Source organism: Streptomyces sp. S465, from assembly GCF_026898115.1.
Classification (GTDB): Bacteria; Actinomycetota; Actinomycetes; order Streptomycetales; family Streptomycetaceae; genus Streptomyces; species Streptomyces luomodiensis.
In genome coordinates, this window is sequence record NZ_CP114036.1 from 6303652 (window position 1) to 6418994 (window position 115343).

The window sequence follows — 115343 nt, forward strand, 5'->3', positions numbered from 1 at the left end:
GGCGGGGGCCGCGGGCGCTGCCGCGGGCTTCGCGGCGGCGGGCGCCGGGGCCGGGGCGGCGGGCTTGGCCTCGGCCGGCTTGGCCGCGGCGGGCTTCGCCGGGGCCGCGGGGGCGGTACCCGGGGCTACCGCCTGGGGTGGCGCGGACACGGCGGAGCCGGTGTCCTGACCCGGCTTGTAGTCGGCGAAGAAGTCCCACCAGGCTCGGTCGACCGAGTTCGGGTCCTGGAGGTACTGCTGGTAGATCTCGTCGACGAGCCACTCATTGGGGCCGAAGGCAGCGGCAGGGTTACTCCCCTGCCCGTCCTGTTCATCGGTCGAGACGCTCGAGGTGTTGGGGGACTGTGGCGACACGGCGGCAACCGCCCTCTTCCGCTTCCTAAGGTGGTGGACAGCGGGAATAAAGGCTACGCCCTCCAGACCCTTACGTGCAGGCCGCACCGGTCATCCGTCGCGCACGTCACATTGATCGGCGGGTTTCGGCGCATGACGCACCGGGAAACACACGTGGTTCGTGTGTCTCCAGGGCCCGCATGCGCATACGTGCACCCGTTTCGCTCATATGTGCGCGGCCAGCTCGATTTTACTTCAGCTTTGATGTCACGGCGTGGCCGGTTTGGGTTCCTGTGCGGGTCCCGGGAGGCTGACCTTGATCCGGCAGCCGCGCGGGGACTCCGCCACCCTTATCCGCCCGCCGTGCAGGTCCACCGCCCAGCGCGCGATCGCCAGCCCCAGACCGGTGCCCCCGTCGCTGCCCGGCCCCGGCCGGCGGCGGCCCGCGTCCGCCGAGCCGTCGGGGGACAGCCCGCCCCGGTTGAACCGCTCGAAGACGCGGTGCCGCTCCGCCTCCGGGATGCCGGGGCCCTCGTCCAGCACCTCCAGCTCCAGGCTCCCCGGGCCCTCACCGCGCCGGGCGCGCACGGTCACCCGGCCGTGCGCCGGGCTGTGCTTCACCGCGTTGTCGATGAGGTTCGCCATCACCTGGTGCAGCCGCTCGGCGTCGGCGTGGGCGGTCAGCTCGGGCGGGGAGACGTCCAGGTTGAGATGGACGTCCTTACGGGTGTGCGCGCCCGAATGGGACTCCGCGCCCTTGGCCATGCTCGCTTCCTTGAGGATCTGGGCCAGATACGGCCAGACCTCGAACCGCCGCGCGTACAGCGGCACCACCCCGTTGTCGAGGCGGGAGAGGTCGAGCAGCTGCTCCACCAGGCGGCCCAGGCGCTGGGTCTGCCGCAGCGCGACCCGCATCGTCTCCGGATCGGCCTCCGAGACCCCGTCCACCACGTTCTCCAGCACGGCCCGCAGCGCCGCGATCGGGGTGCGCAGCTCATGCGAGACGTTGGCGACCAGCTCCTTGCGGTGGGTGTCCACCGCCTCCAGGTCGGCCGCCATCCGGTTGAACGCGGACGCCAGCTCGCCGAACTCGTCGCGCCGCTGCGCCGCCCGCACCCGCCGGGTGTAGTCGCCGTTCGCCATCGACCGGGTGACGTCGGTCATCTCGCCCAGCGGGGCGGTCAGCCCGTTCGCCACGAACTGGGTGATCAGCAACGAGGCGATGATCGAGAAGATGGTGATGACGCGCAGCTCGGTGTCGGAGTGCATCGCCGCGAAGACCAGCAGCGTGGTGATGATCACCGAGCCGACGACCAGCGCCCCCAGCGCCGCCTTGACCGAGCGGTACGGATCGAAGGGCCGCAGCGCCTCCCAGATCCGGGCCCAGGTGGCGCGGGACCACGCCCGCCGGCCCCCGGGCTCCCCGGGCGGCCGGCAGTCCTTGGGGGCCCGGCGCGCCCAGGGAACCCTGACCCTGGGCACCCGGCGTGACCAGACGGCCTTGATCCTGCGTGCCCAGGGGGCGCTTCTCATGCCGCCGGGGTCTCCAGGGCGTAGCCGACGCCGTGCACCGTACGGATCCGCTCCGCGCCGATCTTCCGGCGCAGCGCCTTGATGTGGCTGTCCACGGTGCGGGTGCCCGAGGCGTCCGCCCAGTCCCACACCTCGGCCAGCAGCTGCTCACGGGAGAGCACCGCGCGCGGGGTGTTCGCCAGGCAGACCAGCAGATCGAACTCGGTCGGCGTGAGGTGCACATCCGAGCCGCGCACCCGCACCCGGCGCTGGGCGTGGTCGATCTCCAGCTCCCCCAGGCGCAGGATGCCGCTGCGCGGGGTGTGCGCGGCCAGCGCCGCCCGCTCCACCCGCCGGAGCAGCACATGCACCCGCGCGGCGAGTTCGCGCATGGAGAACGGCTTGGTCATGTAGTCGTCGGCGCCGACGCCGAGCCCCACCAGCATGTCGGTCTCGTCGTCGCGCGCGGTCAGCATCAGCACCGGCACCGGCCGGCGGGCCTGCACCCGGCGGCAGACCTCCAGGCCGTCGAAGCCCGGCAGCATCACGTCCAGGACCAGCAGATCCGGCTGCCACGCCTCGGCCGTGTCGACCGCCGCCGGACCGTCGCCCGCCGTCTGGACCTGGAACCCCTCGGCGCGCAGGCGGGCCGCGATGGCGTCCACTATGGTCGGGTCGTCCTCGACCACCAGGACCCGGCGCTGCGCGCCGGGGGTGGTCGTGGCGGCCCCGTTGTGACCGTTGTGAGTCTGCTCCATACGCCCGCCCCTGCGTCTTCCGGTGTAACCCGCGGCTCGCGCCTGGTCATCGCTCAGCCGCGTTCGGTAGGCAAGCAAGCGTAAAGCCAGCGTAGGCGGCTTTGCTACGCGCCCCGAACCGCGAGATGCACGACGTCGGGAACACCACGGGCAACGGAGACCTCTTCCGTACGCACCTGTGTGAATCCGGCATTGCGGAGAGATTCCTCGAAGGCGGACGACGGCGCGGCCGACCAGACGGCCAGCACTCCGCCCGGGGCGAGGCGCGCGGCGCAGGCGGCGAGCCCGGCGGGGGAGTAGAGGCCGTCGTTGTCCTCGGTGACGGTCCAGTCGGGGCCGTTGTCGATGTCCAGGCACAGCGCGTCATAGGTCCCCGGGCCGGGCGCGCCATCGGTCCGCGGGGCCGGCGCGTGATCGGTCCGCGGGTCCCTCCGCAGCCATGCGACCAGATCGGCGTGGACGATCTCGGTGCGCGGATCGGCCAGCGCCCCGGCGGACACGGCCGCCAGCGGGCCGTCGCGGTGCCAGTCGATCACCGCCGCCTCCCGCTCGACCACCGAGATCCGCCCCCACCGGGCCTCCGCGGCCGCCTCCACCAGCGAAAACCCGACGCCGAGCCCGCCGATGAGCAGCGCCGGGGAGGGGCGGTCGGCGGGCAGCGCGTCGAGGGCGGCACGTACCAGCAGCCGCTCGGAGCGGCCGTCGGAGGTGTCCATGAGGAAGCACCCGTTGGCGATGATCTCGAAGACGGCGCCGCCCGGTCCCTCGTGGTCCGGGCCCCCGCGCCGCCGCAGCACCACCTCGCCGTACGGCCCCTCCCGGCGGTCGACGGTCACCGGCCGGTCGTCGTCGGCGGGGTGCGGTGCGTACGGCGTCGGCTGCATGGGGTGGGGTCCTCCCGGGTGGTTCCTGACGCCGCCATCCTCGCGCCGCCCCCGCCCGCGGGTCCAACCGCGGCCGTGGTGGCGCCGGCACGGCACCGCGGTGGCACGACGTCGCCCATGTCACAGCCGGCCGCGCGGTGAGATGACTCACGGTGCCCGGGTAGTTGTTCCGGTCATGGCGGACACGCGGAGCGGAACAGCGGGCCGGGCCGCGCTGACGCGCGCGCTCCGCGGCGTGCCGTTCACCCTCGGCTACACGCTCGTCCTGCTCGGCACCGGGCTCTACGCGACGCTCGGCGACCCCGGCACGGTGCACGATCTGCTCGCGGGCTCCAGCACCGACGTGTCCCACCTCTCCCGGCGGCCGCTGCTGACCCTGCTGGTCAGCGGGTTGTGGGCGGTGGGCGGCGTCACCTCGCCGTATCTGGTCGCCTTCCCGCTGGTGCTCGGCGGGCTGGAGCGGCGCGTGGGCGGGGTGCGCACCGCCGCCGTGTTCCTGCTCGGCCATGTGCTGGCGACGCTGCTCACCGAGCTTCCGGTGGCCCTCTCCGTCGCCGTCGGGCATCTCCCGGCCAGCTCGCTGCGCCGTCTGGACTACGGGGTCAGCTACGGGCTGATCGCCTGCGCCGCCGCGCTCGCCGGGCTGCTGCCGCCCCGGCGGCGGTGGGCGCTGCTCGGCGGGACCGGCGCCGTCCTCGTCGCCGGGAGTTTTGTCGGGGCCGATCCGCTCACCGGGTGGGGCCATGCGTTCGCCCTGCTCACCGGCGTTGTCTGCGGGCCGTATGTGCGGCGGAGGGCCAGGCGGCGGGCGTCGGCGCGGCACGCCGGATGTGGCATCGCTCACAGCGAACAGGTGACCGGGAACACGCGGAGGCCCTCCGCGCATTGAGTGGGCATCAATGCATCTGAGTCTTACCGACTCAACTTGCCTGCCGAAGGGGAGATCATGGCTTCGCTGTCCACACCGCTCACCCTGCCCGTGCTGCCTCTCGACGACGAGGTGGTGCTGCCCGGCATGGTGGTGCCCCTGGACCTTTCCGATACCGAGGTACGCGCCGCGGTGGAGGCCGCCCAGGCCGCCGCGCGCTCCAGTGGGGGTTCGGGCGGCAAGCCGAAGGTGCTCCTGGTGCCACGGGTCGACGGCACCTACGCCGGTATCGGCACGCTCGGCACCGTCGAACAGGTGGGCCGGCTCTCCGACGGCGACCCCGGCGCGCTGATCCGCGGTGTGCGCCGGGTCCGCATCGGCGCCGGGACCACCGGCCCCGGCGCGGCGCTGTGGGTGGAGGGCACCACGGTCGAGGAGATCGTGCCCGATCCGCTGCCCGGTGCCGTCACCGAACTGATCAAGGAGTACAAGGCGCTGGCCACCAGCTGGCTGCGCAAGCGCGGCGCCTGGCAGGTCGTGGACCGGGTGCAGCAGATCGACGACGTGGCGCAGCTCGCCGACAACTCCGGCTACTCGCCCTTCCTGACCGTCGCCCAGCGCGTCGAGCTGCTGGAGACCGCCGACCCGGTGGCCCGCCTCAAGCTCGCCGTCACCTGGCTCAGCGAGCACCTCGCCGAGCAGGACGTCGCCGAGTCGATCGCCAAGGACGTCCAGGAGGGCGTCGACAAGCAGCAGCGCGAGTTCCTGCTGCGGCGCCAGCTCGAAGCGGTCCGTAAGGAGCTCGCCGAACTCAACGGAGACCCGGAGGACGAATCCGACGACTACCGGGCCCGCGTCGAGGCCGCCGATCTGCCGGACAAGGTCCGCGAGGCCGCCCTGAAGGAGGTCGACAAGCTGGAGCGGGCCAGCGACCAGAGCCCCGAGGGCAGCTGGATCCGCACCTGGCTGGACACCGTCCTGGAGCTGCCGTGGAACGAGCGCACCGAGGACGCCTACGACATCCCCGGCGCCAAGGCCGTGCTCGACGCCGACCACGCGGGGCTGGAGGACGTCAAGGAGCGGATCACCGAGTACCTGGCGGTGCGCAAGCGCCGTGCCGACCGCGGCCTCGGCGTCGTCGGCGGCCGCCGGGGCGGCGCGGTGCTCGCCCTGGTGGGCCCGCCCGGCGTCGGCAAGACCAGCCTGGGCGAGAGCGTCGCCCGCGCGATGGGGCGGAAGTTCGTCCGGGTCGCCCTCGGCGGCGTCCGCGACGAGGCGGAGATCCGCGGCCACCGGCGCACCTACGTGGGCGCGCTGCCCGGCCGGGTCGTACGGGCCATCAAGGAGGCGGGCTCCATGAACCCCGTCGTCCTCCTCGACGAGATCGACAAGGTGGGCTCCGACTTCCGCGGCGACCCCGCCGCGGCTCTGCTGGAGGTCCTGGACCCGGCGCAGAACCACACCTTCCGCGACCACTACCTGGAGGTCGAACTCGACCTCAGCGATGTGGTCTTCCTGGCCACCGCCAACGTCCTGGAGGCCATCCCGGAGGCGCTGCTGGACCGCATGGAGCTGGTGCGCCTGGACGGCTACACCGAGGACGAGAAGGTCACCATCGCCCGTGACCACCTGCTGCCCCGGCAGCTGGAGCGGGCCGGCCTGGAGCCGGGCGAGGTCACGCTGGGGGACGAGGCGCTGCGCAAGCTGGCGGGCGAGTACACCCGCGAGGCGGGGGTGCGGACCCTGGAGCGGTCCATCGCCCGGCTGCTGCGCAAGGTGGCCGCCCAGCACGAGCTGGGCGAGCGCGAACTGCCCTTCGCCATCGGCGTGCCGGAGCTGCGCCCGCTGATCGGCCGGCCGCACCACACCCCCGAGTCCGCCCAGGACCCGGCCGAGCGCCGCACCGCCGTCCCCGGCGTGGCGACCGGGCTCGCGGTCACCGGCGCGGGCGGTGACGTGCTGTTCGTGGAGGCGTCGCTGGCCGACCCGGAGACGGGCGGCGCGGGGCTGGTCCTCACCGGTCAGCTCGGCGACGTCATGAAGGAGTCCGCCCAGATCGCGCTCTCCTTCCTGCGCTCCCACGGCGCGGAGCTGGAGCTGCCGGTCGGCGACCTGAAGGAGCGCGGCGTCCACCTCCACGTCCCGGCGGGCGCGGTGCCCAAGGACGGCCCGAGCGCGGGCATCACCATGACCACCGCCCTGGCCTCGCTGCTCTCCGGCCGCCAGGTGCGCCCGGACGTGGCGATGACCGGCGAGGTCTCCCTGACCGGGCGGGTGCTGCCCATCGGCGGTGTCAAGCAGAAGCTGCTGGCGGCGCACCGGGCCGGGGTGACCACCGTGATCATCCCCAAGCGCAACGAGCCCGACCTGGACGACGTCCCCGCCGAGGTCCTGGACAGGCTCGACGTCCACCCGATCTCCGACGTCCGCCAGGTCCTGGAGCTGGCCCTGGAACCGGCCCGGACGGCCGCCCCCGAGGTTCCGGCAGCGGCGTGACGGACGCTGCCGGTAGCGCCGTGGCCCGGGGCCCCGTGTCGAACGGGGTTTCGGGCCACGCGTGACCTGTCGGCCGTGCGTATCGTTGGACCAACCCCCCGCATACGTTCGGTGTGCGGCGGGGAGGAGCGGCACGGTGACCGTCATGGAGATTGACCGGATCGACACTGACAGGATCGAGATGCCCGACCGCAGCGGCGAGCTGACCTTGGACGCGATGTTCGAGGCGCTCGAGAAGATGCCCGTCCCCGAGGGAATCAAGGTCGAGATTGTCGAGGGGAACATCTTCATGTCGCTGCAGCGGGACACCCACTGGGACATCATCCTGGACATCGTCGAGCAGCTGCGGGCGCGTTACCCGCGCAAGCGGATCAAGTCGGACGTCCGTATCGACTACCCCGGCTATCTCAATGGTTTCGCGACCGATGTGACACTGATCGCCGAGGGGGCCGTCAAGGACGCCAGGGGGCGCTGGCGCTACCAGGACGTCGAATTCGTCGCCGAAGTGATCTCGAAGCGCACGGGCGCCAATGACTACGGCTCGAAGAAGGTCACCTATGCGCAGGCCGGGGTCCCCGTCTACCTGATCGCCGATCCGTACACCGGCAGGTGCCGTCTGTTCACCGACCCCAAGGACGGTGAGTACCTCACCGAGGTGTCCGTCGCGTTCGGGAAGGACCTCGACCTGACCGACACCGCCGTCGGCCTGACGCTCAAGACCGGCGAGTTCCCCCGCGACTGACCCCACTTCCCGCTGCCTGGCTCCCACCGGGCCGGGCAGCGCGCCTCGCGACATGGCCGACCCCGGCGTACGGACAGACCTGTCCGTGCGCCGGGGTCGGGGAACGCCGCGTGTGGGGGGTGGGGTGAGGCAAGGTGCGGGGCTCAGCCGTTGGCGAGGGCCTGGAGCCGGTCCATGGCGCCGTTGAACTTGTTGTGGTCGCCGACCGTCGCACCGGAAGAGGTGTACTGCCAGATGGTGTGGAAGCCCCAGCCCGCCGGAAGTTCGCCGACGGACGAGCCGTAGCGCGGAATCCACAGGGGGTTGATGGAGCCGAAGGCGGCGGAGTTGCCCGTGCAGCTCTTCCACCAGCTGGTGGAGGTGTAGATCACCGGGTCACGTCCGGTGCGCGCCTTGTAGGTGTTGCTGAAGTCCTTGACCCAGTTGACCATCGCGCTCGCGCTCAGCCCGTAGCAGGTCGCGCCGTAGGGGTTGTACTCCATGTCGAGCGCGCCCGGCAGCGTCTTGCCGTCCTTGGACCAGCCGCCGCCGTGGTCGACGAAGTAGTTGGCCTGTGCGGCGCCGCTCGAGTTGTCTGGCAGGGCGAAGTGGTACGCGCCCCGGATCATGCCGACGTTGTACGAGCCGTTGTACTGCTGGGCGAAGTACGGGTTGATGTAGCTGGTGCCCTCGGTCGCCTTGACATAGGCGAACCGGACGCCGCTGCTCCACAGTGTTGCCCAGGCGACATTGCCCTGGTGGCTGCTGACGTCCACGCCCTCGACGGTGGCGAGCAGCCCCGGCGGCTCCGCGCCGGTCGTGGAACCGCCCTCGTGCTTGAGTATCTGGGAACCCGCCCAGTCGTCCTCGGGATGGGGAATGGCCTTGGCACCACGGCCCTGGGCGGCGAAGGCCGAACCGGGCAGTGCGAAGGTCACGGCGAGGAGAGTGGCGAGAATACCGATCAGCGCACTGAGGGCGCGTCGGGCCGAACCAGGTCTGTGCACGGGCATGGCGTTGCCTCCGAAGCCTCGGTGGGGGGGAGAGGGACATCCGATTGGAATGACCATGTCAGTCAGCAGGGACGCTACGGGCGTAGATAGACGGGTGGAAGAGGGGAGGTGTGATGCCGTTGGTCTAATCCTGCGAAATACTGGTGGAGCTGCGGTAACAACCGGGCGTGGTAGAAACTTTCACGAAGTGAAAACCCGGAGAGGGCTCTGACGTGCACAACAACGGGGCAATGCCCCCCGAGCGGGGTGAGGGCGGCACCGTGGGCGGAGTCGGTGTGGACCATGCATTCCTGGCCCTGGAACGCGAATTGGCGGTTTTCCTCCGCAGGGCCCGATCCGCTTCCGGGGAATTGGCCCGGGAGGTCCATCCCGAGCTGGAATCCTCCGCCTATGGGCTGCTGATGCGGCTGGAGGACGCCGGTCCGCAGCGCGCCACCGACCTCGCGGGCTTCGTCGGCGTCGGAAAGGCCACGATGAGCCGCCAGCTCCGGTCCCTGGAGGAGCTCGGACTGGTGACGCGGACCCCCGATCCGGCCGACGGCCGGGCCTTTCTGGTGGAGCTGACCGAGGAGGGCCGCAGCCGCTTCCGCGCCGTACGGGTCGCCCGGCGGGCCCGCTATGCCCGCCGGCTCGCCGCGTGGGAGCGCAGCGAGGTCGCCGAACTCGCCAGGCTGCTGCACCGGTTGAACGCGGAGCAGGAGGCCGACGACCCCGGTCAGGCAGCGCGTACGGCGCAGGAGTAGGGCGCTCATACACGTCAGGATCGGCGAGCCCCGCGCATCCGGCGACGCGGATGTGGCAACCGCGCTACTCCGTGCCCCGCCTGCTCCATGCCCCACGACACCCAGTGCCACGCCCTGCGCCGACGTGCGCCTGGGCCGGCGCCTGTGTCGGTGTGCGTCTGCCTGGGCCTGCGTCTGCGTCTGTGTGTCTGTCTGGGCCCGCGCCTGCGTCGGCGTCGGTGTGCGTCTGCGTCGGCGTGTTGTGTGCCTTGGCCTGCGCCCGCGCCTGCGTCGGTGTGCGTCTGCCTCCGCCTGCGTCTGCGTCGGCCCGTGTCCGTGTCGGCCTGCGTCTTCGTCTGCGTCGGCCTGCGCATGCGTCTTCGTCGGCACGCGCTCGCGCCCTCGCGTTCCCGCGCGCCCGCGCCCCCGCCCCCGCGCCACCCCACCCCGGGCCCCCGGGGCGGGCGGTCAGGGTTCCGCGAAGACCACGGCGGCGTCGTCGTGCGTCTTGCCCCTCGGGAAGGCCGCGCCGTCCGGATCGGCGTGCTCCGCCGCCCGCACCCGGTCGATCAGCGCCTGCGGGCCCTCCTTGCGCAGCAGCGCGAAGCAGTCGGCCCAGTCGCCCGCGCCGAACAGCTCCACCCAGCGCGACGCCCCGTCGGTGAGCGCCGCCAGTGCCCGCACCTCGGCGCGCGGGAACTCCCCGGTGACCGCCTTGTCCGAGACCGTGGGATCGGCGGCGGCGGTGAAGAAGCCGCCCTCCGCGTTGCGCAGCGGGGCGAGCCGCCGGCCCTCGGCCCGCAGCCGGTCGATGCGGTCGTCCAGGACCGGTGTCACCCCGTCGCGGATCAGCTCGACGAGCAACACCGAATCGGAGAGCACCAGATACTCGATCCGTTCGGCGTCCCAGCGCGCCGCGACGACGGTCGCCTGGGGAGTGAGAGGGTGAGAAAGGTCACACGTTGAACCATGGGCCGCGGCGGTTCGCGTGATCGCCTCGGAAAGGCAGCTCGTCAGGGGCGTATCCCGGTGTGAACCGGACAGTTCGAGCAGCGCTCCGCCCAGTCGCGCGGTGAACCAGCTCACGCCGTGGACGCATCCGTCGTCGCCCTCGGGCGGGGTCACCCCGTCCAGTACCACCAGCGCACCGCCGCTTCCCGAGGCCGGGAGGGCTACGGATGCGTAGTCCTCGTTGGGGTACGTGTGATCGCCGGGGGCGGTCGCGAGTTCGATGCGCATTCCCTCAGTCTGCCGGACCGCCGTCGATCGTCGCCGCCGGGACGATCCGGCTCGGTTTGGTCCGTACCAAGGCCCGTCGCCGGTGTCTCCCGTGCCTGATTGGGGAGGGATTGACACTTCTGGGAAGCTGCGGGTGGGGCATCCTTTCAGGGCGCCGAGGTCTTTACCAATCCGTGCAAGGTGGCGGGAAGGTATGGCCGGAAGTGAAAGTTGGTGGTCAACTACGCAATGCGGTTCACTCGTTCAGGTGGCCGGGTGGGTGATGTATGCCTGCCCCAGACCCGTCCTGAAAGGGTCGGAATCCCTACCGGAGGTGGGGAACACAAGTGTTGATCCGTCGTCACCTCTGGTCCACGGAGCGGTCGGGCGAGAATGGATTGTGAGCACCGGTGCGGAAGAAGCGGCTTCGGGGCACCACGCACGATGCGGTCGGCGAACCACGCCAGGACGAGGCGGCGCCGCGACGGCACACCGCACGCGTCCGTCGTCGGCTCACCGCGTCCGTAGCGCTCGTCTCCGTCGCCGTCCTCGGGGCCGGGGCCCCCGCCGTCCTGCTCGCCCTCGATGACACCACCGACGCCCAGCACCTCGTCGACCTCGCGGAGACCAACCGCGGCGCGGTGACCCTCGCCCACGCCCTCGCCGACGAGCGCGACGCCATGATCCGGTACGTCGCCGACGGGCGCACCACCGCCTCCGGCGGCGGGATCTCCGAGGACATGCGCGCCCGGGTCGACCGCCGCATCCGGGAGGTGCGGCCGGACGTCCCGGCCTCGGTCCGGCAGCTCCTGGACGCCCTCCCCGAACTGCGGCAGCACGCGCTGGCCGGCAAGGACTCGGCCCTCGACGTCTTCACCTCGTACACCCGGACCGTCCAGGCGCTGAACGGGATCGCCGACACCCTCGCCCGCCGGGCCCTCGGCATCGACACCGGCGCCGACACCGGCACCACCGCCGCGCTGGCCCCGCTCGGCCGCGCGGTGGAGGAGGCGTCCGCCACCCGCGGGCTGCTGCTGGCCGCGCTCGACGCGGGCGGCGGCCAGGACGCGATGGTCTCCGCCGCCCAGCGGACCAACCTGCGCGAGCAGTCCGCGCTCGCCGACTTCGAACAGCTCGCCCCGGCCTCCGCCCGCGACGCCTACGACCGCACCGTCAACGGCACCGAGGTCACCACCGCCGAGCGCTACCTCGCCCGGCTCACCGACCAGAGCCGCCTCTCGGACAGTGACGTCCTCCTCGGCGAGGACCGCGTCGAGTCCGCGCTGAGCGCCCGGATCGACCGGATGCGCGGCGCCCAGTCCGCCCTGGCCTCCGCCGAGGCCGCCCAGCTCGCACGGGTGCGGGACGACGCGGTCACCGACCTCGAGGTGCGCGCCGCCATCGTCGGTGCCGCCCTGCTCGTCGCCCTCGGCGCCGGCGTGCACAGCGCCCGCTCGATGACCCGGCCGCTGGCCGCGCTGCGGCTCGGCGCCCGGCGGGTCGCGGCCGATCCGGCGGCCGAGGAACCGGTCGCGTTCAAGGGCCGCGACGACGAGTTCGCGGACGCCGTACGGGCCGTCAACGAACTGCACGCCAAGGCCGCACGGGCGGCGGCGCGCATCGCCGAACTCGACACCGAGCGCACCCGGCTCGTCGGCGAGCGGCAGCGGCTGGCGGAGCAGCGGGACGAGCTGCGCGCCGAGCGGGACGCGGTCGCCACCCGGCTGGAGGGGCTGCGGGCCCGGGTCCACGGCAGCTTCGTCGGCCTCGCGCTGCGCTCGCTGGGCCTGATCGAGCGCCAGCTCGCCATCATCGAGTCCCTGGAGGAGCGGGAGCAGGACCCCGACCGCCTCGAAACGCTCTTCGAACTCGACCACCTGGCCACCGGGATGCGCCGCTACGGTGAGAACCTCCTGGTCATCGCGGGCTCCGAGCAGAAGGCCACCCACCCGGGGCCGGTGCCGCTGCTGGATGTGCTGCGTGCCTCGATCAGCGAGGTCGAACGGTACGACCGGGTGCAGATCCAGGCCCTGCCGCCACATGCCCAGGTCGCCGGGTACGCCGCGGACAGCGTCAGCCATCTGATCGCCGAACTCCTGGAGAACGCGACATCGTTCTCACCGCCGGACGCCCCGGTCCAGGTCTCCGGCTGGCTCCTGGAGACCGGCGAGGTCATGCTCTCCGTCCAGGACGAGGGCATCGGCATGACGCCCGAGCGCTTCATCGAGCTGAACGACCGGCTGGCCGACCCGGTACCGGAGTACTGCCAGGGCCCCCAGCCGGAGGACCCGCTGGGCCTCGGCCTGTACGTGGTGACCCGGCTCGCCGCGCGCCACGGCATCCGGGTGCAACTGCGCGAACAGCAGCCGGGCGGGGTGGCGGCCGTGGTCGTCCTCCCGACGAACATCCTCCCGGCCGGCCCACCCGGCGCCGGACTGCCGCCCGCCCCGCCGGTGGGCGCGGGGGCGACGTTCAGCGGCACCGGACTGTCGTCCTTCCCGGGCACGGAAGCCGAGGCCAACTCCAACACGCTCCCGGGCCAGCCCCGTGCGTCCACCCAGTCCCCGGCGGCTGAGGGCGCGCCGAACCCCGAGGCCGGGACGGACACCGACCCATCGGCCGAGCGGGCGGCGCCGACGAAGCCGGCGATACCGGCCGGTCGCCCCGCACCGGCCGAGCCGGCCGTATCGGCCATGTCGGCTGCATCGGCCGTGTCGGACGGGGAGCCGGGCCAGGCGTCGCAGATGCCTGAGCCGGGGCTGGCGCCCGAGCCGGGGCTTGCGCCTGAATCGGGGCTGGCGCCCGAGCCGGGGCTCGTGCCTGAGTCGGGACTGGCGCCAGAGGCGGAGCTTGGGTCTGGGCCGGAACTGGTGTCCGAGACCAGGCTTGCGCCCGAGCCGGGGCCGGCGCCCGAGGTCGGGTTGGCGCCCGAGGTGGGGCACGGCCCAGGGCCTGCGTCCGCCGAGGCAGCCTCCGGCCCGGAGTCGGCGGCCCCCTGGGCCGTCTCCGGTGAGCGGTGGGGGCGGCCGGCGGATGCCGTCGGTGACTATCCGATGGAGCCCACACCGCCGCGCGGCCACCCGAACCCGGGGAACGGCGGTGCGCTGCCTGCCCTGCCCAAGCGTGTCCCCAAGCCGCTCCGGACCACCGGACAGGACGACGCGCGGCACGGCGCGGACGACCCGGCTCCGGCGCGGGCACCCGAGGCCGAGGAGCCGGAGGTGCCCGCCGTCGAGCGGACGATGGAGCTGACCCTCCATCGCGAGAACGGCGAGAACGGCGAAAACGGCGAGAACCGCGAGAGCCTGGACGACCGCGAAAGCTACGGCGACCGCGAGGACGGTGACGACCGCGAGAGCCGCGAGCGGCGGTTTGGCGCCCACGGCGTACGCCCGGTGGGCGCGGACGCCTGGGGCCCGGCCGACACCGGCCCGGCGCAGGCCGATCCGGCACGAGACGGCCTGGCAGAGCGCGGTGGCGCGATGTCGCCGGACGGCCTGGCGGAGTGGGGTGGCCCGCTCTCACAAGGCGGCCTGGCGTCGCGAGACGGCTTGGCGGGGCGCGACGGCGCGGTGTCGCAAGGCGACTTGGCCGAGCGTGACGACTTGGCCGAGCAAGGCGGTTTGGTGGCGCGGGGCGGCTCGGCGTCACGAGACGCCCTGGCCGAGCGTCGTGGCTCGGTGTCGCGGGACGGTGTGGCCGAGCGCGGCGGGCCGGTGGCCAGGGACACCTTGGCTGAGCGCGGCGGCCTGGCGGCCCGAGAGGGCTTGGCGGAACGCAGCGGCCTGGCTGAGCAAGGCGGCCCGGTGGCGCGGGACGGTGTGGCTGAGCGTCGCGGCCCGGTGGCCGAGGACGGCGTGGCCGAGCGCGGCGGCCTGGGGGCCCGAGGTGGCCTGACCGAGCGCGGTGCCCTGGCCGAGTGGGGCGGCGCGGTGGCCCGGGACGGCGTGGCCGAGCGTCTGGCGGCCCGAGAGGGCTTGGCTGAGCGCAGCGGTCTGGCTGAGCAAGGCGGCGTGGCGGCGCGGGGCGGCCCGGTGGCCCGCGACGGCCTGGCGCAACGCGGCGGCCCGGCGTCGCAAGGCGGCTTGGCGGCGCGCCGCGGCCCGGTGGCGGGACACGGCGTGGCCGAGCGCAGCGGTCCGGTGGCGCGACACGGCTTGGCCGAGCGCGGCGGCGTGGCGGCTTCCGCCGATCCGTACGCCATCGGGCCCGACCAGCACGCCCGTCCGGAGGACGAGGCGCCGCGTACCGACCGTACCGACAAGGGACTTCCCAAGCGCACACCGCGGAGCCTGTCGCTCCGGGAGTCCGATCCCGAACCCCGGGAGCGGACCGGTTCGGTGAGCGCGGAGGAGCTGCGGCACCGGCTCGGCGGCTTCCAGCGCGGAGCCCGCGAGGGGCGCCGCGATGCCGCCGCCGAGATCGCCGCCCGTGGCGAGGCCGCGCGGCGGTACGGGGGACCGGCAGAACAAACGGGGGCGCGGAACGAGGGTGGCACGGTTGAGGAGGCACGCGGGTGAATGCGCCCGGTAGTACCTACGGGTTGAGTCGCGAGGCCCGTAATCTGCACTGGTTGCTGTCGAACCTGGTCGAGGAGGTGCCGGGTGTCCGCTCGGTCGTGGTCGTCTCGACCGACGGGCTGATGCTGCTCTCCTCCGACGCACGGCACTACGCCGCCGCGGCGGCCGATCCGACGGCACAGGACGGCCCCAAGGGGTCCAGCGCGGATCTCGCGACGATCGTCTCGGGGCTCGGCAGCCTCACGCTCGGCGCGGCGAAGCTGATGGACGGCGGCGGCGTCAAGCAGACGATGGTGGCGATGGACGAGGGCAGTCTGTTCGTCATGTCGATCAGCGACGGTTCGCTGCTGGGGGTGCACGCCACCGCCGACTGCGACATGACCGTCGTGGCCTATCACATGGCGCTGTTCGTGGGCCGGGCCGGGCATGTGCTCACCCCCGAACTCCGCAATGAACTACGCAGGTCGCTGGAGTCCGCACAGTGACGACCGCCGGGTCCGGCCGACCCGCCCGTAAACCCGCTCGCGTACGTCCGTACTCGCTCACCGGCGGTCGCACCCGCTCCGGCCATGTGCTGCTGGTGGAGACCTTCGTGGCGTCGCTGGAGTCTCCGGACGAACGGCTCGACCCGGCCCCCAGCGGGGTGAACTCCCGGATGCTGCCGGAGATCCGGGCGATCATCGAACTGTGCCGCAGGATGCGCTCCGTCGCGGAGGTTTCCGCGATGCTCAAGATCCCACTTGGTGTGGTGCGCGTCCTGCTCAGCGACCTGGCCGACCAGGGAAAGATCCGCGTCTACGGCACCGGGCGGGGCCCCGGCCAGCCGGACCGCGCGTTGCTCGAAAGGGTGCTCAGTGGACTTCGCAGGCTCTGAGACGATGACGGCGACCCCGCCGGCGACGTCGGAGATACCCGGGGCCGGGATACCCGGGGCCGAGGAGGTGCTCCAGAGGTGGCAGACGGATCGTTCCCGCGCGCCGATCGCCACCAAGATCGTGATAGCGGGAGGCTTCGGCGTCGGCAAGACGACCTTTGTCGGCTCGGTTTCGGAGATCACTCCGCTCCAGACCGAGGCGCTGATGACGCAGGCCAGCGAGAGTGTGGACGATCTGGAGGCGACTCCGGAGAAGCTGACCACCACCGTCGCGATGGACTTCGGCCGGATCACGCTGGAGAACGATCTGGTCCTGTATCTCTTCGGCACCCCCGGCCAGCAGCGTTTCTGGTTCATGTGGGACGACCTGATGCGCGGGGCCATCGGCGCGGTGGTGATGGTCGACACCCGGCGCCTGGACGACAGCTTCCCCGCGCTGGACTACTTCGAAAGCCTCGGCCTGCCGTATGTGGTGGCGGTCAACCACTTCGAGGGCACGCCGCTCTACCAGCCCGAGGACGTACGGGACGCGCTCTCCGTGGCCCCCTCGGTGCCCGTGGTGAGGATGGACGCCCGGCGTCGGATCTCGGTCGTGGACGCGCTGCTGGCGCTGGTGCGACACGCCGTTGACGTCTCACCCGAGTGACGTAACCTCGGCTCCGCTCACGGAATGAGCTGCTCCGTTCCGTTCGGCCCGAGCCTGAGGGGAGTCGACAGCCATGCGGACGATACTCATCGTGGGGGCCGGGCAGTCCGGCCTCCAACTCGCTCTCGGCCTTCAGTCCCAGGGGTACGGGATCACGCTGATGTCCAACCGGACGTCCGATGAGATCCGCGGCGGGCGGGTGATGTCCACCCAGTGCATGTTCCGCACCGCGCTCGGGCACGAGCGCGATCTGGGGCTCAACTTCTGGGAGGATTCGGCGCCCCGGATCGAGGGCCTCGGCGTCTCCGTCGCCGGGGCGGCGACTCCGGGCGGGCACCCACGGGTCATCGACTGGGTCGGCCGGCTCGACGGCTTCGCCCAGTCGGTCGACCAGCGGATCAAGATGGCCGGCTGGATGGACACGTTCGAACAGCGGGGCGGCCAGGTGGTCATCCATGGCACCGCCGTCTCCGACCTGGACTTCCTCGTCAGGAAGTACGACTTGGTGCTGGTGGCCGCGGGCAAGGGCGAACTGGTCTCGCTCTTCCGCCGGGACGCCGCCCGCTCCCCGTACGACACCCCGCGGCGCGCCCTCGCGGTCGCCTATGTGCACGGCCTCGGCCCGCGCCACGAGCACCCCGGTCTCGAAGCGGTGCGCTGCAACCTCGTCCCCGGTGTCGGCGAGTTCTTCGTGATGCCCGCGCTCACCACCACCGGCCGCGCCGACATCCTCTTCTGGGAGGGCGTCCCCGGCGGCCCGGCCGACGCCTTCCAGGGCATCACCGACCCCTCGGAGCATCTGGAACGCACCCTGGAGCTGATGGAGCGGTTCACCCCCTGGGAGTACGCGCGCGCCACCAAGGTCGAGCTGACCGACGCCGGCGGCACGCTGTCCGGGCGGTACGCCCCGACCGTACGCGACCCGGTCGGACGACTGCCGGGCGGCGGACTGGTCCTGGGCGTCGGCGATGTCGTGGTCGCCAACGACCCGCTCACCGGCCAGGGCTCCAACTCCGCCGCCAAGTGCGCGGCGGTCTATCTGGCGAGCATCGTCGAGCGCGGCGACCGGCCGTTCGACGAGGAGTGGATGCGGACGACCTTCGACCGCTACTGGCGGACCGCGCGGCACGTCACCAGGTGGACCAACGCCATGCTGGCCCCGATGCCGGAGCACGTCGTGAACCTCCTCGGCGCGGGCGTCACCTTCCCCGCCGTCGCCCACCGCATCGCCAACGGCTTCGACAACCCCTCCGACTTCGAGGACTTCTTCTACGATCCCGAGAAGACGGCCGCCTACCTGGACCAGGTCATGGCAGAGGCCGAATCGGAGGATGCGGTGGCAGAGGCCGATCCGGAGAGGCTCGCGGGGGAGACCGATCCGGACGGGATCGCGGGCCCGGCTGATGTGGGTGAGGTCGCGGGGCCGGCTGATGTGGGTGAGGTCGCGGGGCCGGCTGATGTGGGCAAGGCCGCGGGGGAGGCCGATGCCGCCGTCCGGTCCATCGGCTGACACCAGCGGCCATGCTTGGGGTCACGGGTCGGGCTTGGGGTTACCGGCCGTGCTTGGGGCACTGGCGGTGTTTGGGGTCACCAGGCCGTCTCCGGGACCGTTGGCCGTGCTTGGGTCACCGGTCGTGTTTGGGTCACGGGCCGTGCCTGGTACCACCGGTTGTGCCTGACCCCACCGGCCGTGCTTGGGGTCGTCGGCCGTGCCTGGGGTCAGCGGCCGCGCCTGACCCCACCGGCCGTGCTTGGGGTTACCGGCCGTGCCTGGTACCACCGGCCGTGCCTGACTCCACCGGCCCTGCTTGGGGTTACCGGCCGTGCTTGGGGCACTGGCGGTGCCTGGGGTCACCAGGCCGTCTCCGGGACCGTCGGTCGTGTTTGGGGCCACGGGCCGTGCCTGGTACCACCGGCCGTGCTTGGGGTCGTCGGCCGTGCCTGGGGTCAGCGGCCGCGCCTGACCTCACCGGCCGTCTCCTGGATCACCGGCTGTCCCCAGGATCACCAGCCGTCTCCGGGGCCACCGGCCGTCTCCGGGGCCACAAGCGCTCTCAGCGCCTGAGCCGCATCCGGGACCGTCGGCGTCGGCAGCGCGCTGTCGCGCCCGAGCTAGGCGCCCGGTCGCACCGCGCCCTGCACCGGATTGGAGGCGAGCGGGGAGAGTTTCACCCGCTGGCCGGGGCGCGGCGCCTGGACCACCTGGCCGTTGCCCGCGTACATCGCCACATGGCTGGCGCCCTTGTAGTAGATCACCAGATCGCCGGGGCGCAGCCGGCTGATCGGCACCCGGGGCAGTTGGCGCCACTGCTCCTGGCTGGTGCGCGGGATCGTCCGCCCGGCGTGTGCCCACGCCGAGGAGGTCAGCCCCGAGCAGTCGAAGGAGTTCGGCCCCTCGGCGCCCCAGACGTACGGCTTGCCGATCTGGGCCAGCGCGTAGGCGAGCGCCCGCTTCCCGGCGTCCGCCGATGCCATTCCGGTGCGGCCGGGGGACTGGCGGCGGGGCCGTGGGGTGGACCCGGTGGTGCCCGGGGTCGGGGCCGGGGCCTCCGCCGCCGGGGTGTCCTGGCCGGTCCCGGGGGCCGTGGTGGTGCCCGCGCCGCCGCTGCCGCTGCCGCCGGTGCCGCCGCCGGTGGCGGCAGCGGGCGGACCCGCGGCGCCCTGCGACGTGGCGCCCTGCGACGTGGCGTCCGCGGTGCCGAGCGCCCCGGAGGCGATCAGTTTGCGCTGCGCCTTGGCGGTCTCCTCGCGTTCGCGCAGCGCCACCTGGGCGATCTGGCGGGCGCTCAGCCTGGCGAGCATCTTCTCGATCCCGCGGAGCCGTTTCTTCACCTTGTCCCGCTGTTTCTTCCGCTTCGACACCAGGGACAGCTGCTTGTCCAGCGCGGCCCGCGCCCGGGTGGCGACGGCGTCGGCGCGCCGCTCGCCCTTGGTCAGCCGCGCCACCAGGGCGGCCTCGCGGCCGGCCGCCCGCTGTAGCTCACGCGCCTCGTCGGCGGCGTTCTCGGGGTGGGGGGTGAGCAGGGTCAGCAGGAAGGAGTAGGAGGAGAGCGCGGTGTGGCCCTGGTACTGCTGGCGGGCGAGCCGTCCCGCGTCGTCGTGGCTGTCGGCGAGCTTCGTACGGGTGCGGACCAGCTCGGCCGTGAGCTTCCTGGTTCTGGCGCGCTGTCTGCGCAGCTTCTCCTCGGTCGCGTTGTACGCCTCCGTCGCCTCCTCGGCCTTCCGGTACAGCGTCTTGAGCTGCGTCAGCAGCTCGGACACCGACCGGTCGGCGGGGCGGGAGGCGACGGCCGACGCCTGGGCCGCCGGAACGGCGGGTACCAGCGCGGCGGCCGCGGTGATCGCCGCCGCGCAGACCGAGCCCACGATCCGTCCTGACACGTGATCACCTCCGGCTCCGTGACGCCTCTGTTCGGCGTCCAGCTCAGCAGGATCGTGGCATGACGTTCGTATCTTCAGGACAATTGTGGGCGAGTCGGACGAATACCGTCACCCGACCGGCGGGGCCGGTCAGCTCGGCTTGGACCACGGCCATTTCGGCCCGCCGCCCGGCTTTCCCTCCGGGTCGTACTCGTAGCGCCAGCCCCGGACCAGGCCCAGCCGCTTGGAGGCGGCGGCCGGAACCCTGCGGTAGACGTACACCGTCGGGGGCCCACCGTGCTCGTCCTCGACCGGCACCTCGTAGGTCTTCGGCGGCTGGCCCGTGAGGCCGACCAGCACCGGCAGCACCCGGCCGTCCAGCGGCCCGCCCACGAAGGGCGTCTCCTCGCTTCTCACCGCACCAGTCTCACAGCATCGCCCACGCCACACATCTCACACCGGTCACACCCGTCACAGCAGATGCGACGCCTCGCCCAGCGTGGGCACCACCCGGCGCGCCAGCCGCCCGACCGGGCCCTCGGCGGGCTCGATCGCGAGCGCGGCCCGGATCACCCGAGCCGCCTGCGGATCGGTCGTCGCGGTGGCGGTCAGCAGCGCGACGAAATGGTCCACCAGCCAGTCGCGCAGCTCCTCCATCGGCGGCTGCTTCTCCTCGTCCAGCCAGATCAACGAGGCCGCCTCGACGGCCGTGATCCAGGTGCGGACCATCATCCGCAGCCGCACACCGGGCTTCCGGACCGCCAGATGGAGCAGGATCTGCTCGGCCGCCGCCCGCCGCACCTCGTCGACGATCGCGTTCGTCCGCGAGGTCTCGGCCACGCTGCCGCTCTGCAACAGCGCGCTGAACCCCGCGTCGTGCTCGTCCACGAAGGCCAGGTAGCGGTTCAGTACCCGGCCCAACCGACCGCTGAGCGGGCCGCTGCGCGGCTCCTCGAAGCACCGTTCCAGCTCATCGGCGGCGCTGCGCAGGGCTGCCTCGTACAACTGCTGCTTACCGCCCGGGAAGTAGCGGTAGACCAGCGGGCGGGAGGCACCGGCGGCCGATGCCACATCGTCCAGCGAGACGTCCTCGGGGGCGCGGTGGGCGAAGAGGCCGAGCGCGGCGGCGATGAGTTCGGCGCGCCGTGCCTCGACGCTCAGCCTGCGATAGCTCCCCCGGCGCGCGGCAGGCGCGTTCGTGGCCTTCGCAGGCGCGTTCGCGGCCTCCGCGGGCGCGTTCGCGGCCTCCGTAGACGGGTTGGTGGCCTCCCCGGGCGGGTTCGCAGCGGCCGTGGACGGGTTCGCGGCGGCCGGGGGCTGCTTCGCCTCCGCCGGGCGCGCGGCGGCGCTCGTCCCCGCCGGGGGTGTCGCCTCCGGGGGTGCCGAAGCGGTGCCGCTGCCTGTCGTCATGCCTGGCAGCGTAACCGCCCATCCGTACGAAGCGGACACCCCCCTTGGCCATATCTCCGGACCGGCTAGGCCATCAGCCCCGAGCTCTTCCACAGCCGGCCGCCCACACCCCGCATCACCCCGACGTCGTCGAGGAATTCGGTGAGCTTGCGGGCGCCGTTGCGCATCACCTCACGGCGGTGGGCGCTGGCCCGCACCTGAGCGACGGCCGCGCGCCGGTCGAGTCCGACATCCGTGTAGACCTTGGGGTTGATGAACGCCTGCGAGAAGATCCGGGCGAACTCCCCCGAACTGATCCGGGTCAGCTCCGCCTCCCAGCGCGGCGCGCGCAGCATCTGGCGGCGCAGCTCCTCGCGGGCGTACCGCACATGGCGCGCCTCCTCGACCACGTGGATCCGGGTCACTCCGCGGATCAGGGGCTGCACGCGCTCGTCGGGGAAGGTCAGCCGCTGCATCCAGTCCAGGACCTCCTCGCCGAGGAGGGTCGCGGTGAACGAACCGGGCGTGGTGGAGAACGTCTTGAAGAACCGGCCCAGGTTGTGGTGGAGCGGGCGGACCGGATAGGCCGGGGTGCCGCTCCTGGCGATCAGCCGCGCGAACATCTTGGAGTGGCGGCACTCGTCCTCGATCTCGGTGAGTGCGTACCGGACGTGGGCGCTGGTCGCGGCCTTGTCGTAGATGTGCCGGGTGAGCAGCTGTATGAGGATGATCTCGAACCATATGCCCAGCGAGGCGAGGGCCGTGGCCTCGTGCTTGGACAGCAGCAGCCGCTGCTCCTCGGACATCCGCCGCCACATGGGCGTGTCGTACAGCGAGACCAGCTCCGGCGGCCAGAACCACTTGCCGGGCTCGAACGGAGCGTCCCAGTCCAGCTCGGTGTCGGGGTCGAAGGAGTGCTTGGCGGACGACTGAAGCAGCCGTTCCGCCATCCGTTCACGGTCCTTGATCAGCCCGAGCGCGTCCCGGAGCGCGGGTGATTCGGTCGTGGTCGTCATCGCTGAGGGCACCTCACTGATGGCTCGAACAGTCGCCGGCAGGAACTGTTACCGACGGATACACTCTTATGAGACTGCGCGTCAGCAAGGGCGTCAATCCCTCGGCGAGGTCTTATTGACCGCCGGTAACGGACGTGTGAGCCTGCCGAGTACGCATCCGTTCACGGGGGAGCGAGGCGAAGGAGGCGTCGGTGGCGACGCACGAGCTCTACGCGATGGACCCCGGGGACCCCCTGTGGCAGGTGCCGGCCGGCGGCGCCGCCCGATTCAGCTGGGAGTACGACGACCACCGCGCCCGGCTGCTCGCCCTCTACCAGAAGGGCAAGGACAAGCAGTGGGACGCGGTCAAGCGGATCGACTGGGACCTGGAGGTGGACCCGTACGATCCGCTGGGCATCCCGGATGAGTCGCTCGCCCTCCACGGCACCCGCCACTGGGACCGGATGACCGAGCGGGACAAGGGCGAGCTGCGGCATCACTTCGCCGCCTGGCAGTTCAGCCAGTTCCTCCACGGCGAACAGGGCGCGATGGTGTGCGCGGCCCGGATCGTCGAGTCCGCGCCCGACCTCGACGCCAAGTTCTACTCCGCCACCCAGACCCTGGACGAGGCGCGCCACGCCGAGCTCTACAGCCGCTTCCTGCGCGACAAGCTCGGGACGCTGTACCCGATCAACGACGATCTGCGGACCCTCCTCGGCGACACCCTCCGCGACTCCCGCTGGGACATGGCCTACCTGGGCATGCAGGTGCTCATCGAGGGCCTCGCGCTCGCCGCCTTCGGCCTCATCCGCGACACCACCGACAAACCGCTGCCCCAGCAGCTCCTCGCCTACGTCATGCAGGACGAGGCCCGCCACGTCGCCTTCGGCCGGATGGCGCTGCGCGACTACTACCGGCAGCTGACCGACGCGGAGCTGCGCGAGCGCGAGGAATTCGTCATCCAGGGCTGCTACTTGATGCGCGACCGGCTGCGTGGCGTCGAAGTACTGGAGAACCTCGGCGTCCCGAAGGACGAGGCCGAGGAGTACTGCGAGCGGTCGCCGTTCCTGCACATGTTCCGCAAGCTGCTGTTCAGCCGGATCGTCCCGTGCGTGAAGGACATCGGGCTGTGGGGCGAGCGGCTCCAGCGGGCATATGTCGACATGGGGGTACTGGAACTCGGTGACAGCGACCTGGACCAGCTGATGGCCCAGGACGAGGAGGTGGCCGAGCGGATGGACGAACGGCGCTTCGCGGCGGAGGAGGCGGAGCGCACGGGCGAGGTCGAGGAGGCGATCGCCCAGGGCGCGGCCGAGGGAACGCCCGTCCAGGGACCGGCCGAGGGGTGAGACCTCGGCCGATGGTGTGAGACCTCGGCCGTTCGTGTGAGCGGCTTCGGCGGCAGGTGGACCGGGCTACCCAGCGTGTCCGGCATGTGACACCTCAAGTTCCCCCCAGGGGGCGGTCCTTGGTAAGTTCTTGATCATCACCGACGGAGAACACCGAGGTCATTGGGGTGGCATCGGTTCCGTTGGCGTACGCATGAAGGAACGGCCGAAGGGTGCTCTCCACGGCGGTGGGGGGCACGCCTTTGCCGCCTTTGTGCCGGAGGATGATGGTGGGGTGCGGATTCGAACGAGCACCATGGAAGAACTCCCCGTCCTCCAGGACATAGAGCGCGCCGCCGGACTCTGCTTCCGGGACATCGGAATGGACGAAGTCGCCGATGACGAGCCCCTGAGCCTGGCCGAGCTGAGCCGCTACCAGCGGGCCGGACGGGCCTGGGTCGCGGTGGACGACGACGACCGGGCGATGGCGTACCTGATCACCGACCCCGTCGACGGAAACATCCATATCGAGCAGGTCTCGGTCCACCCCGACAGCGCCCGCCGTGGCGTCGGGCGGTCCCTGATCGACCACATCGCGGCGCGGGCCGCCGCCGACGGCGTCCCCGCGCTCACCCTGACCACCTTCGTCGACGTGGCCTGGAACGCCCCGTACTACGCCGCGCGGTGCGGCTTCCGGACCCTGACCGAGGCCGAACTGACCCCCGGCCTCCGCGAGATCCGGCGCAGTGAGGCCGGCCACGGGCTGGACCGCTGGCCACGGGTGTGCATGCGCAGGGACGTGGGGCCGGGGGCGGACCGGGACGTGGGGCCGGGGGCGGATCGGGGTCACGGCAGCGCGTAACCAGCGCGGGGCGGGGAGTTCCGCCCATGGAAGTGTCAGAACTTCGGCGTTGTCCCCGAAGGGGCACAGCTGTTCGCTAAAGACATGACCAGTAGCACGGAACTCACCGCTCCGGCAGGCACATCCGGGTCATCTCCCGTGGTGCGCTCGCCGCTCAGGTCCTGGCTCGCCGTCGTCGCCGTCGCGGTCGGCACCTTCTCGGTCGTCACCACCGAGATGCTGCCGGTCGGTCTGCTCACCTCCATCGGAAACGCCCTCCACGTCTCGGACGGTACGGCGGGCCTGGCCATGACCGTGCCCGGCCTGACCGCCGCGCTCGCCGCCCCGCTGCTCACCGCCACCGTCGGCCGTTTCGACCGGCGGCTGGTGCTGTGCGGTCTGATGGGGCTGCTGGCCGTCGCCAATCTGCTGTCCGCGCTCGCGCCCGGCTTCGCCGTCCTGCTGTTCGCCCGGGTCCTGGTCGGGGTGAGCATCGGCGGGGTGTGGTCCATCGCCGGCGGGCTCGCGGTGCGGCTGGTGCCCGAGCGGTCCGCGGGTCCCGCCACCACGCTGATCTTCAGTGGGATCGCGGTGGCCTCGGTGCTCGGCGTGCCGATCGGGACGCTCATCGGCGATCTGGTGCACTGGCGGGTCGCGTTCGCCGCCATGGCCGTCCTGTCGCTGGCCGTGGCCGCCGCCATGGCCGTCACCCTGCCGCCGCTGCCCGCGACCGGGACCGTCCGGCTGCGCGAGGTGCCGGGGCTGTTCCGCAACGTCCGGCTGCGGATCGGCCTCATCACCACGCTGCTGCTGGTCACCGGCCACTTCGGCGCGTACACCTATGTCCGCCCAGTGCTCGAGGACGTCGCCGGGGTCGGGACGGGCCTGATCAGCACGCTGCTGCTGGCCTACGGCGTGGCGGGCATCGCCGGGAACTTCCTGGCCGGCACCACCGCCCACCGCGAGCCGCGCCGCACCCTCGTGGTCATCTTCGCCCTGCTGGCGGCGGCCGAACTCCTGGTCCCGGTCGCCGGCGCCACGACGGCGGGGGCGGCCGTCCTGCTGGTGGTGTGGGGGCTGGCGTACGGCGGGGTGTCGGTGACCTGCCAGACCTGGGTGCTGCACGCGGCGCCGGACGCGCGGGAGGCGGCGTCGGCGCTGTTCGTCGGCGTCTTCAACGTGGCGATATCGCTGGGCGCGCTGCTCGGCGGCCGGGCGGCGGACGGGATCGCGGTCCGCGGCGTGATGTGGTTCGGGGGCGGGCTGGTGGTTCTCGCCCTGGCGAACGTGGCGCTCTTCGGCAGGCGGGGGACCGCCGGCCCCCCGGCCGGACGGGGGCCACATCAGGCGGCCGCGCCAGGCGGCCACGTCAGGCCAGGTGGACCAGGCGAGCAGGTGAGACCCTGAAACCAGGGGACTCGTCTGCGGGAGTGGGTCCGATGGCAGTGAGCATGCACGTGGTCTTCAGCGAATGCGAGCCGGGACGCGTCATCTACCAGACGCATGCGATCGAGACGGTCACCGACGGCTCGGGTGTCCACGCGACCGTCGACAGCCATACGTACGAGATCTCCCTCCGCAGCCGTGCCCAGGCGGAGTCCATCGCGGACGAGGAGGGCTACGAGCTGTACCGGAAGGGGGACGCGTGGGAGAGCCTCCCCGAGGAGGACGAATGAGGAGGATGAGTGAGGAGCACGAACGAGAAGACGGAACGAGAAGACGGAATGAGAAGACGGAATGAGAAGGCGGAACGAGGAGACGGAGTGAGGAGGCGGAACGAGGAGGACGAGCGAGGAGGGTTAATGAGCGGGAGCAGCGCCCGGGGGCGCTGCTCCCTATGACTCACTTCTGAACGTGTCGTGCCTGCGCCGAGGGCGCCGTCTCACTCCTCGCCGTGGCCCAGCAGGAAGTCCACGTCCCGCCGCTCGGTACCCTCCTGGCCGCCGACCGTGATCTGCTGGGTGGCCGGTGCGTAGCCGCTGGCCACCACCGTGTAGTGCTCGCCGATGAGGGACTCGAAGCCGAAGGCCCCGTCCGCACCCGTGATGACCTGCCCGACCACGTCGCCGGTGGCGTCCAGCAGCGAGACCCGTGCGTCCCCCAGCGGCCGGCCGTCCCGGTCCCGTACGGTGCCCCGGACCCGGGCCGCGGGCCGCAGCTCGGCGTCCACGCGCACCGGCTCACCGGCGGTGAGCTCGACCTGGGTGGCGTACGGCCGGTGCCCGGCGGCGGCCACGGTGAGCGTGTACGTCCCCGGTGCCAGCTCCGGCAGCGCGAACTCGCCCTTCTCGTCGGCGGCCGCCGATCCCGCCACCTCGCCCTCGGGCCCGATGGCCGTGGCGGTCGCACCGGTCAGCGGTTCGCCGCCGACGGCCCGTACCGACCCGGTCAGCCCGCCCCCGCCGGACAGCCGCAGATCGCAGACCACCGGCGGGTCCGCCACCAGCAGCGTGGCGGCCTGCGGCTGGTACCCGGCGGCCGAGCCGATGAGGACGACGCTCGTGGCGTCGGGCGCGGGCACGCGGTACCGGCCGTCGGGGCCGGTGACGGTACGGCCGAGCTGACGGCCGCTGGTGTCGATGAGGGTGATGGCGGCGTCGGCGAGCGGGGTGTCACCGGGGCCGAGGACACGGCCGTGGATGACGCCGCCGGTCAGGGCGGACGCGTCCGCCGGGACCGCGCCGACCGCCGCGCCGGCTTCCGCACCGTCCTCCGCGCCCGCCCTCGCACCGGCCTCCGCACCGACGGAAGCCGGGCCGGTCACGGGGTGGGAAGCGGCCGCGGAGACCGAAGCGGCCACGGGGACCGGGGCGGTGTCGGGGGCCGAGTCGGCCAGGGATGCCGAGGTGGCCAGGGGAGCCGAGCCCGCCACGGGGGCCGTCAGCCCGGCGCGGCGCCGCGCGGGCAGGAACAGGGCGATCAGCAGACCGGCGACCGAGGCCGCGCACGCCACCATGAACGAGGTCTTGAAGCCGTCCTTGCCCGGCAGCGCGATCCCGCCGAAGTCCGTGGTCTGGTGCGCCAGGATCACGCCCACCACGGCACTGGAGGTGGACATGCCGATGGACCGCATGAGGGTGTTGAGCCCGTTCGCCGCACCCGTCTCGGCCGCCGGAACGGCGCTGACGATCAGCGTGGGCATCGCCGAGTACGCGATGCCGATACCGACGCCGAGCGCCGTGGACAGCACCACGATCTGCCAGATGTGGTCCATCATCACCAGGCCCGCCCCGTAGGTCGCGCCGATCACGATCAACCCCATGATCAGCGACACCTTGGGCCCGCTCGCGGCGTTGATCCGCGCGGACAGCGGGGAGACCAGCATCATCGCCACGCCCATCGGGGCGAAGTAGAGCCCCGCCATGACCATCGACTGGCCCAGGCCGTAACCGGTGGCCTTCGGCAGTTGCAGCAGCTGCGGAAGGAGCAGCGACATCGCGTAGAACGAGAAGCCGACCATGATCGAGGCGAGGTTGGTCAGCAGCACCTGACGCCGCGCGGTGGTCCGCAGGTCGACCAGTGGTTCGGCGGTGCGCAGCTCGAAGACGCCCCACAGCAGCAGGATCACCACGGCCGCGCCGAACAGCCCGAGCGTGGTGCCGCTCGCCCAACCCCAGTCACCGCCCTTGGTGATGGGCAGCAGCAGGCATACGAGCCCGGCCGACAGCCCGAGCGCGCCGACGATGTCGAAGCGGCTGGGAGTGCGGACCGAGGACTCCGGGACGACGGCGAGCACCAGGGCGATCGATATCAGGCCCAGCCCCGCGGCCCCGTAGAACAGCACATGCCAGCTGGTGTGCTGCGCCACGAACGCGGCGGCCGGCAGCCCCAGCGCACCGCCGATGCCCAGCGACGAACTCATCAGCGCCATCGCCGAGCCCAGCTTCTGCGGCGGCAGCTCGTCCCGCATGACGCTGATGCCGAGCGGAATGGCCCCCATGGCCCCGCCCTGGATCGCCCGGCCGATCACCATCATCACCAGGTTGGAGGTGACGGCACAGGCCAGCGAGCCGACGACCATCAGCGCCAGCGCGACCATCAGCATCCGGCGCTTGCCGAACATGTCCCCGAGCCGGCCCATGACCGGGGTGGAGACGGCACCGGCGAGCAGGGTGGCGGTGACCACCCAGGACGCGTTGGAGCTGGTGGTGTGCAGCAACTGGGGCAGCTCGGTGACCAGCGGGACGACCAGCGTCTGCATCACGGACACGGCGATGCCGCAGAACGCGAGCACCGCCACGAAGCCGCCGCCGACCTCGCGCGGAAGCGGTGTGCCGGGCGGCGCTGCGCTCAGAGGTTCCGCGACGCGGGGTGGGGCTGACTGGGGCATGCGAATGCCGCCTCCAAAGAAGGTTGAGGAAATTGATGGAAGCATGAGAGATGTGCATCCTACACAGGATGTGTATCGTGCACATTTCCAGAGATGAGCGCGGGGGAGGCGAGGAGGAATCGTGCTGGATCGGCGGCTGGAGCGGCTGGAACGCGAGCTGATGCTGGTGGCCAGGTGCTCAGTGCTGACACCCCGCGACCGCAAGGGCCAGGTCCCCGCCGCCGCGGAGGCGGGTGACGGCCCCGGGGAACCGGCGACGACGGGCGAACGGGGGACGACGAAGAAGGCCGGTACGAAGCCCGCGACCGGTACGAGCGCCGCGACCGGTACGAGCGCCGCGACGCAAGCCGGTACGGCACCCGCCACCTGCACCACCCGCCTGGACCGCTCCGGCTATCTGCTCCTCTCCCGCCTCGACGCCGAGGGAGCGATGTCCATCGGCCAGCTGGCCGACGCGTTCCAGCTGGACGTCTCGACCGTCAACCGCCAGACCGGCGCCCTGCTCCGGGCCGGCCTCGTCGAACGCATCCCGGACCCCGACGGCGGCCTGGCCCGTAAGCTCCGCATCACCGCGCAGGGCACCGACCGCATGGCGGCGGAACGCGCGTGTCGGCAGACCGACCTGTCCCGGCTGCTGGAATCCTGGCCCCCGGAGGACGTGGCCCGCCTGGAGGACGTCCTCACCCGCTTCAACCGCGAGGTGGAACGCCAGGAGGGCCGGGCCTGGCCCCGCGAGCCGAGCGAGCCGAGCGAGGCAGAACGTTCCGCGGAATGACGCCGATCTCCGGAATGACGGCGGCGCCGCGTGCGTTGCCGCAGATGGACAGGCAAACACTCCGGACACCCAACGCACACGGAGGAGGCCGGACGACATGCCCACCCCCGCTTCCCACCCCCCGACGACCGGCACCGGCGGCGGACACCGCGTGGCCGTGGAACGCGGCTCGCAGCACGTCACGGTCACGATCGACGGCCGCGTCGTCGCCGAGACGACCCACCCCCTGCTGGTCCACGAGACCGGCCTCCCGGTCCGCTACTACCTCCCGCCGGAGGACGTGGACCTGACCCTCTTCGAGCCCACCGACACCCACACCACCTGCCCCTTCAAGGGCGAGGCCGCCTACTGGACCTACCGCGGCGCGGCGGGCGACGCAACGGAGCCCCGGCCGGACGCGGTGTGGGCGTACCCGCAGCCGAAGGAGAACGTGGCGCAGATCAAGGACCATCTGTCCTTCTACGACAAGGCCGCCACGATCGAGGTGACGGAGACGGAGTAGCCATCACGCCGGCGCGACCGTGGCCTGATGCGAAAGCGTCCGATTGGCATCGGAGTCACCGTTTGAGGTGTGTTGCGTGTACTGGGCTGGTAGATACGGTGTCGGGGGCCTCTCGTCAGCGGATCGTCCCCATGTGCGCGTTCTCGCTCCTGTGGAGGTACTGCCCGTATGACACCCCGGCCGGCGACCGGTGCCGCACGTCCACGCATCAGCGAACCCGGTCTGGACCGGTTGAAGGCGGTCCTCGGCGGCTGGCGTGGTGCGCTGATCGATATGGGCGGACGGAACAGACTGCTGAACTTCCGTCACACCAGAACCGCCACGCTGGAAATCACGTCGCCCGATGCCACGGCCGTGCTGAACGGTCTGGCACGAGGCTGGGACTTCGCTCCCATCGAGGAAGGCGAGAACGGCGACGAGGAGACGCTGCCTCTGTCCTTACCGACAAGCCGTGGGGAGATGCCGAGCGGCGGACTCCTCACTCAGAAGACCCGGCAGACGGCACTGGACGGGGCTCTCCGTCTTCTTCGTAACAAGTCCGCTCAGATGTACAACGACTACGGCCTGTGGGTGCTGTGGCTGGGCGTGGGCATGCTCGATTGGCGGGAAGCGGGTGCGCAGGAGACCAGCTCGGCCCCGTTGCTGCTGGTCCCGGTGGAGCTGCGCCGCGATGGACGGACCGGCCGGGTCCGGCTGTATCCGGCGGAGGGGCAGGAACCGGTCCACAATCCAGCCCTGGAAGTGAAGTGCGACCGGCTGGGCATCGACTGGTCTCCGGTGACGGCCAAGGACGTCACCGATCTCGGTCCGGTACTCACCGCGGCGCGGCACATCGCCGCCCGGCAGGACGGCTGGTCGGTCGACGAGCGGGTGGTGCTCGGCCTCTTCTCCTCGTACAAGGAGGCCATGTACCAGGACCTCCAGCAGAACGAGGACCGTATCCTGGCACATCCTCTGGTACGTGCCGTCGCGCTCGGCCCCGACTCGGAGCTTCCCGCCGACGCGATTGAGTTCGAGCCGCCCGAACTGGACCGTATCGACGAGATCCAGCTTCCGGAGCGGATCCCTCTGGTCCTGAACGCCGACGCGTCCCAGCGTCAGTGTGTCGCGGCGGCACTCGACGGGCGTTCCTTCGTGATGAACGGCCCGCCCGGGACAGGCAAGAGCCAGACCATCACCAACATGATCGCCGCACTGATGCACTCGGGCCGCACGGTGCTCTTCGTCAGTGAGAAAGCCGCCGCCCTCGACGTCGTGCGCAACCGGCTGCGCGAGGTCGGGCTCGGCGACTTCGTCCTCTCCCTGCACAGCGGTGACACTGCCAAGAAGGCTGTCGCGACGGAACTCGCCCGTGTGCTCACCACCGAGGCACGAGTCACCGGAGCCGCCGAGCACGAATTGGAGCGGGCGCGCCGGCTGCGCGAGGAGCTGTCCCGCTACGCGGCGGCGATGAATCAGGTGCGTGAGCCCCTGGGGCGCAGCTTGCACGACGTCCTGGGGCGTCTGGTCCTCCTCGAACAGGACGCAACTCCGCAGCTTCCCCTGAGCGCTGCCCATCGAGAGGCAGTCGGCACCCTGAGCGCCGGGGCACTGCAGGACGCCATCGCGGCTGCCCAGGCCATCAGCCGCGCCTGGCGGCCGGCGGTCGAGGGGGAGGCGTTTGTCTGGCGCGGGCTGGTGGGTTCCTCGGCGATGGCGGCGGCGTCGGATGCCGCCGAGGCGCTGGCCGCGCTGCGTACGGCCGGTGAGCGCAGGCCCTTCGCGGCGGCGATCGACGAACCTCGTACCGTGCACGACCTCGAACGGGTCGCGGAGTCACTCAGAGCCGGACTGCCGGACCGCGACTCGGTCCAGTCCGCCGGGCTCCCCGAGGGCGTCTCAGGCACGCTCGCCCAGCTTGCCGACCGCCTCGGCGCCCGTGAGCCGGGCAGCGCCGAGGGTGCGTTCACGCTGTTCGCGCTGACGGATCTGGCCTCCGCCACCGAGCGGCCACCGCGCGCGTGGTTCGACGCCGAAACACTGGGCAAGGCCCATGCGGCCGCGGAGGAGCTGCGCCGGGCGCTCACCGCACTCGCCGACGCGCGCGGTGCGGCTGACGACGTCTTCGGGGAGCGGATCCTCACGGCCACCGGGCTGCCGGAACTCGTGCGGCGTTTCGCGGAGCAGCACCGAGGCATCACGGGCCGCTTCTCCGCCCAGTACAAGGCCGACCGGGCGGCTGTCGCGGAGCTCACCCGGGACGGGGTCTGGCACAAAAGGCTCATAGGCCGCCTCGACCACGCCCTGGCCTGGCAGCGGGCCGCCGCCGAGGTGGCTCGCCTCACCGACCGGCACGGCGGGCTCCTCGGCCGCTACACACCTCGTACCGAAGCGGACCTCCCCGCCCTCGACCGGGCACTGGCCACGGCGGATCGCATCGCGGATCTCTCCGGAGGCATCGAGCACCGGGACAGGGTCGCCTCGTACCTCGCCGATGGCGGCTCCGTCCCGGACCCGCTGCCGGGACTGCTGGCCGGGAACGCGCGGGACTCCCTGACCGACTGGTGCGATGCCGTGGCGCACCGCGTCGGCCGCTGGTCGGACGCGGTGACGACACTCCTCGGACTTTTCGGCGACACCCGGCGAGCGCAGCTTTCCCCCGCGTTACTGGGCACTTTTGAGCAGGCCCAGCAGGTTGTGGACGCGCTTCTGGCGGACCCACAGGGCCCGGAAGAGTGGCAGGCGTACCGGGACGGGCTGGAGGTGCTGGCCCGCCACCGCGTCGATGAACTTGTGCCCCGCGCGGCAGAGCGCGGTATCCCCGCGGAGCGGCTGTCCGACGTCGTGGAACATGCCCTGCTCAAGGCATGGGCGGACCGGCTCCTCGACACCGACGACAGGCTCCGCACGACCCGTTCCGCTGACCTGGACGCGCGGGTCGCCGGCTTCCAGGAAGCCGACCGCCGCCTGGTCGAGGCGGCCGGCGGTGCGGTGATCGAGGCGTGCAATCGGCGCAGGCCCCGCAACTTCGGCAGTGGTGCGGGCAGGGTGATCATCCGGCAGGCAGAGCTGCGACGTCGCCATATGCCCGTCCGTGAACTGCTCGGCCGGACCAGGGAAGTGGTCCGGACGATCAAGCCGTGCTTCATGATGAGTCCCTTGACCGTCAGCCAGTTCCTGCCATCCGACTACCGTTTCGACGTCGTCATCTTCGATGAGGCGTCGCAGGTGCGTCCCGCCGACGCGATCAACTGCATCTACCGGGGCGATTCCCTCGTCGTCGCCGGAGACGAGAAGCAGCTGCCCCCGACGTCGTTCTTCGACGCGGCCGTCGAGGACGACGGTGACGAGTACGACGAGGGCGTGCCCGACTCCTTCGAATCCCTGCTCGATGCCTGCAAGGCCGGAGCCCTGAACGTGCTGCCCCTGCGCTGGCACTACCGAAGCCGCCACGAGGACCTGATCACCTTCAGCAACCGGGAGTTCTACCAGAACTCGATGGTCACCTTCCCCGGCGCCCTGGACCAGGGCAACGACGTGGGCGTCGGCTTCTTCCCGGTGGGCGGTACGTACGACCGGGGCGGACGACGGGACAACCGTATCGAGGCGGAAGCCGTGGCAAGGCGTGTCATTCACCACTTCGACACCCGCCCCGGCCGCACCCTCGGCGTCGTCGCCCTGTCCCAGGCCCAGGCATCGGCGATCGAGCTGGCGGTCCAGCAGGCCCTCCTGGCACGACCCGACCTCGACCACTGCTTCACCGAGGACCGGTTGCACGGCTTCTTCGTCAAGAACCTCGAATCGGTGCAGGGCGATGAGCGCGACGTCATGATCATGTCGATCGGATACGGCCCCGACGAACACGGCAAGCTCGCCCTCAACTTCGGTCCCATCAACAAGGACGGCGGCTGGCGCCGGCTCAACGTGGCCGTCACCCGCGCTCGCCACCGTATGGAGGTCGTCGCGTCCTTCCATGGCGGCAGCCTCGGAGACAGCCAGAACAAGAGCGTCCAGCACCTCAAGCGTTACCTCCAGTACGCGGAGAACGGCCCCGACGTCCTCGCCCAGGACGTGGTGCAAGCCGCCGACGCCGAACCCGAGAGCCCCTTCGAGGAGTCGGTGCTGCGAGTGCTGCGCAGCTGGGGACACGAGGTCCAGCCGCAGGTCGGCGTCGCCGGATTCCGTATCGACCTGGGCCTGCGCCACCCCGACGCGCCGGGCACCTACGCCCTGGGCATCGAGTGCGACGGGGCGATGTACCACTCTTCCAAGGTGGCTCGCGACCGCGACCGGCTGCGCGAAGAGGTCCTGCGGGGACTGGGGTGGAAGCTTCACCGCATATGGGGCACGGACTGGTACCGGGGGAGGGCCGCCGCCGAGGAGCGGCTACGGAAGGCCGTCGAGCGGGCCGTCGCGACGGACCCGCTGACCGTCTCGGCCGACGAGCCGCTGCCCCCTGAGAAGGCCAACCCGGTTGTCCCGGCCCAGCCGACGCCGAACCCGGACCCCGGCCCCACCGCCGTGAAGCACGATCGCGTCCCCGTCGACAGGGAGCCCGACCGCCCCTGGAGCGCTCCGTACGCGGTACCCGAGGTGTTCGTGACGCCGTCGGCCGAACTCCACACCCCAGAGGCCCAGCCCGCGCTGCGCCGGATCCTGACCCAGGTCATCGAGGCCGAAGGCCCCATCCACGAAGAACTGCTGGTGCAGCGTGCCCGCGAGGCGTGGGGTGTGGCCAGGGCGGGCTCCAGGATCCGCGAGAACATCAGGCAGGTGGTGCGTGGTCTGGGCCGGGCGGGCAAGGTCACGGTGGATGGCGACTTCCTCTGTACGGCGGATGGGAAGGACCTCAAGGCCCGCCACCCGGCGCACGGCACCACCCCACGCCAGGCCGCCCACATCGCCCCGGCCGAACGGCGGCTCGCCCTCCGAGAGCTGGCGGCCGAATGCCCCGGGATGTCGCGTGAAGAACTGCTGCGTCAGGCCTGCGATTTCTTCGGCTGGCGGCGCCTGGGCCAGGACATCCGTGCCGCACTGGAAGCGGATGTCGCCGAGCTGTACGCACAGGGCGTGTTCGTCGGCGCGGAGGGCCGGATCACGGTGGTGCGGTGAGTCCGGCCCCTCCGGCGAGTCCGGTAAGCCGGTCAGGGCACCGTCAGCCCACCGGCTCCGGAGCCTTGGCCTCGGCCTGGACGAGTTCGCGCAACTTGGCCCGCGTCTCGGCGTCGGTGGAGTAGATCACGGTGCCCACCATCCCGCGAGCAACCGACCTGACCGAAGCCGGCCTGGTCGGTGGCACACAGCGTGGCCAGAGGCGCATTGGAGGCTACGGCACGCCGCTGACACACGGCCTCCCCGTCACGCACTCCACGTCGCGAACCTGACCGGTTCACGGAGTGCCGCGGACGCTCCGTCGAGATCGGCCAAGCGGGCGGCCAGCGTCGCCTCCGCGAGGCGTTGCGGAAGGGCGGCGCTGAACTTCAACCCGGCCAGGGCGCGCGGATCCACCGAGGGCAGGCACAGGTGCTCGGCGCCCTCGGCGACGGCCTTCTTCCACTCCTGCGGCGTGATGTCCTCGCGCAGCCGGACGTACGCGTCCGTGGGGCGCTGGAGGGGGTCGGCGACCGAGGTGAGCGTGGCGGCGAGGGTGGCATTGGCGCGGTAGCCCGCCCACGTCCACCAGCGGACGTTCGTGTCCCGCCCACCCCGCATGATCACAGTGCCGCCGGGGTGTACAAGGTCGGTGCTCGCCTCGCGAGCCTGGGCGAGTGCGCCCTCGGCACGCCGCGTGAGTGCGACTGAAGGTGTCGCGCCGAGCAGCACCTCCCGTGCCGCCCGCGCGAGCTCGTACGAGGCGCCCCGGGCGAAGCCGACGCCACCCCAGCGGGCCCTTCCGCCCCCGTCCACCGGCTCGACGAAACAGCGGCGTCGTGACCAGTCGATGTAGGTCACCTGCCAGCTTCGTCCGGCGAGCAACAGTCGGCGCGGTCCGACGATCTCGTCAGTGAGCAAGGCGGGGTCCGTGGTCCCGATCTGGGTACGGCCGGACAGCACGGTGAACTCCGGGGCGGCGGTGAATACCGCCGTGAGATCCATGAAGTGCCGGAACCCGAAGCGCTGTTCCGCCTCCGGGCCGATGAACATCAGCCCACCGTCCAGATTCAGGTAGCCCTCGTCGAGCAGATGGCGCACGATCGGCTCCGCCGACGTCCCGAACGGGCCGAGCCCGCCCCACCAGTCCCGCCACAGCCGGTCCCCGACCTGGTGCTCTTGAAGACACAGGGCGAGCACCTGCTGGGCCGTGATGTGCCGGGGCTCCGGCGGCGCGACGACCGGTTCCACCCAGCCGCGGGACCAGAGCAGGAGAAGGGCTGCCGCCGACAGCAGCCCGGATTCGTCCACTGCCAGGAACAGGCAGTTCCGCTGTGAGCCGGGGCGCCGCCCGGTGCGGCCCAGTCTCTGGAGGAACGAGGCGACCGTGGCGGGTGCGTCGATCTGGATGACCCGGTCAAGATCACCGACATCGATGCCGAGTTCCAGTGTGCTCGTGGAGACGATCACGCAGTCGCGGGCCTCGGCGAAGGCTTCTTCCGCCCGGCGCCGCTCGTCCGCGGACAGTGAGGCGTGCGAGAGGAAGGTGGTCACGCCTTTCGCCCGCAGCGCTTCGCCGAGCTTCTCCACATCCCGGCGCGCCTCGCAGAAGACCAGACGCTTCTCGCCCCGGTGCAGCGCCGCGATCACGGTCGCGGCGTTGGCCAGCGAACCCACGTAGTCGAGTTCGATGTCGCCGGGAGGAGGGAGAGCGGGTGCCTTCTCCCGCAGATGGGGGGCGACGACCCGTGCTGTGCGCTTGCCGGCCCCCGACCCCTGAAGCCAGGTCAACAGCTCTTGCGGGTTCCCCACCGTCGCGGAGAGACCGACGCGTTGGACCGACCGGCCTGCCACCCGTTCCAGCCGTTCCAGCACGGCCAGTAGATGCCAGCCGCGATCGTCGCCCGCGAAGGCGTGTACTTCGTCGACGACGATGGTGCGGAGACCCGAGAAGAAGGCACGATGGTCGACGTTGGCGCTGACCAGCATCGCCTCCAGGGACTCCGGAGTGGTGAGCAGGACATCCGGCCGGTCACGCAGGATGCGCTTGCGGCGGGTCTGGGGGATGTCGCCGTGCCAGAGGGCTGCGGTGCGTCCCAGCCACGAGGTGTACGTCTCCAGCCGGGGCAGCAGGTTGTTCAGCAGGGCCTTGAGCGGACAGACGTACAGCACCGAAGTGCCGGTCCAGCTCTCCTCCGCCATCCGCGACAGGACAGGAAAGCATGCCGCCTCGGTCTTCCCGCCGGCGGTGGGCGCCAGCAGCACCGCGTCCGCCCCGTCCATCAGCGGTGCGATCGCCTCTTGCTGGAGTGGCCGCAGGCCGGGCCAGCCCAGGGAATTCACGATGTGGTGGACCAATCCCCGGTGCAGGCGGTCCAGCGGATCGGAGCCCCCGGGCGCCTCCGTCACGGAAGCTCCAGCGCGATGTTATCGGCACTCACAGCCGCTGCGGCGTTGGCCTCGACCTCGCTCAGCTCCGACGTGCGCACAGTGAGGGCGTAGTGCTCGCGTGGGTCGAACTCCTCGAACTGATCAATGCGGTCGAGTACGTCGCCGACGAGCTTCTTCAGGAACAGCCGGGGCGCCACACCCACCTTGCCGCCCAGCGCCCCGCCCACGGCCTTGGCGAGATCGGCGATATAGGCCTCGTCCGCGAGAGCCTTGACGCGGTCCGGGCTCGACGAGCCACTCGCGTACAGATCCCGAATCGTCAGCCCCAGGCCGATGAGCGAGTCGAGTGTGAAGCCGGACAGCCGCAGCTGCACGGCGCGTGGATTGTCGAAGCGGGGATCGGTGCTGAAATCGGTGGCCAGGCGCTGAGCCAGCGGTGCCAACCGCTGTACGCCCTGCTGCCCGTCGTAGAACGCCGGTGTCCCGGTGATCATGAGGTAGAGCCCTGGGAAGCGCCCCGAGTGCACCTCGTCGATCAGCTGGCGCAGTGCGTTCAGTGCCTTGTCGCGTGCGTCGGAGCGGACCCGTTGGAGCGTTTCCACCTCGTCGAGGACGACGAGGAGTCCGGCGTGCCCGGAGTCGCGCAGCACGGTCAGGAGGCCCTGCAGGAAGCCGAGGGCGCCGAAGTGGTCCAGATCGCCTCGCACCCCGGCCGCCTTGCGTGCCGCGGCGGCCACGTGCGGCTGTCCGCCCAGCCAGGCCATGACCGCTGACGCGGTTGCCTCGTCTCCCGCCGCGAGAGCATTCCGGTATCCCCGTAGCGCGATGGCGAACGAGGGGGCGTGCCGGGAGACTTCGACGAGCCGGGCCGTCATCAGCCTCTCGACCTCGTCGGGCAGCCCCTCTTCCGAGGTTCCGCCGGCGAGGGCGTCCTCTTCCAAGGTGTAGGACCAGGCGTCCACCACGGGTCGTAGGGCACTGGGCGGGAAGCTGGGTGTGGCCAGCCGCTCGGTGAGCCGACGGTAGACGGTCTCCAGTTTGTGCAAGGGTGTCTCGTTCTCGGAGACCTGGATCTCGGCGACGGCGAAGTTGCGGCGCTTGGCGCGCTCGCCGAGCCACCGGGTGAAGAACGTCTTGCCCGAGCCGTACTCACCGCGGACCGCCTTGAAGACGGACGCCCCCGACTCAACCGCGCCGAGTTCCGCGTCGAGCGCCTTCTCGAATCGCTCCAGACCTGTTGCGAGGAGGTCGAGCCCGCTTTCGGGGACGGCGCCACGCCGAAGGGCGTCGATGACATCACGGCGCCGGGCCGCGCTGACGGGTCCGGTTCGGCCGGGGCTGTCGGTACTCACCCCATCAGTCTCCCACTGCGGCAGGCGGTGCAGGCGGGCCCGTCATCGCACTTGACGCGCGGTTGGTCACTTGGTGCAATCGTACGTTCACCGTTCAGCTTCAATCGGGGAGAAGACCCAGCGTGGCGCTCGACGGCCTCAATCTAGGCGCTGTTCTCAAGGACGTCGCATCCGGAGCCCTTCAGTTACCTGATTTCCAACGTGAATGGAAATGGGATGACGAACGCATCAGGGCCCTTATTGCGACCGTGACGCTCGAATATCCGCTTGGTGTCGTGATGGCGCTGCAGACTGGTGGAACGGCCCAGTTCAAGCCCCGCACGCTGAGCGGTGCGGAGAGCGCCGAGGGGACGACGCCGGACTTACTGCTCCTGGACGGTCAGCAGCGCATGACCTCCTTGTACCAGTCCCTGTACCGGGATCAACCGGTTGAGACGGTGGACGCGCGGGGGAAGGACCTCAAGCGCTGGTACTACATCGACATCGCCAAGGCCATCGGAGCACCGGCGGACCGTGACGACGCGGTCGTCTCCGTGCCCGAGGACCGGATTCTCCGGAGCGACTTCGCCCGCAAGGTCGTCCTCGATCTGAGCACGGTCGAGAAGGAGTGCGCGACCGGTTTCTTCCCGCTCCACATCGTGTTCGACATGCAGCGCGTGACCCAGTGGCTGCAGGAGTTCGTGAAGGCGGACGGGGCGAACTGGGAGACCTGGAGCACGTTCCAGGAGCAGGTCCTCAACCACGTGACGCAGTTCCAGGTGCCCATGATCAAGCTCCCGGCCTCCACCACGATGGACGCCGTGTGTGCCGTCTTCGAACGGGTGAACACCGGCGGAGTGTCGCTCAACGTCTTCGAGCTGCTCACCGCCACCTACGCGGGCAACCAGGAGCATGTCGCGGAGCGCGGCGACTACTACCGGCTTCCGGTCGAGTGGGAGCAGATCAAGAAGGACCTGACGTCGTCCTACCCGGTGTTCGGCCGCATGGAGGCCGGCGTCGAGGACGGTTTGAGCAGCAGCGACTTCCTGCAGGCTGTCGCGCTCGTCCGTACCTGGGAGGAGAAGCAGGCCGGGCAGCGCAGCGCGGTGTCCTGCAAGCGTCGCGACCTGCTGCGGCTGCCGCTCACTGACTTCCGGCGCCTGGCGCCACGGGTGGCGGAGGCGTTCAAGTGGGTGGGGGCGTTCCTGGAGCAGCAGTGCATCGTCCGCACGGCGGACCTTCCGTACCGCACCCAGCTCGTGCCGCTGGCCGCCGTCCGCGCCGTTCTCGGAGAGGAGCTGGACACGCCTGGCTCGGATGAGCGGATCGCCCAGTGGTACTGGTGCGGAGTGCTCGGCGAGATGTACGGCGGATCGACCGAGAGCCGTTTCACGCGCGACGTTGAGCAGCTCATCGGCTGGCTCCGCGGTGAGGAAGGGACCATCCCCGACACGATCACCGAAGCCGCCTTCCTGGACGACCGGCTGGACAGCCTCACGACCCGCAACAGCGCCGCATACAAGGGCATCTACGCGCTGCTGGTCAAGCAGGGTGCGGTGGACTGGTACTTCACCGAGGCGCCCCTGACGGCGGGCCGGTTGATCGAGTACAACGTGGACGTCCGGCAGATCTTCCCCAAGGGATGGATCGCCAAGAATGCCTCGGCGCAATCGGCCAAGGCGAACTCCATCGTCAACAAGACGCCGCTGTCCTTCCGGGCGAGCCGAAGTCTCGTGGGGTCTCCCGCCGTCTACCTCAAGTCGCTCACGCTGGAGTCCGGGATGCGCCCGGAGTGGTTCGACGATGTCCTCGCCACTCATCTCATCGACCCGTCCACCTTGCACGAGGCGGACTTCGAGCGCTTTTACGAGAACCGTGCCTTGCAGCTGCTTGACCTGGTGAGGTCTGCCATGGGCAAGCGCACGGTCTTCCGTGACACGGCGGGCTGGTGAGCGGGGTCATGCCGCAGACGCCGTCCGAGGAACAGCTCCTCGCGCTCAAGGGCAAGAAGATCCCGGTGAAAGATCTCCTCGCGCTCTTCGGGACGCGGGTGCGAAGCGACCAGGCTGTGCTGTTCATCACGCAGACGCTGAAGGATGCCGGCCTCTCCACCGTCCCCTACTTCGCCAACTGCAACGGCCGCGCCGATGTCCACATCGTGCCTCTTGAATCCGTTCCGCAGCCGGAGGAGGAGCCGGACGATCAGGAGGAAGAGGAGGAGCTGGATGGACTGACGGCCGGAGCGCTGCCTCCGCACTCCTTCCGGATCGGGGACCTTCCTGCCGCGTCCGGCGGGGTCGACTGCGTGCCGTCGGACGCGCAGGTCACCACAGCCACCTACCTCATGCGCACCAAGAACTACTCGCAGGTGCCCGTCATCGACGGCAGGACGACTCTGCATGGCGTCGTCACCTGGAGCTCGGTGGCCAAGATGTATGAGACCAACGCAGCGATCACCCTGGCCAACGCCTTGGTGGACGCCCCGCCGATCGCCAGCCCCCGTCAGGACTTCTTCTCCCTCCTGCCGATCATCAGCGAGTACGGCTATGTGCTCGTGAGGGACAACAGCGGGCAGTTCACCGGAATTGTCACAGGTGCGGATATCACCGAGCGTTTCGATGCGACGGCATGGCCCTTCTTCGTGGTCGGAGAGATCGAGTTCCGGCTCCGCAAGTGCCTGGGGGCGGCCCTCGACCCCGAGAACATTCGCGCGGTGCAGCCGAAGAACAAGAAGACCGGTCAGATAACCGATCTTATGTTCAACGGCTATGTGAAGCTTCTCGACGGGCACCAGCAGAACCCGGCCTTCTGCCCCCTCGCCGACCAGAATTGGCAGGCCCTTGGCTGGACCGGGGTGGACCGCATTCAGTTCGTGCACCAGCTCGACCGGGTGCGGGCGGTCCGCAACAGGATCGCGCACTTCGAACCCGAACCGCTGTCGAAGAGGCGGACCGACGAACTGCGCCAGTTCGTGGGTCTGCTCCGGCAGCTCACCTGAGGCCGGTCGCTGCGGGACCGGTTACGCCAGCTCGAACTGGTCCCGCAACAGACCCGTGTGCAGCCGCACCGTCCTGCCGTCCGGCAAGGTCTCCAGGACCTGCACTCCGTCGTGGTTCAGCAGTTGCCGCAGTACGGCGGCGAAGCCATCGGCCGCCCGGGAGGCGGGCAGGCCGATGCGCTGGGCCAGAGCGGTCACCGGGAGCGTGCCCCCCGCCTCCAGCAGGGCCAGCACGGCCTTCTCCACCCGGGGCAGATCCGGCTTGCGGGCGAGCAGCTGTACCTGGGCGCCGAAGACTTCGGAGGCCAGCAGACCACTGACCAGCGTGTCGTCCGGCGAGACCGGTTTCGCGGAGAGCAGGCTGTCCTCTCTCTCCGACGGGACCAGTGCCACGTCGAAGAGCGAGTCGTGGCTCCTGGCCAGCTCGGCGTCCGCCTTCGCCCGCTTGGACGGCTTCTTCACCGGGGCGGGTGCCACGGTGGGCCGTACCGGTGCCGGCTCGCCGTCAGCGGTGTCGAGCGACCACCACGGCGGCTGCTGGCTGCCCAGCTCACGCCAGCCGCTCGGCGGCTCCGCCCCGAAGGGAAGGAAGGCCAGGACGGGGATGGCGACCTCGGCCAGGGAGACACCGCCGTGGTAGCCGGCCTTTTGCGAGGTGTATCGGGAGTCGGAATCCCACAGTGCGACGATCTCCCCGCCGGGCTCCGGAGCGACCACGCGCGGCCCCGAGAGGGCGATCTCCGTCTCGGCGAGTGGGCCCGCTCCGGACCGGTGCCGGGCGGATTCCACACGGTCGGGGTCGGCATCGACCCGCACCCCGTGCCGGTCGATGACATGGCCGTGGTCGCTGGTGAGGATCACCGCCCGGCCCTGGGTGGCGGCGAAGCGCAGCAGGTCGCGCAGCCGCCCTATGTCCCCGAGCCGCCAGGCGCCGTCTCCGAGCTTCTGCTCGGTGGCGAGCCGGTCGTCGATGGTGTTGAGTACCACGGCGACACACGCACGGTCGCTGACGAGGGCCTCGTGCAGTTCGGGCCCGAGCGGGGCACCGCTGGTGTCGCCGCGCAGGTCGTCCTTGTGGAAGACGGCGGCCTCCTCCTCGCCCCAGAAGCGGTGCTCCGGGAAGAGCCTCTTCTCGTCCGCCTGGGTGCCCCTGGTGAGGCGGGCGGCGAACAGGGAGGTGCGCGACACGGCCGTCACGGTGGGCAGCGCGGCGGCCATCGCCCGGCGCACCGGGGTGCCCTTCGCCTTGGGCAGTGGGTCGTACTCCACCCAGTGGTCGCGCAGTTCCTCGCCGAGCTGGGCGGCGATGGCCGCGCTCATCCCGTCGAGGACCAGCAGCAGCACCTTGCGCTTCCCCGCCTTCACCACGGGGGCGACGACCTTGGGCAGGAAGGTCTCCACCGTCAGCATGTCCTCCGGGGGCCTGCCACCTTCCGTCCAGGCCGCCAGCGACCGGGCGAAGTGCCGGTCGATGTCCCTGCGGTGGGCGCGTACGGAGGTGCCCAGGGCGTCGTAGGCGGACTTCAGCGTGGCGTCGGGGTCCCCGCCGGACTCGATGTGGTCGAGCGCGAGGTCCACCCAGCCGGTGTCGGAGACATGCCGGCCGATGCTGTCCCGCACGCTGTCGTGCTCCGCCTCGCTCTCCACCGTCGGCCGGGCCGCGAGCCACTGGGTGAGCCGCTGCGCCATGCGCGCCCGTTCGATACGGGGCCGGGCATCGGGCTCGGGCGCGAGCCGGTGGTCGTCGAGGGCCGCCACCGCCTGCTCGATCCGGGCCCGCTCTCCGGCCAGGAGGGCTTCGCCGATGGCGGTGAACCGGGCTTCGAGCCCCGCGGCCAGCAGGGGGCTCATACGGGTCGCCTGTTCGGCGCCGAACTGCCGGGCCAGGGAGGCCGCGCGGTCGCGTACGGCACCGGAGAGGCGTCGCGCGGTCGCCGCCGACTCCTCGTGGGCCGACCGTCCCGTCAGCAGCAGTCCCGAGACGTACTCCTCGCAGGACCGTCCGAAGGCCGCCACCAGCGCGTCCAGGGCCTCGCCCTGGGCGGGTGGCTCTTCGCCGAACCAGCGCTCGGCCCGACCCCGGGCCCGGTAGTTCTCCGCGTCCGCGGCCGCGTCGGCATGCACCCACAGCGCGGCGCACACCAGGCCGAAGGCGACGGCGTCCGCACCGTGCTCGGCCTCGGCCAGGGCGAGCAGCGCCCGCCCGGCCTGTCCCGCCTGGTCCGACGAACCGAGGAACTCACGGATACCGGCGCGCTCGGGCGCGCGCAGCGCCAGGTAGCGGTCCGGGCCGCCGGACGCCAGCGACCACTGCAGCAGCGTGTGGATGTCGAGTTCGTCGCCGTTCGCGGACAGGGTGTGCCGCTGGTCGCGGTCCGGGTCGTACCGGCCGATGCCGAGCCTGCGGAGGGTGAGTTCGCTGAGCGCCTTGTCCCTGGACAGTACCCCGCCCGGAAGCCGTGGCCAGCCGCCCGGCGGGGTGGCGTCGAGCAGTGCCTCGGCGGCCCAGGTCTCGTCGACCAGCCAGCGGTCGGCGCTGACCGCGCCGAAGGATTCCCGGACGACGTCCCAGGTGTCCACCGCGTTGACGCGGTGCCGGTGCACCTTGGCCAGCAGGTCGGGACCGAGTTCGGCCTCCTCCCGGTCGGTGAGCACCACCAGCACGTCCGGGCCGGTCGCCGCCGGCGCCCGGTGCGCCAGCACCAGCTCGTACGCGGCGAGCGGCGAGGGCGCGGGGGCCACCGACGCGTGCCGATGCTCGCCCCACGGCAGCTCGGCCGGGCCGTCCCAGCGCGGCGCGGCACGCAGGAGGACGGCCCGCCGCTTGCCCGGGTTCAGGCCGGGCTGCGACGCCAGGTACTGGGCGATGGTGGCGGAGTTGAGCCGCACCGCACTGGTGGTGGCCTCCGTGCTCGTGCTCGTCGTCGTGGTCGTCACCGCACCCGCCTCGTTCCGCTCATTCCACGACCCGCCAGCTGATCTCGATCGTCGCATCGGGTTCGGTGGCCGTCAGTTCGTCCAGTTCGGCCCGGAGCTGGGCGATCGCCTGGGATGCCTTGGCCCGTCCGCCGCCCGACCGGCGCGCGGCACGAGGACCGGGCAGCGGGTGGTTCGTGGACACGGGAGGCCGGGCGGTGTCGTCGTTCAGACTCACCGCGTTGGGCGTGGTGAGCGGGGCGGCTGGGGACACGGGGGCCGGTGTGGCCGTGGGGGTGGCCGCTGGAGGCTGGGGCCGGGCTGCCGCCTGGCTGCGCTCGATGACGGAGACGATGGACTTCCGCGCGTCCCGCAGGGCTTCCTCGAGCCGCATCGTGCGCTGATCCGCGCGTGCCGCGCCGCGCAGCGCCTCCAGTACCGCCTCGCCCTGCGGCCCGTAGTTGGGCGCGAGCTTCAGCATGTCCCAGGCCGCGACGACCAGCGCGTCGGCGACGGCCTTGGCCTGCTTGATCGAGGACCCGTAGCGGCCGGCGGATGCCTCACCCAGATCGAAGGTGGCGAAGGTGGTGATGACCTGCTTGGCCGCCGCCGAGCCTCCCGCCGTGCTCTCGGAGAGGTCGCGCAGCTCCTTGAGCAGGTCACGCGAGCGGCGGGCGAGAGTCAGCCGGCCCGTCGCGGACTCGTCGGCCCCGTCCAGGCCGAGCAGCTTCGCGTGCTTCTCCAGCTCCTCGACCAGCGTGTCCACATGCGGCTTGTAGTCGCGGGCCTTGGCCGTGATCTGCCGGGCGAAGTGGCTGACCAGCCGGCCCCGCCGCAGCTTCGGGGGCTGTTCGCCGAAGATGTCCCAGAACCGACGCCCCGCCTCCTCCCAGACCGTTTCGTCCGGCAGCGGCTGGGAGCGCAGACCGTCCTGGGGCTTGATGGCCGCCAGTTCGGGCGCGGGGTCGAGCAGCGAGCCGGAGCGCACCCACACCCGGTCGTCCATCTCCGCGTACGAGGCGATGACCAGGTTGGTGAGGAAGACGTCGAGTCCCATCGGCTCGGGCCGGTCGATCCACTCGGTCAGCTTGACCACGCTCAGGTCGCCCGGACCGCCGTCGGTGCGGGCCTGCAGGTTGAAGTGGTCCACCCAGCGGCTGGAGAGCCGGAAGTAGACCTCCTTCTGCTGGCCGAGGCCGAGGGGCGCGGCGATCCGCCGCATCCACACCCGGTCCTTGGAGGGAACCTCGACCTGCCGCTCGGCGGATTCCGCCGCCGCCCGGATGTGGGCGAAGACCGTACGGGCGTTCCCGGGCGTGACCGCCGTGTGGGTGCCGTCGGGGTCGAGGTCGGGGTGCGCGGGGAACTGGTGCGCCAGCAGCTTCTTCACGATGTGCCGGGCTGCGTCGGACAGCGTCTGGCCGATGGAGACCTTCAGGTCGGGCACGTCACGCAGTGATTCGAAGTGGTCCTCGAAGGACACGTCGACATCGGACGCCTTCTTGTCCGCGCAGCCGTACGCCTGCTTGAAGGCCGCCGTCACCGTCTTGATCAGGGACTCCCGCTGCTCTTCGAGGAGCACCCTGGCCCGCGCCCGGTTGTCGGCGTTGAGGTGCTGGGCGTAGTGGGTGTCGAAGCGCCGCTGGTCGGCGAGCGCGTAGTCGATGACGACCAGCTTCTGGAAGTCCTTGTAGCGGGGGGCCGAGAGATAGGTGGGGATCCAGCCGACGGTGCGGGGCCCGGTGCCGGACTGCTCGCGCAGCCCGCGCAGCCGGTTGACCGCCTCGACGGAGCCATGCTCGCTCTCCTGGTACGGCAGGTCGATGACCAGCCGCCACAGCCCGTCCTGGCTGGGTGAGAACTCGTGGTCGGGCATGTTCTCGTGGTCGTTGACGTCGCCGATGACCACCTCCGCCGTGCGGTTCGAGCCACGCCAGACGAGGGTGAGATCGTCCGCGCTGCCCAGCCGCTCGTGCACCTCCAGGCCCAGCTCTTTGGCCAGCAGCCGCCTGGCCAGGGCCCGGCGGTTGGAGCGGTTGTTGTTCACGTTCGCGTTGGCGATGACGGAGTCGACGTCCACCCCGGCCAGTTCGAGCCGCACGCCCGGGTTGAGCTTGGTGCCGGTCGCCTTGATCTCCACGAAGTGGGTGGCCCACTCGTCGACCTTCGCCTTGATCATCCCGACCTCCGCCCCAGGGATGGGGGAGAGGACCGAGCCGTGGTTGAGTGCGCCGAGCCGCCGGATGGTGAGGTCGCGGAGGGCGGGCACGCCGGGGGCGAGGGCGGACAGCAGCAGCGTGCACATCAGCCGGTTGTCGCCGACGAAGCCCTGGCAGCGTCCGAGGAGCTGCTGGTCGGTGATGGTCTCTCGACGGTGCCGGTAGCGCTCGACGTCCTCCTCGGTGATCTCGTACGTCGCGAGGAGGTGCGGCCGCAGCTTGGTCCGGTACAGCTTGTCCGCGACCTTGAACTCCACCTTCAGGCTGTCCACGAACGGCTTGTCGCCGCCGTCGGCGATGACGGGGTAGAGGTCGCCGAGCGGGATCAGGTTCTCCAGCGTCGCGTCGTCCCGGTGGTCGGCGAGGAGCTGGCCCATGAGTTTGAGGCCGGTGCGGGAGCGCTGGAGAGCGGAGGAGATGTGGACGAGGGTGTCCATGAAGGCCGGGGAGAAGGGGTACGTCAGCCGGAACGACTCCTCGTCGGCCCCCGTCGTCGTCTCGTCCGAGCCGAGCAGCACGTCCCAGATCTGCGGCCCGACCCGCTTGATCTTGGCGAAGGCGGCGTCCAGCTTGGCGGCGGCCTCCGCGTCCTTGGGCGTGAGGAGGCGCGCGTGGGCGATCTGAGGGAGGTTCCGGTCCTCCAGCGTGATCTTGTCGAAGCGGCCGGAGGCGAGGTTGAGGCTGTCCTGGATCGCGGTCTCGGCCGCGCCGGAGGTCTCCTCACCGACGAGTTCGCGCAGGTCGCGCTGGCGGGCGATGAACGAGACGATCGGGATGGCGCGACGTGAGTCGGCGCCTTCCACGAAGTTGGTGATCTTGTCGGTCTCGCGGGAGACGAACTTCTGGTCGTGGATCCGGTTGGCGAGCCACAGGATCAGCTCGTCCAGGAAGAGGATCAGCCCGTCGTAGCCGAGGGACTTCGCGTGCTCGGCGATGACGGCGAGGCCGGCGTCGAGGGAGATGAACCCGTGCTCGTCCTCGGCCGCGTGCCGGGCGAACCCGGGGAACCAGGTGACGCTCGCGTCGTGCACGAGCTTCGCGCGGAGTTCGGCCGGGGTGCTGGGGTTGACCAGGTTCAGGTTCACCTCGCCGCCGTCCAGCTCCTCGGCGGCCAGCGCGGTGTCGAGGAGTTCCGGCGTCCAGGTGAACGGATCGCCCCACTCGTCGTCGTCCTCGTCGTCGGCGGTGGCCCCGGGGACGGGGGCGTCGGCGAGCCCGGCGATGAAGGCTTCGTCGCCCACGCGGTGGCGGTGGGAGCGGATGTCCTCGAAGAGCGAGTCGGTCCGGTACACCTGCGGGGTCGGGGCGTCCTTGTGCTGAGGCAGGGACTTGACGTGGCTGACGTAGCCGCCGAGGACCCGCTGCTCCAGGGACTTCGCGCCGAGCATGTGGTACGGGACGAGCAGGAACCGCTTGCCGTCGGTGCCCAGCCACTCGTGCTTGGTCAGCACCGGATCGAAGTCCCCGCGGCTGCGGACGGCCGGGTCGCCCCGGAGGAGGGCGTGCAGGACGGCCATGAAGTGGGACTTACCGGAACCGAACGAGCCGTGGAGATAGGCGGCCTTCGAGGTGTGCCCGTCGAGGGACGCCTTGATGAGGCTGAGCGCCTCGTCGAAGTTCTCCAGGAGGCGTTCCGTGACGACGTAGTCGCGGAGGGCGCGGGCGGCTCCTTCTTCGGCGACGGCCTCGGCGAGCTTCAGAACGAAGTCGGAGGTGGAGATCGACGTCTTGATGTCGATGACGTCGCGGAGCAGTGGGGCCGTGCCGGTGGCGTTCGGGGCCATCTGTGTCTCGCTTCTCCTGGTTCCTGCGTCCTGTGTGCGCGTAAGCGCGTGGGCCTGGACAGCAGGGTCTCCCCCCTGGCCCGGGGCGGCGACGGTTACGGATGGTCTCCGTGCGGCCCCGGTGCGTCGTCGTCAGCCGTCGCGAATCGGTCGTGCGACGGCTGTGGCCCGTACCCGATCGTAACGGTTTGCGTAGAGGGGGGAACCGGTGTGCGGACGGGCTGGGGGTGGGGGGAGTGACCGGTGGGGGAGGGGGCTACAGGTTGTCGAAGTCTCCGGCGGCCATTCCGGCTTTGAACGCCTTCCACTCGCCGGAGGTGAAGCAGAGATGGGGGCTCGAGGGGTTCTTCGAGTCACGGACGGCCACCCCGCCGTTGGGGAGGGCTGCCAGTTCGAAACACTGGCCATTGTTGGCGGTGAAGCTGCTCTTCTGCCAGGAGAGCGTGGCAGGGTCGATCGAGTAGAGGTCTATCTTCTCCATCAGTCAGCTGTCCCTGTTCCTCGTGTGAGCGATGACGTCACGGCTCACCTCCGGAGAGAGGGCCGCATCGGCAAGGCTGCGGAAGAGTCGATGTAGGCGGCGCAGATCTCGTGGGTCGTCCATAGTCAAGCTACCAGCGACGGACTCACCGAAGGCCACGTCGGGAACGTCCTCGTCCGAGAACTGCAGAATCATGAACGCCGAGATCTGAGCGGCTTGTTCACCCTTCTCGTAAGGGACGATGCGGAGATCAACGCTCGGGTGCGTCGAGATCTCCAACAGGTGCTCCAGCTGCTCCCGATGTGTGCGCTCGCCCCCTACCTGGAAGTCGAGTGCGGCCTGCGCGATCACGTAGTGGCACTCAAGCGGGGACTCGGTGTCGTGCAGACAGTTCCGCTGCCGCAGACTGCGCACCTCGACAAGAGCCTCGATTTGGTCTGGCCCCAACGAGGCAAAGCCCACGCCAGTGACGGCCTGTGCGTACGCTTCGGTCTGCAACAGTCCCGGCACGATGCCGACTTGGTACTCGTGGACGGTGGAGGCTGCTGCTTCGAACCCGAGGAAGCGTTCGTACTGCGCGCTGATGACCTCGCTGTACCGAGCCCACCATGGCTGCTGCCGTTCCCGCGCGGCAGCGTGCAACTCGGCGAGTTCGTCGCGCTGGTCGCCGGGCACCTCGTAAAGATCCATGAGCTGAGCGAAGTGCTCCTGGGAGCACACGCGCTTCCCGTTCTCGATGCGGCTGATCAAAGAGACGTCGCAGCCGAGTGCGGCTGCGACCTCTGCGATCGTGTAACGCTTGGTCTCGCGGCGCAGGCGGCGTAAGGCTCTGCCGAACGTTACGCGAGACATCAGCAGCGTGCTGTTGCCGTTACTCATTGCTGCTCCTCATGTTGGGTGACCGGCCTAAAAGTTGCCCTGTAACCGGACATGTGCGGTCTAAAGGGCGTCGGAAGCGAACGACACCTATCGTCGTGTCAATTGACACGTCCGGTGACTTGACGATGCCAAGGCGTGAGGTGCAGCTTAGCTCCTGTGACGCAATGCGCTCAACTGAATGCTGAGTGTGTTCGAAGTCCCTGCGTGCGCAGAGAGACGCATGGGACGGCTGACGACCGAGCAAGCTCCCACCCCTCATGCGGGGTTCGGACTGCTCGCTGGACCGGTGGGAGCTGTCATGGGTGAAGTTCGCGAAGTGAAATTCCGGCTGTCTCGTCGGCGGAGCAGTGTTCCGAGGGCGCGTGCGTTAGCGCATTCCGTGCTCGGTGACTGGGGTATCGGGCAGGCGGCGCACACGGCGGAGTTGGTCCTCTCGGAGCTGGTGACCAATGCGATGCGCGTGCGGGTTCCGCGTGACCGGCTGGTCGGAGTGCGGATCGCATGGCTGCCGGAAGACGGCCTCCTGCGCCTGGAGGTCAGCGACGCAGGCGAAGGAAAGCCCGAGGTGCGGGCGCCCGGGGAGGACGAGACGGGCGGGCGAGGGCTGCTGCTCGTGGAGGCGCTGGCTGATCGTTGGGGTTTCGAGCAACGGGCGTGCGGGATCGGAAAAACGGTCTGGGCGGAGCTGCAGGCCCCCGACCTCGGTACGGGCCGCGACGGGATCGAGGTGGCTGCGGTAGCGGTCCGTGAGGGTCAGTGCGTACGAGTGTGGGGCGCTTGGCGAACGGTTCGAAGGGTGGACACTGAGCGTTCTGCGTCGGGCGGCAGTTGCACCGTCGTGCTTGAGTTGGACGACGGTTTCGAACTGCGGGTCGGTACCGACGCGCCGTTGACCGTACGACAGCCGGGTGCGTCCTCACCGCGCAAGGGCGGGGAGGACGCATCGGGATAGCTGCTCAGCCCTTGGCTCGGCGCCGGCCACGAGTAGCCGTGGCAGGCCGCCAGGCCCGCAGATCGTCATCGGTGAGGCCGTGTTCTCCCTGCTGGGTGGCGCGATAGCCCGCGAAGAAGGCTGCGGGGGAGCTGCCGTAGAGCGGGTCGAAGTCGTTATGCCACTGGTCGAGCCAAGGCTGAAGTTCGAGCAGACCCGCGAGCAGCGGCGTCATCTCCTCGGAAGACAGCCCGTCGTGGTTCGTGAAGTACGTGGCGAGCGCCTGCGCCTGCTCTCGGTGGTCCCAGCCCGCCCAACCGAACAGCTTCGGCGTCCCGGAGATCGCGCCGGTCGCATACGAGATGAACCGCTCCTTGGGCACGTCCAGCTTGCCTCGGGCGCGCCAGTAGGACGGCTTGAGGAAATCGGCAGAGGTGTACTTCGGCGGCACGGGGATCGTGTCCCGGATCTTCCGCTTGGCGGGCTCGTCCGGGGCGGCATCCTCCTTCCGCTGGAGATCCCAGACATGCTCCCAGTCTTCGCGCTTCTTCAAGCCGCTGGGCTTGTAGCGGAGCGCGGGGAGGAACGGCACGTGCTCCTCGGTGAGGAGGTCGGCCACGACAGTTGCTAGCTCTGTGCGGGGTGCGTACAGCTCCGCAACGGATACGAAGTCCTCATCGAGGGACAGCGCGGAGGTGAGCTGCTCGAGGGTGAGGATGGTCGGCTGTCCGTCGGGGAACCACAGCTCGCGGTTCTCCATCCGGTCCAGCAACCAGGACTTGAGCGCACGCTCCTGGAGGACGTCCCACCCTTCGGTTGCCCAGCGCCGCTTGTACTCGGGGCGCTCCACCATGCCGATAGCACGGGACGTCTCGATAACGTCGATGCGTTTCTGGACGATGGCCTTGTAGGCGTCGGACCAGTGGTCGGGCAGCTCGGTGATGGGAATGGAGTTGTGCCGCTTGAACCACTCGCCGGATGCCTCGCCCTTCTCGACGCGACGGGCGAGTACGATCTCGAAGGCGCGCTCGCCGAGGGCGAGCTCGGGGACTTCGGTCTCGGGGGCAGTTAGATCCTCAGAGTGCAGGTTGTAGAGAGAATAGACCTGCCAATCCAGTTCCTCTTGTGTAGCAATCATCCGGGCACGGGTGGCGTGCCAGGCAGCGCGTGCCTCTCCTAGTGAGGCTGCAGTCGGCAGGGAGCCAGTAGTAAGCGCGGAAGGAGAGGTCCCAGCGAAATCTTGGACAACGGCGTCGAGGGCGATTGAAAGGCCGGTAGGGTATTCAATGGGTAGGGGAAATCGGGCGACGTTGCTTCCATTGAACTGATGGAATTGTTCCCACATTTCAGTCTTGATGCCCGACTGATGCCCTTCACTGCCTTTGCTGTGGCACATCATCTTGAGCCAGAAGCCAGCTGTGGAACTATTAAGTAGCCCAAGTAGCTGAAGATGACTCTTCTCGTTTGCTTCATTCTGAAGCTTGATCATAGGGGCCGTTTGTTTGAATACCTTACCGCCCCGATCCAGCGCGAAGTGATTGTGTGTGGATACTTCGGCGAAGGTGATAGATCGCGGCGCTCGCAATTTATCGCGGTACAGTTCTCCGTATTCGTACCACTGGATTGCGGGGATAGTTTCAATGAACTTTCCAAAGCGCTTCCGTCGTTGTAGGATGCGTCGGCTCGGCCACATTCTCCGTATAATTGCTGGGATGGTCGCTGGCTTTACGGTCTCAAGTTCGTGGTCATACGGCCAGATGCTAGTAATCTCAGGTGTGATGCAATAGTCGCGAACTGCATCTCCCGTTACCATTGGGATTGTCTGTTCGATTCTGTAACGTTGAGCGGATGAGGTGTTGGGGAAGAAGAATGCGCCGTCCTCGGCGGTGATCCCACCGAATCCGATATCTAGAGCAAGAATTTGGCGCAGACGGGTGGTGTCTTTTTCCACTTGCTCTACAAGTTCGAGGCCGCCATTCATTAGGATCCAAGGCTGCTTGCCAAAATACCGATCACGTTCGAGGTCATCAACCGATACCCAAGAGTCCAGCGAACCCGGCTGGTCGATCTGGCTGATGATCGACTTCCAGACCTTTCCCTCAGATGCATTTTTAGGTACCGAGGGCTCACCTTGGATGCTCCGGACGGTACGGATCCTGCCCCTTCGCTGTCTTCCTGAGCGGCGTCGTCCCACCAGAATCACTGTGGGTGTTCCATGCCCTGGAATGTAAGCACCTGATGTGTCAATGACTTCGGTGAGCTCGATCTTATGGGCAAAGTATTCTTCGATCAGCCTTTTCCCGAACTCTCGCTTCATGAAGGAATTTGCCGTGATCTGGCCGACCATGCCGTAGCCGCGGCCGTCGGGGCTCCCAGTTTTCGCTAGTTGGAAGAATCGCTCGGCAAAGGGGACGGACAATGCATATTTTCCTGCGCAGGAAGCATAGAGTTCACGGTATAGTGCGTTAAGTTTCTCGTCCTTAACCGTAATGTAGGGCGGGTTGCCCACCACTACGTCGTACCGCCCCTGCTCAAGAATGCGCGGGTACTCGTGCACGTCCTCGGTCGCGTACGAGAACTCCGCCAGCGGATCCCCTGACTCCTCACCCAGCAGCGTCATCTCAAGCTGCCGCGCTTTAATCAGCGAGTCGCCTACCGCCAGGTGTATCGGCCAGTCGTACCTACCCGCCTCTGCCAGCGTCCGCACACCAGAAGCTGCCATCCCCGCAACCAGCAGCCGGAACCGCGCAATCGCCACCGCGAACGGGTTGATGTCCACCCCGTGCACCGCGTTCAGCGCATCCCGCACCCGCTCATGCACATCCCGCCCCGGCTCCCGCTCCGCGAACAGCCGGACCATCCGCCGAAACGCGCCCAGCACAAAGTGCCCCGACCCGCACGTCGGGTCGATCATCTTCAGCTCGCCGAACTTCCCGCCCAGCTCCCGCACCACGGGGTCCATCGTCCGGTCGAGGATGAACTCCTCCACGAACTCCGGGGTCTGGAGCAGCGCGTACGTCTTCCGTGCCGACTCCGACAGCCACTGGTACAGGTCGCCCAGGAACCGGGTGTCCCACCCCTTCGTGGGGTCGTCCTCATCCAGCGGATCGGTGAAGTCATGGACCAGCCGGTCGGCGTCCTCCCCCTCACCCCGCTCACGCCAGAACTCCACCAGCGCCCGCGCCGCGTCATGCGACAGCGGAATCTGGTACAGCGGATTGCGCCGCTTGTCGAACAGCAGCTTCCCGGCCTGCCCTGCGCCCAGTTCCTCGAACGCCCGCTCCAGCCAGCCTCGGTACGTCGGGTCCGGGTCCTCCTCCACGTACTGCGCGTACCGGGCTTCCGCCAGGTCCCGACGCTCCGCGTCCGGGCCCGTCAGAAACGGCTCCTCAACCAGCCGGTTGTCCTCGCAGAACCGCACGAACACCGTGCCCAGCACCCACGCCACCGCGACCTGCGTGACCCGCTCGTCCAGCCACGCGTTCCACGTCGCCGCCGTACGCCCCAGCTTGCGCGCCTCGTCGTACTCGGCCCGCAGCTTGCCCGCGACCGCGTCGGCCGCTCGCACCCGCTCCACGCGGTCCGCCGACAACTCACCCTCAGCCGAACCCGAACCCAACCGCGCATCCAGCCACGCACTCCACCTCGGAGTCGCCGGATCCGCCTTGCTCGCCTTCTCGAACTCCTGCCGCAGCGGTTTGAGAACCGACTCCCCGTCCTTGACCTGCTTGGCGAGATCCACCTCGATCGCCTTGACCTGCTTGATCAGGTCGGTCCGCAGCGCGGCAGCGTCAATCACGTCGTCACATCTCCCATGTTCCCCGTTGTCCCCAATGTCCCTATTGCCTCGGCAGCTCCCGCCCCGCCGCTAGCCGTCCTCCGGCGCACCACCCGCCGACGCCTCGGCCCGGTGGGCGTTGGTCACCCACGACTCGGGCAACTCGACCCATTCTCCCAGCCCTGACTGGTACGGCACAGCGACGGGGCCCAGCCTCGGCGGTCGTGCCGGGTCGTTCTGCGGGCACAGCAGCCACAGCCCGCGCCCTCCGTCCCGCGCCGCGTCGGCCAGCCGCTCCAGCACCGCCATCGCGTCGTACCGCGCGAACGCACCCGCGTCGGTCAGCAACACAGGAGACCCCGAGCCCGACCCCCGCGCCCCCGACACCAGCTCCCGCAGCCGGGGCTCCACCGCGCCCCAACTCGTCCGCGCGTACTCGCCGAACCGCATCGCCGCCTTCGACCCCGGCTCCGCCGCGTCCGCGCGCAGGATGGTCTCCCACGTCGGCTTCGGCCGCTGGTCCACCTGCTCGTGCAGGGCCCGCAGGAACAGTTCGGTCACCGACACCACTTCCGCGCCGAAGCGGTCCGACGTCAGCTCGCGCACCGCGCGGCCCGCCAGCCCCGTCCGTACCGTCAGCACCCGGAAACCGTCCCGGCGGGCCGAGGCGAGCAGCCGCTCCTCGGCCACCGCCGCGCCCGCGAGCTGAGGGTCGTCGGAGTAGCGGTGCGCGGTGAGGATGCCGGTCGCCTGGCGGGCCGCGTCCGACGACAGGTACGTGGACTGGCCGTCCCGCTGGCGCGGGATGTAGCGCAGCGTCCCGTGGCCCTCGCGGGTCTTCAGCTCCAGGTCGAACCCGGCCTCCCGCAGCGCCCGCGTCAGCGGCCCGTCCGTCGGCAGCGCGTGCCCGCGCCGCTCGTTCAGCAGCTCGGGGAAGCGGGCCCGGACCCGCTCGTGGATGTCCTTGGCCGTGAGCCCCGGCTGCCGCTCGTCCGGCATTCCGGGGATGCGCGGCACCAGGCCGGCCTGGGTGAGGCGCAGCGCCCGTACGAGCGGTAGATCGCGGGGGTAGATCTCCAGGCGGGGCGTCGCGGCGGCCCGGCGCGAGGCGGCGGCGGCGATCTCGACAATGCGCCGCTCGTCCCACTCCACGGCCGCGCTCGGAGGCGCGATAGCGCCCAGCTCGGCCAGCACCGTGGCCGCGGTCGGCAGGGTGTCCAGCTTGGCCAGCCGGTCGGCGACCTTGCCCAGCCGCTGGGCGTAGTGGAGCAGACCGGGCCCGGACGGGGTCTCAGGGGCGTCGTCGGGGCCGACCTCCAGGGCCAGCAGGCCCGCCCCCATGCCCTCGTCGGCCGCGTCCCGGTTCGGCGCGTGCTGGAACTCGGCCTCCTCCGGTACGAGTTGCTCGACCTCGACCACCGCGCGTACGGCGGCCAGCGCCAGGGCCCTGCGCTGTTCGCGCTCCGGGAGCTGGGTGCCGCGACGTACCGCCAGGGCATCGGCGATCTCCGCCGCGGAGGCGACCCGGCCCAGGTCCCGCAGCAGATCCAGGATCTCGGCGCGCAGCACCCGCACCGCCGGGTTCCTCTTCCACCGGGTGCGCTGGGTCTTCAGCATCTGGGGGATGCGGCCGGCCGACAGCCCCAGCGCGCCGGCCACGTCCTTCTGCTTGGGCCAGACGCCGATGTCGGGCAGGGCGCCGTGCTCATCGGGGAGCCGGAGCAGCAGCCGCACCATCTCGCACTCGTTGCGGTTCGCCCCGTCCTTCTTCAGCTCCGGTACGAAGATGGTCGCGAGCGTGTCCAGGGTGACCCTGCGCAGGGCGCGTTCGGGGAGGCCCTCCGCGTTGCCGTTCTCCGCGATCGCGGTCGCCAGCGCGGCCTCCGCGGCCGACAGCTCCTCCTTCGCGTCCTTGCGTCCCTCGGGGGTGAGCGGGGCGGCGGGCTGTTCGGCGAGCCGCTGCCGCCACTCCTTGATGCGGCGGAGCACTTCCTTCCGGGTCTTGGCGCCCAGCCCGGGTGCGTTGACGAGCTGATGGCGGCTGTAGTCGAGCAGACCACCGACGTCGTTGACGCGCAGGCCGTAGACGAAGGACTGGGCGGCCGGGCTGAGGCCCGAGGCCGAGATGGGGGTCCCGCGGTCGGCCTCGGCCGCCAGCCGGTCGCGCTGCTGCTCGGCGCTCTCCTCCTCGGCGGCCGGGATCGGGGCTTCCTGGGCCTTGGCCGGCGTCCCCCCGGTGCCGCCCGTACCGCCGCCCGTGCCGCTCGGCGTGGTGGTGGGCTGACGGGAGCGGCGGGACGACGGCTTCGCCTCGTCCATGGCCAGGAAGATCTTCTTCCAGGCGTCCCGCATCGGCTTGAGATCGGGATAGCGCTGAGCCGCGTCCCGGTGCAGGGCCTTGCGGAAGAAGGCGACGAGGCCGTCGCGCACCGCCGGGTCGAAGGCATCGGCCGCGATCTTCGGGTGCGGCTCCTTCTTGGCATCCGTCTGGCGCGGCGAGACCCTGCCGTCGCCCCAGACCGGAAGCTCCCGTGAGGCCATCTCGTGCAGGGTGACGGCCAGGGCGTACCGCTCGGCGTGCCCGTCGTACACCGAGCGCTCGGTGAGCGTGCCGATGAACGGGTCCAGATAGCCGTCCGTCCCGGCCCCGGTCTCCTGTACCGGGTAGCCGGCCAGCGAGAAGTCGATGAGGACCAGCTCACGGGTGCGGTTCGGGCGGATGCGGATCGCGATGTTGTCCGGCTTGATGTCGCGGTGCCACACGCCCTCGCCCTCGAGGAAGTCCACCGCGCCGAACAGATAGTCCCCGTACGCCTCGAGCTGGTCCACGGACAAGCGGCCGAACTCCCGGAGCTGGCGGGCGACAGTCTCCTCGCGCCGCCTGCTCCTGCGCTCACCGGGCGCGGCCGGTTCGCCGTCGGCCTCGCGCTCGTTCCCGACGTACTCCATGACCAGGACGGTGCGGCCGCCGATGCGCTGCGGCTCCGGCTCGATGAGGCGGATGATCCGCGAATCCGGGCGCAGCCGCCCCATGATCTCGGCCTCGCGGGCGAGCATTTCGCCCTTGCTGTCCGAGTTGGCGACCTTCAGCACCGCGAGGGTCTTCGAGAAGCGCACGTCCGGGCCCGCCGTCAGGTCCCGTACGAGGAACGCGCGGCTGGTCGACCCCGTACCGAGGCGGCGCCTGACCTCCCAGCGGCCGGCCAGCACATCGCCCGCGACCGCTTCCAGCGGATCCTTCTCGGGCTCGGCCGGCCGTACGGGCTCCGCGGGGGCGGGCTCGGTCAGGACCGACTCGACGACCTCCAGCATCTCCAGGAAGTCGTCCACCGAGTCCAGCCGGTCATTGACGTGGTAGGCGGTGGCCGCCTGCACCAGCTCGTCGATGTACTCCGACAGGCCGTCCACCACGGCGCTCGGCCGCAGCCCCTCGCCCGCCTCGTAACGGGCCAGCAGTTCGGCCTGGCTGGCGGCCGGGGCCTTGCCGGTGGCCAGCAGGTAGGTGAGGACGCCGAGGCCGTAGATGTCCAGCGCCACGGGGTCGGCCTTCAGCGCGGTCAGCTCGGGGGCGAGATACGGATCCGCGCCCTCCGCTAGATGGGCGCCCGCGCGGGAGAGCGTGGTCGGCGCGAACCGCTCACCGCCGCTCGGGGTGCCGGACCCGGGGCCGCGCTGTACGGCGACCTGCCAGTCCGAGATCTGCAGATACGGGCTGAGCCAGGCCGCCTCCTCGCCGTTCCCGTTCCCGTTGCTGTCCGGCCCCGCCGCCCGGCCCCGGGGGCGGGGCAGCACATGGATGGCGCGAGCCGCGAGCGTGCGGTGGTAGATCCGGCGGCCGTGCGCCGAACGCACGGTCTCGGCGAGCTGCCGCACCAGCGCCATGCGGCTCAGGATGTCCAGCTTCTCGCCGTACTGCGCCAGATATTCGTCGAGGCGCAGTGTCCGCGGATCGAAGTCGAAGATCAGCGCGGGCCCTGCCGAGTGCCCGGACGGGTCGTACTGCTTCAGCTGGACGACACCGGGGTGCTGGAAGCGCCGCAGCACCGCGGCCTCGCGCCGCGCCGCCCGGTCCACCGAGGCCCGCAGCTCGGCGTCCGAACCGCGCTCCCGCAGGTAGACGCGGATCCGGGCGGCCTCGGGCAGCTCGCTGTGCCGGGCCAGGTAGTCCGCCCAGGTCGGGCCCGAGTCGAAGGACTTGCGGTGCAGCAGGTAGGGACCGACCTTGTACTCGGCGTCGCTGCGGGCGATGCCCACCCGCTCCAGCGCGGACTTGATCCGGCGCGACCGCGACCGGTCGATACGGCGGTGCTCGTCGCGCGGCGGGGCCTGCAGCATCTGGACGAGCTGATGCACGGTGTAGAGGCCGTGCTGATCGTGCGCGGGCAGCCGGTTCTTCAGCGAGGAGTCGGTGAAGCAGACGGCCTCCGACACCCACACCCGCTCGCCCTCCTGCGCCAGGAGGGAGGCCAGCTCCTTGGCCTTCTTGTTCGCCAGGTGCAGCGGATTGCCGTGCGCGATCTGTCGCCCGCCGGGCTGGGTCTGCAGCCATGTGCCGTTACGGGACTCGACCGAGCCGTGCCAGTCCTTCAGCTCGATCAGGTACACCCCGCCGGGCGCGACCACGAGCAGATCCACTTCCCTGACGTGGCCGCTGTGCGCGGTGAAGGTGAAGTTCGACCAGGCCCGCCACGGATCGTTGTCGGGGAGCTTCTCGCGGATGGCCTCCAGCCCTCGGCGCTCGTGCTGGAACTCGGATTCGGTGACCGTGACCCACCGGCCGTCCCGCATGCGCCATCCCCGCTTCGTATCCGTATCGATCTGTACTGATTGCGGCTGCTCGGCAGCAATATCCCCGGCCCAGATCGTATCGGCTGTGAGGTGGGGGACGGCAGCGCTGCGCCCCGCTGCACGGCAGGGGCGGGGGATGGCCGTGGCGGGAGGTGCCGCGTGGGCCGTGCTGGTCACGATTGGTCCGATTGATTCACGTTTGACCTGGCTGAGGGGGCTTCGGTTGTGGGCTGACGCTGCTTCAGCTGTTGATATGATTATCCGCTCACGGCGACGCGGGGCCGCGTCGACCACCGCGTCAGCAATGTGCACGTGACCCCTCAGCTGTATGGAGAACGCTCCGTGCCCCTCCTCCGCCTGTCCGGACTTTCCCTGCTGGAGCGCAGCAACGCGGGAGTGCTCGTCAGGGACCTCACGGAGCAGTACCGGTCCGCGCTCTTCAGGAGCCCTTCCTTCAGGGAACAGCAATCCTGGGAGAAAAGCCTCGCCGCGCTGGGGGAGGTTCTGCGGGACGCCGGGCTCGGCCAGGTGGAAGTGCTGATCGAGCAGCGGTTGCCCTTGTCCAGTCTGCGTGCGGACGCCGTCCTCGCCGGCGTACATCCGGAGACGGGCAAGCCGTCGTACGTGGTCGTGGAGCTGAAGCAGTGGAGCGCGGCACAGCTTGTGCCGTCCACGGACGACCTGTGCCTTCTGAGCAAGTCCGATAAGCAGGCCCGACTGCATCCCATTGCCCAGGTGCGTCGTTACTGTGACTGCCTGCAGAATTTCACCAGCGTGCTGGAATCGGGAAATTATGACGTTTCCGGGATCGCTTACCTGCACAATGCCGACGACCAGAACGTCGCGGAGCTCTTCAGGCTGCCCGATGCTCGCGCGCAGCTCTTCACGAAGACAACGCGCGGCGCATTGATGGAGCATCTGCGACGCTGTCTCGCTCCAGTGTCGGGAGCCCCGGCCGCGGACTTTCTGCTGGAAAGTCCCCGTGAGCCGAGCCGCCCTCTGATGAATGCGGCAGCAGACGAGATAATAGACGGCGGTGAATTCACACTCCTGGACGGACAGCAGGTCGCTTTCTCTCTGGTCAAGCGTGCGCTGGACCTGTCGCGTCAGTCCAACACGAAAGAAGTCATCGTTGTTTCAGGGGGTCCCGGTTCCGGGAAAAGTGTCATCGCCGCGCAAGTCATGGGCCACTTGGGCCGGAGTGGCCGAAGCGTTATGCACGCCACCGGTTCCAGATCCTTCACCACGACGCTGCGGACGGTGGTCGGCAGGAGGAACAGGAACATCGCGGAACTGTTCAAGTACTTCAACAACTTCTCGGCGGCCGAGCGCAACGGGCTCGATGTCCTGATCTGTGACGAGGCACATCGCATCCGGGAAGTCTCTCACACCGGAAAAGGTCGGCAAATAGATGAACTCCTCGATGCGGCCAGAGTTCCGGTCTTCCTGCTCGATGACTATCAGGTCGTGCGTCCTCTCGAAATGGGCAGCGTCAAGAACATAAGCGATGCCGCCCTCGCGCGTGGACATACTGTCCGGCATGTCGACTTGAACGGGCAATTCCGCTGCGGCGGTAGTCGCGCATATGAGTACTGGGTTCTTCGTCTTCTGGGACTCGAGCCCGGTGGACCTCTGCCGTGGACCAATGAGGAGAATTTTCAGGTATATGTCGCCGACTCCCCCCAGGAGATGGAGGATTTTCTCCGAGTGCGGCAGGAGGCCGGACTCACTGCCCGAATGACGGCGGGCTTCTGCTGGGGCTGGAGCAAACCGAAAGCCGACGGAACCCTGGTCCGCGACGTGGCCATCGGTGAGTGGCGCAGGCCCTGGAATGTCGATAGTCAGCGATCCCTGAATGGAGCGCCCGCTTCGGCGCTATGGGCCACCGATCCGGCGGGCTTCGGCCAGATCGGGTGTATCTACACGGCTCAGGGCTTCGAGTACGCCTGGAATGGGGTCATCTTCGGTAAGGATCTGGTGTGGGCCGGCAACAAGTGGCGCGGGAACCAGGCGGAAAACAGGGACACGTCCGTCGCCGCCCGAACGACACCGGCCGAATTCGAGAGGCTCATCCGCCATACCTACAAGGTTCTTCTTACCCGTGGCCTGGCGGGGACGGTTCTGTACTCCGATGATCCGGACACGCAGGCCATGCTGCGTGAGCTGGTCAACACCGACATCCGTGCTCCGTGGCCATCGTCAGATGCGGACGCCTCTCCGGGTATGGAGCACTGATGCCCACAACCGCGTACATCTACGTCTCCAAGAAATCGAGCGGCAACTTTGACATCGGACTCAGCCGTGGCCTTTGGGGCTGGCGCACCAGCGGTCTGGACCGTGCCGACGCGCGCGCCGCTGTCCAGTCCCTGAAGGAGGGCGACCTCATCGTCTTCGGGTACGGGGGGCCCGCGAATCGTGTGCCGCCCGGAGAGTGGGCCGATGTCAGCCTCCGGCGCGTCGTCGTCACCCAGGTCACCAACCCCTACTTCGTCGAGCGCACGCCGGTATGGCCGGACGACGAATACCCCGAGCGCATCGGCATCGACGTCCTCGGCGAAGAGGAGGACGTCCACGGTAGTGCTTTGGGCGCCGACGGCATGGAAGCCCTCCGGCTGTCCTCGAACAAGCAAGGCGTTGCCATCCTGCGGGCCGGTACCGCGGTTGTCGCGAATCTGGCCGGTGCCCTTCCCCCAGTGGCACCCGGTTCGGAGGACGGCAGCATCGATCACGATGGAGCAGAAAACGCGGTCGCGCAAGTGCTCGTCCGCCGTGAGCAGGCCAAGCTCCGCAGGCGCCTCCTCAACGGCGCCACCCAGGCCACGTGCGCCCTGTGCGGGCGCACTCTCCCTGTCCGCTTCATCCGTGCCGCTCATATCAAGCGTCGCAGCGCCGCCACCCGCGAAGAACGCCTCAAGCTCGCCAATGTCATGCCGGCTTGCCTTCTGGGCTGTGACGAGCTCTTCGAACACGGCTACGTGTACGTCACGGGCGACGGCAGCATCGCCGTGAGCGACAAAACCAACACCACCCCGGACCTCGCGGAGGCGGCCAAGGCCCTCGAAGGCCGGACCGTCGCCGAATACGGCCCCAGCCGGGCGCCATTCTTCACCTGGCACTGCGACAACGTCGCCAGATGAACTCGGTGTCAACCGCCGATGTGCTCTTTCCTCGCGCCTTTCCCATGGTTCCGACGACCACGGTTCCCGACCTGAACCGCCTGCCCAGCAAGCCCGGTCACTCGGTCGAGGACAAGCTACGAGCCGCGCAGCGTCTCAGCGATGGCGAACGCGGGTACGATCTCGTCGTCATCCACCGCGATGCGGACGGTCATCCGGCGCTCCATCGCCGCCGAGAGATTGCCGAAGCGGTGGCCCAAGTGAGCCCGGGTTTAGCACATGTACCGGTGATTCCTGTGCGGATGCTGGAAGCGTGGCTGCTGCTCGATCACGCCGCGATCCGTGAAGTGGCGGGAAGCTCCAATGGCAAAGTGACTCTTGGCCTGCCGAAGGTGAACCGAGCCGAATCGGCGGCGGATCCCAAGGCACTGCTCAGGCAGGCGCTCGCCACGACCAGCGAAGAGAAGGGCCGCGGACTGAGGTAGCTCCAGGCGCGCTTCTGCGAAATCGCGCACGGCTTTTCCAGATACTGGATCACGAAGGGCCAGTTAAGCGGCTTGCGTCTTGGCAGTCGTTCACAACCGATTTGTACGAAACGTTGAACCGTGTCTGAGCCGGCATCCTGCTGGAGGTGGGGACGCCAAGCTCCTGCGGCACCAGCTTGTCGACGCAGTGCGACCGATGGAAGACCATCAGGGAACGCTGGTAGGTCCGGTCGGGCGGCTGGACCGACCGAGTACCGGAGCTCGATGGGCGTCCCGCTGGATGGGGTACGTCCAGGGGGGCCGGGTGTGGAAGCCTGAGATACGGGGCTACGGCTCAGCCGAAGTTCACGTCACTGCACAGGAAGTACGTCTGGTCCATGTGCGAGGCCTGCCAGATCGTGTAGACGACGTGGCGGCCGGTGTAGCCGGAGGCGCTGACAGGTCGCTCCACTTCAGCGGCTGGGTGGTGGGGTCGTATCCCTGCCGGGTCACATACACCTTGAAGTAGTCCGCGCCGTGGCTGGCCTGGTCGTACAGCTTCACGGTGAATTTGCTGCCGACGTTCGTCGTCTGCCAGGCGCCGGGCGTGTCCAGCGAGTTGTAGCGGCCGCTCTCGGTGTGGCCGCCGCTGCACAGCTGCCCGTCCGGGATCTCGGCGGGGAAGTTACCGGCGGAGCCGTTGCGGTACAGCCCGTTCCAGTTCCACATGGCGTTCGGGTTGTCCTGCCACGCCTGCCAGCACATGGGGTCCAGCTGTGCCATTTCGGGGTTCTGGAAATCGCTGCCCCACCGCAGCCAGCAGCCGTAGTTGCGGGACGCTGGGTCGACGACCGATCCATGGGCGCTCGCGGTGGTGGACCACGGGATCAGGCACAGCAACACCGCGGCCAGCAGTCCAAGGGCGCGAGACGCCCAACGTAAGGAATTGCCGCGTTCATGGCAAGACACCATTGCGCGATCTTCCTCCATCGTCCATTGGGGGAGCGGGAGAGCGTATGGAAGCGCTCCCATATCCGGGAGTTCCCCGGCCCGGAAGGTACGAAATCTCAACCCCGGGCAGCTGCGAGAACGCTACGGACCCTGAGCCGGTTCAACGGAGCCGCGGGTTCAACGGAGCCGCGGCCCGGGACTCACGAGGCCAGCCGCTCGCGTGCGGTGCCAGCTGGTCTCGTGGGTTCGACCTCGCCGTCGGGCTGGTTGATCTCGGCCCACACCGCGTCGAGGGAAAGGCCGAGGACATCGGCGATCGCCGCGATGGTCGGAAAGGCGGGGGTGGCCACGCGACCGGACTCGATCTTCCGGAGGGTCTCCGGTGAGACACCCGCGTCCAGCGCGGTGTCGAGCATCGAGCGCTCCCCCCTGGCTCGGCGTAGGAGGGCGCCGAGGCGCTGTCCGCGTTCGACCTCTGCGGGAGTGAGCGGCAACCTGACCATGGCTCCGATTCTAGTACCGGTATAGTATGGCCGGTATAGTTATTGGTAGCGCAAGAAGGGCGCCACATGATCGAGATCCTGAGCCCCACCGAACTGGCCCGAGCAAAAGACACAGGTGCCCTGGTCGCCGACATCCTGCACACGCTGAAGAGCCGTAGCACGGTCGGCACGAACCTTCTGGACATCGACCGGTGGACCAAGACCATGATCGCCGAGGCGGGAGCGGTGTCCTGCTACGTGGACTACGCGCCATCCTTCGGACGCGGCCCGTTCGGCCACTACATCTGCACGGCCGTCAACGACGCCGTGCTCCACGGACGGCCATACGACTACACGCTCGCCGACGGCGATCTGCTGACGCTCGACCTCGCCGTCTCCAAAGCCGGAATCGCCGCGGACGCCGCCATCAGCTTCATCGTGGGCGAGGCCAAGTCCCCGGAGAGCGTCGCGATCATCAGCGCGACCGAACGCGCGCTGGCCGCGGGGATCGCCGCTGCCGGGCCCGGGGCTCGCATCGGCGACATCTCCCATGCCATCGGCACGGTCCTCAGTGAGGCGGGGTACCCGATCAACACCGAGTTCGGAGGTCATGGCATCGGATCAACGATGCACCAGGACCCGCACGTTTCGAACACCGGACGACCCGGCCGTGGCTACAAACTGCGCCCTGGGCTGCTGCTGGCACTGGAGCCGTGGGTCATGGCGGACACCGCCGAGCTCGTCGTCGACGCCGACGGGTGGACGCTCCGCAGTGCGACAGGCTGCCGGACCGCACACAGTGAGCACACGATCGCCATCACCGACGACGGAGCCGAAATCCTCACCTTGCCGAAGCAAGCGCAGCCGTGAGTTCTTCCCTGTCGTTCCGTGGCCTACGACGGTTGATCGACGTACCCGGTCAGTGCAGCTAGGGCACGGCCCGGACACCAGGGCCGGCCCCAAGGGCAGGACGAGGACGAGCCCCGGCCCCAGCCCCGGAACCAGACCCAGCCCCAGATCCGACCCCGTCCCCAGATCCGGCCCCGCCCCCAATCCCAACCCCAGGCCCGACGAGGCGCGCTGTGGCGATCGTGCGGAAGGCGGCGAGCAGCCGGTTGTGGTCGTCGGCGCGGGTGGCCAGCACGACCCGCCCGGGTTCGACGTCCTCGATGGGGACCGTGGTGAGGTCGGCTCGCAGGTTGCCGCGTACGCCGGCGGGGGCGATGGACACGGCCTGCCCGGCGGCGATGAGTTCGAGCTTGTCCTCGATGGCGTCGACGAGGGGGCCGTCGGGCGCGCGGCTGCCGTCGGGCCGGGGGTCGACGCGCCAGAAGGCGTTCCAGGTGGGGTCGGGCATCCGGGGCAGCGGTTCGTCCGCGATGTCGTGCAGCCTGATCGATGCCCGGCCGGCCAGCCGATGGTCCAGTGGCACCACGAGCACCCGGGGTTCGTCGTACAGGACCGTCACCCGCAACTGGTCGGCCGACAGCGGCAACCGGGTCACCACCGCGTCCACCCGGTGCTCCAGCAGCGCCGTGGGGATCTGGTTCCAGCCCAGATGCAGGGTGCGCACGTCGGCGTCGGGGTGGCGGTGGCGCAGTTCGCGCACGGCGGGGGTGACGATGAGGTCCGTGGCGTATCCGATGGTGATCCGGCTGGGCCGGGCGGCGGCCCGTGCGTAGGCCAGGGCGTCGGTGGCCGAGCGCAACAGGGCCTTGGCCCGGGGCAGGAAGACCTCTCCGGCCTCGGTGAGCCGGGTGCCCTGCGGGTCCCGGTCCAGCAGCCGAACGCCCATCTGGTCCTCGAGGCGGCGGATCTGCCGGCTCAGGTGGGGCTGTGCGAGATGCAGCGCGGCCGCGGCACGACCGAAGTGCCGGTGGTCGGCCACGACGGTGAAGTACCGGATCAGCCGCAGGTCCAAGTCCAGGTCCAGGTCCAGTTCCAGTTCCTGGCCCACTGCCGACGCGTGTGAATCGGGCACGCCTCGATGGTAATGCCCGGACCACGCGGCCGACGGCGGTCCCGCGGGCCGCCGCCGATTCCGCCCTGAGCTGCGGTCATGCCCGATGACGCATGACCGCCCCACAAAACCGGTCTTGGACCCACGGCGCCACCCGCTCGCACCATGGTCACCAGTTCCACGCGGTGGCGTGGACGGCCAGAACTCCCTCCCCTGAGAGGTGCTTTGCCATGCGTGTATTCGTCACCGGCGCGACCGGATTCATCGGAAGCGCCATCGTCCGTGAACTGCTGGACGCCGGACATCAGGTTCTCGGCCTCGCCCGCTCGGACGCGGCCGCCGCGTCGCTCTCGGCCGCCGGGGCCGCGGCGCACCGCGGCGCGCTCGACGACCTGGAGAGCCTGCGCAGCGGTGCGGCGGCGGCCGACGGCGTGATCCACGCCGCCTTCGTCCACGACTTCTCCGACTACGCGGGCGCCGCCCAGACGGACCGGCGCGCGGTCGAGACGCTCGGCGCTGCGCTCGCGGGCTCCGACCGACCGTTCGTGACCACTTCCGTCACCTTCCTGCTCACCCCAGGACAACGCGGGACGGAGAACGACCCGGCCGACCCCGCTTCCGCCTCGGCGGTGCGGATCGCCGCGGAGGAGACGGCCCTGTCGCTGGCCACGCGCGGGGTACGGACATCGGCGGTGCGGCTGCCGGCTTCGGTCCACGGTGAGGGCGACCGCGCCTTCGTCCCGACGCTCATCGGCATCGCCCGCGCGAAAGGCGTCTCGGCCTACCTGGGCGACGGCTCCAACCGCTGGCCCGCCGTACACCGCCTCGACGCCGCACGGCTCTACAGGCTGGCACTGGAGGAAGCGCAACCGGGTGCGCGGCTGCACGCGGTGGCCGACGAGGGCGTACCGGCCCGGCAGATCGCCGACGTCATCGGCCGGCGTCTGAACCTCCCGGTGGCCCCGGTGCCCGCCGAACAAGCCGAGGAACACTTCGGCTGGATCGGCCACTTCTTCTCGGTCGACAACCCGGTCTCGAGCGCCCTGACCCGTCAACAACTGAACTGGAACCCCACCCGCCCCCCGCTGCTGGCCGACCTCGACCAGTCCCACTACTTCGCCGCCTGAGCAGGGCCACTACTTCGCGGCGTGAGCAGGACCGGGCACGGTGCCACCCACCCCACCCGGGGTAGTCGGCAGCGCATGGGCACGATTCTGACCGGCACCTGTTCATGGACGGACCGCGCTCTGCTGACCAGCGGCTGGTACCCGCCGGGGCTGCGCGACGCGGAGGGAAGGCTGCGGCACTACGCCACCCAATTCCCGGTGGTGGAGGTGGACGCCACGTACTACAACCTGCCCAGCGCCCGTAACAGCGCCTTGTGGGCCGAGCGCACCCCGGACGGATTCCGCTTCGACGTCAAGGCGTTCTCCCTGCTCACCGGCCACCCGACGGCCCCGAACGCCCTGCCCGCCGATCTGCGCCCCGCACTGGCCGGGCGACGGGGCCACCGCGCGGGACACACGGAGACCGATCCGAAACTCCTGGACGACATATGGCAGCGCTTCAGCGGCGCGCTCGAACCCCTGCGGAGAGCCCAACGCCTCGGCACCCTCCTCTTCCAGTTCCCACCCTGGTTCGCCCCCACCGACCCACGGGCCAAGACCCTCCTCGCCCAATGCACGCGGCGTACGGCAGGCTGGCCCGTAGCCGTGGAGTTCCGGCACCCCGGCTGGTGGCACGACGATGAACGGGCTGAGACGACGGCGGCCCTCAAGGACCTGGGCATGTCCGCCGTAGCCGTGGACATGACGCAGACCCTGCCCACCTCCATACCCCCGGTCACCCCGGTCACCTCACCCCGCCTGGCGGTGGCGCGCTTCCACGGCCGCAATGAGGCCTGGGGCACCGGCACCAAGGAGGAACGCTTCCGACACACCTACACCCCACAGGAACTGACGGAGTGGATCCCACGCCTCCGCGACATGGCCGACCAGGCCGACGAGGTCCACGCCCTGTTCAACAACTGCTGCGCAGACGCCGCCGCCCGCGCCGCAGCGTCGATGCGCGACCTGCTCGACACTCCGACGACCCCGGACTGACGCCCCGCGGCCGGCTGCCCCGGTCCGGCCCGGCCGCCGGGGCGGACCGGCCGCGGCGCGCCCCAAAGCGCCGAACCACGGGGGCGACGCCCCACCGCGTCGCGAGGGACTCGACAATGGCCAGACCTTGCCCCTGCTCCTCCCAGGCGCCGGTGACGTGACGGAGGCCGGACAGGGAGCGTCCGATCCGCCGCTTGCCTACCGCTGGCGAGCACACTTGCACAACGTTTGGTCCACTGTCCGCCTAAAAAAGGCTTTTATGGGCTCCCCGTGCCCTCAACTCGGTACCGTGTTGCTCCTGTCGACCGGAGGGGGCTTGCATGAAGTACGGAGATGCGGACTATACGGCTGCCCGAGACGCCATGGTAGAGGTCCTGCGGGGGTGGGCCCGGGAGGAACGGGTGGGCACCTACAAGGCGCTGAGCGAGGCGGTCGCACCAGAGCATCGAGTGCACTACCACGGCAGCACGATGTCACTCCTCCTGGCAGACGTCTGCCGCCAGGACAGCACCGGGCCCGAACCGATGCTTTCGGCACTGGTGGTCAACGGGTCCACTGGGAAGCCCTCTGGCCAGTTCTTCGAGCTGGCTGTTACCGAGTTTCACCGTGAAGGCCCTGGCTGGACCTGGGAGCGGGAGCGGGACGCCGTGTTCGCTCGCTACCGGGACCGGCTTTTGCCGTAAGCGCTGCCGCCGGCATTCCTGATCCAAGCGAGTGGACAGCGAGGAGGCGTCATAACGGCCTGGCGCGGCTCTCTGCCGTGCCCCGGTGTTCCGCCTCGGTAGAAAAACACCGGGTGGTGGCGGAACCAGGCTGCTTCCGCAGTGTGCGTGGGGGCCGTTCGGCAGGGCACGACGAGCAGGCCATCAGATCCTGATGATGGTGACGCGTCCGCCGCACAGTGCCGTGAGGTCCTCGGGATCGGAGGTGAGCACTGTGACGGGCCCGGGGGCGGCGAGGGCGGTGGCGCTGAGCATGGCGTCGATGGCGTACTTGTGCCCGTGAAGGCCGGCGTCGGCCAGGAGGGCGGCGGCATGGCGGGCAACGGCGTCGGTGACCGGCTCGACGACGATGCGGGAGAGAGTCCACTCCAGCGCCGGCCGGTTGATCCGGGGGTGGGCCACCTCCACGAGGGTGGCGGCGCTGGTGATCACCCGCAGATCGTCGGCACGGGCGAGGGCGAGCCATCCGGTGACCGTGCGGTCTCGCAGGGCCGCCTTGGCGAGTCCCTCGCTGTCGAGGACCAGGGTGCCGCCGGGTACGGCTACGGAGGATCGCGTCACGCCGCGTTCGCTCCGCCGGGTGTCTGCTGCCTACGGGCCTGCTGGAGTTGGTCCCGGAGCGCCTGGACCTCCTGATCGGAGACCGGTCCGTGTTCGGCCTCGGCGACCGCGATGAGCTCGTTGAGGTTGTCGCGCTCGATCTGGCGGGCCACGGCTGCGGCGACGTATGCGGACAGGCCGGACGGCCCGCTGCGGGCGCGAGCGGCTTCGGCGATGTCCCGGGGCATCGTGATCGAGTACTTCTGAGTAGGCTCGCTCATGCTGCTTATGCTACCGCGGATGCCCCTCATGAAATCCGGACACGGGTCCACTACCCCTGGTGCGATCCACACGCTGCCCGTGAGTGAGCACCCGGACTGCCCGCAGCAGCGGGAGCCGACACCTGGGATGTGAGAGGGCTACCGGAACTGGGCAAGACCCCTCGGGGTGAACGCGGTGTGGGGTGCCTCACCGCGCCTTTCCTGGAGCCCTCTCGTCCGCCCACGCGACCAGCGCCCGCAATTCCTTCCTGCCTCGCTCGACCACCTCCAGGAGCGGAGCTGGTTGAGCATCCGGCGGCAGCGGGGCGTCGGCCACCAGATCGAGCGTGCCCCACTCGGTATCCAGCCATCGCCGCAGGGCCCGCCAGGTGCCGGTCTTCGAAGCGGGCAGGGTGGGGTCCCAGGGATCGGCCGCGTAAGGTGTGCGGTCGTCGCCGAACGTGTGCAGCAGACCCGAGCGGCGGACCAGGCAGGGGAAGCAGAGACCACAGTGGGCGAGTGCGGGCCCGGTGGGTCGGCGGGCGGGGGGAGTGCCGCAGCTAAGGGTGGCCTCCAGTACCTGCTGCGGCAGCCCCGCGTCATGCGCCACCCTGCAGACTTCGCCTTTGGTGAGCGTCGCGAAGGGATTTTCGACGCTTATCGCCGACCCTGGCTCCGCGACATCGGAGATCACCCGGTTGAGGTGGTGAAGCGTCCAGGGGTGCACCGAACGGGTCGAGCAGGCTCCGGCCCGGGCGGCGGACAGCGGTGGGTTGAGGGCGAGCTGGCCGTTCTCCGGCAGGTGGACGACGCGGACGTGTTCCGCCGCGGCCGCGTGCACGGCGGTTGCCGCGTACAGCAGGCCGCGTGAGCGAGTGGTCCGCTCCGGCTTGATGCCGCTGCCACGCGGTGTGCGTACGGTCTGGCTCTGCTGAAGACGCCGCAATCGGCGTTGCCGCTGCCGCAGGCCGTACACAGCCTGGTACACGTGCTCCTGTAATGCCTCGAAGTTGCGTTCCTCGAAGGTGATGAGGAGCAGGGCGCGGGTGGCGGGCAGGGTGGCGCGCTTGGCTGCCCAGCCGAGGGAGTCGAGGCCGCCGGAGAACAGGGCGACCTCCTGTGCGTACTCGGTGGGGAAGGTGAGGGGCCCTTCCCGGACCGACTTCTCGTGCATGGGCCGGAAGGCGACGTCCCACAGGTCGCCCGTCACGGTCCCCAGAACGGCCGTCAGGGCGGGCAGGGCACGATTCCACCGCTCAGGATGGGCGACGGGCACGGAGAGAGTGATGTGGCGGGTCCAGCGGTCGAAGCCATCGGCACGGCTGACGTACCGGTCCGCCGCGAAGACGGCACGCGCCACCCGCTGCAGGTCATCCGCCCAGTCCGGGGCGGGGGCGAACAACTGCCGTCTGTCCGGTCCTCGTGACGGGCGCTCCCAGTACACGGTGTCGTGGAGGGGCCGCCAATACCGCGGCGGTGCTTCGGTGCCCGGACGGGAAAGCCAGAAGAGCCGGGTCTGCGCTGCAGTCATGCGGCAGGTTCCCCCTCGTACGGCGTGCCGTCCGTATCCTCGCCCGGCCCGTCGGAGAGCAGGCCCAGCGCCCGGCCGGCCGCTCGGGGAACGATTCCATGCGCGACGATCCGCAGGGAACCGATCGGATCCCCGACCGCTGACGCGACCCGATCCGCCTTCTCCTCCGCCTCCGCGAGCCGTGTGGCTTCTTCACATGGGTCCGGCAGCAGGCCCAGAAGGTGTTCGGCTATCCAGTCGGCGATGTGGTCCTCGGGATCGACGGCGGGCAGCAGCGGGGCCACGCGTTTCACCTTCTCGGCAACTGCGGTACGGAGGAACTCGGCCACGACATCGGCGAAGAACCCTCGAAAAAGGAGACAGAACACCTCGCCCGACAAACCGCTGCCGCCCGGACCACCGGCTTCGGGATGCCGCTCCAGGAGACGACGAGCGGATGTCACGGCGGCCCGTCGTACGGCCGCATCCGCCACGGTGCCGCCCTCACCGGCCACGGCTGCGGCGAAGCGGGCGGCGAATTCATCGCCATCCCGGCTCAGTGTCCAGACGGCCACGGCGCCGGTCAGTCGTTCCCCGGCCGCGCATGCCGCGTCGTAAAGGCCGAAGGCCGTCGGATCCTCCCGGAGGGTCCGGTGGAGGACCGTAAGGTGCTTCGCCGCTATGTCGTCCAGCTTCGCCACGGCATCACGCGCGTCCGGCCGCCAGGCAGAGGCCCGTCGGCTCGCCCGGCTCCACTCGCCCGCGACGCCGGTACGACCACCGGGCCCCGGCCACCGCGATGACGTCCCCACGCCTCACCTTCCCCCTCCGGTCAGCGGTGCAGTCGCTCTTCCAGAGGACCAAGAAAATGGTGGCAAGGACAGAGCGCCAGTCAGCCAGGTTGTGACAGACGTTCACGTCTCCTCCGAAGCGACACATATGTGGTGGACCTCGGCTACGACTGGCCCTGCGAACCATCGCGGACGAGGCAAGCCATCTCCGACGGCGCAAGGTTCTGATGAAGCCGACGGCAGGAAGCGACTGTTTTGAAGCTGGGCCCGAGCCAGGGGACTCATCGGCTACGGCGAGAGACACGGAAGGTTGGGCGCCGAGTAGCACGTCGCGCATGACGCGCGACAGGGCATATGACAGGCCGGTCACAACGCTGCTGGTCCAGGCCCCAAAGATTCCGTCTGCCCCCTGCGCTCCGCTCTGCGGGCACTACAGTTGCGCGTGTGCGACGCGTCACATTGCGTCGTGCGTCGGGCCGTTGAGGTGTTGGCGCCTTCGTGCCTGACTCGCATCAGTTGGGGGGTACTCATGCACGAAATGGTCAAGGGGGCGAACGTGGCTCTGGCGTCCCTGAGCGAGAACGTTGGTTCGGTGATCGTCAGTCTGGGCTGGGGGAGTCCGACCGGTGAGGGTGACGCGGATGTCTCCGTCCTGTTGCTGGAGGCGAACGGCAAGGTTCGCAGCGACACCGACTTCTGCTTCTACAACAACCCGGTTGCCGCCGACGGGAGCGTGCAGTTACTGGGTAAAACGCCAACGGCAGACGGGAACGAGGACCGGATCAGCTTCGACCTGACTGCGGTTCCGACCGATGTCGACCGCATAGTCGTGGCCGCTAGCCGGTACAACGGAGCGCGCTTCGGCGAACTTGAGGAGGTGCGGCTGTCCTTGGTCGACGCGTCCGGTGAGGATCTTCTTCGCTTTGCCATCGACGGCGTCGACTCCATGAGCGCGATCATTTTTGGTGAGCTGTATCGGCGCGATGCGGAGTGGAAGTTTCGCGCCGTCGGACAGGGCTACGAAACTGGTCTCGCCGGACTGGCCACGGACTTCGGGGTCGGCATCGAGGACGACGCCGCTGCAGCAGAGGCGCAGGACAACGCTGCGATCGGGGATCAGGAGGACTTGACGGTCCTGAACTCGGTCAACGGGCCGAATCCGCAAGAAGCATTGGAAGCTGTTCCGGCTCCTCGTCGCCCCGAAGACGGTGGTAAGTCACGGAAGTCTACCGCTCGACCTCGTACAGCGAAGAAGAAGGTCACCCTGCCCAAGGCAGTCAAGAAAACCTTGGCGGAAAACGATTCCTGGAAGGCGGCCCGACTCTTTCCTGTGTCGGTACTCAAAAGCGACCGGGATCGTGAAATGCGGGCCACCTCGGTGCTGCTGTCGGTGATGGCGCAAGTGCCGGAATTCGGCCGGAGACTCACCGCAGCGTTCGGAGCACCAGCAGGCCGTATGGAGACCTTCACCGAGGTCACTCTGCCGCACGGCGACACACCGCGACGCCCCGACGGGGTGATCCGCGTCGAGCGGGCTGGCAACCTATGGACGGCCCTGGTCGAGACGAAGACCAATGGCAACGCACTGAAGGCCGATCAGGTGCAAGCGTATATGGACATCGCTGCGCGCCGTGGCTACGAGGCCGTGATCACCCTGTCGAACGACGTAGCGCTGGAGGGCAGCCCGCTCGTCGACGTCAAGATCGATGGACGGCGCAAGCACAAGGTCGCCCTCTGGCACCTTTCCTGGGCGGAAGTCGCGCATCAAGCGCAGATGCTGATCCGCCATGAGGGCGTCGGCAACGCGGCGCACGCCTGGCTGCTGCAGGAGCTGCTGTACTACCTGCAGCACGACAACTCAGGCTGCCACGGCTTCCAGAACATGGGCCCAGCCTGGGTCCCCGTACGCAACGGCATCGACGAGGAAACCCTGTGTCAGGGGGACTCGCGCGCACTGGAGGTCGTCGAGAGCTGGGAGCGCCTTATCCGGCAGGTATGTCTCCGGCTCGGTGGCGAACTGGGGCAGAAAGTACTGCCCGTGCAGCGCACCAAGCGGGGGACGGATCCAGGAGCACGCCGGAGCCGCCTCGCCGATCAACTCTGCCTCGATGGAAAACTGCAAGCGGAACTGCGCATTGAGGGAACGCCCGGCATTCTGGCTATCAATGCGGACCTTCGCACAGGCAAACTGCGCACCTCATTCGAGATATCGGCACCCGGGCAGGGCTACCCCCTGTCCTGGGCGAAACGGCTCATCCGAAGCTTGGTCGACGCACCGGCGACTACCCACATCGAAACCCTCGTCGACGGGGAGAAAGGCGGCCCGCGGGGTACCCTGGAACGGCTCCGCCCAGAGCCGGCGGACATGCTGCCAAGGGACAGCGGCACCCGCATCACCGGCTTCCGCCTGTCTTTGATTAAAAGCATGGGAAGCAGCCGCGGCAACGCCGAGTCCGGTTTCATCCGCAGCGTAGACGACGCGGTGCACCGCTTTTACTCCACCGTGGTGATCCATCTGGATCGTGCGATACCCCGCCGAGGACTGTCCAAGGCCGGGGCGGCGACGGACTGAACCGTAGCAAGCACCTTGGTCGACAGGCTGCGCGCGGCAGCCGCTGGCAGTCCCAGGCTCCTGTCGGCGGGACGGGCACGGTCATGGAGGAGTGCTGCGGGCCTCTGGACTCGTCCGGGTCCTTTCCATCTGCTCGTGCTGATCGGAGTAGATGGATGCTCCACGCTCATGCCTGCAACTGGTCTCCGGACCCCTCCTAGCCCTTCAACGCCGCATACGCCTGCACACACAAGAAATCTCGTCTGGTCGAGGGGTTCTGTGACCGGTCCGGCGTTCCGTACGTGGTTTTCCAGGTGACCCGGGGCCGTAACGCCGTCGCCTGGGCGGACTTCTCCGCGGCGCTCGCGCAGTCCCCGCTGCCCGGGGCGGAACTGGTGGCCGGACTGCACGCCGCGGACTGGGACCAGGCGCTGCGGTCCCTGGCCGTCGCTCGGCTCCATCAAGTGGCTGGACTCCCATCCCTTCGGGCCACGCGAGTACGACGCCCTGGCCTGGGACATGCTCGCGGTGCCCGGCGCCGAACCGGATACCCCGCTCGTGGCCATCTCCCGCTGCGGCATCGAGGACGATCTGCCGCTCGCGGCGCACTGGGGACCGGAAGACCTGGTCCGCGCGTGGCAGTAGCCGGGGGAGAGGCAGCCCAGAGGGCGGATGCCGGGGTCAGTTGAACAGCGGTGCCAGCATCTCCTCGCCTTCCAGGATCCGCCACGCCGGCACCCGCACCGTCCTGCCCACCTCGCACGCCTTCGCCCCGTGGCCGCCGGACGGCAGACCGATCAGCAGGTCGCCCTGGGCGTGTGTCAACCGCAGGTGCCTCGCCGGGTCCCGGCCGGGCGGCGGGCCCGTGTCGATCAGTACCGCCGTGTTCTCCCCGCCCGAGGTGAACAGCAGGTCCACCGTGTGGCCGCCGACCACAGCCGCGCGCTCCAGATCGGTGACGCCACGCTCCCCGAGGTACCGCTGGAGTCGGTCGGAGAGCTCCTCGCGGAACGCGGTTCCTGGTCCGGCCGCCCCCTGCGTACCGCCCACGGCGTCCCCCGCGCCCAAGCCGTGGTCATCACCGGCCCCCAGCAGCGCAGAGCGCCCAGCGAGCATCGCGGGGAGACCGCTCTGCCCCTGCCAGAAGGCGTGGCTGCCCACGGTGATCAGCTGCGACTTGGCCCGCGTGATCGCCACGTTCCACAGGTTGACCTGGCCGGCCACCCAGTGTGTCGTCCTCGGCGGGGTGTTGAGCGTCGCCACCGGGCTGAGCACCATCACATCGCGCTGCCCGCCCTGGAACGCGTGCACCGTCCCCACCCGCACCCGGTCGTCGTCGCGCCACACCCGCGCCAGCGCCTGCTTCTGCGCCCGGAACGGCGTCACGATGCCCACCGTCGCGCCCTGCGGCAGCCGCGCGAGCAATTCGTCCACCACCCGCCGCACGGCCCTGGCCTCCGCGTCGTTGCGCCAGGACTGTCCGTCCCCGCCCCGCGCCGACTCGCCGCCCGGCACGTCCACCCAGCCGAGCACCGGTGCCGGATCGGCCGCCCCCACCGGGTCGAGCGCCGGGACCTGCCGCCGAACGTCGGTGAGTACCTGCAACTGGCCCGCGTAGCAGTAGCCGTTGACGACATCGGCGATCCGCGGGTGGCACCGGTAGTGCTCGTCGAGCAGCAGGGCGGTGTCGCCGTGCTGTGCGGCCGCGTGGTACGCCGAGTGCACGTGGTACACGAGCCGGTGGTCCTCCAGCTGTGCCGCGCTCAGCCCGGCCCGGACCCTCGCCTGCCGCTCCTGCTGCGGCGCGATGTTGGCGATGTGGCCCAGCTGCATCGGGTCTCCGATGATCAGTGCCCCCCGGGCCCGGAAGAGCAGCGGCAGCACCGACGGTATGGAGCACTGGCTGGCCTCGTCGATGACGACAAGGTCGAACAGCTTGGGGGTGAGTTCCAGCTGCCGCACCGAGTGTGTGCTGATCGCCCACCCCTTGATGTGTGCCATCAGGTTCTGCTGGCTCTTCCGGAACCCCGAACGGCTCCGCAGCGCCTGGAGCCGCTGCCCCATCAGCCCGCGCGCCCGCGTCAGTGTCTCCGCCGACATCGCGCGTGACAGTTCGGCGGACAGCTCCGACAGCGCATCCGCTGTCTCCAGCCGCGCCTGCTTCAGCCCGCCCTCGTCCCAGCCAGTGTGCTCGGGCACGAGCTCCCGCAGCCGGCGCTCCACGGCCACCGTGTCCGCCAGGGCTTCCAGCAGCTCCGGCGGCACGGGGCGCTCGTTCGCCCACCCCGGCCACGGCGGGCCGTCGCCCTCCGGGGCTCGGACCGCCGCGACCAGCGCGGCCAGGGCCCGAGCCCTGCGCCACCCGCCCAACAGCCACCAGCGGGTCCCGGCCGCCTTCCGGGCCCTGCCCTCCCAGCGTCCCAGCACGGCCGCACTGTCCCCGGCCGCTGCCCACGCGGATCTCAGCAGCGTCAGCGGCAGCTCCAGCGCGGCGGCTCGTTCTTCCCGCTCCCGGAGCAGGTCCAGCAGGCGCTCCTCCTCACTCACACGGCGTTCCGCCTCCTCCCGCTGCCCGATGGCCCGCGCACGGGTGTTGCGCAGCTCCCCGCCCACGGTCGCCGAACCCCGCCGCGGGGCCTTTACGGGCTCACCGAGCAGCCGCTCCAGCTTCTCAGCCTCCTCCTTCAACGCCTTCGCGTTGCCTGTCCGCATCATGAGCCCCGGCGCGATGTCGTCGCAGCGCTTGGCGACGACGTCCACCGCCTCGTTGTTCGTGGACGCGACCAGCACGGACTGTCCGGCGGCGACACAAGTGGTGACGGTGGCCGTGACCACCTCACTTTTGCCCGTGCCGGGCGGTCCCGTGGCCACTGTCAGCGCCCGCGTCATCGCCGAGGAGACCACCAGCTCCTGACTCTCGTTGCACGGCCCCGGCGCCACCACGACGGCCTGGGAGTCCGCTCCCGCCTCACCGCCGCTCAGCAGCGCTTCCAAGGCGGTGCCGGGGATCTGGCCGGTCCGTGTCGACATCTGCAGCAGGTTGTCCACCAGCCCCTGCGTCGCGTTCGCCTCCACACCCGACGGCACGAGCAGGACGGCCGCGTTGTGCGCGCCGGGCCGCAGAGCTTGATCCACCGTTCGCTCGCTGAGCGCAGACGGATCGAGCGGCTCCAGCTCCGGCAACTTCAGTTCCTCCAGCAACTGCCGCACGGCCCGGAGCATCTGCGCGTCGTTGCCCTCCTGCCAGGTCGGCTGCCAGCCGGCGACGAGGTCGGCCGCGTCGTCAGCCTCCAGCAGTTCCGAGACGACACCGGTGTGGAGGGACGGCACCCCGGTCGGCCGGAGTACGTCCTGGCCGTTCTCGTCCGGTGCGAGTTCCATCTGCTGGATCAGCAGCGGCGCGATCGTCACGGACGTACGTCGCCCCCGACCGCCTCCCTCGCGTACGGGGAGCGTGACGGCCGGATAGCCGTACCAGTACTCCTGCTGCGATCCCGCGTCGCCGTCGCCCCGGCCCGGCCGGGCCTGTGGCCTGGGGAGTTGCCCGGGTGCCTGGAAGGTCGAACCCCGCCCCGACTGGATGACCTCCTCACCCCTGCCCAGCAAGAAGTACCCCGAATTCCGCTCGCTGTCGCGGTCGGGCAGCATCCCGGCCGCCGCCTCGGCGGTGAGGCACTGCACGTAGTAGCGCAGCAGCCGCTGCCAGTCCACGCCGTCCCGCGCGTCCACCGCCGCCAGTTCCCGGGCCTTCAGCAGGGCGGGGGACTGCCGCGCCGCCTCCGTCGCGTCACGCGGCGGCGTCGGGAGGTGGACGGGTCGCGCCACGGACAGCGCGAAAGGCAGGCTTCGCGTGGCCCGGAACGTGGACTTGGTGGGGCGCTGTCCCTGGGGCACGCCCTTGCGCGTCATCTGCGCCGTCAGGTACTCGAACAGGTCGTCCGGAGTGATCCAGCCGCCGCCTTTGATCAGTCCGTTCCGCAGCCCCTCCACGATCTCACCGGTGAACCGGGACGTGCCGAGTGTGGACCCGGGCGGCGCCATCGCGGAGGCGGACTGCAGCGCGTCGGACGCGGTGATGAAGTACACGCCGGTCGGCCGCAGCAGCGTGCTGGGCGCGGGCCGCTCATCGGCGTCGCCCGGGGCGCCCTTGGCGGTCCAGCCCTGGACGACGGAGCCGCTGGAGCAGCAGTCCAGCAACACGAGCTTCGACGGGGCACGGCAGGACTGGAGCACCCGCTCCAGGAACTCCGCCGGTACGGCTGTGCCCGGCAGGTCGTCGGGGTCCGCGTCCCGGGTGAGGAAGTACAGCTGGTTGTCGTCCTCGCAGAATTCGCCGTGCCCGCTGAAGTACAGCAGGGCCGTTTCGCTCGGCTGCCGCTCCTCCAGGAACGTCTCCACGGCGTGCAGCATCTCGGCGCGGGTCGGCTCTGCGACCATCGCGCAGTCGTTGTACATGCCGATCTCGGTGTTCTCCAACACCGCCCGCATGTAATGCAGGTCGGCACGGACGGGCGGGAGATCGGGGTAGGCGTCGCTGTCGTATGTCGAGACGCCGACGAGCATGGCGTACCGGTCGTTGTCGGTCATACGCGCTCAGCCCGCCGCCGTCGTGTCGCCGTCGTCCCCCTCGCGGCCGTCGGCGGGTTCGCCGCCACCGGCGAGGAACCGCTCGATCCGCTCGTCGTCCTCGCGCGCCTCCTTGCCGGTGATCTGGAGGGTCGCGCCGTCGGGCCGCCTGGCGACGATCGTCCGCTGCGGCACGCGGGCCAGCCAGATCTGCACCGCGGCCGCGACCAGTGAGCCGGCGCTGATCAGCACCCCGACCGTGTCGACGGACAGCCCGCCCTTGTCCATGCCTCCGAGCTTCGTGTCCTCGGGCGCGCGCTGCCGGGGGATGTCCAGGGCCGCGCCCGGATCGGTGTCGGCGATCTCGGCAAGGAGCTCACGCGCTTCCTTGCGGGCGCGCAACGGGTCCTCGTCGACGATGGAGATCCGGTATCCGGTCGGGTCGTTGGGCGCGGTGGTCACGGTGCGTCCCCCCTGGGCTTCCGTGGTGTGGTCGGGCCGCGTGGGCGGGCCCACACGGAGCGCACGAGGTTAGTCCTCAGGACTGACAACGGGCGCGTCCATTACCGAAAACCGCTGGTCCTTGGCGCGAAAGCGGCTGGCTGATGGCGGGTACGCGTCCCTCAGCGGAGGCGCAGGCTCGGCCCATACGATCTTCCACGGTCCGCTTTCGCGTGGGGCGACCGCCCAACGGGTAGCCAATGGGGCGACTGTGGGAGGCCCCGGCCGGACTCGACGTCGTTCGGCGGCGATCTCGTCGGGCGTCGGGTGCCGCGCTTTGGGACTCGGACCGACGTGCGGCCCATCGCCTCGTGCGGCTGGGGAGGGAGCGGCTGACTTCGGCGGCGGTCGCCGGCTACATCGCGAAGTACGCCACCAGGGGTGCCGAGTCGGCTGGTGCGGCGGACCGTCGCATCCATCACGCGCGAGACCTGGCCACGCTGCCCGTACGGGACCACACCCACGAAGACGCGTCGGTACTCGAGACCACGCTGACCGCACTGCGTCAGGCACGGGCCGAGCACCGCTGGGCCACTGGCGATGGCGGGCGTGGCTACAGTCCGGAGGCGGCCTCGTGGCTGCTCTTCGGTCCGGGAGGGCGGTGACGGTCATGGCGCGTGAGAAAGCAGAACTTCTCACCGTTCGGCAAGTGCTGGAGGAAGCGGATGGGTTCCGGACAGGTGATGGGGCTGATAGGGAGCGCGGTGAGTATTCGGCAACTGACCTCAGGAATGTGGAAACGGATGTACCGAATCTTCGGATCGTCCCTTGCGATGACGTCCTTGAACAGACTCGCGCTCGATTCCGGAGGTCGTAGCTGCCCGTGTTGTCCCGGGGCGAGCGCTGAAGTCGCTTGGTTCTAGGCCTTCTCTTTCGGATCACTCTCACGAGCGTGCGATAGGTTGCCCGCCATGACCGGACTCGGACCCGTCGCCTGGCCACCCGCCCCGATAAGGACCGAACGGCTCATGCTCCGCGAGTCCGAGGCCCGGGACCGTGCGGCGTTCATCGAGCTGTTCGCATCACCAGAGGTGCGCACCTACCTCGGTGGCCCTCGACCGCGTGAGGAGCTCGAACGCGCGGTGCCTGAGGTACCCGGGCGACGCCCTGGCCTTTTCGTGGTCGATCTCGACGGAGCGATGATCGGCACGATCACGCTCGATCGCCGCGATGCGGAACGCCCGGGTCACGTCCGTCCGGATGCCGGGGAGGCCGAGCTCGGTTACATGTTCCTGCCGGAGGCATGGGGACGCGGGTACGCCGCCGAAGCGTGCGCAGCGGCACTCGACTGGTTCGCCCACGCACTTCCCGGTGAGCCGGTGGTGCTCTGTACCCAGACCGCCAACGATCGCGCGATGCGCCTCGCGGCGAAGCTAGGGTTCACCGAGGTGGAGCGGTTCGAGGAGTACGGCGCCGAGCAGTGGTTCGGCGTATGGTCCTCGGTCACGTCGTCCGGCTGAGCCCAGGCCGTCGAGCCGGGCCCAAGCCATGTTGCCAAGCCTGCTCAGGCGCCTCATGGGGCTGTGTTCGGCGGCGTCCGGTTACGCATACGCGAAGACCCCGCATCCAGCGACCTGGCTGGTGGCGGGGTCTTTCGGCACCTCGTGCGAGGTGCCCCCGGCAGGATTCGAACCTGCGCACACGGCTCCGGAGGCCGTTGCTCTATCCCCTGAGCTACGGGGGCTTGTCGCTGTTGTTTGCGGCGACGGGTAGAACCCTACCAGCTCGCTCGGGGTGGTCATGAACGCTTATCGGGAGCCGGCGGTCGGGGGAGGGGAGGTGGGGGTGCGGAGGGGCGTATACCGCATATGGAGGGCGGGGCGCAGGAGTCTTGGGGAAAGGTCCCCCGCACGTGGTGGAAGTGGGGAAAACCCGGACGCAGCCGCTGCTGCGCGCCTACTCTTCAGGATGTGCCTGGCTTGTCCGGCCGGGTCCTTGTCGTCGACGACAACAAGGTCATCCGGCAGCTGATCAGGGTCAACCTCGAGCTGGAGGGCTTCGAGGTCGTGACCGCGGCCGATGGTGCCGAGTGCCTGGAGATCGTTCACCAGGTGCGGCCCGATGTGATCACTCTCGATGTCGTGATGCCCAGACTCGATGGGCTGCATACGGCATCGCGGTTGCGTGCTGATGCTCGAACGTGTCATGTGCCCGTCGCGATCATCAGTGCGTGTACGAAGTACGAGATGGACAGCGGGAAGGCGCTGGGCGTCGATGCCTTCCTCGCGAAACCCTTCGAGCCCGTCGATCTCGTCGAGCTCGTGCGGAGGCTGATGAGGCAGGGTGCGGCCGGTGCAGCGGCGCCCGACGATGCCGAGCCGGTCGTGGGGCCCACCGGGTAGTGGGGGTGGGCCCCGGCCCCGTCCGGCCCCGTGCCGCGTGCTCGCCCGGCCCGGCTCCGTGCCGCGTGTGTCCGTCCGGCCCCGTGCCGCGTGTGCTCGTCCGGCTCGACCCCGCGTCGCGTGTGCTCGTCCGGCTCGGCCCCGTGCTGCGTGTGTCCGTCCGGCCCCGTGCCGCGTGTGCTCGCTGGGCCCTCGCGCCGCGTCTACTCGTCCGGCCCCGCGCCGCGTGCGCTCGTCCGGCCCCGTGCCGTGTGTGCCCGTCCGGCTCCGCACCGCGTCTGCTCGTCCGGCCCCGCGCTGCGTGTGCCCGTCCGGCTCAGCCCCGTGCTGCGTGTGCCCGTCCAGCCTCCGCGCCGCCCGGTCCGGCCCCGTGCCGCGGGTGCTCGTCCGATGGGCGAAACCGGTTCGCTTGTCCACCCCCCTCCTCCCATACGCTTGTCCCGTGACTCCCGCCCAGCTCTCCCGCACTGTGCTGCACACCGTGCGTCGTGCCGTCGAGGACGACGAGCTGTGCGTTGCCGTGCCGGAGCGGGTGAAGGTGCGGACTCCGCCTCGGCCCGGGTGTGGGGATTACGCCACCAATGTTGCTCTCCAGCTGGCCGGCGCTCATGGTGAGGCGCTCGTCATCGCCGAGGTTCTGCGGCGGCGGCTCGTCCGTACGCCCGGGATCGCTCGCGTCGACATCGCCGAACCCGGGTTTCTCAACATCACCCTTGACGCCACCTCCCATGCTCAGCTCGTGCGGGACGTCCTCTCCCAGGGGCTCCGCTACGGGCACGGTGACGCGCTCGCGGGGGTCTCCGTTCCCGTCGGGTCCAGTGATGAGGTGCGGGCCGCGCTGGTCGGGCATGTGGTGCGGGGGCTCGTCGCGGCCGCCGGGGGAGTCGTCGTCCGGGGGGACGGGCCTGTTGTGCGGGCCGTTCCGGTCTCCGGGCGTGATCTGCTCACCTCGCTCGGGTCCGACGCCGCCCGCTGGGCGCTGCTCCGGCCCGCGGCCCACGATCTGCCCGATCTCGACCCCGCCCGCCTCCTCTCCCAGCGCGAGGACAACCCCCTTTTCCGGGTGCGGTACGCCCATGCCCGTGTTCGTGGCCTGGTGAGGAACGGTCGGCAGTTCGGCATCACGCCCGGCCCCGGCGCCTACCACCACCCCGCCGAGACCGCCCTCCTCGCCCTCCTCGCCGACCATCCCCGCACCGTCGCCGCTGCCGCCCGGCATCGTGCGCCTGACCAGCTCGTGCGGCATCTTGTCGCTACCGCCGACAGTTTTTTCCGGTTCCATGACGTCTGTCCGCCCCTCCCGTCCGGCGAGGTCAAACCCTCGGCCGCCCACCGTTCCCGGCTGGCCCTTGCCGAGGCCGTCGGGGTGGTGCTCGCCGGCGGCCTGCATCTGCTCGGCATCAGCGCACCCGCCCACCTGTAAGACCTTGTCTGCACGACTCAGAGAGACAGCGAAGACAGCATGAGCCGTTCCGCCCACCCCGCCGGGCCCCGTCACGCCGATGTCCTGCCCGAGGGGCACTACGCCGCGCCGCCCGCCGATCTCAATCAGCTCGACCCGCGCGTGTGGTCCCGTACGGTCGGCCGGAACGCCGACGGTGTCGCGACCGTCGGCGGGGTCGACGTCAAGACGCTCGCCGAGGAGTTCGGGACCCCTGGCTACTTCCTCGACGAGGCCGACTTCCGGGCCCGCTGCCGGGCCTGGCGGGAGGCGTTCGGGGAGGACGCCGACGTCTTCTACGCCGGGAAGGCGTTCCTCTCCCGCGCCGTCGTGCGCTGGCTGAACGAGGAGGGGCTCAACCTCGACGTGTGTTCCGGTGGGGAGCTGGCCACCGCGCTCGCCGCCGGGATGCCCGCCGAGCGGATCGCGATGCACGGGAACAACAAGACCGTCCACGAGATCGAGCGGGCCGTGGCGGCGGGCGTCGGGCGGATCGTGCTCGACTCGTTCCAGGAGATCGCGCGGGTCGCGCACATCGCCCAGCGGCTCGGCAGGCGGCAGCCGGTGCAGATCCGGGTCACCGTCGGTGTCGAGGCCCATACGCACGAGTTCATCGCGACCGCCCACGAGGACCAGAAGTTCGGCATTCCGCTCGCCGGCGGGCTGGCCGCGGAGGCCGTGCGGCGGGCGCTGAAGCTGGACGGGCTGGAGCTCATCGGGATTCACTCGCACATCGGGTCGCAGATCTTCGACACGTCCGGGTTCGAGGTCGCGGCCCACCGCGTCGTGGGGCTGCTCAAGGAGATCCGGGACGAGCACGGCGTCGAGCTGCCCGAGATCGACCTCGGTGGCGGCCTCGGCATCGCGTACACCCCGGAGGACGACCCCCGCGAGCCGCAGGAGATCGCCAAGGCGCTGCGCGACATCGTCCACCGGGAGTGCGAGACGGCCGGGCTCGCGGTGCCGCGGCTGTCGGTCGAGCCGGGGCGGGCCATCGTCGGGCCGACCACCTTCACCCTGTACGAGGTGGGCACGGTCAAGGAGCTGCCGGGGCTGCGGACGTACGTCAGCGTCGACGGCGGGATGTCGGACAACATCCGCACCGCGCTCTACGACGCGGATTACACCGTGGCGCTGGTCTCCCGTGACTCCACCGCCGAGCCGATGCTCTCCCGCGTCGTCGGCAAGCACTGCGAGTCCGGCGACATCGTGGTACGGGACGCCTTCCTGCCCGCCGATCTGGCGCCCGGCGATCTGATCGCCGTGCCCGCCACCGGCGCGTACTGCCGCTCGATGGCGAGCAACTACAACCACGCGCTCCGTCCGCCCGTCGTCGCCGTGGGTGACGGACAGGCGCGCGAGATCGTCCGGCGCGAGACGGAGGAAGATCTCCTGCGGCTCGATGTCGGCTAGCGAGAAATGGATCTCGGATACTGGACCCGGGATAGGAAATCCCGTCCAGTGCATGAGACTGGTGCACTAACGCGCCGATGCACTAACGCGATGGATGAGAAACGAGGTCGGATGATGCGTACGCGTCCGCTGAAAGTGGCGCTGCTGGGCTGTGGAGTGGTCGGCTCAGAGGTGGCGCGCATCATGACGACGCACGCGGACGACCTCGCGGCGCGCATCGGGGCCCCGGTCGAGCTGGCCGGGATCGCCGTGCGGCGTCCCGGCCGGGTCCGCGAAGGGGTGCCCGCGAAGCTGGTGACCACCGACGCCATGGCGCTGGTCAAGCGCGAGGACATCGATGTGGTGGTCGAGGTCATCGGCGGCATCGAGCCCGCCCGTACCCTGATCACCACCGCCTTCGACCACGGGGCGAGCGTGGTGTCCGCGAACAAGGCGCTGGTCGCCCAGGACGGCGCGGCGCTGCACGCGGCCGCCGAGCGGCGCCGGGCGGACCTCTACTACGAGGCCGCCGTCGCGGGGGCGATCCCGCTGGTACGGCCGCTGCGCGAGTCGCTCGCGGGCGACAAGGTCAACCGCGTCCTCGGCATCGTCAACGGCACCACCAACTTCATCCTCGACCGGATGGACGGAAGCGGCGCCGGCTACAGCGAGGCGCTGGACGAGGCCACGGCCCTGGGCTATGCCGAGGCCGACCCGACCGCCGACGTGGAGGGCTTCGACGCCGCCGCGAAGGCCGCGATCCTCGCCGGGATCGCCTTCCACACCCGGGTCACCCTCGACGATGTGCACCGCGAGGGCATCACCGAGGTGACCGCCGCCGACATCGCCTCCGCCAAGCGCATGGGCTGCACCGTCAAGCTGCTCGCCATCTGTGAGCGGGCCGCCGACGGCCGGTCGGTCACCGCGCGGGTGCACCCGGCGATGATTCCACTGAGCCACCCCCTGGCCTCCGTCCGGGAGGCGTACAACGCGGTCTTCGTGGAGGCCGAGGCCGCGGGTCAGCTGATGTTCTACGGACCGGGCGCGGGCGGTTCGCCGACCGCCTCGGCCGTTCTCGGCGACCTCGTCGCCGCCTGCCGCAACAAGCTGGCGGGGGCCACCGGACCCGGGGAGTCCGCCTACAGCCGGCTCCCGGTGAGCCCCATGGGCGATGTGATCACGCGATACCACATCAGCCTGGATGTCGCCGACAAACCGGGAGTTCTGGCGCAGGTCGCCACAGTCTTCGCCGAGCACGGCGTGTCCATCGATACGGTCCGCCAACAGGGGAAGGACGGCGAGGCGTCCCTCGTCGTGGTGACCCACCAGGCGAGCGACGCCGCGCTGTCGACGACCGTGGAGGCGCTCCGCCGGCTCGACACCGTCCGCGATGTCGCGAGCATCATGCGGGTCGAGGGCGAGTAGCGGCCGCAATGGCCCCGCGGAGGCCGAACAGAGGGTGAGCGGAGAGTAAGGAAGATCATGAACGCAATCGCCGACGCCGGGCCTCGAATGTCCGGCACCCGTCAGTGGCACGGCTGGCGGGGCATCATCGAGGAGTACCGCGACCGCCTCCCGGTCAGCGGGACGACCCCCGTCGTCACCCTGCGCGAGGGCGGTACGCCGCTGGTGCCCGCGCAGGTGCTCTCCGAGCGCACCGGCTGCGAGGTCCACCTCAAGGTCGAGGGCGCCAACCCCACCGGGTCGTTCAAGGACCGGGGGATGACGATGGCCATCAGCGCGGCCAAGGAGGCCGGCGCCAAGGCCGTCATCTGCGCCTCCACCGGCAACACCTCGGCCTCGGCGGCGGCGTACGCCGTACGGGCCGGGATGGTCTGCGCGGTGCTGGTCCCACAGGGCAAGATCGCGCTGGGCAAGATGGGCCAGGCCCTGGTGCACGGCTCGAAGATCCTCCAGGTCGACGGCAACTTCGACGACTGTCTGACGCTGGCCCGCGGGCTGTCCGAGAAGTACCCGGTGGCGCTGGTCAATTCGGTCAACCCGGCCCGTATCCAGGGGCAGAAGACCGCCTCCTTCGAGATCGTGGACATGCTCGGGGACGCGCCCGACATCCATGTGCTGCCGGTCGGCAACGCGGGCAACATCACCGCCTACTGGAAGGGCTACAAGGAGTACGCGGCGCCCTTCGGGGACGAGGCGCCGCGCGCCTCCCACACGCCCCGGATGTGGGGGTTCCAGGCGTCCGGCGCGGCGCCGATCGTGCGCGGTGAGCCGGTCAAGGAGCCGAGCACCATCGCGACCGCCATCCGCATCGGCAACCCGGCCTCCTGGACTTTCGCCGAGCAGGCCCGTGACGAGTCCGGCGGCCTCATCGACGAGGTGACCGACCGTCAGATCCTCGCGGCCTACCGGCTGCTCGCCGCGCAGGAGGGCGTTTTCGTGGAGCCGGCCTCCGCGGCGAGCGTGGCGGGCCTGCTGAAGGCGGCCGAGCAGGGGCTGGTCGACCCGGGCCAGCGCATCGTCTGCACAGTGACCGGGAACGGGCTCAAGGACCCGGACTGGGCGGTGGCGGGTGCGCCGCAGCCGGTCGTCGTCCCGGTCGACGCGGACGCCGCGGCCGTACGGCTCGGGCTGGTCTGACCCCGGCCCAGGTCCGACCCCCACCGGTCTGACCACCGGTCTGGCCCCGCCCCAACCTTGGCCCGACCCCGGCCCTGGTCGGACCCGATCCCCGGCTCCGGTCCCGGCTCCGCGCCGGGGCCGGGACCTGGTGCGACGGGGGTTTCAGCGGGCCGTGGGCCCCGGCTCGCCGAGCCCTCTCCGCGGTCCCCCGGCCCCGGCTCGCCCAGCCCTCCGCGGTCCGTCGTCGGTGCCGGCTCGGTGAGCCCCCCGTGCTCCTCCTCGCCTGTTTCCGGCAACTTTCCGGAAGATTCGTCTAAAGATCCACTCAAGTGGTGGCGGAGAAGCGCGAGGGCGCGCGGGACGCTCCAGTAGAGTGGTCGCGGATGACGGCAGGGAGCGCGACACGCATCGTGCGCCTCCCGTGCGCCCTATGTCGCCACAGAACCTTCCTTCGATAGGCTGTACTGAATCCGCCCCGACGCAGAGCACTCGCCTCTGCGCGGCGTCGCGTACGTGTCGCGGCCCCCGCGGTGTTCCGTACCTCTTCGAGCAACCCCACGTAGACACAAGGAGAGTCATCGAGCGATGGCCGGTCCAGCGTTCCGCGCCGCCGCCGTCCGAGTGCGCGTCCCCGCTTCGAGTGCCAACCTCGGTCCCGGCTTCGACGCCCTCGGTCTGGCCCTGGGTCTCTACGACGACGTGGTGGTCCGGGTCGCCGACTCCGGTCTGCACATCGATATCGCCGGCGAGGGCGCGGAGACGCTTCCGCGCGACGAGAACCATCTGCTCGTACGCTCCCTGCGCACCACCTTCGACCTGCTGGGCGGGCAGCCGCGCGGGCTCGAGGTGGTCTGCGCCAACCGCATTCCGCACGGCCGGGGCCTGGGCTCCTCCTCCGCCGCCATCTGCGCCGGGATCGTCGCCGCGCGCGCGGTGACCATAGGCGGCGCCGAGCGGCTCGGCGAAGAGGCGATGCTGGAGCTGGCCACCGAGATCGAGGGCCACCCCGACAATGTCGCCGCCTGTCTGCTCGGCGGCTTCACCCTCGCCTGGACGGACGCGGGGTCCGCTCGGGCGATCAGGATGGACCCCGCGGATTCCATCGTTCCGGTGGTCTTCGTACCCGGCCGGCCGGTGCTCACCGAGACCGCCCGCGGACTGCTGCCGCGGACCGTCCCGCATGTGGACGCCGCGGTCAACGCGGGCCGGGCCGCGCTGCTCGTCGAGGCCCTGACCAGGCGTCCCGAGCTGCTGCTCGCGGCGACGGAGGACCGGCTGCACCAGGAATACCGTGCTCCGGCGATGCCCGAGAGCGTGAGCCTGGTGAACCGACTGCGGGCGGACGGCGTCCCCGCGGTCATCTCCGGTGCGGGCCCCACGGTGCTCGCGCTGGTCGAGGACGGTGCGGCCGACAAGGTCGCACGACTGGCGGGCGAGGGGTGGGCGGCCAACCGGCTGGCTCTCGACGCCGGGGGGGCGAGCGTCCTGCCGCTCACCTGACACCGCGGTCCGGGGCGCCCCGGACCCGGGAAAACTCGATAGCCGGTCTTGGAGAGGGGGAATGTTTGTTGGATCCGGTAGTGTTAATCTCAAGTCCGCACTTGATGTCTCTTGGATGTCCGCAGAGGCTGAGTGCTCAGTGTCCCCATCCGGGACCACCCTTCTTCCGGGAGCCTCCCACACTGCCTGAGCAGCCTGCCTGAGCAGTATCGAGCACGCTCCGGAATCGGCGTGGCGGATCTCAGTGAACTCCCCGTCGCGTCGGAACCATGAATTGATCTCTCCGCCGTACTCCGGCGGACCACCGCCCCGGCCCGGTCCGTAACGGAAGGACCACAGCCGGACAGCACAACCGGTCGCCGAGCCAGACAGGCCGACGCCCGCTCCAGGGAAGGACCCTTCGTGAGCGACACCACCGATCTGATGGGCGTGAACGCCTCCGGCACCTCCGACAGCGGTGTCGGGAACAACGCTGCGCCCGCTACGGACGCTTCCGCGCCCGCCACCGGTGCTGCCACTGGCGCTGCCCCGCGGCGACGCCGCTCGGGCACCGGCCTTGACGCCATGGTCCTGGCCGAGCTCCAGCAGCTCGCCTCGAGCCTTGGCATCAGGGGCACCGCACGGATGCGCAAAGGCCAGCTGATCGAGGTCATCAAGGAGAAGCAGGCCGCGGGCTCCGGCTCCGCCCAGGGCTCCGAGACCGCCCCGTCCGACGCGGAGGGGGTGACCAAGCCGAAGCGCCGTGCCACCTCCCGGGCCCGTACGGGCGATGCCGCCGAGGAGAAGGGCGGCAGCGCCAAGTCCTCGAAGGCCGCCGGGAAGGCGGAGAAGGCCGACACGGCCGACGGGGCCGAGAAGGCCGTCGCGCAAGCGCAGATCGAGATCCCGGGCCAGCCCGGTGAGCCCGCCGCCGATGAGCAGCCGGCCGGTGAGCGCCGCCGCCGCCGGGCCACCGCGCCCGCCGCCACCCCGGCCGAGTCCGGGGGCACGGCCACCGCCGTCGAGACCAAGACGGAGGCGCGTAACGACGCCGCCGCCAAGACCGAGACCCGGGCCGAGCCCAAGGGCGACGCGAAGGCCGAGGCCGCCGCCGACACCGCCGAGGGCAAGGGCTCCCGGGGCGGTGACCGCCAGGACCGCCAGGAGCGTGGCCAGAAGGGTGACCGCCGGGAGCGCCAGCGCGACCGCGGGGACCGCCGTGGCAAGGGCGACGACGGCCAGCAGGGCGGTGGCCGTCAGCAGCGCGACGGGCGCGGCCAGGGCCAGCAGCGCGCCGACGAGGGCGACGACGAGTTCGAGGGCGGCCGCCGCGGCCGCCGTGGCCGCTACCGCGACCGCCGTGGCCGCCGGGGCCGCGACGACTTCGGCAATGAGCCGCAGCTGTCCGAGGACGATGTGCTGATCCCGGTCGCGGGCATCCTCGACATCCTCGACAACTACGCGTTCATCCGGACCTCCGGCTACCTCCCGGGCCCCAACGACGTGTACGTCTCGCTCGCGCAGGTCCGCAAGAACGGTCTGCGCAAGGGCGACCACGTCACCGGCGCGGTCCGCCAGCCGCGTGAGGGCGAGCGCCGCGAGAAGTTCAACGCGCTGGTCCGGCTGGACTCGGTCAACGGCATGGCGCCCGAAACCGGCCGCGGGCGGCCGGAGTTCGGCAAGCTGACGCCGCTTTACCCGCAGGACCGGCTGCGTCTGGAGACCGAGGCCGGCGGGCTGACGACCCGGATCATCGACCTGGTCGCGCCGATCGGCAAGGGCCAGCGCGGTCTGATCGTGGCCCCGCCGAAGACCGGTAAGACCATGATCATGCAGGCGATCGCCAACGCGATCACCCGCAACAGCCCCGAGTGCCACCTGATGGTCGTCCTCGTCGACGAGCGGCCGGAAGAGGTCACCGACATGCAGCGGTCGGTCAAGGGCGAGGTCATCTCCTCGACCTTCGACCGCCCGGCCGAGGACCACACCACCGTCGCGGAGCTGGCGATCGAGCGGGCCAAGCGCCTGGTCGAGCTGGGCCATGACGTGGTCGTCCTGCTGGACTCGATCACCCGCCTGGGCCGCGCCTACAACCTGGCGGCGCCCGCCTCCGGCCGCATCCTGTCCGGTGGTGTCGACTCGACCGCGCTCTACCCGCCGAAGAAGTTCTTCGGCGCCGCGCGGAACATCGAGGACGGCGGCTCGCTGACCATCCTGGCCACCGCGCTGGTCGAGACCGGCTCGCGCATGGACGAGGTGATCTTCGAGGAGTTCAAGGGCACCGGCAACATGGAGCTCAAGCTCGACCGGAAGCTCGCCGACAAGCGGATCTTCCCGGCGGTGGACGTCGACCCGTCCAGCACCCGCAAGGAGGAGATCCTGCTGGCGCCGGAGGAGCTGAACATCGTCTGGAAGCTCCGCCGGGTGCTGCACGCGCTCGACTCCCAGCAGGCCATCGAGCTGCTGCTGGACAAGATGAAGCAGACGAAGTCGAACGCCGAGTTCCTGATGCAGATCGCCAAGACCACGCCCACTCCGGGCAACGGCGACTGACCGGACACCTCGCGTCACACCAAGGGCCTTCCCGCCGTCCGGCGGGAAGGCCCTTCGTCCTGAATCGCCAGGGTACGGGTGAGATCCGCACCACAGCGGCCGGTCCCGTCACGGACCGGCCGCTGTGGTGTTATCACCCGCGAAAGCGCAGGTCAGAGCGGTAAGGCGGACGAAGAGGGGCGAACGGAGCGCTGGGCCGCCCGCGCGGGAAAAGGCCATGGCCGGTATGCAACCCTGGCGCACGGCCTGCCATCTGTCAGGTCGGAAACACGGAGCCGGAACCCAGGCGGACTTCACGCAGCGACGCCACGCCTGACCGTGACGGCAGGGGGTACTCGGGCAGCTAAAGAGGACTGAGGAGCACATGGCCGACGACCGCAGCAACGCACCGGTGAACCGCGCCCGCATATCCGGCCGCCGTCGCAAACGGCCCAGCACGCGCCGCAGGGTGGTGCTCTACACGGTGTGGACGCTGGCCGCCGTGCTGGTCCTGGGCGGTGCCGGACTCGGCTACCTCTACTACAAGCTGAACGGCAACCTCACCGGCGTCGACGTCAACGCCGCCCTCGGCGCCGACCGCCCCAAGAACGTCGACAACGGCTCGATGGACATCCTCGTCCTCGGCTCCGACTCCCGGGCCGGCGAGAACGCGAAGTACGGCAAGGACGAGGGCACCTCCCGTTCCGACACGGCGATGATCGTCCACGTCTACAAGGGCCACAAGAAGGCCAGTGTCGTCAGCATTCCGCGCGACACCCTCGTCCAGCGGCCCTCCTGCACCACGAAGAACGGGCAGCACGCGCCCGCGGCGCAGCAGGCCATGTTCAACAGCGCCTACGAGGTCGGCGGTCCGGCCTGCACCGTGAAGACGGTGGAATCCATGACCGGCGTACGCATGGACCACTTCCTCGAGGTCGACTTCTCCGGCTTCAAGCAGCTGATCAACGACCTCGGCGGCGTCGACATCACCACCACCGCCGCGATCCACGACCCCAAGAGCCACCTCGACCTGGAGCCGGGCCGGCACACCCTGGACGGCGAGCAGTCCCTGGGCCTGGTGCGCACCCGGCACGGCGTCGGCGACGGCAGCGACCTCGGCCGGATCAAGCTCCAGCAGGCGTTCGTCAAGGCGCTGCTGGACCAGATCAAGCAGGTCGACGTCTTCGGCAACCCCAAGAAGCTCTACGACCTCGCGGACACCTCCACCAAGGCGCTCACCACCGACTCCGAGCTGGCCTCGGTGAGCAAGCTGAAGGGCTTCGCCGAATCCCTCAAGGGCATCGGCTCGGGCAACATGAAGATGACCACGCTGCCGGTGCAGTACGACCCGCAGAACCCGGCCCGGGTGCTGCCCATGGAGAAGAAGTCCGAGCTGATCTGGGCCGCGCTCCGGCACGACCAGCCGGTCCCCGCCTCCGCCACCAAGGGCTCCGCGGGCGACGCCACCAGCGCGGGCGACGTCGTCAAGTAGCCTCCCGGCACCCGGAAGGGGGGCGCCGGGAATATCCCGGTGCGGCCCCCGGTTTTGGGGGATGCGGCCAGTACTGGCAGACTGGATCGTCGGCCCCGGTTCACGACAGGCAACCCGCCCGTCGACCCGGTGCCCTCCCGAACCTAGGAGATTCCCTTGAAGCGCGACATCCACCCGGAGTACGTCGAGACCCAGGTCAGCTGCACCTGTGGCGCCTCGTTCACCACCCGTAGCACCGTGGGCGGCGGCACCATCCGCGCCGACATCTGCTCCGAGTGCCACCCGTTCTACACGGGCAAGCAGAAGATCCTCGACACCGGTGGCCGTGTGGCGCGGTTCGAGGCCCGCTTCGGCAAGAACGCCGGGTCCGCCAAGAAGTAGCGACCCGCACGGCGCCGGCTTCGGTCGCCCCTTTCCTGGGGCGACCGGACCGGCGTTTTGTCGTCACGGCCTGTCCCAGACTTCTTCCGCACGTCACCACGCAGACCCCCAGGGAGCCCTCCGATGTTCGAGGCGGTCGAGGAACTCATCGGCGAACACGCCGACCTCGAGAAGCGGCTCGCCGACCCCGCGGTCCACGCCGACCAGCGGGAGGCGCGGCGGCTCAACAAGCGCTACGCCGAGCTGACCCCGGTCATCGCCGCCTACCGCGCCTGGAAGCAGGCCGGTGAGGACATCGAGACCGCCCGGGAGCTGGCCCAGGACGACCCCGACTTCCAGGACGAGGTCAAGGAGCTGGAGCTGGGCCGCGAGGAGCTGACCGACCGGCTGCGGCTGCTGCTCGTGCCGCGCGACCCGAGCGACGACAAGGACGTCATCCTGGAGGTCAAGGCAGGCGAGGGCGGCGAGGAGTCCGCGCTGTTCGCCGGCGACCTGCTGCGGATGTATCTGCGGTACGCCGAGCGCGTCGGCTGGAAGGCCGAGATCCTCGACGCCAACGAATCCGACCTCGGCGGCTACAAGGACGTCCAGGTCGCCATCAAGGCCCGCGGCACCATCGAGCCCGGCCAGGGCGTCTGGGCCCGGCTGAAGTACGAGGGCGGGGTGCACCGCGTGCAGCGGGTGCCCGCCACCGAGTCCCAGGGCCGTATCCACACCTCCGCGGCCGGTGTGCTGGTCACGCCGGAGGCCGAGGAGGTCGAGGTGGAGATCGGCCCCAACGATCTGCGGATCGACGTCTACCGCTCCTCCGGCCCCGGCGGCCAGTCGGTCAACACCACCGACTCCGCGGTGCGCATCACCCACCTGCCCACCGGCATCGTCGTCTCCTGCCAGAACGAGAAGAGCCAGCTGCAGAACAAGGAGCAGGCGCTGCGCATCCTGCGCTCGCGGCTGCTGGCCGCGGCCCAGGAGGAGGCCGAGCGGGAGGCGTCGGACGCGCGCCGCAGCCAGGTCCGCACCGTCGACCGGTCCGAGCGCGTCCGTACGTACAACTTCCCGGAAAACCGGATCTCGGACCACCGGGTCGGTTTCAAGGCGTACAACTTGGACCAGGTGCTCGACGGCGCCCTCGACCCGGTCATCCAGGCGTGCGTCGACGCCGACGCGGCCGCCAAGCTCGCGGCCGCGGGCTGAGCCGTCGCACCCAGAACGCTTCGTGCCCTTGTCCGGACCGGCTGGAGGAATTCAGTGAACGTGCTGCTCGCCGAGGTGGCGCAGGCCACTCAGCGGCTGGCCGACGCGGGCGTGCCCTCACCGCGCTTCGACGCGGAGGAGCTCGCCGCCTTTGTGCACGGCGTCAAGCGGGGGGAGCTGCACGGCGTGCCCGACGCCGACTTCGACGCCCGCTACTGGGAGGCGGTCGCCCGCCGGGAGGCCCGCGAGCCCCTTCAGCACATCACCGGCCGTGCCTTCTTCCGCTATCTCGAGCTCCAGGTCGGGCCGGGGGTCTTCGTGCCCCGGCCGGAGACCGAGTCGGTGGTCGGCTGGGCCATAGACGCGGTGCGCGCCATGGACGTCGTCGAACCGCTCATCGTCGACCTGTGCGCCGGTTCCGGAGCCATCGCCCTGGCACTCGCCCAGGAGGTGCCGCGCTCGACCGTGCACGCCGTGGAGCTGGACGAGGGCGCCCTGCGCTGGGCCCGCAAGAACGTCGAGGGGTCCCGCGTCGTTCTCCACCACGCGGACGCGTTGACGGCCCTGCCCGAGCTCGACGGGCAGGTGGACCTCGTCATCAGCAACCCGCCGTACATCCCGCTGACCGAGTGGGAGTACGTCGCGCCGGAGGCGCGCGACCACGACCCCCAGCTCGCGCTCTTCTCCGGTGAGGACGGCCTCGATGTGATCCGTGGCCTGGAGCGCACCGCCCACCGGCTGCTGCGCCCCGGCGGCGTGGTGGTCATCGAGCACGCAGACACCCAGGGCGGCCAGGTGCCGTGGATCTTCACCGAGGAGCGTGGCTGGGCGGACGCCGCCGACCACCCCGACCTGAACAACCGGCCCCGGTTCGCCACCGCGCGGAAGGCCATGCCGTGACGGCGGCACCGCACCACCCATTGGCCACGTACGAGGAGGTCCGTTAGATGGCACGGCGATACGACTGCGGAGACGCGACCGACCGCAAGACCGGCCTGCGCGAGGCCGCGTCCGCCGTCCGCCGCGGCGAACTGGTCGTGCTGCCCACCGACACCGTCTACGGGATCGGTGCGGACGCCTTCAACGCCGAGGCGGTCGGCGATCTGCTCGAGGCCAAGGGCCGCGGCCGCAACATGCCCAGCCCGGTGCTGGTCGGCTCCCCGAACACGCTGCACGGACTGGTCACCGACTTCTCCGAGATGGCGTGGGAGCTGGTGGACGCCTTCTGGCCGGGTGCGCTCACCCTCGTCGCCCGGCACCAGCCGTCGCTCACCTGGGACCTGGGGGAGACCCGGGGCACCGTCGCGGTCCGGATGCCGCTGCACCCGGTCGCGATCGAGCTGCTGACGGAGTTCGGCCCGATGGCGGTCTCCAGCGCCAACCTGACCGGACACCCCTCCCCGCAGGACTGCGACGCCGCCCAGGACATGCTGGGGGACTCCGTCGCGGTGTACCTGGACGGCGGGCCGACCCCGGCCGCCGTGCCCTCCTCGATCGTCGACGTCACCGGCAAGGTGCCGGTGCTGCTCCGTGCGGGCGCGCTCACCGCCGAGCAGCTCCGGGAGGTCGTACCCGACCTTAAGGTGGCGAATTGACGGCCCCTGAGGGGCGTGGCATAGCGGAACACCATGCGAAGAAGCCCGAGGCCACCTTCCGCATCCTCCACGTCAGCACCGGTAACGTCTGCCGCTCGCCGATCACCGAACGGCTGACCCGGCACGCCCTCGTGCACCGCCTCGGAAGCGCCCGTACGAGCGGCCTGATCGTGGAGAGCGCCGGCACCTGGGGCCATGAGGGCGCGCCCATGGAGGCGCACGCCGCGACGGTCCTGACCGACTTCGGCGCCGATCCGGCGGGCTTCATCGGCCGTGAGCTGCTGGACGAGCACGTCATCCGCGCCGACCTCGTGCTGACCGCCACCCGCGACCACCGGGCCCAGGTCATCTCGATGGGGCACTCGGCGGGCCTGCGCACCTTCACGCTCAAGGAGTTCACCCGGCTGGTGCGGGCCATAGACCCCGCGACGCTGCCCGATCCGGAGGAGGCGGGCGGTGTGGTGGAGCGCGCCCGCGCCCTGGTGCAGGCGGCGGCCGCGCTGCGCGGCTGGCTGCTGGCGCCCAGCGAGGAGGCGGACGAGGTGCACGACCCGTACGGGGCGCCCATCACCTTCTTCCGCTCCATCGGGGACGAGATCAACCAGGCCCTGGACCCGGTCGTCACGGCGCTGACGGGGGTTCCCGCCCCCGCGTAGCCCCCGGGACCCTCCCGGGGGCGCCACAGGCGCCCGACGCGGCGCACGGCGCGCAGGGCGGGCGTGCGGGGCCTACATTGGGGGTGACCGCCCTGGACGGCCTGGCTGGTCCGACCGATCGCCCTGGTCGCCCTGCCCGCCCTGACCACCCGTTGACCCTTGACCCCGCAAGGCTGTGAGCACGCCATGGCCGTCACCTCCTGGGGACCCGATTTCGGAGCGCTCGCCCGCCAGGACCCCGAGCTGGCGGGGATCATCCTGAGCGAGCTCGACCGCGTCACCGGCGGGCTCCAGCTGATCGCCGCCGAGAACTTCACCTCGCCGGCGGTGCTGGCCGCGCTGGCCTCGCCGCTGGCCAACAAGTACGCCGAGGGGTATCCCGGCGCCCGCCACCACGGCGGCTGCGAGGTGGTGGACGTCGCCGAGCGGATCGCCCAGGACCGGGCGAAGGCGCTGTTCGGCGCCGAGCACGCCAATGTGCAGCCGCATTCGGGGTCGGCGGCGGTGCTGGCCGCGTATGCCGCGCTGCTGCGGCCGGGGGACACGGTGCTGGCGATGGCGCTGACGCACGGCGGCCATCTCACCCATGGCTCACCGGCCAACTTCTCCGGCCGCTGGTTCGACTTCATCGGCTACGGCGTCGATCCGGCGACCGGTCTGATCGACTACGAGCAGCTGCGCGGGCTGGCCCACGCCCACCGTCCGAAGGCGATCGTGTGCGGTTCCATCTCCTACCCCCGCCATCCGGACTACGCCGCCTTCCGCGCCGTCGCGGACGAGGTGGACGCGTATCTGATCGCCGACGCCGCCCATCCGATCGGCCTGGTCGCGGGGAAGGCGGCGCCGTCCCCGGTGCCGTACGCGGACGTGGTGTGCGCAACGACACACAAGGTGCTGCGCGGGCCGCGCGGCGGGATGCTGCTGTGCGGTGCGGAACTGGCCGAGCGGGTGGACCGGGCGGTGTTCCCGTTCACCCAGGCCGGCGCCCAGATGCACAGCGTCGCGGCCAAGGCGGTGGCGTTCGGCGAGGCCGCGGCGCCCGCCTTCGCCGCCTACGCCCAGCGGGTGGTGGCCAACGCCCGGGTGCTGGCGGACGGCCTGGCCGCGGAGGGTCTCGCGGTCGCCACGGGCGGCACCGACACCCATATGATCACCGCCGATCCGGCCCCGCTGGGCCTGGACGGACGGACCGCGAAGGGCCGCTGCGCGGCCGCCGGGATCGTCCTGGACACCGTCGCGCTGGCGTCCGCTACGGAGCCCGGAGGCTGCGTCAAGGGACTGCGGCTGGGTACCGCGGCGGTCACCACCCAGGGAATGGGACCGCCGGAAATGGAGCGCATAGCCGCCCTGCTGGGAACCGTGTTGCGGGACGAGGGCGTGGTACGCGAAAAGGTGGCGGAACTGGCGGGGAGATTTCCGCCCTATCCGGACGAGGGCCGAATCATGCAACCATCCGAAGGTGTAGGACGTCTGTAAGTACGTTCACCGCAACGGGTCCGACACGCATAGGGTGTGTGGCTGTGATGGCCAGCGATATCTCTGGGGCAGCCTGTGCGTGAATACCTGCTGACTCTGTGCATCACGGCTGCGGTCACCTATCTGCTGACCGGGCCGGTGCGGAAATTCGCCATCGCGGCCGGTGCGATGCCCGAGATCCGTGCCCGTGATGTGCACCGTGAGCCCACGCCGCGGCTCGGTGGTATCGCCATGTTCGGCGGGCTGTGCGCGGGACTGCTGGTCGCCGCGCACCTCACCAACCTCAAGGACGTCTTCGAGCTCTCCAACGAGCCACGGGCGCTGCTGTCCGGCGCCGGGCTGATCTGGCTGCTGGGGGTGCTGGACGACAAGTGGGGCGTGGACGCGCTGATCAAGCTGGGCGGCCAGATGATCGCCGCCGGTGTGATGGTGCTCCAGGGTCTGACCATCCTGTGGCTTCCGGTGCCGGGTGTCGGGCCGGTCTCGCTGACGCCGTGGCAGGGCACGCTGCTGACCGTCGCCCTGGTCGTCATCACCATCAACGCCGTCAACTTCGTTGACGGGCTGGACGGTTTGGCCTCGGGGATGGTGTGCATCGCCGCGGCCGCGTTCTTCATGTACGCGTACCGCATCTGGTACGGCTACGGCCTGGAGGCGGCCGCGCCCGCCACCTTGTTCGCCGCCATCCTGATGGGCATGTGCCTGGGCTTCCTGCCGCACAACGCGCACCCCGCGCGGATCTTCATGGGTGACTCGGGCTCGATGCTGATCGGGCTGGTGCTGGCGGCGGGGGCCATCTCCATCACCGGTCAGGTCGACCCGGACGCGATGAAGCTGTTCGAGGGGTCGGAGCAGGCCGCGGTGCACGCCACCGTCCCGGTCTACATCCCGCTGCTGCTGCCGCTGACCGTCATCGCGGTGCCGTTCGCCGATCTGGTGCTGGCGATCGTCCGGCGCACCTGGCGGGGGCAGTCGCCGTTCGCCGCCGACCGGGGCCATCTGCACCACCGGCTGCTGGAGATCGGCCACTCGCACAGCCGGGCCGTGCTGATCATGTACTTCTGGTCCGCGCTGATCGCCTTCGGCGCCGTGGCGTACTCGGTGAACTCGGCCGGTGTGTGGTTCGTGCTCGCGATCGTCGCGCTGAGCGGGGTGGGGCTGGTGCTGTTGCTGCTGCCGCGGTTCACACCACGCGTTCCGCACTGGGCGGAGGCGTTCGTTCCGCCGCGTTACCGCCGGGTCAACCGGACCGGGCGGGCGGCCGGACAGGGTGCCGAGGCGCCCGCGGAGCCCGTGGCGGTCGCGGCCGGCGGACGGTCCGCGTCGCCGGAGCCGGAGCCGGTGCGCTCCGGGATGAACGGCGGGACGAACGGTGCGGCGAATGCCGGTGTGAAGGGCGGGGTGAATGGGGCCACCGCGATCGGTGATCGGTCCCGTTTCAGCCACCGGCGGAGGATCGGAACACCCCAGTAAATGCCCTAGAAAACAGATCGCGGAGAACGCTTAAGATCACGGAACGGCGTCAACCAGATACATGGTCCATAACTCTCCCGTGTGACGTGCAGCACACCCGGTGGGTAAAGACCTCATCAAATAGTTTGTGATACCGTTCACGAAACCCGGTGCTGAGACCCGAGGGGCCGTAGGGCGACGGCTCATCGTCGTGAGGTCTCCTCTGTTCCCGGGGATACGCTCGTCCACGACGAAATCGCTGCTTCCGACACTTGCCGGAGAAACCCTTCATGCAGTCCAACGACGCCAGAACACTCCTGAGTTGCGCCGTGCCCACCGCCGTCACCGGCGTGGTCGCGGTCGCTGTCGGTTCTGTGCTCGCGGGGGCCAAGGGAGCGATCGGCGCGGGGGCCGGCACAGTCGTCGCCGGAGGGGTCATGGCGATGGGACTGGTGGTGCTGCAGCGCACCGCCAAGTACCTCCCGCATCTGTTCCAGGCCATGGGTCTGGTGCTCTACATGACCCAGTTCCTGCTGGTCGCGGTCGTGCTCGCGGTGTTCAAGGACACCACCCTCTTCTCCACCAAGGCGTTCGCCTTCGCACTGCTCGCCGCGACCCTGGTGTGGATCGGCGCACAGACCCGTGCCCATATGAGGGCCAAGATCCTCTACGTGGAGCCGGAAGCCGAGGACGAACGCAAGCCCGAGGGGGCGAAGAAGTCCGCTCCCGCCGGGTCCGCGCCGTGAGAAGTAGGGCCGGTATAAGGGCATGTGCGCTCACCTGCTATCGTCCGGTTCCATCTGAGGCGCAGCGGGCGCAGGTAGCCGAACCCCCGATATTCCCGGGATGGAATCGGCGGCCCATGCAGCTGATGCCCGACATACCACTCGGCCACGTGCCGACCAGCCGCCCCCACATCCGTAAGACCAGTCCAGTGCCGTTCCGTGGCCGTGTGCCGCGCCGACACAACGAGGTTGCCGTACCCATGCGCCACGCTGAAGGAGCTCGCGGTGAGTTCTGACCAGACGCTCGCCTTCGAGACGAACTGCCACATCTTCGACGGGTGCGGCTTCCCGGCACCCGGACAACATTCGTTCAAGTTCGAACCGCTCTTCACGGTCGGCGGTATCGACTTCAACAAGCCGATGCTGCTCGCCCTGCTCGGCTCGATCGCCATCGTCTGGTTCTTCTGGGCGGCCTTCGGCCGGGCCAAGGTCGTCCCGGGCAAGCTCCAGATGATCGGCGAGGCGGGTTACGACTTCGTCCGTCGCGGGATCGTCTATGAAGCCCTCGGGAAGAAGGACGGCGAGAAGTACGTCCCCCTGATGGTTTCGATCTTCTTCTTCGTCTGGGTCATGAACCTCTGGTCGGTCATCCCGGTCGCCCAGTTCCCGGTCACGTCGCTGATCGCGTACCCGGCCGTGCTCGCCGCCACCGTCTACATCCTCTGGATGAGCCTGACCTTCAAGAAGCACGGCTTCGTCGGCGGCTTCAAGAACATCACCGGCTACGACAAGTCGCTGGGCGCGGTGCTGCCGCTCGCCATGACGATCGAGTTCTTCTCGAACGTGCTGGTGCGGCCCTTCACCCACGCGGTCCGGCTCTTCGCCAACATGTTCGCGGGCCACCTGCTGCTGCTGATGTTCACCATCGCGAGCTGGTACCTGCTGAACGGGGTCGGCATCGCGTACGCCGGTGTGTCGTTCGTGATGACCATCGTCATGACCGCCTTCGAGCTCTTCATCCAGGCCGTTCAGGCGTACGTCTTCGTGCTCCTGGCCTGCACCTACATCCAGGGCGCGCTCGCCGAGCACCACTGAGTGGCCCTGCTCCCCGTCCAATGAGACGTCCGGTGGCCAACCCCCACCGGTCCGCGAAAGAGAAGGAAGAAACAGCATGTCCGCTGTGGACCTCGCCGCAGGTGTTTCCGGTTCCCTCGGCTCCATCGGTTATGGCCTCGCGGCCATCGGCCCCGGCGTCGGCGTCGGCATCATCTTCGGTAACGGCACCCAGGCCCTGGCCCGTCAGCCCGAGGCCGCCGGTCTCATCCGCGCCAACCAGATCCTCGGTTTCGCCTTCTGTGAGGCGCTGGCCCTGATCGGCATCGTCATGCCGTTCGTGTTCGGTAAGTGATCGACGCTTACTGACTGTCCTTTTCGACGAAAGGCACTGATGTGAACGCCCTGGTACAGGTGGCGGCCGAGGAAAGCGAGAACCCCCTCGTTCCGCCAGTCCCGGAGCTGGTCATCGGCCTGATCGCCTTTGCCATCGTCTTCTTCTTCCTCGCCAAGAAGCTCCTCCCGAACATCAACCGGGTCCTGGAGGAGCGCCGCGAGGCGATCGAGGGCGGTATGGAGAAGGCCGAGGCCACTCAGGCCGAAGCCCAGCAGGTCCTCGAGGACTACCGAGCCCAGCTCGCCGACGCCCGTCACGAGGCCGCGCGACTGCGCCAGGAGGCGCAGGAGCAGGGCGCCGCGCTCATCGCCGAGATGCGCGCGGAGGGGCAGCGGCAGCGTGAGGAGATCATCGCCGCCGGTCACGCCCAGATCGAGGCCGACCGCAAGCAGGCCGCTCAGACCCTGCGCCAGGACGTGGGCAGGCTCGCCACCGACCTGGCCGGCCGGATCGTCGGTGAGTCGCTCGAGGACGTGGCCCGGCAGAGCCGCACCATCGACCGGTTCCTCGACGAACTCGAGGCGAAGGCGGCCGACGGTTCGAAGGCCGAGGCCGGCCGATGAATGGAGCGAGCCGGGAGGCACTGGCAGCCGCGCGCGAAAGCTTCGACGCCCTGACGGACAACACCGCCGTCGACGCGACGAAGCTCGCCGATGAGCTGGCCGCCGTCACCGCGCTGCTCGACCGCGAGGTCTCGCTGCGCCGGGTCCTCACCGACCCGGCGCAGCCCGGCGAGGCCAAGGCCGAGCTGGCCGCGCGGGTGCTGGGCGGACAGGTCGGCGGCGAGACCCTCGACCTGATCTCCGGCCTGGTCCGGTCCCGCTGGTCGCGCTCGCGTGATCTGGTGGACGGGCTCGAGGAGCTGGCCAGCGCCGCCGACCTGGTGGCGGCCGAGCGGGCCGGCACCCTCGACAGCGTCGAGGACGAGCTGTTCCGGTTCGGCCGGATCGTCTCCTCCTCGTCCGAGCTGCGCGGCGCCCTCACCGACCGGCGCGCGAGCGTCACGGCCAAGACCGGCCTGGTCCGTGAGCTGCTCGGCGGCCGGGCCGACCAGGTGACCGAGCGGCTGGTGATCCGTCTGGTGACCCACCCGCGGGGTCGTAGCCTGGAGGCGGGTCTCGACGAGCTGTCCAAGCTCGCGGCGGCGCGCCGGGACCGTACGGTCGCGGTCGTCACCTCCGCGGTGCCGCTCAGCGACCGCCAGAAGCAGCGGCTCGGCGAGGCGCTGGGGAAGCTGTACGGACGCAACGTGCACCTCAACCTCGACGTGGACCCCGAGGTCATCGGCGGGATCGCGGTGCGCATCGGCGACGAGGTCATCAACGGGACCATCGCGGACCGCCTCGACGAGGCGACCCGGCGGATGGCCGGCTGACACAGCCACCAACTCAACAAGCATGTAAGCGGCCCGAGTTGGGCCGTAGTCAGATACTTCGGGCCCAACAAGGAGAGCAGGGAACCCAGATGGCGGAGCTCACGATCCGGCCGGAGGAGATCCGGGACGCACTGGAGAACTTTGTCCAGGCGTACAAGCCGGACGCGGCCTCGCGCGAGGAGGTCGGTACGGTCAGCGTTGCCGGCGACGGCATCGCGAAGGTCGAGGGTCTTCCCTCGGCCATGGCGAACGAACTGCTGAAGTTCGAGGACGGCACCCTCGGCCTCGCCCTCAACCTCGAGGAGCGCGAGATCGGTGCGGTCGTCCTCGGTGAGTTCAGCGGCATCGAGGAGGGCCAGCAGGTGCACCGCACCGGCGAGGTCCTCTCGGTCGCCGTCGGCGAGGGCTACCTCGGCCGCGTGGTCGACCCGCTGGGTGCCCCGATCGACGGCCTCGGCGAGATCGAGACCGACGGCCGCCGCGCCCTCGAACTGCAGGCCCCCACGGTCATGCAGCGCAAGTCGGTGCACGAGCCGATGGAGACCGGCTACAAGGCCGTCGACGCGATGACCCCGATCGGCCGCGGCCAGCGTCAGCTGATCATCGGCGACCGGCAGACCGGCAAGACCGCGCTGTGCGTCGACACGATCATCAACCAGCGTGACAACTGGCGCTCCGGCGACCCGAAGAAGCAGGTCCGCTGCATCTACGTCGCCATCGGCCAGAAGGGCTCCACCATCGCCGGCGTGCGCGCCGCGCTGGAGGAGGCCGGCGCCCTGGAGTACACCACGATCGTCGCCGCCCCGGCGTCGGACCCGGCGGGCTTCAAGTACCTCGCCCCCTACACCGGCTCGGCCATCGGCCAGCACTGGATGTACCAGGGCAAGCACGTTCTGATCGTCTTCGACGACCTGTCCAAGCAGGCCGACGCCTACCGCGCCGTGTCGCTGCTGCTGCGCCGCCCGCCGGGCCGTGAGGCCTACCCGGGCGACGTCTTCTACCTGCACTCCCGGCTGCTGGAGCGCTGCGCCAAGCTCTCCGACGAGATGGGCTCCGGTTCGATGACCGGTCTGCCGATCGTCGAGACCAAGGCCAACGACGTGTCGGCGTTCATCCCGACCAACGTCATCTCCATCACCGACGGTCAGTGCTTCCTGGAGTCCGACCTGTTCAACGCCGGTCAGCGGCCGGCCCTGAACGTCGGTATCTCGGTCTCCCGAGTCGGTGGTTCGGCTCAGCACAAGGCGATGCGCCAGGTCTCCGGCCGGCTCCGCGTGGACCTCGCCCAGTACCGCGAGCTCGAGGCGTTCGCCGCCTTCGGTTCGGACCTGGACGCGGCCTCCAAGGCGTCGCTGGAGCGCGGTGCGCGCATGGTCGAGCTGCTGAAGCAGTCGCAGTACGCCCCGTTCTCCACCGAGGACGAGATCGTGTCCATCTGGGCCGGCACCACGGGCAAGATGGACGACGTGCCCGTCGAGGACATCCGCCGCTTCGAGCGGGAGCTGCTGGACTACCTGCACCGTGACCAGAAGGGCCTGCTGACCAGCATCGTCGAGGGCGGCAAGATGTCCGACGACACGATCCAGGCGCTGAGCGAGGCCGTCGACTCCTTCAAGCGGCAGTTCGAGACCTCGGGCGGCAAGCTGCTGGGCGAGGACTGAGCCCATGGGTGCCCAGCTCAGGGTCTACAAGAGGCGGATCAAGTCCGTCTCCGCGACCAAGAAGATCACCAAGGCAATGGAGATGATCGCCGCCTCGCGCGTCGTCAAGGCGCAGCGCCAGGTGGCCGCGTCGACTCCGTACGCCACCGAGCTCACCCGGGCGGTGGGCGCGGTCGCCAAGGGCTCCACCACCCAGCACGCGCTGACCACGGAGACCGAGAACCCGACCCGTGCCGCGGTCCTGCTCGTCACGAGCGACCGCGGTCTCGCGGGCGGCTACTCCTCCAACGTCATCAAGGCGGCCGAGCAGCTCACCGAGCGGCTCACGGGGGAGGGCAAGGAGGTCGACACCTACATCGTCGGCCGCAAGGGCGTGGCCTACTACAGCTTCCGTGAGCGCAAGGTCACGGAGTCCTGGAGCGGCTTCACCGACAACCCCACCTACGCGGACGCCAAGAAGATCGCGGCCCCGCTGATCGAGGCCGTGCTCAAGGAGACCGCCGAGGGCGGGGTCGACGAGCTGCACATCGTGTTCACCGAGTTCGTCTCGATGCTGACGCAGACCCCGGTCCAGGACCGGCTGCTGCCGCTCAGCCTCGAGGGGACCGCGGCGGAGCAGGAGAAGAAGGGCGAGATCCTTCCGCTCTTCGAGTTCGAGCCGTCGGCCGAGGACGTACTGGACGCCCTGCTGCCCCGGTACGTCGAGTCGCGCATCTACAACGCCCTGCTCCAGGCCGCCGCCTCCAAGCACGCGGCGACCCGGCGGGCGATGAAGTCGGCGACCGACAATGCCGAAGAGCTCATCAAGTCGCTCACGCGGCTTGCCAACGCGGCCCGCCAGGCCGACATCACCCAGGAAATCAGCGAGATCGTCGGTGGCGCGAGCGCTCTGGCCGACGCCTCCGCGGGGAGTGACTGACAACTATGACCACCACTGTTGAGCCGACCGCTCCTGCTGGCGTGGCCGCTGGCCGCGTCGCGCGGGTCATCGGCCCGGTCGTCGACGTGGAGTTCCCCGTCGACGCGATGCCGGACATCTACAACGCGCTGACCGTCGAGGTCTCCGACCCCTCGCAGGAGGGTGCGAAGAAGACCCTGACCCTCGAGGTCGCCCAGCACCTGGGCGAGGGCCTGGTCCGCGCCATCTCCATGCAGCCCACCGACGGCCTGGTCCGCCAGGCCGCGGTGACCGACACCGGCGACGGCATCACCGTGCCGGTCGGCGATGTCACCAAGGGCCGCGTGTTCAACACCCTGGGCGAGATCCTCAACGAGCCCGAGGCCGAGTCCGAGGTCACCGAGCGCTGGTCCATCCACCGCAAGGCCCCGGCCTTCGACCAGCTCGAGTCCAAGACCGAGATGTTCGAGACCGGCCTGAAGGTCGTCGACCTGCTGACCCCGTACGTCAAGGGCGGCAAGATCGGTCTGTTCGGCGGCGCCGGCGTCGGCAAGACCGTGCTCATCCAGGAAATGATCATGCGTGTGGCCAAGCTGCACGAGGGCGTTTCCGTGTTCGCCGGTGTCGGTGAGCGCACCCGTGAGGGCAACGACCTGATCGAGGAGATGGCCGAGTCCGGCGTGCTCCCGCAGACCGCGCTGGTCTTCGGCCAGATGGACGAGCCCCCGGGCACCCGTCTGCGCGTCGCCCTGGCGGGGCTCACCATGGCGGAGTACTTCCGCGATGTGCAGAAGCAGGACGTGCTGTTCTTCATCGACAACATCTTCCGCTTCACCCAGGCCGGTTCCGAGGTCTCGACCCTGCTCGGCCGCATGCCCTCCGCGGTGGGCTACCAGCCGAACCTGGCCGACGAGATGGGCATCCTCCAGGAGCGCATCACCTCGACCCGCGGTCACTCGATCACCTCCATGCAGGCGATCTACGTCCCCGCGGACGACCTGACCGACCCGGCCCCGGCGACCACCTTCGCGCACCTCGACGCGACCACGGTGCTCTCCCGGCCGATCTCGGAGAAGGGCATCTACCCGGCGGTGGACCCGCTGGACTCGACGTCCCGGATCCTGGACCCGCGGTACATCTCGCAGGACCACTACGACTGCGCCTCGCGCGTGAAGTCGATCCTCCAGAAGTACAAGGACCTCCAGGACATCATCAACATCCTGGGCATCGACGAGCTCGGCGAGGAGGACAAGCTCACCGTCTTCCGCGCCCGCCGCATCGAGCGCTTCCTGTCGCAGAACACCCACGCGGCGAAGCAGTTCACCGGTCTCGACGGATCCGACGTGCCGCTGGACGAGTCCATCGCCGCGTTCAACGCCATCGCCGACGGTGAGTTCGACCACTTCCCCGAGCAGGCGTTCTTCATGTGCGGTGGTCTGGACGACCTGAAGGCCAAGGCCAAGGAGCTGGGCGTCTCCTGAGCCCGGTAGCTCCGGGAGAGGGGTGGGCCCGGTCCCACCCCTCTCCATACGCCCGTTATTCTGTGACGAAAGCCCTGCCCGACCCGGCAGGGGGAGACCCGAGGAGCCACGTTGGCTGCTGAGCTGCACGTCGAGCTGGTCGCGGCGGACCGTAGTGTCTGGTCCGGTGCGGCCACCTTGGTCATCGCGCGCACCACATCGGGTGACATCGGCGTCATGCCCGGCCACCAGCCGCTGCTCGGTGTGCTGGAGTCCGGCCCGGTGACCATCCGTTCGGTCGACGGCGGAACGGTCGTGGCCGCGGTGCACGGTGGATTCATCTCGTTCGCGGACGACAAGCTCTCACTGCTGGCCGAGGTAGCGGAGCTGTCCGACGAAATCGATGTCAAGCGCGCGGAGCGGGCGCTGGAGCGTGCCAAGTCGGAGGCGGACGCCGCCGCCGAGCGGCGCGCCGACGTCCGGCTGCGTGCGGTGGCGGGAGCGCACTGAGCCTGTCACGTACGGTCGGAAAACCTCAGCCGCGGACCTCGCTGGAGCTCCCCTTCAGCGGTCCGCGGCTGAGGCGATGCAGGTGCGGTTTTTCCGGATGACGCGAGGAGGTCGGTGAAGATGGTCCTCGCTCTGCTTGTGGGCGGCGTGGTCGTCGCGCTGGTGGTGGTGGGACTCTTCGTCTTCGGTCTCCGGCGGCGGCTGATCCAGCGGTCCGGCGGAACCTTCGACTGTTCCCTGCGCTGGGATCCCCCCGCGAGCGAACCCGAGCCCAGCGGCAAGGGGTGGGTCTACGGGGTCGCCCGCTACAACGGTGACCGCATCGAGTGGTTCCGGGTCTTCTCCTACGCGCCCCGGCCCCGGCGGCTGCTGGAGCGCGCCTCGATCGAGGTGCTGGAGCGGCGCACCCCCAAGGGCGAGGAAGAGCTGGCGCTGCTCTCCGACGCGGTGGTGCTCGCCTGCCGGCACAACGGCATCCGGCTGGAACTGGCCATGAGCGAGGACGCGCTGACCGGCTTTCTGGCCTGGCTGGAGGCCGCGCCCCCGGGCCAGCGCGTCAACGTCGCGTAGCGCCGTCGCCCGTTCGGCCGTCTCCGCTTCCGCTACCTCACCTCGAGTTCCTGGGCCAGCACCGCGGCCTGCACCCGGCTGCGCAGCTCCAGCTTGTTCAGCAGCCGGCTGACATGCGTCTTCACCGTCGCCTCCGCCATGGTCAGCCGCGCCGCGATCTGCGCGTTCGACAGCCCCTGACCGAGACAGGCCAGCACCTCCCGCTCCCGCCGGGTGAGCGTGGCGAGCACCGAGGGATCGGGCGCGGTGGGGGAGGGGACCGGCTGGGGCCGGGCGAACTCCGCGATCAGCCGGCGGGTGACCGCCGGGGCGATCAGCCCCTCGCCGCGCCCCACCGTACGGACCGCCTCGATCAGGTGGCTCGCCTCGCTGTCCTTGAGCAGGAACCCGGCGGCGCCCGCGCGCAGCGCCCCGAAGACGTACTCGTCGAGGTCGAAGGTGGTCAGCACCAGCACATCGGCGAGCTGTTCGGCGATCACCTGGCGGGTGGCCGACACCCCGTCCAGCCGTGGCATCTGGACGTCCATCAGCACCACGTCGGGGCGGAGCGCACGGGCCATCGCCACCGCCTGGAGGCCGTCGGCCGCCTCGCCGACCACCTCGATATCGGGGGCGGACCGCAGGATCAGCACCAGCCCGGAGCGCACCGCGGCCTGGTCCTCGGCGACCAGCACCCGAAGGGGCGCGGACGCGGTGCCGGAGGGCGGGGTGGACGGGATCACGGCGGCTCCTGTTCGCGAGACGGTCATGACGGACGCTGAGCGCTCTCCTCGCCCAGCGGCAGCGCGGCCCGCACCCGCCACACCGTGCCCCCGGGCGCGGTGACGGGTCCGGCGTCGAGGGTGCCGCCGAGCAGGGTCACCCGCTCGCGCATCCCGATCAGCCCGGTGCCGGAGCCGGGTGCCCGGGGGCCGGAGCGGTCGCCGTACGGGCTGACCACGCTGACCTCGAGCGGACCGTCCGCGCGATGCGCCAGCGTCACGTCCACCCGGCCGGGTGCGGCGTGCTTGAGGGCGTTGGTGAGCGACTCCTGGACGATGCGGTACGCGGCGAGTTCGACCGGGGCGGGCAGCGGGGCGGCGCCGTTCGGCCGCTCGTCGCGCAGGACGATGTCCTGGCCGCCGGAGCGGGCCGTGGTGCGGGCCTGCTCCAGCAGGGTGTCGAGCGCCTCCAGCGTGGAGGTGGCGGTCGGTTCCGCCGTCTCCCCGGGGTCCCGCAGCAGTCCGATGAGCCGGCGCATCTCGGCCAGGCCCCGCACGCTGTTCTCCCGGATGACGCCGAGCGCCTCGTCGGTCGCGGCGGGGTCCTTCAGGGAGAGCGCGGCGGCGGAGTGGATGGCGATGGCCGAGAGGTGGTTGGCCACCATGTCGTGGAGTTCGCGCGCCATCCGGGCCCGCTCGGAGACCACCGCCTCCCGCCGCTCCAACTCGGCCAGCAGGGCGATGCGTTCCGCCTCCAGACGGGCGGCCGCGGCCTGCTCACGGTGGTTGCGGACCACGGACCCGGTCCAGGCCGGGGAGAGGGTGAGCAGTGCGACGAACGCGCCGAGCAGCAGCCACTGGGGGTCGCGGAGGACGGCCAGTGGCACCACGGTCGCCAGCGCCGTGACGAGCCAGCAGATCCGGTGCAGGCGCCGGGCGGCCACGGGGCCGGAGTACAGGACGGCCGCGTAGATCAGGTCGGTGTACATCAGCAGCGTCGGGGCCAGCCCGCCGCTGATGATGTCCATGCCGATCGCGGCGGTTCCCACGCCCAGCGCGATGAGCGGGGCCACCCGCCGCAGCACTTCGGCCGCCGAGACCACGGCCAGTCCGATCAGCCCCAGCCACCGGGGCGCGTCGAAGAACGACGGATTGTTGTGCAGCCCCGCCACCCACATCAGCACACCGCCGAGCAGTCCGCCGAGGGCGATCAGTACGTCGTGCCGGTGGGGGCGCGGGAGACGGGGACGGGACGGCATGGCCTCATCACACCACGCGGTGTGCCCGGGAGCCTCCCCCTTGGGGCCGGGCCCACCGGGCGGCGGCGTACATCGAAGGATGCAGTCGGGTTTCGTCGCCGCCGACGAGGCGGGCGGCCCGATCGCCGGGGGAGGGTGGGGGGACGAGGGTGGAGCGAGAGGGGAACACCGTGGTTGTCGCGCTGATCGTCGCCTGTGAGGCCGGCTTCTGGGTGCTGCTGGCCATCGGGCTGGCGCTGCGGTACGTGGCGAAGAAGCCGAAGGCGAGCACCGCGGTGCTGCTGTGCGAACCGCTGCTGGAGCTGGTGCTGTTCGTGACGACCGTGATCGATCTGAGGAACGGCGCCGAACCGGACGGGAAGCACGGTCTCGCCGCCGTCTACATCGGCTACTCGGCCGCGCTCGGCCATCGGACGATCCGCTGGGTCGACGCCCGGGTGGCCCACCGCTTCTTCGACGGGCCGCCGCCGGTGAAGCCGCCGAAGTACGGCATGGCACGCACGGTCCACGAGTGGAAGACCGCCGCCCGCTGGGGGCTGGCCGCGGCCATCGCCATCGCGCTGCTCCAGGGGGCGATCTGGTACGTCGGCGACGACGACCGGATCGGCTCGCTGCGCGACTGGCAGCAGAGGATGCTGTTCCTGATCGGCATCAACCTGGTCATCGCACTCAGCTACACGCTCTTTCCCAAGCGGGAGCGCTCGGCCTCGAACGCCCGCTAGAGCCGTTTTCCTCCCCCGGCCCCGGCGATACGCGGCGCCGGGGCGTAAGGGGTTCCGGGAGGGCTCAGCGGTTCTCGCCGGGAATCCAGAGGACGTCGCCGACCTCCTTGTTGGCCACCCGGGCCAGGATGAACAGCAGGTCCGAGAGCCGGTTGAGATAGGTGGCGGTGAGCGCGTTCATCGAGTCCCCGTACTCGGCGAGCGCCGCCCAGGTGGAGCGCTCGGCGCGGCGCACCACCGTACACGCCTGGTGCAGCAGCGCCGCGCCCGGGGTGCCACCCGGGAGGATGAAGCTGCGCAGCTTCTCCAGGCCCTCCAGGTAGCGGTCGCAGTCCGCCTCCAGCTTGTCGACATAGCTCTGCTGCACGCGCAGCGGGGGATGGGCGGGGTTCTCCACCACCGGGGTGGACAGGTCCGCGCCCACGTCGAACAGGTCGTTCTGGACGCGGACCAGCACCCTGATGATCTCGGCGGGCAGCCCGCCCAGGGCGATGGCCACCCCGATCGCGGCGTTCGCCTCGTTCGCGTCGGCGTACGCGGCGATCCGCGGATCGGTCTTGGCGGTGCGGCTCATATCGCCGAGGGCGGTGGTGCCCGTGTCCCCGGTACGCGTATAGATGCGGGTGAGATTGACCATGGGGCCGAGCCTACGCGGCGGCCCTACGCCCCGGCCTGCCGGAAGAGCCGGGCGCCGAGGGTCACGGCCACCACCGCCAGCGCGGAGGCGACCAGCGCCGCCAGCGCGATCTTCCCGTCCCCGTACTCCCCGGCGAAGGCGGCCCGCACCCCGTCCACCAGATAGCGGAACGGCACGAAGTGCGAGGCGATGTCGAGCCAGCGCGGCCCGAGCGACATCGGCAGCAGGATCCCGGACAGCAGCATCGCGGGCATGGTGAGCGAGTTGATGACCGGCGCGAACCCCTGCGGGGAGGCCACCCGCATCGCCAGCGCGTACGAGAGCGAGGCGAGCGAGACGGTCAGCACGCCGACGAAGACGAAGCCGATGGCCACGCCCAGCACCGGGGCGCGCAGCCCGAGCGCCACGGCGACGCACACCAGCACCAGGGATTGCACCAGCAACTGCACGACGTCCTTGAGCACCCGGCCCATGAGCAGCGCCAGCCGGCTGACCGGGGTGACCCGCATCCGCTCGATGACGCCCGTGCGCCGCTCGAAGACCAGCCCGATCCCGGCGAACGAGGCGCTGAAGAGCCCGAGTTGGACGAGGATGCCGGGGACGATGGTCTGCCAGGAGCTGCCCTGGCCGCCCAGCGGCACATCGGTGAGCAGCGGGCCGAAGAAGACGAGGAAGAGCAGCGGCTGGACCATCCCGAAGACCAGGGCGGGCTTGGAGCGCAGCGTCTGGCGGGCGTAGCGGCCGAAGATCAGGGCCGTGTCGGAGACGAGCTGAGGCATGGGGCCTTCTTCCGGGGTCAGACGGCGAGCGGGGCGGGGTGGCGCGGGGTGGCGCCGCGCCCGGTGATGGCGATGAAGGCGTCCTGGAGGGTGGCGTCCGGCGAGCCGCCGTACTCGGTCTTGAGCCCCGCCGCGGTGCCCTCGGCGGCCACCAGGCCCTGGTCGACGATGACGAGCCGGTCGGACAGGGCCTCCGCCTCGTCCAGGTAGTGGGTGGTCAGGAAGACGGTCATGTCCTGCTCGGCGCGCAGCCGGCGCACCAGCTGCCACAGGTCGGCGCGGCTGCCGGGGTCGAGCCCGGTGGTCGGCTCGTCCAGGAAGAGGATCCCGGGCCGGTGGACCAGGCCGAGGGCGATGTCCAGCCGCCGCCGCTGCCCGCCGGAGAGCGCGGCGCAGGGGCGGTCCAGCAGCTCGGCGAGGTCCAGGTCCCGGGCCAGCTCCGCGGCGCGGGCGGTCGCCTCGGCCTTGTCCATCCGGTAGAGCCGCCCCTGGGTGACCAGCTCCTCCCGTACCGAGACGGTCGGGTCGACCCCGCCGGACTGGGCCACGTATCCGATCCGCCGGCGCACCCCCGCCGGATCGCGGGCGAGGTCGTGCCCGGCCACGGTGGCGCTGCCGCCGGTGGGCGGGAGCAGCGTGGTGAGCATCCGCAGCGTGGTGGTCTTGCCCGCTCCGTTGGGCCCGAGGAAGCCCAGGATCTCCCCGCGTTCGACGGTCAGGTCGATACCGCGCACGGCCGTCACGGGGCCGCGTTTGGTCCGGAAGGTGTGGGTGAGGCCGTTCGTCGTGATGACTGCCATGGGACAAGAAAAACAGGGAGACTCTATTTTTGCAACGACCCCAAAAACCAAGGAGCCCCAGCGAAGTTAGGATGAGGCCATGGCGGAAGGGCTCAGGGAGCGGAAGAAGCGGCAGACCAGGCAGCACATCTCGGACGTCGCGACCGGGCTGTTCATGGAGCGCGGCTTCGAGGCGGTCACGATCGCGGAGATCGCCGAGGCGGCCGAGGTCTCCGTCAACACGGTCTACAACTACTTCCCGGCCAAGGAGGACCTCTTCGTCGACCGCGAGGAGGAGATCGTCGACCGCCCCTCCCGGCTCGTCCGGGAGCGCGCCGTCGGCCAGTCGGCGGCGCGGGCGCTGCTGGACCAGCTGCGCCAGGACATCGGCGAACGGCACCCCTATGTCGGGCTGACCGCGGGCTTCGACCGGTTCCGGCAGGTCATCGTGGATTCGCCGACGCTGATGGCCCGGCTCTTCACGATCCAGGGCAGGGCGGTCAACCGGCTCGGCGGCACGCTGCGCGAAGAGGCCGCCGCCGCGCCGCAGGACCCGACCCCCGAGTTCATCGCCCATCAGCTCGTCGGCGCGGAGAACGCCGTCCGGCGCGCCATCCAGCACGGGCTCGCGGAGGGCGGCAGCGTGGACGAGGTCGCCGAGGACGCCCTCCGTAAGGTCGACGTCATGGAATCGCTCCTCAGCGACACGGTGCTCAACTATGCGGTGAAGAACACACCGTGACGCGCGTTACGAGGGGCTGCCCGCAGGGGTGAACGGGCGTTAAGGTCCGGCACATCGAATTGTCGCGAAAACGGAAGGGTGTGTGTCGTGGCCAAGAAGCTCGCGGTCATCGGAGCCGGACTCATGGGGTCCGGTATCGCGCAGGTCTCCGCCCAGGCAGGCTGGGACGTGGTGCTGCGTGATGTGACCGACGAGGCGCTGCGGCGCGGTACGGACGCCATCCGGAGCTCGTACGAGAAGTTCGTCGCCAAGGGCAAGCTGGCGGCGGAGGAGGCCGAGCGGGCGCTGGGCCGGATCACCACCACGACCGACCTCGACGCCGCCGCCGAGGCCGATGTCGTGGTGGAGGCGGTCTTCGAGAAGATCGAGGTCAAGCGGGAGATCTTCGGCGCCCTCGACGAGCTGGTCAAGGACGACGCGATCCTGGCGTCGAACACCTCCGCCATTCCGATCACCAAGATCGCCGCGGCCACCCGGCGCCCGGAGCGGGTCGTCGGCACCCACTTCTTCTCGCCGGTCCCGATGATGGGACTGTGCGAGCTGGTCCGCGGCTACAAGACCAGCGACGAAACCCTGGCCGCCGCACGGGAGTTCGCCGAGGGCGTGGGCAAGACCTGTATCGTCGTCAACCGCGATGTCGCGGGCTTTGTCACCACCCGGCTCATCTCGGCGCTCGTCGTGGAAGCGGCGAAGCTGTACGAGTCGGGGGTCGCCACGGCCGAGGACATCGACACCGCCTGCAAGCTGGGCTTCGGTCATGCGATGGGACCCCTCGCGACGGCCGATCTGACCGGCGTGGACATCCTGCTGCACGCCACCGACAACATCTACACCGAGTCTCAGGACGAGAAGTTCGCACCGCCGGAGATCATGCGCCGGATGGTCGATGCGGG

Annotated in this window: 91 protein-coding genes and 1 tRNA gene (2 of these 92 only partly in view); 58 read left to right on the forward strand and 34 right to left on the reverse strand. The window is 70.1% G+C overall.

The window, feature by feature from the left end; genetic code table 11:
* The 4 genes from N6H00_RS26795 to N6H00_RS26810 form a co-directional block, all read right to left on the reverse strand.
* Positions 1–354: the start of a multifunctional oxoglutarate decarboxylase/oxoglutarate dehydrogenase thiamine pyrophosphate-binding subunit/dihydrolipoyllysine-residue succinyltransferase subunit gene (locus tag N6H00_RS26795; RefSeq protein WP_268974379.1), read on the reverse strand. 3471 nt of this gene lie to the left of the window's left edge; only the first 354 of its 3825 coding nucleotides appear in the window; it begins with the start codon at positions 352–354; its stop codon lies beyond the left edge, outside the window.
* A gap of 246 nt (positions 355–600) precedes the next feature.
* Positions 601–1866: a sensor histidine kinase gene (locus tag N6H00_RS26800; RefSeq protein WP_268974380.1), complete on the reverse strand. Its 1266-nt coding sequence runs from the start codon at positions 1864–1866 to the stop codon at positions 601–603.
* Complete coding sequence (locus N6H00_RS26805; protein ID WP_086709713.1) at positions 1863–2603, reverse strand: response regulator transcription factor; 741 nt, start codon at positions 2601–2603, stop codon at positions 1863–1865. Before N6H00_RS26805 ends, N6H00_RS26800 begins: the two co-directional genes overlap by 4 nt.
* A gap of 104 nt (positions 2604–2707) precedes the next feature.
* The gene (locus tag N6H00_RS26810) at positions 2708–3487 is read right to left on the reverse strand and encodes a spermidine synthase (RefSeq protein WP_268974381.1); all 780 of its coding nucleotides are present in this window, start codon (positions 3485–3487) and stop codon (positions 2708–2710) included.
* 175 nt (positions 3488–3662) lie between these two features.
* Here N6H00_RS26810 and N6H00_RS26815 point away from each other — a divergent pair, with 175 nt between their 5' ends.
* From N6H00_RS26815 to N6H00_RS26825, 3 genes are all read left to right on the forward strand, one after another.
* Positions 3663–4376, forward strand: coding sequence for a rhomboid-like protein (locus N6H00_RS26815; protein WP_268974382.1), 714 nt, complete (start codon positions 3663–3665; stop codon positions 4374–4376).
* Between the two features lie 57 nt (positions 4377–4433).
* Positions 4434–6851: an endopeptidase La gene (gene lon / locus N6H00_RS26820; protein WP_268974383.1), complete on the forward strand. Its 2418-nt coding sequence runs from the start codon at positions 4434–4436 to the stop codon at positions 6849–6851.
* 145 nt (positions 6852–6996) lie between these two features.
* On the forward strand, positions 6997–7593 hold the full coding sequence (locus tag N6H00_RS26825; RefSeq protein ID WP_268974384.1) for a Uma2 family endonuclease: 597 nt from the start codon (positions 6997–6999) through the stop codon (positions 7591–7593).
* 143 nt (positions 7594–7736) lie between these two features.
* Here N6H00_RS26825 and N6H00_RS26830 read toward each other — a convergent pair whose 3' ends face one another.
* Entirely contained in the window at positions 7737–8585 is an 849-nt protein-coding gene (locus N6H00_RS26830) for a lysozyme (protein WP_268974385.1), read from the reverse strand.
* 230 nt (positions 8586–8815) lie between these two features.
* On the opposite strand from N6H00_RS26830, the gene N6H00_RS26835 reads away from it, so the two are divergent.
* Positions 8816–9328 (forward strand): MarR family winged helix-turn-helix transcriptional regulator, encoded by a 513-nt coding sequence (locus N6H00_RS26835; protein WP_268974386.1) that lies wholly within the window; start codon positions 8816–8818, stop codon positions 9326–9328.
* Between the two features lie 447 nt (positions 9329–9775).
* Here N6H00_RS26835 and N6H00_RS26840 read toward each other — a convergent pair whose 3' ends face one another.
* Positions 9776–10546, reverse strand: coding sequence for a hypothetical protein (locus N6H00_RS26840; protein WP_268974387.1), 771 nt, complete (start codon positions 10544–10546; stop codon positions 9776–9778).
* Positions 10547–10935: 389 nt separating this feature from the next.
* Here N6H00_RS26840 and N6H00_RS26845 point away from each other — a divergent pair, with 389 nt between their 5' ends.
* The 5 genes from N6H00_RS26845 to N6H00_RS26865 all read left to right on the forward strand — a co-directional run bounded on the left by N6H00_RS26845 (position 10936) and on the right by N6H00_RS26865 (position 18075).
* A complete protein-coding gene (locus tag N6H00_RS26845; protein WP_268974388.1) occupies positions 10936–15045 on the forward strand; it encodes a nitrate- and nitrite sensing domain-containing protein in 4110 nt (1369 codons plus the stop codon).
* On the forward strand, positions 15042–15530 hold the full coding sequence (locus N6H00_RS26850; protein WP_268974389.1) for a roadblock/LC7 domain-containing protein: 489 nt from the start codon (positions 15042–15044) through the stop codon (positions 15528–15530). The genes N6H00_RS26845 and N6H00_RS26850 overlap by 4 nt, the downstream gene beginning before the upstream one ends.
* Positions 15527–15919 (forward strand): DUF742 domain-containing protein, encoded by a 393-nt coding sequence (locus tag N6H00_RS26855; RefSeq protein ID WP_268974390.1) that lies wholly within the window; start codon positions 15527–15529, stop codon positions 15917–15919. The genes N6H00_RS26850 and N6H00_RS26855 overlap by 4 nt, the downstream gene beginning before the upstream one ends.
* Before the next feature lie 4 nt (positions 15920–15923).
* The gene (locus N6H00_RS26860; RefSeq protein WP_268974391.1) at positions 15924–16565 is read left to right on the forward strand and encodes a GTP-binding protein; all 642 of its coding nucleotides are present in this window, start codon (positions 15924–15926) and stop codon (positions 16563–16565) included.
* A gap of 73 nt (positions 16566–16638) precedes the next feature.
* On the forward strand, positions 16639–18075 hold the full coding sequence (locus tag N6H00_RS26865; protein WP_268974392.1) for a styrene monooxygenase/indole monooxygenase family protein: 1437 nt from the start codon (positions 16639–16641) through the stop codon (positions 18073–18075).
* 602 nt (positions 18076–18677) lie between these two features.
* Here the strand turns inward: N6H00_RS26865 and N6H00_RS26870 are convergent.
* From N6H00_RS26870 to N6H00_RS26885, 4 genes are all read right to left on the reverse strand, one after another.
* The gene (locus N6H00_RS26870) at positions 18678–19946 is read right to left on the reverse strand and encodes a C40 family peptidase (protein WP_268974393.1); all 1269 of its coding nucleotides are present in this window, start codon (positions 19944–19946) and stop codon (positions 18678–18680) included.
* A 129-nt stretch (positions 19947–20075) separates the two neighbouring features.
* Positions 20076–20342, reverse strand: a complete 267-nt coding sequence (locus N6H00_RS26875) for a hypothetical protein (protein WP_268974394.1) — start codon at positions 20340–20342, stop codon at positions 20076–20078.
* Between the two features lie 54 nt (positions 20343–20396).
* A complete protein-coding gene (locus N6H00_RS26880) occupies positions 20397–21086 on the reverse strand; it encodes a TetR/AcrR family transcriptional regulator (RefSeq protein ID WP_268977125.1) in 690 nt (229 codons plus the stop codon).
* 314 nt (positions 21087–21400) lie between these two features.
* Complete coding sequence (locus tag N6H00_RS26885; RefSeq protein ID WP_268974395.1) at positions 21401–22330, reverse strand: AurF N-oxygenase family protein; 930 nt, start codon at positions 22328–22330, stop codon at positions 21401–21403.
* Positions 22331–22521: 191 nt separating this feature from the next.
* On the opposite strand from N6H00_RS26885, the gene N6H00_RS26890 reads away from it, so the two are divergent.
* The 4 genes from N6H00_RS26890 to N6H00_RS26905 all read left to right on the forward strand — a co-directional run bounded on the left by N6H00_RS26890 (position 22522) and on the right by N6H00_RS26905 (position 26154).
* Entirely contained in the window at positions 22522–23658 is a 1137-nt protein-coding gene (locus N6H00_RS26890) for a ferritin-like domain-containing protein (protein WP_268974396.1), read from the forward strand.
* Positions 23659–23932: 274 nt separating this feature from the next.
* Positions 23933–24499 carry a GNAT family N-acetyltransferase gene (locus tag N6H00_RS26895; protein WP_443073049.1) on the forward strand — a complete coding sequence of 189 codons (567 nt, stop codon included), beginning with the start codon at positions 23933–23935 and terminating at the stop codon, positions 24497–24499.
* An 84-nt stretch (positions 24500–24583) separates the two neighbouring features.
* On the forward strand, positions 24584–25885 hold the full coding sequence (locus tag N6H00_RS26900; RefSeq protein ID WP_268974397.1) for an MFS transporter: 1302 nt from the start codon (positions 24584–24586) through the stop codon (positions 25883–25885).
* A 32-nt stretch (positions 25886–25917) separates the two neighbouring features.
* Positions 25918–26154, forward strand: a complete 237-nt coding sequence (locus N6H00_RS26905) for a hypothetical protein (RefSeq protein WP_268974398.1) — start codon at positions 25918–25920, stop codon at positions 26152–26154.
* Between the two features lie 206 nt (positions 26155–26360).
* Here the strand turns inward: N6H00_RS26905 and N6H00_RS26910 are convergent, their stop codons facing one another.
* Positions 26361–28808: an MFS transporter gene (locus N6H00_RS26910; protein ID WP_268974399.1), complete on the reverse strand. Its 2448-nt coding sequence runs from the start codon at positions 28806–28808 to the stop codon at positions 26361–26363.
* 121 nt (positions 28809–28929) lie between these two features.
* Here N6H00_RS26910 and N6H00_RS26915 point away from each other — a divergent pair, with 121 nt between their 5' ends.
* The 3 genes from N6H00_RS26915 (at position 28930) to N6H00_RS26925 (ending at position 35176) form a co-directional block, all read left to right on the forward strand.
* A complete protein-coding gene (locus N6H00_RS26915) occupies positions 28930–29583 on the forward strand; it encodes a MarR family winged helix-turn-helix transcriptional regulator (protein ID WP_268974400.1) in 654 nt (217 codons plus the stop codon).
* A gap of 97 nt (positions 29584–29680) precedes the next feature.
* A complete protein-coding gene (locus N6H00_RS26920; RefSeq protein ID WP_268974401.1) occupies positions 29681–30085 on the forward strand; it encodes a DUF427 domain-containing protein in 405 nt (134 codons plus the stop codon).
* A gap of 168 nt (positions 30086–30253) precedes the next feature.
* Positions 30254–35176 (forward strand): DUF3320 domain-containing protein, encoded by a 4923-nt coding sequence (locus N6H00_RS26925; RefSeq protein ID WP_268974402.1) that lies wholly within the window; start codon positions 30254–30256, stop codon positions 35174–35176.
* A 246-nt stretch (positions 35177–35422) separates the two neighbouring features.
* Here N6H00_RS26925 and N6H00_RS26930 read toward each other — a convergent pair whose 3' ends face one another.
* A complete protein-coding gene (locus tag N6H00_RS26930) occupies positions 35423–37564 on the reverse strand; it encodes a DEAD/DEAH box helicase (protein ID WP_268974403.1) in 2142 nt (713 codons plus the stop codon).
* Positions 37561–38898 carry a BREX system ATP-binding protein BrxD gene (gene brxD, locus N6H00_RS26935; RefSeq protein WP_268974404.1) on the reverse strand — a complete coding sequence of 446 codons (1338 nt, stop codon included), beginning with the start codon at positions 38896–38898 and terminating at the stop codon, positions 37561–37563. Before brxD ends, N6H00_RS26930 begins: the two co-directional genes overlap by 4 nt.
* Before the next feature lie 122 nt (positions 38899–39020).
* On the opposite strand from brxD, the gene N6H00_RS26940 reads away from it, so the two are divergent.
* Together N6H00_RS26940 and N6H00_RS26945 are read left to right on the forward strand one after the other, a co-directional pair.
* Positions 39021–40829 carry a DUF262 domain-containing protein gene (locus N6H00_RS26940; RefSeq protein WP_268974405.1) on the forward strand — a complete coding sequence of 603 codons (1809 nt, stop codon included), beginning with the start codon at positions 39021–39023 and terminating at the stop codon, positions 40827–40829.
* A gap of 8 nt (positions 40830–40837) precedes the next feature.
* Positions 40838–41875 carry a CBS domain-containing protein gene (locus N6H00_RS26945; RefSeq protein WP_268974406.1) on the forward strand — a complete coding sequence of 346 codons (1038 nt, stop codon included), beginning with the start codon at positions 40838–40840 and terminating at the stop codon, positions 41873–41875.
* A gap of 21 nt (positions 41876–41896) precedes the next feature.
* Here N6H00_RS26945 and pglZ read toward each other — a convergent pair whose 3' ends face one another.
* From pglZ to N6H00_RS26965, 4 genes are all read right to left on the reverse strand, one after another.
* A complete protein-coding gene (gene pglZ, locus N6H00_RS26950) occupies positions 41897–44812 on the reverse strand; it encodes a BREX-2 system phosphatase PglZ (protein WP_268974407.1) in 2916 nt (971 codons plus the stop codon).
* A 19-nt stretch (positions 44813–44831) separates the two neighbouring features.
* Positions 44832–48794, reverse strand: a complete 3963-nt coding sequence (pglY, locus tag N6H00_RS26955) for a BREX-2 system ATPase PglY (RefSeq protein WP_268974408.1) — start codon at positions 48792–48794, stop codon at positions 44832–44834.
* 256 nt (positions 48795–49050) lie between these two features.
* Positions 49051–49275, reverse strand: a complete 225-nt coding sequence (locus N6H00_RS26960) for a DUF397 domain-containing protein (protein ID WP_268974409.1) — start codon at positions 49273–49275, stop codon at positions 49051–49053.
* Between the two features lie 3 nt (positions 49276–49278).
* Positions 49279–50154 carry a helix-turn-helix domain-containing protein gene (locus N6H00_RS26965; protein WP_268974410.1) on the reverse strand — a complete coding sequence of 292 codons (876 nt, stop codon included), beginning with the start codon at positions 50152–50154 and terminating at the stop codon, positions 49279–49281.
* A 298-nt stretch (positions 50155–50452) separates the two neighbouring features.
* Here N6H00_RS26965 and N6H00_RS26970 point away from each other — a divergent pair, with 298 nt between their 5' ends.
* Positions 50453–51106, forward strand: a complete 654-nt coding sequence (locus tag N6H00_RS26970; protein WP_268974411.1) for an ATP-binding protein — start codon at positions 50453–50455, stop codon at positions 51104–51106.
* A gap of 4 nt (positions 51107–51110) precedes the next feature.
* Here the strand turns inward: N6H00_RS26970 and pglX are convergent, their stop codons facing one another.
* Positions 51111–54884: a BREX-2 system adenine-specific DNA-methyltransferase PglX gene (gene pglX / locus N6H00_RS26975; protein WP_443073051.1), complete on the reverse strand. Its 3774-nt coding sequence runs from the start codon at positions 54882–54884 to the stop codon at positions 51111–51113.
* A gap of 69 nt (positions 54885–54953) precedes the next feature.
* A complete protein-coding gene (gene pglW / locus N6H00_RS26980) occupies positions 54954–59651 on the reverse strand; it encodes a BREX system serine/threonine kinase PglW (RefSeq protein WP_268974412.1) in 4698 nt (1565 codons plus the stop codon).
* Between the two features lie 342 nt (positions 59652–59993).
* Here pglW and N6H00_RS26985 point away from each other — a divergent pair, with 342 nt between their 5' ends.
* From N6H00_RS26985 to N6H00_RS26995, 3 genes are read left to right on the forward strand one after another with little or no spacing between them, the layout of a single operon-like run.
* The gene (locus N6H00_RS26985; protein WP_268974413.1) at positions 59994–61886 is read left to right on the forward strand and encodes a DUF2075 domain-containing protein; all 1893 of its coding nucleotides are present in this window, start codon (positions 59994–59996) and stop codon (positions 61884–61886) included.
* Positions 61886–62788 carry a hypothetical protein gene (locus N6H00_RS26990; protein WP_268974414.1) on the forward strand — a complete coding sequence of 301 codons (903 nt, stop codon included), beginning with the start codon at positions 61886–61888 and terminating at the stop codon, positions 62786–62788. The genes N6H00_RS26985 and N6H00_RS26990 overlap by 1 nt, the downstream gene beginning before the upstream one ends.
* On the forward strand, positions 62785–63252 hold the full coding sequence (locus N6H00_RS26995; protein ID WP_268974415.1) for a hypothetical protein: 468 nt from the start codon (positions 62785–62787) through the stop codon (positions 63250–63252). The genes N6H00_RS26990 and N6H00_RS26995 overlap by 4 nt, the downstream gene beginning before the upstream one ends.
* A gap of 345 nt (positions 63253–63597) precedes the next feature.
* Here N6H00_RS26995 and N6H00_RS27000 read toward each other — a convergent pair whose 3' ends face one another.
* Together N6H00_RS27000 and N6H00_RS27005 are read right to left on the reverse strand one after the other, a co-directional pair.
* Positions 63598–64221, reverse strand: coding sequence for a lytic polysaccharide monooxygenase (locus tag N6H00_RS27000; protein WP_329618561.1), 624 nt, complete (start codon positions 64219–64221; stop codon positions 63598–63600).
* A gap of 161 nt (positions 64222–64382) precedes the next feature.
* Positions 64383–64685: a helix-turn-helix domain-containing protein gene (locus N6H00_RS27005; RefSeq protein WP_268974416.1), complete on the reverse strand. Its 303-nt coding sequence runs from the start codon at positions 64683–64685 to the stop codon at positions 64383–64385.
* Between the two features lie 66 nt (positions 64686–64751).
* Here N6H00_RS27005 and map point away from each other — a divergent pair, with 66 nt between their 5' ends.
* Positions 64752–65534: a type I methionyl aminopeptidase gene (gene map / locus N6H00_RS27010; RefSeq protein ID WP_268974417.1), complete on the forward strand. Its 783-nt coding sequence runs from the start codon at positions 64752–64754 to the stop codon at positions 65532–65534.
* A gap of 58 nt (positions 65535–65592) precedes the next feature.
* Here map and N6H00_RS27015 read toward each other — a convergent pair whose 3' ends face one another.
* Positions 65593–66645: a LysR family transcriptional regulator gene (locus N6H00_RS27015; RefSeq protein WP_268974418.1), complete on the reverse strand. Its 1053-nt coding sequence runs from the start codon at positions 66643–66645 to the stop codon at positions 65593–65595.
* Between the two features lie 209 nt (positions 66646–66854).
* On the opposite strand from N6H00_RS27015, the gene N6H00_RS27020 reads away from it, so the two are divergent.
* The 3 genes from N6H00_RS27020 (at position 66855) to N6H00_RS27030 (ending at position 69409) form a co-directional block, all read left to right on the forward strand.
* Complete coding sequence (locus tag N6H00_RS27020) at positions 66855–67751, forward strand: SDR family oxidoreductase (protein WP_268974419.1); 897 nt, start codon at positions 66855–66857, stop codon at positions 67749–67751.
* A 75-nt stretch (positions 67752–67826) separates the two neighbouring features.
* Positions 67827–68726, forward strand: coding sequence for a DUF72 domain-containing protein (locus N6H00_RS27025; RefSeq protein WP_268974420.1), 900 nt, complete (start codon positions 67827–67829; stop codon positions 68724–68726).
* Between the two features lie 401 nt (positions 68727–69127).
* Positions 69128–69409, forward strand: a complete 282-nt coding sequence (locus N6H00_RS27030; RefSeq protein ID WP_268974421.1) for a hypothetical protein — start codon at positions 69128–69130, stop codon at positions 69407–69409.
* Positions 69410–69592: 183 nt separating this feature from the next.
* Here the strand turns inward: N6H00_RS27030 and N6H00_RS27035 are convergent, their stop codons facing one another.
* From N6H00_RS27035 to N6H00_RS27050, 4 genes are all read right to left on the reverse strand, one after another.
* Positions 69593–70009 carry a PIN domain-containing protein gene (locus N6H00_RS27035; protein WP_268974422.1) on the reverse strand — a complete coding sequence of 139 codons (417 nt, stop codon included), beginning with the start codon at positions 70007–70009 and terminating at the stop codon, positions 69593–69595.
* Entirely contained in the window at positions 70006–70269 is a 264-nt protein-coding gene (locus N6H00_RS27040) for a CopG family transcriptional regulator (protein ID WP_268974423.1), read from the reverse strand. The genes N6H00_RS27035 and N6H00_RS27040 overlap by 4 nt, the downstream gene beginning before the upstream one ends.
* A gap of 187 nt (positions 70270–70456) precedes the next feature.
* Positions 70457–71779 carry a 7-cyano-7-deazaguanine synthase gene (locus N6H00_RS27045; RefSeq protein ID WP_268974424.1) on the reverse strand — a complete coding sequence of 441 codons (1323 nt, stop codon included), beginning with the start codon at positions 71777–71779 and terminating at the stop codon, positions 70457–70459.
* Positions 71776–72273 carry a hypothetical protein gene (locus N6H00_RS27050; protein WP_268974425.1) on the reverse strand — a complete coding sequence of 166 codons (498 nt, stop codon included), beginning with the start codon at positions 72271–72273 and terminating at the stop codon, positions 71776–71778. The genes N6H00_RS27045 and N6H00_RS27050 overlap by 4 nt, the downstream gene beginning before the upstream one ends.
* An 805-nt stretch (positions 72274–73078) precedes the next feature.
* Between N6H00_RS27050 and N6H00_RS27055 the strand changes: the two genes are divergently transcribed.
* The gene (locus N6H00_RS27055) at positions 73079–75121 is read left to right on the forward strand and encodes a TerD family protein (RefSeq protein WP_268974426.1); all 2043 of its coding nucleotides are present in this window, start codon (positions 73079–73081) and stop codon (positions 75119–75121) included.
* 498 nt (positions 75122–75619) lie between these two features.
* Entirely contained in the window at positions 75620–75745 is a 126-nt protein-coding gene (locus N6H00_RS27060; protein ID WP_268974427.1) for a hypothetical protein, read from the forward strand.
* 36 nt (positions 75746–75781) lie between these two features.
* Here N6H00_RS27060 and N6H00_RS27065 read toward each other — a convergent pair whose 3' ends face one another.
* Both N6H00_RS27065 and N6H00_RS27070 read right to left on the reverse strand, forming a co-directional pair.
* On the reverse strand, positions 75782–79687 hold the full coding sequence (locus tag N6H00_RS27065) for a caspase, EACC1-associated type (protein ID WP_268974428.1): 3906 nt from the start codon (positions 79685–79687) through the stop codon (positions 75782–75784).
* A 6-nt stretch (positions 79688–79693) separates the two neighbouring features.
* Entirely contained in the window at positions 79694–80128 is a 435-nt protein-coding gene (locus tag N6H00_RS27070) for an effector-associated constant component EACC1 (RefSeq protein ID WP_268974429.1), read from the reverse strand.
* A gap of 350 nt (positions 80129–80478) precedes the next feature.
* Between N6H00_RS27070 and N6H00_RS27075 the strand changes: the two genes are divergently transcribed.
* Together N6H00_RS27075 and N6H00_RS27080 are read left to right on the forward strand one after the other, a co-directional pair.
* A complete protein-coding gene (locus tag N6H00_RS27075; RefSeq protein ID WP_268974431.1) occupies positions 80479–80772 on the forward strand; it encodes a replication initiator in 294 nt (97 codons plus the stop codon).
* A gap of 306 nt (positions 80773–81078) precedes the next feature.
* Complete coding sequence (locus N6H00_RS27080) at positions 81079–81627, forward strand: GNAT family N-acetyltransferase (RefSeq protein WP_268977129.1); 549 nt, start codon at positions 81079–81081, stop codon at positions 81625–81627.
* A 152-nt stretch (positions 81628–81779) separates the two neighbouring features.
* Here the strand turns inward: N6H00_RS27080 and N6H00_RS27085 are convergent.
* Positions 81780–81851 (reverse strand) — tRNA-Arg (locus tag N6H00_RS27085).
* 226 nt (positions 81852–82077) lie between these two features.
* Here N6H00_RS27085 and N6H00_RS27090 point away from each other — a divergent pair.
* The 25 genes from N6H00_RS27090 to N6H00_RS27210 all read left to right on the forward strand — a co-directional run bounded on the left by N6H00_RS27090 (position 82078) and on the right by N6H00_RS27210 (position 108831).
* Complete coding sequence (locus N6H00_RS27090) at positions 82078–82509, forward strand: response regulator (protein WP_268974432.1); 432 nt, start codon at positions 82078–82080, stop codon at positions 82507–82509.
* A gap of 442 nt (positions 82510–82951) precedes the next feature.
* Positions 82952–83932, forward strand: coding sequence for an ArgS-related anticodon-binding protein NrtL (nrtL, locus tag N6H00_RS27095; protein WP_268974433.1), 981 nt, complete (start codon positions 82952–82954; stop codon positions 83930–83932).
* Positions 83933–83971: 39 nt separating this feature from the next.
* Positions 83972–85363, forward strand: coding sequence for a diaminopimelate decarboxylase (gene lysA, locus N6H00_RS27100; protein WP_268974434.1), 1392 nt, complete (start codon positions 83972–83974; stop codon positions 85361–85363).
* 111 nt (positions 85364–85474) lie between these two features.
* A complete protein-coding gene (locus tag N6H00_RS27105; protein WP_268974435.1) occupies positions 85475–86767 on the forward strand; it encodes a homoserine dehydrogenase in 1293 nt (430 codons plus the stop codon).
* Between the two features lie 87 nt (positions 86768–86854).
* Positions 86855–87943, forward strand: a complete 1089-nt coding sequence (thrC, locus tag N6H00_RS27110; protein ID WP_268977131.1) for a threonine synthase — start codon at positions 86855–86857, stop codon at positions 87941–87943.
* A 567-nt stretch (positions 87944–88510) separates the two neighbouring features.
* The gene (gene thrB / locus N6H00_RS27115) at positions 88511–89425 is read left to right on the forward strand and encodes a homoserine kinase (RefSeq protein ID WP_268974436.1); all 915 of its coding nucleotides are present in this window, start codon (positions 88511–88513) and stop codon (positions 89423–89425) included.
* A 402-nt stretch (positions 89426–89827) separates the two neighbouring features.
* Positions 89828–91957, forward strand: a complete 2130-nt coding sequence (gene rho, locus N6H00_RS27120) for a transcription termination factor Rho (protein ID WP_268974437.1) — start codon at positions 89828–89830, stop codon at positions 91955–91957.
* Between the two features lie 364 nt (positions 91958–92321).
* Entirely contained in the window at positions 92322–93428 is a 1107-nt protein-coding gene (locus N6H00_RS27125) for an LCP family protein (RefSeq protein ID WP_268974438.1), read from the forward strand.
* 156 nt (positions 93429–93584) lie between these two features.
* Positions 93585–93809, forward strand: coding sequence for a 50S ribosomal protein L31 (gene rpmE / locus N6H00_RS27130; protein ID WP_030823398.1), 225 nt, complete (start codon positions 93585–93587; stop codon positions 93807–93809).
* A gap of 123 nt (positions 93810–93932) precedes the next feature.
* Positions 93933–95003 (forward strand): peptide chain release factor 1, encoded by a 1071-nt coding sequence (gene prfA / locus N6H00_RS27135; protein WP_268974439.1) that lies wholly within the window; start codon positions 93933–93935, stop codon positions 95001–95003.
* A 54-nt stretch (positions 95004–95057) separates the two neighbouring features.
* Positions 95058–95903, forward strand: a complete 846-nt coding sequence (gene prmC, locus N6H00_RS27140; protein WP_191069323.1) for a peptide chain release factor N(5)-glutamine methyltransferase — start codon at positions 95058–95060, stop codon at positions 95901–95903.
* Between the two features lie 47 nt (positions 95904–95950).
* The gene (locus tag N6H00_RS27145) at positions 95951–96598 is read left to right on the forward strand and encodes an L-threonylcarbamoyladenylate synthase (RefSeq protein ID WP_268974440.1); all 648 of its coding nucleotides are present in this window, start codon (positions 95951–95953) and stop codon (positions 96596–96598) included.
* Positions 96595–97254, forward strand: a complete 660-nt coding sequence (locus tag N6H00_RS27150) for an arsenate reductase/protein-tyrosine-phosphatase family protein (RefSeq protein WP_268974441.1) — start codon at positions 96595–96597, stop codon at positions 97252–97254. The genes N6H00_RS27145 and N6H00_RS27150 overlap by 4 nt, the downstream gene beginning before the upstream one ends.
* A 186-nt stretch (positions 97255–97440) precedes the next feature.
* Positions 97441–98730: a serine hydroxymethyltransferase gene (gene glyA / locus N6H00_RS27155; RefSeq protein ID WP_268974442.1), complete on the forward strand. Its 1290-nt coding sequence runs from the start codon at positions 97441–97443 to the stop codon at positions 98728–98730.
* A 63-nt stretch (positions 98731–98793) separates the two neighbouring features.
* Positions 98794–100203, forward strand: a complete 1410-nt coding sequence (locus tag N6H00_RS27160) for an MraY family glycosyltransferase (protein ID WP_268977132.1) — start codon at positions 98794–98796, stop codon at positions 100201–100203.
* Positions 100204–100472: 269 nt separating this feature from the next.
* Positions 100473–100928: a hypothetical protein gene (locus N6H00_RS27165; RefSeq protein ID WP_268974443.1), complete on the forward strand. Its 456-nt coding sequence runs from the start codon at positions 100473–100475 to the stop codon at positions 100926–100928.
* Between the two features lie 249 nt (positions 100929–101177).
* Positions 101178–102002 carry a F0F1 ATP synthase subunit A gene (gene atpB / locus N6H00_RS27170; protein ID WP_268977133.1) on the forward strand — a complete coding sequence of 275 codons (825 nt, stop codon included), beginning with the start codon at positions 101178–101180 and terminating at the stop codon, positions 102000–102002.
* A gap of 76 nt (positions 102003–102078) precedes the next feature.
* The gene (locus N6H00_RS27175; RefSeq protein ID WP_093464694.1) at positions 102079–102315 is read left to right on the forward strand and encodes a F0F1 ATP synthase subunit C; all 237 of its coding nucleotides are present in this window, start codon (positions 102079–102081) and stop codon (positions 102313–102315) included.
* A 41-nt stretch (positions 102316–102356) separates the two neighbouring features.
* A complete protein-coding gene (locus N6H00_RS27180; RefSeq protein ID WP_268974444.1) occupies positions 102357–102920 on the forward strand; it encodes a F0F1 ATP synthase subunit B in 564 nt (187 codons plus the stop codon).
* Positions 102917–103732, forward strand: coding sequence for a F0F1 ATP synthase subunit delta (locus N6H00_RS27185; RefSeq protein WP_268974445.1), 816 nt, complete (start codon positions 102917–102919; stop codon positions 103730–103732). Before N6H00_RS27180 ends, N6H00_RS27185 begins: the two co-directional genes overlap by 4 nt.
* 89 nt (positions 103733–103821) lie before the next feature.
* A complete protein-coding gene (gene atpA, locus N6H00_RS27190; RefSeq protein WP_268974446.1) occupies positions 103822–105393 on the forward strand; it encodes a F0F1 ATP synthase subunit alpha in 1572 nt (523 codons plus the stop codon).
* 4 nt (positions 105394–105397) lie between these two features.
* On the forward strand, positions 105398–106312 hold the full coding sequence (locus N6H00_RS27195; protein ID WP_268974447.1) for a F0F1 ATP synthase subunit gamma: 915 nt from the start codon (positions 105398–105400) through the stop codon (positions 106310–106312).
* A 5-nt stretch (positions 106313–106317) separates the two neighbouring features.
* Positions 106318–107772: a F0F1 ATP synthase subunit beta gene (gene atpD / locus N6H00_RS27200; protein WP_268974448.1), complete on the forward strand. Its 1455-nt coding sequence runs from the start codon at positions 106318–106320 to the stop codon at positions 107770–107772.
* A gap of 111 nt (positions 107773–107883) precedes the next feature.
* The gene (locus N6H00_RS27205; protein ID WP_268974449.1) at positions 107884–108261 is read left to right on the forward strand and encodes a F0F1 ATP synthase subunit epsilon; all 378 of its coding nucleotides are present in this window, start codon (positions 107884–107886) and stop codon (positions 108259–108261) included.
* A 120-nt stretch (positions 108262–108381) separates the two neighbouring features.
* Positions 108382–108831, forward strand: a complete 450-nt coding sequence (locus N6H00_RS27210) for a DUF2550 domain-containing protein (protein ID WP_268974450.1) — start codon at positions 108382–108384, stop codon at positions 108829–108831.
* A 32-nt stretch (positions 108832–108863) separates the two neighbouring features.
* On the opposite strand, the gene N6H00_RS27215 is transcribed toward N6H00_RS27210, so the two are convergent.
* Together N6H00_RS27215 and N6H00_RS27220 are read right to left on the reverse strand one after the other, a co-directional pair.
* Positions 108864–109553 carry a response regulator gene (locus tag N6H00_RS27215; protein ID WP_268974451.1) on the reverse strand — a complete coding sequence of 230 codons (690 nt, stop codon included), beginning with the start codon at positions 109551–109553 and terminating at the stop codon, positions 108864–108866.
* 23 nt (positions 109554–109576) lie between these two features.
* The gene (locus tag N6H00_RS27220) at positions 109577–110791 is read right to left on the reverse strand and encodes a sensor histidine kinase (protein WP_268974452.1); all 1215 of its coding nucleotides are present in this window, start codon (positions 110789–110791) and stop codon (positions 109577–109579) included.
* Between the two features lie 170 nt (positions 110792–110961).
* On the opposite strand from N6H00_RS27220, the gene N6H00_RS27225 reads away from it, so the two are divergent.
* On the forward strand, positions 110962–111513 hold the full coding sequence (locus N6H00_RS27225; protein WP_268974453.1) for a hypothetical protein: 552 nt from the start codon (positions 110962–110964) through the stop codon (positions 111511–111513).
* 64 nt (positions 111514–111577) lie between these two features.
* Here the strand turns inward: N6H00_RS27225 and N6H00_RS27230 are convergent, their stop codons facing one another.
* The 3 genes from N6H00_RS27230 to N6H00_RS27240 are packed head-to-tail and all read right to left on the reverse strand — an operon-like array spanning position 111578 to position 113729.
* Positions 111578–112150 carry a cob(I)yrinic acid a,c-diamide adenosyltransferase gene (locus tag N6H00_RS27230; RefSeq protein WP_268974454.1) on the reverse strand — a complete coding sequence of 191 codons (573 nt, stop codon included), beginning with the start codon at positions 112148–112150 and terminating at the stop codon, positions 111578–111580.
* 23 nt (positions 112151–112173) lie between these two features.
* Complete coding sequence (locus tag N6H00_RS27235) at positions 112174–112929, reverse strand: ABC transporter permease (protein WP_268974455.1); 756 nt, start codon at positions 112927–112929, stop codon at positions 112174–112176.
* Positions 112930–112946: 17 nt separating this feature from the next.
* Positions 112947–113729 (reverse strand): ABC transporter ATP-binding protein, encoded by a 783-nt coding sequence (locus tag N6H00_RS27240; RefSeq protein ID WP_268974456.1) that lies wholly within the window; start codon positions 113727–113729, stop codon positions 112947–112949.
* 79 nt (positions 113730–113808) lie between these two features.
* Here N6H00_RS27240 and N6H00_RS27245 point away from each other — a divergent pair, with 79 nt between their 5' ends.
* Together N6H00_RS27245 and N6H00_RS27250 are read left to right on the forward strand one after the other, a co-directional pair.
* Positions 113809–114450, forward strand: a complete 642-nt coding sequence (locus tag N6H00_RS27245) for a TetR/AcrR family transcriptional regulator (protein WP_268974457.1) — start codon at positions 113809–113811, stop codon at positions 114448–114450.
* 87 nt (positions 114451–114537) lie between these two features.
* Positions 114538–115343, forward strand: the 5' portion of a protein-coding gene (locus N6H00_RS27250) for a 3-hydroxyacyl-CoA dehydrogenase family protein (RefSeq protein WP_268974458.1). 43 nt of this gene lie beyond the right edge of the window; 806 of the gene's 849 nt are visible here — the first part of the coding sequence; it begins with the start codon at positions 114538–114540; its stop codon lies off the right edge, out of view.

Excerpts from the sequence above, each read along its gene's own strand:
- N6H00_RS26800 (WP_268974380.1), bottom strand. The coding sequence starts at position 1,866 with ATGAGAAGCGCCCCCTGGGCACGCAGGATCAAGGCCGTCTGGTCACGC.
- N6H00_RS26805 (WP_086709713.1), bottom strand. The coding sequence starts at position 2,603 with ATGGAGCAGACTCACAACGGTCACAACGGGGCCGCCACGACCACCCCC.
- N6H00_RS26810 (WP_268974381.1), bottom strand. The coding sequence starts at position 3,487 with ATGCAGCCGACGCCGTACGCACCGCACCCCGCCGACGACGACCGGCCG.
- N6H00_RS26815 (WP_268974382.1), top strand. The coding sequence starts at position 3,663 with ATGGCGGACACGCGGAGCGGAACAGCGGGCCGGGCCGCGCTGACGCGC.
- lon (WP_268974383.1), top strand. The coding sequence starts at position 4,434 with ATGGCTTCGCTGTCCACACCGCTCACCCTGCCCGTGCTGCCTCTCGAC.
- N6H00_RS26825 (WP_268974384.1), top strand. The coding sequence starts at position 6,997 with ATGGAGATTGACCGGATCGACACTGACAGGATCGAGATGCCCGACCGC.
- N6H00_RS26830 (WP_268974385.1), bottom strand. The coding sequence starts at position 8,585 with ATGCCCGTGCACAGACCTGGTTCGGCCCGACGCGCCCTCAGTGCGCTG.
- N6H00_RS26835 (WP_268974386.1), top strand. The coding sequence starts at position 8,816 with ATGCCCCCCGAGCGGGGTGAGGGCGGCACCGTGGGCGGAGTCGGTGTG.
- N6H00_RS26840 (WP_268974387.1), bottom strand. The coding sequence starts at position 10,546 with ATGCGCATCGAACTCGCGACCGCCCCCGGCGATCACACGTACCCCAAC.
- N6H00_RS26860 (WP_268974391.1), top strand. The coding sequence starts at position 15,924 with ATGACGGCGACCCCGCCGGCGACGTCGGAGATACCCGGGGCCGGGATA.
- N6H00_RS26865 (WP_268974392.1), top strand. The coding sequence starts at position 16,639 with ATGCGGACGATACTCATCGTGGGGGCCGGGCAGTCCGGCCTCCAACTC.
- N6H00_RS26885 (WP_268974395.1), bottom strand. The coding sequence starts at position 22,330 with ATGACGACCACGACCGAATCACCCGCGCTCCGGGACGCGCTCGGGCTG.
- N6H00_RS26900 (WP_268974397.1), top strand. The coding sequence starts at position 24,584 with ATGACCAGTAGCACGGAACTCACCGCTCCGGCAGGCACATCCGGGTCA.
- N6H00_RS26905 (WP_268974398.1), top strand. The coding sequence starts at position 25,918 with ATGGCAGTGAGCATGCACGTGGTCTTCAGCGAATGCGAGCCGGGACGC.
- N6H00_RS26910 (WP_268974399.1), bottom strand. The coding sequence starts at position 28,808 with ATGCCCCAGTCAGCCCCACCCCGCGTCGCGGAACCTCTGAGCGCAGCG.
- N6H00_RS26920 (WP_268974401.1), top strand. The coding sequence starts at position 29,681 with ATGCCCACCCCCGCTTCCCACCCCCCGACGACCGGCACCGGCGGCGGA.
- N6H00_RS26925 (WP_268974402.1), top strand. The coding sequence starts at position 30,254 with ATGACACCCCGGCCGGCGACCGGTGCCGCACGTCCACGCATCAGCGAA.
- N6H00_RS26945 (WP_268974406.1), top strand. The coding sequence starts at position 40,838 with ATGCCGCAGACGCCGTCCGAGGAACAGCTCCTCGCGCTCAAGGGCAAG.
- pglY (WP_268974408.1), bottom strand. The coding sequence starts at position 48,794 with ATGGCCCCGAACGCCACCGGCACGGCCCCACTGCTCCGCGACGTCATC.
- N6H00_RS26960 (WP_268974409.1), bottom strand. The coding sequence starts at position 49,275 with ATGGAGAAGATAGACCTCTACTCGATCGACCCTGCCACGCTCTCCTGG.
- N6H00_RS26965 (WP_268974410.1), bottom strand. The coding sequence starts at position 50,154 with ATGAGTAACGGCAACAGCACGCTGCTGATGTCTCGCGTAACGTTCGGC.
- N6H00_RS26970 (WP_268974411.1), top strand. The coding sequence starts at position 50,453 with ATGGGTGAAGTTCGCGAAGTGAAATTCCGGCTGTCTCGTCGGCGGAGC.
- pglW (WP_268974412.1), bottom strand. The coding sequence starts at position 59,651 with ATGCGGGACGGCCGGTGGGTCACGGTCACCGAATCCGAGTTCCAGCAC.
- N6H00_RS26990 (WP_268974414.1), top strand. The coding sequence starts at position 61,886 with ATGCCCACAACCGCGTACATCTACGTCTCCAAGAAATCGAGCGGCAAC.
- N6H00_RS26995 (WP_268974415.1), top strand. The coding sequence starts at position 62,785 with ATGAACTCGGTGTCAACCGCCGATGTGCTCTTTCCTCGCGCCTTTCCC.
- N6H00_RS27000 (WP_329618561.1), bottom strand. The coding sequence starts at position 64,221 with ATGGAGGAAGATCGCGCAATGGTGTCTTGCCATGAACGCGGCAATTCC.
- N6H00_RS27005 (WP_268974416.1), bottom strand. The coding sequence starts at position 64,685 with ATGGTCAGGTTGCCGCTCACTCCCGCAGAGGTCGAACGCGGACAGCGC.
- map (WP_268974417.1), top strand. The coding sequence starts at position 64,752 with ATGATCGAGATCCTGAGCCCCACCGAACTGGCCCGAGCAAAAGACACA.
- N6H00_RS27020 (WP_268974419.1), top strand. The coding sequence starts at position 66,855 with ATGCGTGTATTCGTCACCGGCGCGACCGGATTCATCGGAAGCGCCATC.
- N6H00_RS27025 (WP_268974420.1), top strand. The coding sequence starts at position 67,827 with ATGGGCACGATTCTGACCGGCACCTGTTCATGGACGGACCGCGCTCTG.
- N6H00_RS27040 (WP_268974423.1), bottom strand. The coding sequence starts at position 70,269 with ATGAGCGAGCCTACTCAGAAGTACTCGATCACGATGCCCCGGGACATC.
- N6H00_RS27045 (WP_268974424.1), bottom strand. The coding sequence starts at position 71,779 with ATGACTGCAGCGCAGACCCGGCTCTTCTGGCTTTCCCGTCCGGGCACC.
- N6H00_RS27055 (WP_268974426.1), top strand. The coding sequence starts at position 73,079 with ATGCACGAAATGGTCAAGGGGGCGAACGTGGCTCTGGCGTCCCTGAGC.
- N6H00_RS27060 (WP_268974427.1), top strand. The coding sequence starts at position 75,620 with ATGCTCGCGGTGCCCGGCGCCGAACCGGATACCCCGCTCGTGGCCATC.
- N6H00_RS27065 (WP_268974428.1), bottom strand. The coding sequence starts at position 79,687 with ATGACCGACAACGACCGGTACGCCATGCTCGTCGGCGTCTCGACATAC.
- N6H00_RS27080 (WP_268977129.1), top strand. The coding sequence starts at position 81,079 with ATGACCGGACTCGGACCCGTCGCCTGGCCACCCGCCCCGATAAGGACC.
- lysA (WP_268974434.1), top strand. The coding sequence starts at position 83,972 with ATGAGCCGTTCCGCCCACCCCGCCGGGCCCCGTCACGCCGATGTCCTG.
- N6H00_RS27105 (WP_268974435.1), top strand. The coding sequence starts at position 85,475 with ATGATGCGTACGCGTCCGCTGAAAGTGGCGCTGCTGGGCTGTGGAGTG.
- thrC (WP_268977131.1), top strand. The coding sequence starts at position 86,855 with ATGTCCGGCACCCGTCAGTGGCACGGCTGGCGGGGCATCATCGAGGAG.
- thrB (WP_268974436.1), top strand. The coding sequence starts at position 88,511 with ATGGCCGGTCCAGCGTTCCGCGCCGCCGCCGTCCGAGTGCGCGTCCCC.
- N6H00_RS27125 (WP_268974438.1), top strand. The coding sequence starts at position 92,322 with ATGGCCGACGACCGCAGCAACGCACCGGTGAACCGCGCCCGCATATCC.
- prfA (WP_268974439.1), top strand. The coding sequence starts at position 93,933 with ATGTTCGAGGCGGTCGAGGAACTCATCGGCGAACACGCCGACCTCGAG.
- N6H00_RS27145 (WP_268974440.1), top strand. The coding sequence starts at position 95,951 with ATGGCACGGCGATACGACTGCGGAGACGCGACCGACCGCAAGACCGGC.
- glyA (WP_268974442.1), top strand. The coding sequence starts at position 97,441 with ATGGCCGTCACCTCCTGGGGACCCGATTTCGGAGCGCTCGCCCGCCAG.
- N6H00_RS27165 (WP_268974443.1), top strand. The coding sequence starts at position 100,473 with ATGCAGTCCAACGACGCCAGAACACTCCTGAGTTGCGCCGTGCCCACC.
- N6H00_RS27175 (WP_093464694.1), top strand. The coding sequence starts at position 102,079 with ATGTCCGCTGTGGACCTCGCCGCAGGTGTTTCCGGTTCCCTCGGCTCC.
- N6H00_RS27185 (WP_268974445.1), top strand. The coding sequence starts at position 102,917 with ATGAATGGAGCGAGCCGGGAGGCACTGGCAGCCGCGCGCGAAAGCTTC.
- atpA (WP_268974446.1), top strand. The coding sequence starts at position 103,822 with ATGGCGGAGCTCACGATCCGGCCGGAGGAGATCCGGGACGCACTGGAG.
- N6H00_RS27195 (WP_268974447.1), top strand. The coding sequence starts at position 105,398 with ATGGGTGCCCAGCTCAGGGTCTACAAGAGGCGGATCAAGTCCGTCTCC.
- atpD (WP_268974448.1), top strand. The coding sequence starts at position 106,318 with ATGACCACCACTGTTGAGCCGACCGCTCCTGCTGGCGTGGCCGCTGGC.
- N6H00_RS27210 (WP_268974450.1), top strand. The coding sequence starts at position 108,382 with ATGGTCCTCGCTCTGCTTGTGGGCGGCGTGGTCGTCGCGCTGGTGGTG.
- N6H00_RS27220 (WP_268974452.1), bottom strand. The coding sequence starts at position 110,791 with ATGCCGTCCCGTCCCCGTCTCCCGCGCCCCCACCGGCACGACGTACTG.
- N6H00_RS27230 (WP_268974454.1), bottom strand. The coding sequence starts at position 112,150 with ATGGTCAATCTCACCCGCATCTATACGCGTACCGGGGACACGGGCACC.
- N6H00_RS27235 (WP_268974455.1), bottom strand. The coding sequence starts at position 112,929 with ATGCCTCAGCTCGTCTCCGACACGGCCCTGATCTTCGGCCGCTACGCC.
- N6H00_RS27240 (WP_268974456.1), bottom strand. The coding sequence starts at position 113,729 with ATGGCAGTCATCACGACGAACGGCCTCACCCACACCTTCCGGACCAAA.
- N6H00_RS27245 (WP_268974457.1), top strand. The coding sequence starts at position 113,809 with ATGGCGGAAGGGCTCAGGGAGCGGAAGAAGCGGCAGACCAGGCAGCAC.